Origin of the sequence: Polaribacter cellanae, assembly GCF_017569185.1 — a bacterium.
GTDB lineage: Bacteria > Bacteroidota > Bacteroidia > Flavobacteriales > Flavobacteriaceae > Polaribacter > Polaribacter cellanae.
This window is the reverse complement of record NZ_CP071869.1, coordinates 519,043-634,385: the sequence shown is the minus strand read 5'-3', so window position 1 is coordinate 634,385 and position 115,343 is coordinate 519,043. Positions and strand designations below refer to the sequence as shown.

Below are 115,343 nucleotides of genomic sequence, written 5' to 3'. Positions count from 1 at the left end.
ACCTTCTTTTATCGCTTCTTCAGTTAAAGATGAAATCCATAAACGTTGTACTTTTCCTTTATAGTTACATTGGTTAATTACCCAACGTTGAATGAGTTCTCCTTCTGTTCCTGCATCCCCACAATTAATAACAACATTTGCTTTTTCAAAGAGACTTTTTACAATATCGAATTGCTTTTTAATTCCAGAATCGCCAGTAACTTTGGTGTCAAAACGTTCTGGAAGCATGGGTAAGTTGTTTAAATCCCAACTTTTCCAATGAGGTTTGTAATCTTTAGGCTCTAAAAGTGTGCATAAATGTCCGAAAGTGTAGGTAACAGCATAGCCATTTCCTTCGTAGAAACCATCACGTTTTGTGTTGGCTCCTAGAATATTAGCAATTTCTCTTGCTACACTTGGTTTCTCGGCAATACAGACTTTCAATGTTGCTTATTCTTTGGAGGTCGAAAGTAAGAAAATATTTAGTAAGTTTTATAAATCCTTGTATAACTTATTAGGGTTTTGTTTGGTGTCGAAGATTGTAATTATTTCTATTTCTTGAAGTTTTTCAGAAACTCGATAAAATAAAGTTGTTTGTTTAGTGATTACGCATTTATAAAGTCCTTTGTATTCAAAAGATTCTATACAATTATAAGGATGCGTTTTTATTTGCGAAATTTTAAGATCAAATTTTTTAAGAAAATCGTTTTTAACTTGTAAGTTCCAGTTTTCTAATAAATAATCTGTTAACTTTTTAAACCTAAATTTTGCGATTTCAGAAAAATAAATATTCATTAAGAAATTTCTTTCAAAACAGCTTCGTAAGAATATCTTTTTCCTTCATTTAATTGTTTGATTCCCAGATTTATTTCGTCTTTTTGAGTAGGGCTTAATTTATGCCAGAAATCATTTTTTTGCCAAAGAATATTTTCAAGTTTATTAATAGTTTCTTTATCTTTTAAATTGATAAATTCTTTAATAAACTCTAATTTACTATTTCTATGAGAAGAAATAAAAGTTTCATAATCAGTAGTTTCTTCATTAAGAATTTCTAAATCTGCTTTTTCAATTTCTTCTTTTTGAGCCAAACTTAATTCATTCCAAAATTCTTTTTTTTCTTCTTTTATAAGATTTGCAACTTTCTCAATCAATTCAGTTTTTTCAATATTTAGAATTTGTTTTATTAATTCTAATTTTATGCCTTGAATATCCAGATTGTTTTTATCTTTTGATAAAGATAAGGAATTTAATAATAGAAAATTTTATGTGTTTTTTAATTGAGTCACGAATGCACAAATTTTAAAAATCAAAGATTTTTCATGTTAAATTTATAATTCTTGAATTCGTGGCAATTTTATTATTTCACCAAAGCCAGTTGAATCCGCTTCCTAACAACATCAACTTCCAATACTTTTATTAAAATTTGCTGATTTAAAGACACAATAGCATTCACATCTTTTACAAAAGTATCCGATAAATTAGAAACGTGAATTAAGCCACTTTCTTTAATTCCGATATCTACAAAACAGCCAAAATTGGTGATGTTATTTACAATTCCTGGTAAAATTTGTCCAGTTCTTACATCGGAAATTGATTTGATATTTTGGTCAAAAGAAAATGCTTTTGCTTTTTCTCTTGGGTCTACTCCTGGTTTTTCTAATTCTTTAATAATATCTTTTAAAGTTGGCAAACCAATGGTTTCAGAAATATAGTTTTTTAAATTTATTTGTTGAAGAATTTCTTTATGTCCAATCAAATCTGCCACTTTTACCTTTACATCTTTTGCCATTCTATCAACCAAAGCATAGTTTTCTGGATGCACTCCAGAATCGTCCAAAGGATTTTTACCATTTTTAATTCGTAAAAAACCTGCAGATTGCTCAAAGGCTTTTCCTCCTAAATGTGGCACTTTTTTAATAGCAGTTCTTGACGTAAAAGAACCATTTTCGTTTCTGTAATTCACAATATTTTGAGCAATTTTTGATCCAATTCCAGAAACATAGCTTAACAAAGATTCACTTGCAGTATTAATATTTACACCCACTGTATTTACACAACTTTCTACAGTGGTGTCTAAAGATTTCTTTAATTTCGATTGATCTACATCATGCTGATATTGTCCAATTCCAATCGATTTTGCATCAATCTTTACCAATTCTGCCAAAGGATCTTGCAATCGTCTTCCAATTGAAACCGAACCGCGAACTGTAACATCGTAATTTGGGAATTCGTCTCTTGCAATTTTAGAAGCAGAATAGATGGAGGCTCCAGCTTCACTTACTACAAAAACTTCAACCTTATTTTTAAACTGAATTTTTTGTACTAATTGTTCAGTTTCTCTGGAAGCTGTTCCATTTCCAATCGCAATCGCTTCAATATTATAAGATTCAGCTAAAGAACTAATTTTTTTAATCGCTTCAATTTTTTTATTTTGAGGTTCATGAGGATATATATTCTCATTATGCAACAAATCTCCTTGTTCATTCAAACAAACTACCTTACAGCCAGAACGAAAACCAGGATCGATTGCCAACACTCTTTTCTCGCCCAAAGGCGCACCTAATAATAATTGTTTTAGGTTTTTAGCAAAAACGAAAATGGCATTTTTATCTGCTTTTTCTTTGGCAATTGATAATGCTTCGTTAGATAAAGATGGAAATAATAAACGCTTATATGCATCTTCAATTGCCAACAGAATTTGTGCTGAACATTCATTTTGAGAACGAATAATTCTGTCTTCCATTTTTTGAAGCATTCGTTCCTTATCAATTTCAATTTTAACACGAATAAAACCTTCGTTTTCTGCTCTTAAAATGGCTAATAACCTGTGTGATGGAATTCTGTTTAAAGGTTCGCTCCAATCGAAATAGTCTTTAAATTTTTGTGCTTTCTCACTATCAATTTCTTTCTTTACAACTTTCGATGAAATCGTAGAACAACGTTCTAATTCTCTTCGAATATGAGTTCTAATATCTGTACGTTCGTTAATCCACTCTGCAATGATAAAACGTGCGCCTTCTAAAGCATTTCCAATCGTTTTAACTTCATTGGATGTGTATTTAGAAGCTGTATATTCTAAATCATTAACTCGCTGACTCATAATCATCTTCGCCAAAGGTTCTAAACCTTGTAAACGTGCAGTTTCTGCTTTTGTTTTTCGCTTTTTCTTAAAAGGTAAATACACATCTTCTAAAGCAATTATATCTTTAGAATTGGTTACTTTTTGTGCCAATTCAGCAGTTAAAACATTTTGTTCTTCTAACGCTTTTAAAATTGCTTTTTTACGTTTTTCTAACGTTTCAAAAATTTCTTTAAAATTGACTATTTTTCCGATTTCAACTTCGTCTAAATTACCTGTTATTTCCTTTCTATATCTACTTATAAAAGGAATCGTTGCGTCTTCATTTAACAATGAAATGGTATTTTCTACAGATTTAGATGATAGTTGAGTTTGCTGAATGATGTATTGGAGTAGTTGCATTTTTAGATTGAATTATAAAAGCTTTTGGGTTGTCTGTTCGAGCGCAGTCTAGAACTATAAAATCGATAAAAAAATAACCTTTCGACTGCCCTCAAGGAGACAAAGTTATATTTCTAAAATGATTAATTTTAAGAAATCACTTTCTCAAAAGCCAATCTTTTTGCGTTGTAATTTGTGTAAATAACGCCACAATATTTATAACCTAATTTTTTAATTAAAGATTGCATTCCAATGTTTTCTTCATGCGTATCAATCTTTAAACTTTTTACGTTGTTTTCTAATAATTGTAAGTGAAATTGATAAAACATAAAAGTAGCCAATCCGAATTTTCGAAACTCTTTTTTAATTGCCATTCTATGAATTACACCATATTTTTTATCTTCATTTATAAGCCAATTTCCATCGATAACTTTGTACGTTGGTTCTTTATTGGTGGTAAACATGGAGGTAGCCATTATTGTGTTTTCGTCGTTTATAACCACATAACTTTCTCCGTTTTTAATGTCGTTTTCAACTTGCCTTGCATTTGGATATCCATTTTGCCATTGGTCGATATTTTGAGAAGCTAAATATACTTTTGCATCGTTAATAATTTCCATAATTCTGGGAACATCATCAAAAGTAGAAAGTTTAATTTTCATTGAATATAATTTATTATTGAAAAAGCCACAAAAAGCACAATTTGTATTTTGTGTTTCTGTGGCTAAAATAATTTATTTTTAAAGATTTTAAGCGGTAACTTTCTCTTTTTTAGTTTTGTTTTTTGGTGCAAAATCTACCACAACTTGGTTGTGTAAAATATCTTGCATTGTTTGTCTTTTTCTTATTAAATACTCTTTTCCATTCACAACCATTACTTCTGCAGGAATATAACGAGAATTGTAGTTAGAAGCCATCGAAAAACAGTAAGCTCCAGCATTGTGGAAACACAACACATCTTCTTCAGAAATTTCTGAAATTCTTCTATTTGAAGCAAACGTATCTGTTTCACAAATATAACCTACAACCGAGTAATAACGGTCTTTTCCTGTTGGGTTAGAAATGTTTGTAATATGATGATAAGAATCGTACATCATGGGTCTTACCAAGTGATTAAAGCCAGAATCTACATGTGCAAAAACGGTTGAAGTTGTTTGTTTTACAACATTTACTTTTGCTAAAAAAGAACCTGCTTCCGAAACCAAAAACTTTCCTGGCTCGAACATTAAGGTAATTTCTTTTCCATATTCTGTACAAAACTCATTAAATCTTTCTGATAATTGTACACCTAATTGCTCTATATCCGTAGAAATATCTCCTTCTTTATAAGGCACTTTAAATCCACTTCCAAAGTCGATAAAATCGATGTTTTTGAATTGTTTAGCCACATCAAATAAAATTTCAGAAGCACGTAAAAAAGTATCGATATCTAAAATATCGGACCCTGTGTGCATGTGAATTCCATTGATATTCATTCCTGTATTTTCTACAACTCTTTTAATATGAGGAACTTGATGGATTGAAATTCCGAATTTAGAATCGATATGACCTACAGAAATTTTAGAATTTCCACCAGCCATAATATGTGGATTGATACGAACACAAACAGGAATTTCTGGATGTTTCTGACCAAATAACTCTAAAATAGACAAATTATCAATATTAATTTGAACTCCTAATTTTGCCACTTCTTCAATTTCTTGAAGCGAAACACCATTTGGCGTGTAAATAATATTTTTTGGGTCAATTCCAGTTGTTAAACTTAAGTGTACTTCTTGAATAGAAACTGTATCTAAACCAGCACCTAAATTGGTTAAAAATTTTAAAATATTTACGTTTGATAATGCCTTTACAGCATAATTTAGTTTTAAACTCTTAACAGAATTAAAAGCACCAGTTAGGCGTTTGTATTGCGATGCTATTTTATCTGTATCGTAAACGTATAAAGGACTTCCGTATTTATTTGCTAATTCTAAAAGTTGTGTTCTTTCCACAATAATATATTTTTATTTCGGTTCAAAAGTAACTAAATTGTTTAATAAATTAGTTTTTGTTTAAAAATATAACAAATTGTTTTTTATTGTGATTTTTATGTTGAATTAAATCCTTTTTTTTTGCCACGAATTCACGAATTTTTATGTTTATTCAAATGTCAGGTCGAGCCTTTCGATTTCGCTCAAGACTGGCTTCGTCGAGATCTCATAAAAAAACGAAAGTAATATAACCTCTCGATAAACTACGTTTACAATCTTCATTCAAAATATTTTTAAAAATTTTATTCGTGAATTCATGGCATTTTTTTATCAAAAATCAACCTTATATTTTCGTTGAAATCCTGTTGATAACTAATTAGCAAACTCGTTTTATTTTTTAATGTGAAACCCTATTTTTACGAGTACTTCAAACCTAACAGTAGTAAGAGATTTTTATGAGTCAAGAAACAAAATATACAGAAGATAATATCAGGTCTTTAGATTGGAAAGAGCATATTAGAATGCGTCCAGGAATGTACATTGGAAAATTAGGAGATGGCTCTTCTGCAGACGATGGAATTTATATTTTGGTAAAGGAAGTTTTAGACAATTCCATTGACGAATATGTAATGGGAGCTGGAAAAACTATTGAAATTTCCATCCATGGAAGTAAAGTTACAGTTCGAGATTATGGTCGTGGAATTCCATTAGGAAAAGTAGTGGATGTAGTTTCCAAGATGAATACTGGTGGGAAATACGACTCGAAAGCCTTTAAAAAATCGGTGGGTTTAAATGGAGTTGGTACAAAAGCGGTAAACGCATTATCTTCTTTTTTTAGAGTAGAATCTTCTCGAGAAGGAAAATCTGCTTCTGCAGAATTTAGTCAAGGAAATTTAGAAAATCAGGAATTTTTAGAAGAAACTTCAAGAAGAAAAGGAACGAAAGTTTCATTTGTACCAGATGAAGAAATCTTTAAAAAATACAAGTTCAGAAATGAATATGTAGCAAAAATGCTGAAGAATTATGTGTATTTAAACCCAGGTTTAACCATAATTTTTAATGGAGAAAAGTATTTCTCTGAAAACGGATTGAAAGATTTATTGGAAGATAATAACAACAAGGATGATATGTTATATCCAATAATTCATTTGAAGGGACACGATATTGAAGTTGCCATTACACACAGTAAAACCCAATATTCCGAGGAGTACCATTCGTTTGTAAATGGGCAACATACCACACAAGGAGGAACACATCAATCTGCATTTAGAGAAGCCATTGTAAAAACCATTCGTGAATTTTACGGAAAGAATTTTGAAGCTTCTGACATACGAAAATCGATAATTTCTGCAATCGCCATAAAAGTGATGGAACCTGTTTTTGAAAGTCAGACAAAGACAAAGTTAGGTTCTACAGATATGGGTGGAGATTTACCAACGGTTCGAACCTATATAAACGATTTTCTAAAAACAAAATTAGACAATTACCTGCATAAGAATACTGAAGTTGCAGACAAACTTCAGAAAAAAATTATGCAAGCAGAAAAAGAACGTAAAGAACTTTCTGGTATTCGAAAATTGGCAAGAGATAGAGCCAAAAAAGCGAGTCTGCATAACAAAAAACTACGTGATTGTAGAATTCATTTAGGTGATATTAAAAAAGAAAATTATTTAGAAACTACTTTGTTTATTACAGAGGGAGACTCTGCTTCTGGCTCGATTACAAAATCTCGAAATGTAAATACACAAGCTGTTTTTAGTTTGAAAGGAAAACCTTTAAATTCTTACGGATTAAGTAAGAAAATTGTGTATGAAAACGAGGAATTTAATCTTTTACAAGCTGCGTTAAATATCGAAGATGGTTTGGAAGATTTACGTTATAACAATATTGTAATTGCAACAGATGCCGATGTTGATGGAATGCACATTCGTCTATTATTAATTACATTTTTCTTGCAGTTTTTTCCTGAATTGATAAAAGAAGGACATTTATATATTTTAGAAACTCCGTTGTTTAGAGTTAGAAATAAAAAAGAAACTTTTTATTGTTATTCGGATGAGGAAAAACGAGAAGCAATAGAGAAATTAAGAGGAAAACCAGAAATAACACGATTTAAAGGTTTGGGTGAAATTTCGCCAAATGAATTTGTCCATTTTATTGGAAATGACATTCGTTTAGATCCAGTAATGTTAGACAAAGAAATGTCTATTGAGCAAATGTTGCAGTTTTATATGGGAAAAAACACACCAGACAGACAAAAATTTATCATAAACAACCTAAAAGTAGAGTTGGATTACGTAGAAGATGAAGTTTAGATTATGAGTGAAGAAATAAATGAAAACGAACACGAAGAAGAATTAATGAACCAAAATGAGGAGTTAGAATCGTCTCAAGAAGAAACCATTACCAAGGTTACAGGAATGTACAAAGAGTGGTTTTTAGATTATGCTTCGTATGTAATTTTAGAAAGAGCAGTGCCTTCTTTGGAAGACGGTTTAAAGCCTGTGCAACGTAGAATTATGCATTCTATGAAAGATTTAGACGATGGACGTTACAATAAAGTAGCGAATATTGTTGGGCATACCATGCAATATCATCCTCATGGAGATGCTTCTATTGCGGATGCAATGGTGCAAATTGGTCAGAAAGAATTGCTGATTGACATGCAAGGAAACTGGGGAAATATTCTCACAGGAGACAGAGCTGCAGCCTCTAGATATATTGAGGCACGTTTGTCTAAATTTGCGTTGGATGTTGTTTTTAATCCGAAAACGACAGATTGGAAAATGTCTTACGATGGAAGACGAAAAGAACCGATAGATTTGCCTGTAAAATTTCCGCTTTTGTTGGCACAAGGAGCAGAAGGAATTGCAGTTGGGTTATCAACCAAAATATTGCCTCATAATTTTATTGAATTGATTGATGCTTCTATAAAATATTTAAAAGGAAGAAGTTTTAAAATTGTTCCCGATTTTTTAACGGGTGGAATTGCAGATTTTACCAATTATAAAGACGGAAAACGTGGAGGAAAAGTAAGAGTTCGTGCAAAAATTGCGCAATTAGATAAGAAAACGCTTATAATTAGCGAGATTCCTTTTGGCACCACAACTTCATCTTTAATTGATAGTATTATTAAAGCCAATGAAAAAGGGAAAATAAAAATTAAAAAAATTGAAGACAATACTGCAGCAGAAGTAGAAATTTTAGTGCATTTACCGCCAAATGTTTCACCAGATAAAAGTATTGATGCTTTGTACGCTTTTACCAATTGTGAAACTTCCATTTCGCCTTTATGTTGTACGATTGAAAATAATAAACCTGTTTTTTTAGGAGTTTCGGAATTGTTAAAACATTCCACAGATTTAACGGTTGAATTGCTGAAAAAAGAATTAGAAATTCAGTTAAATGAGTTGGAAGAACAGTGGCATTTTTCTTCTTTGGAAAGAATTTTTATTGAAAATAGAATTTATCGAGATATTGAAGAGGAAGAAACTTGGGAAGGCGTTATTGAAGCGATTGACAAAGGTTTAAAACCTCATATAAAACATTTAAAACGTGCCATAACTGTTGATGATATTACACGTTTAACGGAAATACGAATTAAGAAAATTTCGAAGTTTGATATTGACAAAGCCAAGCAGTTTATTGAAAGTTTAGAAGATAAAATAGCTACTGTAAAAGGTCATTTGGCCAATTTGATAGAATTTGCAATCGACTATTTTAAGCGTTTAAAAGAAACCTATGGAAAAGGAAAAGAGCGCAAAACAGAGATTCGAATTTTTGATGACATTGTAGCCTCTAAAGTGGCAATGAACAATGCAAAACTCTATGTAAATAGGGCAGAAGGTTTTATTGGAACTTCATTAAAAAGAGACGAGTTTGTTTGCGATTGTTCCGATATAGATGATATTATTATCTTTAGAAAAGATGGTGGTATGATGGTGACAAAAGTAGATGCGAAAACCTTTGTGGGAAAAGACATTATTCACGTTGCCGTTTTTAAGAAAAAAGACAAACGAACAGTGTACAATTATATGTATAGAGATGGTTTAAAAGGTCCTTCTTACATGAAACGTTTTAATGTAACTTCTGTAACTCGAGATAAAGAATACGATTTAACCAATGGAAATAAAAAATCTTTGGTACATTATTTTTCTGCCAATCCAAATGGAGAAGCAGAAGTAGTAACTATTAATCTGCGTTCTGTAGGAAGCGTTAAAAAGCTGAAATGGGATATTGATTTTGCAGATTTAGCAGTAAAAGGAAGAGCCGTTCGTGGTAATAGAATTACAAAATATGCTATAAAAAGTGTCGATTTTAAATCGGAAGGCGTTTCTACTTTAAAACCACGTAAAATTTGGTTTGATGATGCTGTACAACGTTTAAATGTAGATGATAGAGGAGAGCTATTAGGAGAATTTAAAGCAGAAGACAAGTTGTTAATCATTACCCAAAGTGGAAAAGCAAAAGCCGTTAAACCAGATTTGACAATGCATTTTGAGGATGATATGATTGTCTTGGAAAAATGGAAACCTAACAAACCGATTTCTGCGATTTATTATGATGGTGAAAAAGAGCGTTATTATGTAAAACGTTTCTTAATTGAAACTCCAGAAAAGGAAGAAGAATTTATTTCCGACCATCCAAAAAGTCAGTTAGAAATTGTTGCCACAGATTATAGACCTGTTGCAGAAGTGCAGTTTTCTAAAAGAAGTTTAGATAATGAAGAAGTTAATTTTGAAGAGTTTATTGCAGTTAAGGGGATTAAAGCACAAGGCAACCAGCTAACAACAGAAAAAATTAAAAATGTAAATTTATTAGAATCTTTATCTTTTGAAGAAGAAGTGGAGGAAACTACAGAAGAAATAGAAGTGGTTGATGAAGAAGTAGTTGAAGATAAATTACCAATTGATGTACCTGTTGTAGAAAAACCTGTTTTAGAAGATGCTGATAAAGAGGATAAAAAACAAGCACTTTTAAAGAAAGCCATTCAGAAGAAAAAAGAAAATACGGATGATGATACACAACAGAAGTTGTTTTAGAAGTTGATTTTCTGTTTTCGCAGTTTGTCACGCTAGAATCGTCTCACATAAGAGTGTAGCAAAAATATTCAGAGATTTTACGGAATGACAAACTGTGTGGGTAATATGTGAAAAACATAAAATAAAGTTGAGTTTTAATTTTTTTAAAATTTTATAGGTATAATTTATGAATGAATTAATAATCTCTAAAATAGAAAAAGCAGAAAAAAGCGGATTCACAAATCTAACAAAAGAAGAAATTTTAGAAGAATCAAAGTCTTTGTTAAATCAAAATAAATGAAACTCAAACACCTTTATTTAGCATTATCTGCTTTAGGAATTTGTTATACTTGGTATTATAATATCCAATGGTTTAAAACTGCGGAAAGCCCTACTTTCTTCAATTTTATGCAAGATGCACAAGTCAATTTTGCGGGTAAATCTTTTGGTGCAGATTTAACTGTTGTTGTGCTAACTTTTTTTGTGTTTATGATTCCAGAATCTATCAAACTTAAAATTAGGTTTTGGTGGCTTTTAATTCCGCTTACTTTTTTAATTGCCATTGCATTTACGCTTCCGTTGTTTTTATATCTAAGAGCGGATGCTTTGGAAAAACTTGAAAAAGCTACTTAATATTTTATCAGTACCTTTAACTATCATTTTTTCGATATCGTTATTAATGAAAAAACAATTACTCTTTTTTATTGCATTTCTTTGGTTTGGAACTGGCTTTTCGCAAACAACTATTTCATACATTCAAGATTCGAAAGAAGCATTTACCTTAGAAAGCATTAAAAATGCCGATTTCAAAAAATATGAAAAACCAATTAATAACGGATTAAATAATGGTGTGTATTGGTTTCGAATTTCTAATCTATCATCAAAAAAAAACACAATTCAAATCCCTAATTATAGAATTTACAAAGCAAAATTATATCAAGGAAATAAAACCGTAAATCCTATAGAAAAGGAGCGATTTCTAACGTTTCAAACAGAAAGCAATGCAACAATTTATATAAAAGTAACCGCGACAAGAGAAGCGCTTATTCCTATTGAAGTTCAAAAAACATCCGTATTTTTAAAAAAGGAAAAAGGAAGTTTTCTATTTATAGGTTTTTATTACGGATTTGCATTTGTAATTATACTTATCAACCTTTTTTACTACATTAATTTTAAAGAAGTTACCTTTTTATACTATGCACTATTTTTAATGATGATTAGTTTGGGTTTTTTGATTAGTGATGGCATATTTCTATTGTATGAAGTTTCTCAAAAAATAATAAATAGTATTGAGGTTTTTAATCACTTTTTGGTAGTTGTTTTCTCTATGTTATTTGCAAGTAGCTATTTACAATTAGATAATTATTACCCAAAATCTAAACATTTCGTGTTGGTTTTATGCGGCTTTGTGCTACTTTTCGGATGCACTTTCTTAATAACAGATAACCATGTTTACTACGTTATTATGGAATTGTTTGTGTTTACAACACTAATTTATTATTGGACAGTTGCACTAATACTGTTTAAAAAAAACTTATTTACCAAAGTATTTGTAGTAGCATATTTCTTTATTTTGGTGTTAGGAATTAGTTTTTATGTAACTAAATTATTAGGAATTCCTGTTTTAATAACAATCAATCAATTAAAATTTGGTGGTTTTTTCGAGATGGTTTTATTGTCTTTTGCGGTAATTTACAGGATGAAAACTTTGCAGGTAGAAAATACCAAAATGCGAGAAGAAATTGTTTTGTATTCCAAAGAAATTAAAAGTTTATCAGAAGAATTAAAAAAGACTTCAGAAAGTCCAGTATCCATTTTAATGGAGGCTAATTTAAGTGCAAGAGAGCAAAAAATTTTACACTTAATATCCGAAGGAAAAACAAATAAAGAAATTGCAGAACAACTTAATATTTCTGTAAATACTGTAAAATACCATGTAAAAAATATTTACGACAAGCTAAACATAAAAAGTAGGCGAGAAGCACAAAATATAGCCATTTCTTTATAAAACACGTAGTTTTACCTATAAAAACTACCCATTTACTACCCATTTGTAAAATATTTTCTCGTGCTTTTGTATTATTTTTGAAGTATCTATTTTTATAAAAATTAACAAGAGTGAAAAAAATACTTCTTCTTTTTATACTTCTTTTTTTTAGTAATGTATTGTGCGCACAATACACACATACTTTTAAAGAGCATTCGTCCGTTAGTTCTCCTAGTTCTACTTCTCCTCTATTTGTTTATCTTTATTCTGACTTGTTCAACTGGGTTGGAAATAAAAAGCCTAGGAGTATTAAAAAGACACGTTTTATTGATATAGATGATAATGTTTTAATAACAGGAGTTAATTGCAGTGTAAATACCTGTGCTCCTAATGTTGTTAGAGGAGCTGATTTAAATACTGACAATATTCAAATAGATGGGCAACTTACAATTAGTCAATATGGTCAAATACGTAATTTTAATAAAACTAGGTTAAATAATGGAGGACACCTAATAAATAATGGAATAATAGATTGCAATCGATCTTTAAATGTTTTAGGTGAGCTTTTTAATAACTCAACAGGAAGATTGAGTATAAGATCTAGTAGTACATTAAATTTTTACCCTTCTGCTACAATTAAACAATTTACTGGAGAATTACTTTTAGATGGTACTTGGAATATCTATAGTGGCGTTAACATACCAAACAATCTTTCTTCTTTTACGGGAACTGGTACCATTAAAAATGCGGGTGTTTTTTTAAATGATTTTACCATAAAAAGGAATATGAAATTAGAAATGGGTGTAGATGCAATTGGTACAGCTACTTTCAATAAAAATTTGTCTTTTCAAAATAATACCAAAAGCTATTTCCATATAATTAGTGCAGATAATTTTGATAAATTAGTAGTTGGTAACACTATAAATTTAAACAATAATCAATTATATGTATCATTAAATTACAAACCTAATGTTGGTGAAAAATTTAAAATAATTACACACAATGGAAGCACAGGTAAGTTTGGTACTTTAAATTTACCCACAACAAATACGTGGAATGTTGCATATAACGCAAAAGACATCACATTAGAAGTTACAGGTTGTACAGGTACAGATAATAAAGCGCCAACTTTATCAACTATACCAAATCAAGTAGGTTATTTTAATGCTTCTAACAATTTTGTGGTTCCAGATTATACCCACCTTTTTACAGTTGCAGATAATTGTGATGTTTCGCCTGTATTAACCCAAAGCCCAGTTGCAGGAACTGTTATAAACACATTAACAGATACTGTAATTACGGTTACTGCAACAGATGCCAGTAGTAATAGCCAACAAAGTACATTTACAGTAACTACAAAAAACGGAACAGTACAAACACAAACTTTATCTGGAGCTTCAGCAATAAATTGTCCACAAGACAATACAGTAACATTGCAAAATTCGGAAACAGATTACAAATATATTTTAAGAAATAATACTACTAAAAAATTTATTGGAAACACCCAAGAAGGCACAAATAGTGCCCTTAATTTTCAAACTGGTGTTGTTTCTAAATCTATGAATTACCAAGTATTTGCAGGAATTCCGAAAAGTTATGCATTGAATTTTGATGGAACTGACGATTACGTAGAAATTCCAAATGATAATTCGTTCACTTTTTCAGACGGAATTACAATAGACACGTGGGTAAAACCCAGCAATCAAATTTTAAATCAGAATTGGTCAGATATCTATCGAAAAGAAAACGATGCAGATGGTAGTGTTCAAGGAAGAATTATGCTAATTTTTGATAATTCTGATGCAAGCAATAGTAATGTTAAGTTACGTTTTGGAATAGAAACAACAAATAATGGTTTTATAGAAGTTACCAATCAACTTGTACCAGCAAATATTATAGACAAATGGACACACATTATGGCATTTTATAATAATGCTACAAATAGTTTAAAGTTATATGTAAATGGAGCAGAAGTTGCAAGTACTATTGCAAATGGAACTATTGTAAACCCATCTGCAACAAAAGCTACTAATGCTACAATTGGAGCATATAGACATAGAACATCTGGGTTAGTAGAATATTTTAAAGGAGATATTGCAACATTACGTATTTACAATAGAGCCCCATCAACTACATCAGAAATAAGCGATTTTTTACATAAGGGAAAAAATAATTTGTTTCTTGGAGATGAAACAGGATTGGTTGCTTATTATCCATTTTTTGAAAATACAGGAACTCAATTAACAGATGTTACCACAAACGCTTATAATGGAACAATTAATGGAGCAAGTTGGACAACAGGAAATGTTGGCGGACTTTTACGAGCAGTTAGTAATGTAGTTACAATTACTAAAAATGAAGTAATTACATACGTAGACAAAACTGCCACTGGTACAAATGATGGAAGTAGTTGGAGCAATGCTTTTACAAGTATACAAACTGCAGTAAATGCTACTTGCAATACAGGTAAAATATACATTGCAAAAGGCACATATAAAGAAGGTTCAGAAATTAGTATTGGTAATTCCATTTCTTTAATTGGAGGTTTTCCAGTTGGTGGAGGTACACAAAATATAGATACTAATAAAACCATTTTAGATGGTAATGCAACGTATAGAGTTATCAACGCTACAAATAGTAATGCTATTATTTTAAATGGACTTGTTATACAAAATGGTTATGTGAATGCAGGAAATGGAGGTGGAGTACTAGGAAATAACATTACATTAAATAATTGTCTTGTAAAAGATAATATTATTTTAGACACCAGAAATTTTTTAACAGCTTATGGTGGTGGAGTTTATGCATCAGGAAACCTTAACGTTATTAATTCTATAATACAAGAAAACCAAGTTTCTACAACAGGGAATTTTAGTAAAGTTTATGGTGCTGGTATTTTTGGAGACAGTGCAATTAATATTACGAATAGTGTTGTACAGAATAATGTATTAACAGCCACAGGAAATAATGTTCTTTGTATAGGTTTTGGAATTTATACATTTAATGGTCATATTTCGCTTACCAATAGTATAGTGGCTTTTAATAAAGCCAAAAGTACATCTGCAACTCTTTTTGGTGGAGTTTATGGTAACAATACAATACAGTTAAATAATAGTGTTTTATGGGGAAATGAAGCCAGTTCAAATAGTGGTTCAAGTTATTCACCAAGTGAATTTTATTCAGAAACAGGTACTTTAGTTGCTAATAATAGCTTAATTAAAGCCCAATATCCAAACGATGTAAACAACATTAATAATATAAATGCCACAATTGCAGGTTTCAACCCATTATTTGTAGATGAAGCTAATGGAGATTTTAGATTGCAAACAGGTAGCCCATTAATAAATGCAGGAAACAATACTTATAATACTACTATAGAAGATTTAGATGGTAATACACGTATAAAAAACACAAATGTAGATATTGGATCGTATGAGTATCAAAACCCTTTTACAGGTTGGACAGGTCATATAGACTCTTCTTGGGATAATACTAACAATTGGAATGGAGGCATCCCTAATAATACTACTGAAACTTATATATACAAAACAGGAAATCAACCTATTTTAATTACGAATGGACAAACCAAAACACTTACATTGGCTACCAATGCAAACTTAAACATTAATGCTGGCAAAAGTTTAATGGTAGCCAACGACCTTACCAATAACGGAACTATTACCATAAACTCAAATGCCACTTCCAGTGGAAGTTTACTAGTAAAAGGAACATCAACAGGAAATATTACTTATAACAGATATGTTGCTAACGAATGGCATCTAGTTGCTTCTCCAGTAATTGGGCAAAATATGAATGATTTTGCAGTAACGAATGCAGCTACAAACCAAATAATTAAAAACGGAGATGGTACAAAATATGCAATTGCGCCTTATAATAATAATGTTCCCACCAATAATTGGGCATATGTTTTAGTTGCAGATATTGCATCTGCAGGAAATTTCACCAATGGAAAAGGCTATTCTATGAAACGTTCTACTGCCGGAACATTTTCTTTTACAGGCACTTTAGAAAATAATGCAAAAACAATTAATTTGGTAGATGGTTCTAAAAATAATTGGAATGCTATAGGAAACCCATACCCAAGTTTTATAAAATTGAATAATTTAGTAGATGCAACTAACAATTTGTTAACTGTAAATAAATCAGTTTTAAATGTAGATAAAGTAGCTGTTTATCTTTGGGATGCAACTACAACCAGCTACAAACCTTACAACGAGTCTAACACAGATATACAATACATTGCACCTGCACAAGGTTTCTTTGTGGATACAAAAGTGGGTGGGGGTACTTTTACAATAACTAAAAATATGTTGACTCATAATTTAGGAAATACTTTTTCTAAAAGAGCAAAAACAAACAATATTTTTGAAATTGAACTAAAAATTTCCGATGAATCTCAAACAAAATCTACCCAAATTAAATATTTAAAAAACGCAACCAAAGGTTTAGATGTTGGGTACGATGCAGGTATTTTTTCTGCTGAAGAAAGTAGTTTTAATGTATTTTCGCAATTATTAGAAAATGGAGCTAACAAATCGTTTGCTTTGCAATGTTTACCAAATTCAGCGTACGAAAACATGGTAATTCCAATTGGCATACATGCAGATGCTAATAAAACAATAATATTTTCTTTAGATGCAGTAAATATCCCAAAAGGCATCAACATTTATTTAGAAGACAAACAAGAAAACACCTTTACGAATTTAAGTGATACAAATGCTGTATATAAAGTTACACTTTTTAAAACCAAAAATGAAGTAGGACGTTTTTACTTGCATACAACAAGTCAAGTTTTAAGTACTGATGATTTTTCAACTGCGCTAGAACAGGTAAAGGTTTGGTTGTCAGATAAAAGAACGTTACAGGTTGCTAATTTACCAGAAGGAAAATCAACATTGAAAATGTATAACGTTTTAGGAAAACAAGTACTTGTGAGATTTCTCGACTCCGCTCGAAATAACAACGAAGCTCAATTGTCATTACAATCCCATTCAAGAGGTCTCTCTTTCCTATTACCAAAAAGTTTATCAGAAGGTATTTATTTAGTAAAAGTAAAAACGAACAAGGGTATAAAAACTAAAAAAATTTACTTAGAATAAAAAAAACACGTAGTTTTACCTATAAAAACTACCCATTTACTACCCGTTTTTATTTGTTGTTTACCAATTGTATTAAATACATTTGTAATGTTGTTAGTTTATGTTTTAGGTAAAAAAATATATTTTATTTCTAAATTAAATTAATTAACGATACTTGTTTAAAAATTGAGTTTAGAAAAAGAAAGAATAAAGTTTTATAATATAAACAATAAATATAAAATTTTTTCCCCAAGAAAAATTCGAGTATAAAAGCTAGAGTTTTTTATTTTTTAAAATTATCAAAAAATGAAAGAATGTCCTTTTTGTGGGTCAAAAAAAAGAATAAGAATACCAAGAAAGTTTATTTATAAAATAATTTCTGGTTCCAAATCTTATAAATGTGAACATTGTTATCATAAATATACTTGGTTTCCTGTGGTAAATAAAATTGTAAAAATTAAATAGTATTACTGTAAGTTATCAAAAAAGGTTAATTTGTAATTGGGCAACAACTCTGAGTCAGGGCAAACGCTTTTAAATATTTTGTAATTAGCATTAAAGTTAGTACATTAGCATAGCATATGGTTTACGGTTTTCCATTAAAAAAAATGACGATAAGCGGCTCAGAAACATCCTCACAATCATTATTCACAGAGCATTTTAAAACTTTGGAAGAACCTAGAAGAACTACGAAAGGTAATTTTAAATACCCTTTAGATGAAATTTTATTTCTCACTATTTCATCTATTATTTCTGGTTGGTTTGAAGAATGGGAAGACATCACTTATTTTGGTGAAAATAATTTAACTTGGTTACAAAAATTTTATCCCTATCAAAATGGAATTCCTTCGCACGATGTACTCAATAGGCTGTTTAATAGGCTCAATACCAAAGAGTTTAATACTTGTTTTATGAAATGGGTTAATTCAATAGCAATAAAATCAGATAATAATGTAGTTGCTATAGATGGTAAAACAATAAGAGGAATGGCATCTAATTTTGGAGATTCTAAACTACATATTGTCTCCGCATTTTGTTCAAAAAATGGATTGAGTTTAGGTCAAGTAAAAGTTGGAGACAAAACTAATGAGATTACAGCAATACCAGAATTATTAGATTTAATCGCTATAAAAGGTTGCATTGTTACCATTGATGCAATGGGGTGTCAGAAAGAAATTGCAAAAAAAATAAAGGAACAAGAGGCAGATTATATTTTAATGGTAAAAGAAAATCAAGCAGAGTTGAAGGAGCAGGTAGAGAAGGTTTTTCGTATTCAAAAGCCCGAAACATCAAATGTAGAAGAAGATTTAGGTCACGGTAGAATAGAAAAAAGGACTTGTGAAGTTATCAAGAAACTTGATTTTTTAGATACCAAAGAGAATTGGAAAGGACTGCAGTGTATCATAAAAATAGCACCCGAAAGAACAATAAAGAGAACGGGGCTATATAGTTGTGAAACAAGATTTTATATTAGCTCTTTAGATCAAAATGCTCAATTAATAAACAATTCCATACGCAGTCATTGGACGATAGAAAATAATTTGCATTGGTCTTTAGATGTAATTATGAAAGAAGATGGACAACACAATTATATTGGAAATGCAGCTGAAAATATGAATATGATGAAAAAAATAGCATTAGGGATGCTTACAAATGAAAAAAGCATAAAATCTAGCAAGGCTAGAAAAATGAAAAAAGCCTTAATGAATAAGGACTATAGAGAATTAGTACTTAAAGTTTAAAAGCGTTTGCCCTGACTCTGAGTGTGTAATCTTTATGATATCTTTTAATACTAAATCTGGTCTTGTGGGCGATTTTTCAAAATAAAGAAAAACGAAATTTTTTATTCATAGGGTTTTACTATGGTTTAGCCTTTATAGTGGTGTTAATAAACCTGTTTTATTTTATCAATTTTAAAGAAACTACGTTTTTACATTATGCATTATTTTTATGTACCATTAGTTTTGGATTATTAATTAGCGATGGCATTTTACATTTTTACAGCTTGTCAAATGATTTAATTCATATTTTACAAGTTGTAGATCATTCTTTAGTAACTCTGTTTTCAGTATTATTTGCGTACAGTTATCTGCAAATTCAAATCCATTATCCAAAAATTAAGTGGGTGAGTAGTTTTTTTATTTTAGGAGTATTTGTATTTGGTATTTTATATATAATTACTAAAAATTTTCTTTTGTATACCATTATGGAAACTTTGGTGTTTATTACATTTATTTACTTGTGGGCTATTGGATTAAGTCTTATTAAAAAAAAAATATTTACCAAAATATTTGTGTTAGCATATTTTTTTATTTTAATTTTAGGAATCTTTTTTTACATTACAAAACTATTTGGATTGCCTAAAATAGCTGCTTCACAATTAAAATTAGGCGGTTTTATAGAAATGATTATCTTATCATTCGCAGTAATTTACAGGATGAAAATTTTACAAGAAGAAAACAGGTTAATGAGAAATGAAATTAGAGAACTCTCTAAAGAATTGCAAAAAAAACACTCATACAGAAGATATTATAAAAAATGCCAATTTAAGTTATAGAGAAGAAGAGGTTTTACAACTTTTGGTTGATAATAAAACCAATAAAGAAATTGCTGAAGCGCTTTTTATCTCTGTAAATACAGTTAAATACCATGTAAAAAATATTTACGACAAGCTAAACATAAAAAGTAGGCGAGAAGCACAAAATATAGCCATTTCTTTATAAAACACGTAGTTTTACCTATAAAAACTACCCATCAACTACCCTTTATTTTTCTTTATTTTAGTAAACGTTCTGTAATTTTGTAATTATTATTATTTTTAGTTCACAACTAAAGGATGTTTTATGAAAAAATATATATGTTTATCAATTTTATTTTTGTTTTGCATAAGTGTAAAATCACAAAACACACCTGTTATGCAAACGTTAACAGGGGCAACCACTTTAACCTGTCCGCAAGACAATACGCTAACCTTACAAAGTTCAGAAACCAATTTCAACTATTTTTTAAGAAATAATGCAGATAACACCATTGTAGATGGACCCATAGCAGGTACAGGTGGTGCACTTCAGTTTTCTACAGGCGTTATAACTACAGCAACCACCTACCACGTTTATGCAGAAAGCAATACCGACAATGCCTTACATTTTGATGGCGTAGATGATTATGTAGAAACTACGGACCCCATAATTCCAGCCTCTGGCGATTTTAGTGTTACCTTTTGGGTAAAAAGAAACACAAGCAGTTTTACCGATAACGAACATTTTTTTGCGCAAGGTACAGGAGCTGCTGCTACATTTTTAGGGATTTCAGGTAGTGGAGAAATACGTGCTGGAAACGATTGGCAACACACAGGAGTTACATTTCCAGCCGATACCAATTGGCACCATTTGGCATTGGTAAAAACAAAGCAAGCTGGTACCTCAAATTTTGATGTGTACTTGTACCTAGATGGTGCATTTGTAGCATCACAAACAGGTATGCCTTATAGCAATCCAGCACAAGTGCCATTTCGAATTGCAAGGCAGTACGAGCCGCATCAAGAATATGTAAACGGCCAAATAGACCAGCTAACGGTTTGGGATAAAAGACTCTCCGAAACAGAAGTCATACAAACACAAACCCAAGCTTATAGCGGAACAGAACCCCATTTAATCAGTTACTTTAATTTTAATGAAGGTTCGGGTACTACGCTTACTAATAGTGTTAGTGGTAGTACAAACCATGGCACACTTAAAAATATGGATGCTGCAAACTGGGTTGCAGGCAAAAGTGTTGTGGGTACTATGGTTAGCAACACCCAAACCATTACCTTTAATGACTTGGCAATGGTGTATGTAGATGCTTCAGCTACAGGAACAAATTGCGGAAACAGTTGGGCAAATGCATTTACCAACATACAAGACGCTATAAATAGAGTAGCTGCAGATGGCCAAGTTTTTATTGCCGAAGGCACCTATAAAGAAGGCGCAGAAATAAGGATTAACAAACCCCTAACCCTAACAGGGGGCTATCCCTCTGGCGGTGGCACACAAGATATTGCCAACAACCCCACTATTTTAGATGGTGATGATGCTCATAGAGTATTACATATTAATGCAGTAACTAAATTGCAAGGATTAACTGTGCAACAAGGAAAAGTTTACACTGATGACTATAATGGATCAAAAGGAGCTGGAATTTATACAATAACAGATTTAAACCTAGATGATGTTATTGTACAACGTAATATTTGTTCGGGTAAAATAAAAGCTAAAGGCGCTGGTATTTATACGGATGATGGAAATATTACCATAAAAAATTGTATTGTTTCATACAATTTGGCATATTCTTCGTCATATTCTACGGAAGGAGGAGGAGTTTATACTAGTCTTGGAAATATCACTGTAACAAATAGTTCTGTTTCAAATAATGCTGCTATTTCTAATAGTGATGATTGGGGTGTTTGTGATGGTGGGGGTATTTATTCGATAAGGGGTGATATCACTTTAATAAATAGTTTAGTTTCATACAATTTTGTTTCTTATCAAGGTTTTGACACTAGTAATCTTCTAGGAGGAGGGATTTATGGTAATCAAATAATATTACAAAACAGCATTCTATGGGATAATTCAAAAATTAATTCTGATGATATTTTTCCTAGTGAACTAGAATATACCACACTAACCGCCCACCACAGCCTTATAAAAGGGCAAAACCCCACAGGTACCCATAATATAGATGCCACAATTAGTGGTTTTTACCCCATGTTTGTGTATGATTTTAATGATTTATATTATTCTTCTAATTATAAAAAAGGAGGTAATTTTAGGCTACAAGCGGGCAGCCCGTTAATAAATGCGGGTTCAAACAGCTACACTAGCAGCACCACAGATTTAGATGGTAATACACGTATAAAAAACACAAATGTAGATATAGGCCCTTATGAGTATCAAAACCCTTTTACTGGTTGGACAGGTCATATAGACTCTTCTTGGGATAATACTAACAATTGGAATGGAGGATTGCCAACAACACTTACAGAAACCTATATTTACAATACAGCCAACCAACCTATTTTAGATATAGATGGGCAAGCCAAAGATTTAACTTTAGCCACTAACAGTAGTTTGGTAATAAACACAGGCAAAGGTTTAACTATTGGTAATAATTTAACCAATAACGGAACTGTTACAATTCATTCAAATGCTACTTCTAGTGGTTCTTTACAAGTAAAAGGAAACGCTACAGGAAACATCACCTATAACAGATATGTTACAGACAATTGGCATACTGTAGGTGCGCCTGTCATTGGGCAAAACATACAAGATGTGGTAGAAAACCACCAAGTCATCCAAAACGGAGACAATACCAAATATGCCATTGCACCCTATAACAATAATATACCTACTAAAAACTGGGAGTATGCCTTGGTAGCCAACATTGCTGCTACTGGAAATTTTGTAAATGGCAAAGGGTATAGCATGAAACGTGCTACTGCAGGTACCTACAGCTTTACAGGAACTATAGAAAACAACAACAAAACTGTTACACTTACAGATGGCTCTAAAAACAATTGGAATTTAATAGCCAACCCATACCCAAGTTTTTTAAAGTTTAACAATTTAGCAGATGCAAGTGCCAATGTATTGTTGCAAAATGCAGCACAATTAAATACCAATAATTTAGCCATTTACATTTGGGATACCACAACAAGTTCATACAAACCATATAATCACGCCAGTACCAACTTGCAATATATAGCACCAGGACAAGCCTTTTTTGTCAATGCTAAAGATGGTGGAGGAACGTTTACTTTCAATAAAAACCTACAAACTCACAATACAGGAAATGTATTTGCAAAAAGTTCAAGAAATTCAAATTTAATTTTTGAAATGAGTCTTAAGGCGTCATTTCAATCGCAGTCGAGAAACCTTACAAAATCAACAGAAATTAAATATTTAGAAAACACTACCAAAGGTTTAGATGTTGGTTATGATGCAGAAGTTTTTACTGGAGAAAATAATAGTTTTAGTGTTTATACCCATTTATTAGAAGATAACAACAACAAAGCCTTTGCTTTACAGTGTTTACCACCCAATAATTTTAAAGACCAAATAATTCCTATTGGAGTAAATGCAGCTGCCAATACAACAATTTCTTTTACAGTAGATGCTCAAAACACTCCTAAAGGAATTAATATATATTTAGAAGACAAGCAAGAAAATACGTTTACCAAACTAAGTAACAATGGAAATTATGAAATTACATTGTCTGCAGCACAAAGTGGAGTAGGGCGTTTTTATTTGCATACAACAAGTAAAGTTTTAAATTCTGATGAGTTCTCGACTGCAATTGAACAGACAAAAATATGGTTATCAGAAAATAGAATTCTAAAAATTGCCAATCTTTCATCAGAAAAAGCAACTATACAACTCTTTGATGTGTTAGGAAAAGAAGTGTTTACCAAGTTTCTTACTTCCGTTGGAAATGACAACGTAGAAGTACAGTTACCAAATAAATTAAAGCAAGCAGTGTATTTGGTAAGATTGCAAACAGACAGAAGGGTAAAAATAAAAAAAATAATAGTAAAGTAAGAAGATGAAGCAAGAAGTAAAAAACATTACCAGAAAAGAAGCTCTTAAAAAGATAGGTAAGTATGGTAAATATGCAGCCTTAACCTCTTTAGCTACTTATTTAATTTTAAACCCAAAAGCAGCGCAAGCTATGAGTGGTGCTGGACCAGGAGATGATTTAGGAGATGATTTTTAAAGAATAAAATTAATTAAGAATTGAAGCTTTGTTACTATTATTCTCCAAAAACTCCAGTGAAACCTAGCGTTTTTTTCAAATTTTAAAGATGCATAAAATAATTGTTTGTCCTTCTTGTAAATCTGAATCAAGAAAAAGAATACGAAGAAAGTTATTATATAAACTTTACTGGAGTTCTAAATCTTACAAATGTGAACATTGTTATCATAAATATACTTGGTTTCCTGTGGTAAATAAAATTGTAAAAATTAAATAGTATTACTGTAAGTTATCAAAAAAGGTTAATTTGTAATTGGGCAACAACTCTGGGTGTGTAATCTTTATGATATCTTTTAATACTAAATCTGGTCTTGTGGGCGATTTTTCAAAATAAATTAAGCCACCTGTTTTACCTTTCTGTATGGCATAAGTAAATACATTATCTTTCTTAAAAGCATTAAAAGCAACATAATTTGGGAACTTTTCTTGCACTTCTTTTTTAGTTTCTAGTAAACCACAACCAATCCAATAATCTGCTTCTAATCCCTTATCAATTACACTTTCGATGCTTAAAGACAAACTTCCAGAACCTTTAGAATCTTGCCATAAATAATTGGTATTTGCATCTTTAAAGTAAGTAGCAATAAAACTACCTCCAGCAGGCATATACCATACGTCTTTAAAAAGAGAACCAGAAATAATTGTGGGTTTTTTATTTGTTTGTAAAGCTAGTTTTTTTACAGCATTATAGTTTTTTTCAATCACATTAAAAATACTATCTGCTTGTTTTTCTTTATTAAACAATACACCAAAAAATTTAATCCATTCTGCTCTACCTAAAGGAGTTTCTTCTAGCCAGTCTCCGTTATACAACACAGGAATCTGGTTTTTAGCAATGGTTTTATAGGTTTTATTATTTCCATTTAAAGCAAAACCAACCACGAGTTCAGGAGCGAGTTCTAATAATTTTTCCGTGTTAATTTGTTGTTCGGTTCCTAACTCTACAATATTTCCTTTATCAATAAGTTCTCTTGTTTTTTCTGATGAAATAAATTTTGTTTGTGGAAAACCAGAAATGTATTTTTCTGCGCCAATTAATTCTAACATTGGAATGTGTGTAGTGCTTGTTACCACAACATTTGTAATGGGAACTTTTAACTGTAGATTTTTTAAATCTGTTTTATCGCTTAATGTATAAGTAAAATGTTTTTTAGCTTTTTTATAAGGTTTTTTAATAATCAATTTTTTCACATTTCCTTCTGTAATTATATCGAAACCAGTTGCATATTTTATAGTGCTTTTTGTAGTTTTTTCAATAACTTTTGTCGCCGATTTTTCTTTACAAGAAATAAATAAAATAACTGTAGCTAAAAGGATTAGGTTTTTTTTCATGGATAATTAATTTTTAAAACGTCTCCGTAATTTAATTTTAAATTAAAAGACTTTTCGAGAGGAATATTATTTATAAAAGAATGCAAACTTCTAATAACGCCTGCATGTGTAATAATTACTATTTTTTGATGTTTTTTCTTTATAATTTCTGATAGAAATTCTACAGTTCTTGCATGTAAATCGATAAAAGATTCTCCATTTGGAACCTTTACATTTACAAAATCTTGCATCCATGTATTTAAATCTTCTTTATTAATGTCGTTCCAATTTTGTACTTCCCAATCACCAAAATTTAATTCTTTCAAACGCTCATCAAAAATTACATTTTTAGAAATTTTATAGGCTAATTTTTTACATCTTAAAAGCGGACTACTATAAAAAACGATGTCTGAATTAGAAAAATCTTCTTTTTCGAGAATGATTTTTACTTCTTCAGAAAAAGAGGATGTAACATCTAAATCTGTTTGACCGTAACAAATTCCTTTTTGGATCTTTGGTGTGGTATGTCTTACAAAAATAACTTCCATATAACAGGTAAAGAAAGGTAAAATACTACTTCTGCCACTTGTTGTAAAGCACCAGCACAATCTCCAGTTTGTCCGCCAATCCATTTTTTAAAGAAATTCCCCAAATATAAATAGGTAATTAAAAGCGGAATAAGACTTAAAAACACCCAATAAGTATTAAAGAAAAATAAAGGAAAAACCCCGAAAAAACCAGAAATAATTAAGGATTTCGTTTCCATTTTTTGTGTGGTTGGCTTTACTTTAGAACTATCGATATCTCTTACATAAGTATGGGTGTAGAGTAGGATAGTGGCAATAAATCGGCTAATACTATGCCCAGAAATTAAGATTAAAACCATCATTAATTTTGAAGTCGCTAAATAATTAAGAGCCATAAATTTTAAAGAAAGTATAGAAATTAGCCCAATCACTCCAAAAGTTCCCAAACGAGAATCTTTCATAATTATTAAAATTTTTTCTTTGGTCCAACCGCCACCAAAACCATCGCAACTATCTGCAAAACCATCCTCGTGGAAAGCACCAGTTGTCCAAATGGAAGCAATCATTGCCAAAACCAAAGATATTTCTGTTGTAAAAACAAACGAAGCTAAAAAGTAAATTCCTGCGGAAATTGCACCCACCAAAATACCCACTAAAGAAAAATAGCGGCTACTTTTATTCAATATTTCTGGTGAATGATTTACCCATTTGGGGCAAGGAATTCTCGTAAAGAATAATACAGCTGTTAAAAAATAAAGGAGTTGTTTTTTCATCTTTTAAGCTTCAGAAACATTGGCACTTTTAAAAGTTGCCATTTCATTTAAAAAATTAACTGCAGAAGAAATAATAGGAAATGCAACTGCGACTCCAGTTCCTTCCCCTAAACGCAACCCTAAATTTAAAAGAGGTTTTACGTTTAAAAAATCTAACATTTTTTCATGCCCTTGTTCGCCAGAAGTATGGCAAAAAACACAGTAATCTAACACATTTTTATCAATTGCATGTGCTGCTAATAGCGCCGCTGTTACTATAAAGCCATCAATTAAGATCGTCATTTTTAAAGCTGCAGCTTCTAAAATAGCACCAGTAATCATTGCAATTTCGAATCCACCAAAAGTTGCAAGTGCTTCTATTGGAGAATTAATTGTTGGTTTGTGTTTATCAAATACATTTTTTAAAATGTTTGTTTTTTGTTGAAGGCCTTCGTCATGTAAACCAGTTCCTTTTCCAACACAGTTTTCAATTTGTATGTTTGTAAAATAACTCATTAAAAGTGATGCAGAAGAGGTGTTTCCAATTCCCATTTCTCCAAAACCAATGGTATTACAACCTTTTTTAAATGAAGAATTTACAATTTCTTTTCCTTTTTCAAGAGCTAAATCGCATTGTTCGATGGTCATTGCTTTTTCTGTGGAAAAATCTTTGGTTCCTTTCGCAATTTTAGCATCAATTAAGTTTTCTTCTTTTTCAAAATCTCCATTTACACCAGCATCAACAATATTCAAATGAATATTATTTTGCTTACAAAAAACGTTAATTGCAGCGCCTCCATTTAAAAAATTAAACACCATTTGCTGCGTAACTTCTTGAGGATATGAGCTTACAGGTTTTGATTTTACAATTCCATGGTCGCCAGCAAAAACAACAATACTGGGTTTTGTAATTTTAGGCGAAGTTGTATTTTGAATTTTACCAATTTGTAACGCAATAGTTTCTAACAAACCCAATGCACCCAATGGTTTTGTTTTAAAATCTATTTTATTTTGAAGTGCTTCTGTAAGTTTTTTGGATACAGATTCTATTTTAGAAATCATATTATTTTAATTTTAGAGGTAAGCCAGAAACCATAAAAGTGGCTTTTGTGGCTTTGTTTGCAATATATTGATTTACCCAACCTTGCAGTTCGGTAAATTTTCTTCCAATTTCTGTAGATGCATGAACTCCCATGCCAATTTCATTAGAAATAATGATAATGTTAGCTTTAATTTTATGGAGTTTATCTACTTCTTCTTTGGCTAATTTTAGAGATTCTTCCACATTATATTTTGTGTCTGTATAAAAATTTGTAAGCCATAAAGTAACACAATCTACAACTACAGTTGCACTTTCTGGAATTACAGTACTTATGTTTTTTTCTTCTTCGATGGTTTGCCAACGTTCGTCTCTATCAGAAACATGCCTGTCTACACGTTTTTGAAAATCATTATCCCAAATTCTGGAAGTTGCTAAATAAATAGGGGTTTCTGACAAATCTTCCGCAATTTTTTGTGCAAAATTACTTTTACCAGATCTTTCGCCACCAGAAATATAATATATCATAAATAATAAAAATTATTTCACAAAGATTGGAAACATTTATTAAAAAAGGAAAGAATATCTTAAAAGTATGTAAATTTGTATTCTAAAAAACAAAAAAATGACAGTTTCTTCTTTTATGCCAGCAGTAACCCAAATGATTTACGATATGGGGTTACAACAATATTTAAACGGAATTACTTTTGAATGCCCTGCAGTTGCTTTGGCAGAAAAAAAAGTTGCTGTTCGTTATAAATTAGAAGGTCAAGTTTTAACAAGTGAAGAAATAAATACTATTTTTTCTAAAACCAAAGCCGAAGGTGGCACTCTATATTATGTAGATGAACCTGTATTAGAAGAAATTGCGCCAGATATTATTTTTACACAAGATGTGTGTGATGTTTGCCAAATAGATACCGAATGCGTAGCAACTTCCGCATACAAATTACCCAAAATACCAAAACTGATTTCGATTACACCTAATTCTTTAGAAGACGTTTTTGAGAATGCAATTACTATTGCAGAAGCCATGGGAAAGAAAGAAGTTGGTTTGGCATATGTTGCAAAGCTAAAAGAGCGCGTTTATAAAATAGTAGATACACAAAGGGCGAAAAGAATTCAAGCTAAAAGTGTCATGTTGTTAGAGTGGATTAACCCTTTATTTAACTGTGGTCATTGGATTCCTCATCAAATTGGGTATGCAGGTGGTATCGATTTACTCTCGCATCCTTCTGGCGATAGTATTGTTATTCCTTGGGATAAAATTGTGAAATACGACCCAGAAATTTTAATTATCGCACCTTGTGGTTACGGAATTTCTAGAACTTTAGAGGATATGCAATTTTTGGAAGAAAAACCAGAATGGAAATCTTTAAGAGCGGTTAAAAACGAACAGGTTTTTATCGCAGATTTTGAAATGTTCACTCAATCTTCTGCAGGAACTTTAGTAAATGGAATAGAATGTTTGGCTAAAATAATTCATCCAGAGCATTTTAATATTTCTGAAGAATTACAACAAAAATTCACAAATTATAATCAATTATTAGTTTTAGAATAACTTAAAATAGAATACATTTGCAAAGAATTTAGGTTTTACTCTTTTTATGAGTAAATTAAAAGGGAATTTGGTGAAATACCAAAGCTGTTCCCGCAACTGTAAGTTTGTTTCAAAAAAAAATTTTGAAACCTCTTTTTAAAAGAGCTGTTATTAACTCTTTTACCACTGACATTTATGTTGGGAAGGTCTAAATAACAGAAAACAAGCCAGGAGACCTGCCTTTATTTTTAACAATTAAAAAACTTTCGGGATAAAAGTTAACTGTGTATGAAGAAAATTATATTTTTTATTCTCTTATTTGGTACTGCTTCTCATTTAACCGCTCAAAACGATTCATTAAGAACGATTTTAAAAGAGGTAATTGTTGTAGCAGATAAAACATTAAAGAAAAATTCTAAAGGTTATAAAATTATAACTTTAAAAGATTCTGTTTTGGTGAAAAATACAGAATCTTTTACTACACTTTTACGTTTTAACGCACCTATTTATTTACGAGAATATGGTGCAGGTGGTACAAGTTCTGCAAGTTTTAGAGGTACAAGTGCTTCTAATACTGCCGTTGTTTGGAACGGAATTAATATCAATTCTATCAATAACGGACAAACAGGTTTCAATTCATTAACAGTAAGTTTATTTGATGCTATAAACATTAGAAGTGGTGGTGGGAGTATAGAATATGGTTCTGGTGCTATTGGCGGTACCGTTCATTTAAATGATGAACTGTCCTTTAAAAATAAACAGACTATAGACAACCAATTTGTTTCTTCTTTTGGAAGTTATAATACTTCTAATAATTTATACAAATTTAATTTGTCAAGTCAAAAATTGGCTGTTAAATTAGGTATTTCTTATAATAAGTCAAATAATGATTATCCGCTATTAAAAACCGATTTTAGAAATTCCAATGGAGCTTATAAAAATATAAGTTTTAATGCGGGTTTGTCTTACAAACTATCTAATTTTTCTGAATTAAATTTTTATAGTACTTCTTATTTGGGAGACCGTTTATTTTCAGGAGAATTACCTAATCCAACTTCTGCCAACGAGAAATACAAAGATTTTAACAATAGAAACTTGTTGGTGTACAACCATCAAAAAGGAAGGTTTACGAACGAAGTTAAAATTGCTTTTCTAACACAAGAATATCATTATTACGGCGATAAAAATACAGATAAATTTAACTTCGGAAAATCGAACCGTTATTTGATAAATTATCAATTTGGGTATAAAATTCCAAAAATAAATGCAACAATTAACTCTTTTTCTGAATATGAATCTGTTTTTGGAAAAACGGATCAAATCAATACAAAAAATAGAAGACAATTCTCACAATCTGTCATTTACAATCAAAACATAAACAATTTTTTCTTTTTCGATACCAAAATAAGGAAAGACTTTAATTCAGATTTTGATGTACCTTTTAGTTATGCTATGGGAATTAAAGTAAATACGTTTAAAAACATTTCTTTTCGAGCAAATGGTTCTAAAAATTATAGAGTACCAACTTACAACGATTTATATTGGCCAGGCCAGGGTAATCCTAATTTAAAACCAGAAACTGCTTTGCAAAGTGAGTTTGGTGTTGTTTTTAATACCAAAAATTTGTCGATAGATATATCTGGGTTTTATATTTCCGCAAAAGATAAAATTGTTTGGACACCAAATGGCGACCCAAATAGACCAGGTATTTGGACACCAATTAACCTTTCTAAAACAATGAATAAAGGAATTGAGTTTACACTTTCATACCAAAAGAACTTTAATAAACATTTTGTAAATACAACAGTAAATTATAGTTATACAGATGCTAAAAATACTGAAACGAATAATTTTTTAACTTTTGTGCCAAAACATTTATTAAATGGAAGTTTAGGATATTCTTACAAAGGATTTAGTGCGTTTTATCAACAGTTATTTACAAGTAAAACGTTTACTACAGAAAGTAATTCTAATGATTTTATAATACCTAGTTTTTTTGTGAGTAATCTAGGAGCAGATTATATGGTTCTAAAAACTGAAAAACAACAAATATCTATTGGTTTAAAAGTGAATAACATATTTAATGAATTATACTTTACACAACCAAGAAGACCAATGCCAAACAGAAATTTTAACTTTAATATCAACTGTAAATTTTAATAAAAATGAAAATTAATAAATTACTATCAATACTAGCGCTAAGCGCAATTATTTTTACTTCTTGTAGTAAAGAAGATTCCCCTCTTTTACCAAAAGGAGATTATGAAAACGGTATTTTAATTAGCGGAGAAGGTTCTCCGTCAGCAGGAACAGGTTCTGTTTCTTATGTTTCTAACGATTTAACAACCACAGAAAATTTAATTTATAAAAAAGTAAATTCAGAAGAACTGAGTACTTTTTTACAGTCGATGGCTTTTGATGATAATAGAGCATTTATAATTGTAGATAATCAAAATACAATATCGGTTGTAAACAGGTATACTTTTAAAAAAGAAAGTGCAATTACTACTGGTTTAGAAGTTCCGAGATTTATGACAGTTGTAGGAAATAAAGGATATGTAACAAATTGGGGGTCGGGTTCTTTTAGTGATAATGTTTCTGATGATTTTATAAGTATTGTAAATTTAGAAACTTATGAAGTAGAGAGTAAAATTGATGTTGCTGTAGGACCAGAAAGAATTCTTGCACACGATGGAAAGTTATATGTTTCTCATAAGGGAGGTTTTGGAACGAATAATAAAATTTCTATTATTGATATTGCAACCTCTAAAGTCGTGAAGGAAATTACTGTTAATGACATACCTGATGAAATTTTTATTGATAATAATAATTTTTTAGTTGTATTATGTGAAGGAAAAGCTGCTTGGACAGGTAATGAGACTTTGGCTTCTATTACTAGAATAAACACAACTAATAATACTATTGAATCTAAAATTGAATTTGCTAATGGAATACATCCGTCGTTAATGGTGTTAGATAATACAACTGCCTACTATAGTGTTGGTAATTCAGTATATAAAATAAATATTTCAGATATTAAATTACCAACAACAGAATTTTTAACAATAAGTTTATTTACAACAGGTGGTTTTGCATCTTTTTATGGAATGGCGGTTAAGGATGATAAATTTTATGCTTTAAATACTAGGTTTTCTGACATTAGTGAATTGCAAGTATTTAATTTATCAGATAAAAAACAAATTAAAACAGTTGAAGCTCCAATTGGTGCTTCAAAAATATACTTTAATTAAAAAATAGAAAATTTAAAATTGAATTTAAAATTCAATTTTATTGTTGGGGAAATAGAGTGAAAAAGAAAAGTAAGTGTTTAGTTTTAAATGGGTCAACGACAATTTGTGGGGAGAAAATAAAAATGAAAAAAAATAATGTTGATTTTAGGCTTGTTGAACTGGAAATAACTCGATTTTATGAGAGTTATTCTATTTCAACAATGCCACGTTTATAGAGGAGTACGAGAATATTTTTTAAAAATTTAATCAAAAATATTACCATAGAAATAATTTTCTATAAAACTTAACTCCCCAAGTTTTTAATGTGACCCTTTTAAATTCCCCCAATTTATGAGAATACTCATAAGTAGAAAAGCCTTCTTTTAATTAAGAAGGCTTTTTAATTTTTTATAATAATTTCCTAACTTCATTTTTAATAAAGTCAATAGCTGTTTCTGTTGGTGGCACAGATTTCGAATAATCTATTAATACATTTTCTCTTAAATCGTTCGCAGAAGTAGCCTTTTCTGCAACCTGTTTTAATTTATTCATAACAGCATTTTTAGCGGCCACAATGGCTGTCCAAGTAGCTTCCGAAATATAAATTTGTTGTACTAAATTGTGTTCAAATTCTTGTTCTATATTTGCGATTAAAAGCTGCAAATAATCGTTTGTATTTGTTGAAATTGGCGGAATTCGCATCAACATTTTTACAGGGTTCATTCTGTCGCAAAAGAGCATTAAACGTTCGTATGCTTGCAATTTAATAGGCAAAGCCTCCTTTTTTTGTTGTGCTAAAAGTTCTAATTTTTTTTCGGTATTTTTATTGTTGATGAAACCGTTAAACATATAATAAGCCACAAAACCAGTTACTGTAGCTGGTAAAATATATGCGATGCTTTCTAAAATTTTATCTTCCATAAATTAAATAAGAGTTACAAAATACGAATATAAGATTCCGATGATAATTGCCAACCCGAAACTTAATAAAGTACCAATTAAAATATATTCTGTTAATTTTCTGTCTTTAGAAGATGTTAAATCTCCAAACCTAAAAACCGACTTTGCTGCCAGTAAAAAACCAATGGCTTCCCAATGATTTGTAATTACAAAAACGAATACAAATAAACGTTCTAAAATACCAATATAACGTCCTGCTTTTGCAAGAGAATCGTCGTTTTCTTTTTTGTTTTCAGGATTCCATTGTGTAATAAAAACTTTAATAATTATAGAGGAAACGTTTGTTATCAATAGAATTCCAATCAATAATAACAATATTTTACTCGTAAAAAGTTCATCAAAATTAAAATTGAATTCAGAATATAAAGTAGCTACACAAAATAAAACTAAAAGATGTAAAAGTTGATCTATAAAAAACCAAAGGCGTTTACTTTTTTTAGTTTGAAAAGTGAGTTTTAAGACATCAAAAATATAATGAGAAATAAGAATAATTGTAAAACCAAGCCAATATTCCTTTAAATTAAATTGCAAAAAAAGCAATAATAAAATTGCATGAACTGCCATGTGAACATACAGTTTTACAGATTTCATTTTCTTTTCTTCTTTGTCTTTTACCCATTTTTCGGGTTGAAAAACAAAATCTCCTAAAATATGTGCCAACAAAATTTTTAAAAATAAAAGCATTATTCAGATATTTTTTGTTTGATAATTTTTCTAAAACGAGTTTCAAGATTCATAATAGGTTCAAAGCCGGCACGTTTTTGTCGTTCGCTAACTCTACCTTGTGTAATTCCTAAAATTTTTGCGATTTCTTTTTGGGTCGCTTCTCTATTTTCCAAAGATAAATTAAAAACTTCGGCAGAATTTTGTGTCCAAGAATCTATGGTTAATAGTGCCAAATCTAACGCAATATTCATTTCTTCATCAAAATCTTGCCAAGGTGTTTTTATGGCTAAATTTTGTTTTTTTAAATAATTATCAAATGCAAAACCAGAGTTTATAAAGGCTTCTCCATTAGATTCTGTAATATTTACATCTTTATATGCTGTTTTTCCGACTCCAATGCCAATTCGAACATCAATTTCTGCAGTTTTCTTTAAATGAGATTTTATTTTTAAAGCGGCATACAATGCTTCTTCTGGTTTTTTTATCTCTAACTGGAAACTATCGCCTCTATAAACCTGCCAGTTATTGGGCGATTTTCCAAAAGTTTTTAAAGTTTCTTTTAAAGCTTGTAACCAAAAAGCATCACTTTTTTTTCTTGAATTTATAATGTCTCCAGTTAAAATACTTGTCATTAATTGTATAATTTATTTTCAAATGTATGTTTTATTTATTAAAACACCAAAATTATCTGTCTATAACCAGATATTTCAGTTTATCTGCTTATAGCCAGATATTTTAATTTATCTGGTTGTAGGCAGATAATTAATAAGTTGAATTTAAGATTGGTAAATTTGTATCGAAAAAAAGTATAAGGTTAACTTGCCTAATAACTTGTGAATAAAAAACAACATTCATTCTTTAATAAAATGAATAGTTTGGTTAATTTCACGTTTTAAATTCTTCAAAATAAAATCTATTGAATAGTTATTTAAATTCTTTAAACGAAGCTCAAAAACAAGCTGTTTTACAAAAAGATGGCCCAATGATTATTATTGCAGGTGCAGGTTCTGGTAAAACACGTGTGTTAACCTACAGAATTGCGCATTTAATGCAACAAGGAGTAGATGCGTTTAACATTTTGTCGCTTACATTTACCAATAAAGCTGCAAGAGAAATGAAAGAGAGAATTGCTTCTGTGGTTGGGGTTAGCGAAGCAAAAAACCTTTGGATGGGTACATTTCACTCGGTTTTTGCAAGAATTTTACGTTCGGAAGCAGACAAGTTAGGTTTTCCATCAAATTTTACAATTTACGATACACAAGATTCTGTTCGCTTAATTTCTTCAATAATTAAAGAAATGAGTTTGGACAAAGAACGTTACAAACCCAAGCAAATTTTAGGTCGAATATCTTCTTTTAAAAATAGTTTAATTACAGTAAGAGCGTATTTTAATGATTCGGATTTACAAGAGGCAGATTTGCATGCAAGCAGACCAAAAGTGGGGGAGATTTACAAACAATATGTAGAAAGATGTTTTAAGGCAGGCGCCATGGATTTTGATGATTTACTGTTAAGAACGAATGAATTATTAGCACGTTTTCCTGAATCTTTAGCAAAATATCAAGACCGTTTTCGATATATTATGGTCGATGAGTATCAAGATACGAATCACTCGCAATATTTAATTGTAAAAGCGTTGGCAGATCGTTTTCAAAATATTTGTGTGGTGGGAGACGATTCGCAAAGTATTTATAGTTTTAGAGGTGCCAATATTCAGAATATTTTAAATTTTCAGAAAGATTATCCTGATGTTAAAACCTTTAAATTAGAGCAAAATTATCGTTCTACCAGTAATATTGTAAACGCAGCAAATTCTGTAATTGCCAAAAATAAAACGAAGTTAGACAAGGAAGTTTGGACGTCTAATGATGCTGGAGATTCCATAAATGTAATGCGTACCATTTCCGATGGTGAAGAAGGACGTTTTGTGGCACAATCTATTTGGGAAAACCACATGAATAATCAAATGCAATTGAGCGATTTTTGTGTCTTATACAGAACAAATTCTCAATCGAGAGCCATTGAAGATGCATTGAGAAAGAAAAATTTAGACTATAAAATTTACGGTGGAATTTCCTTTTATCAGCGAAAAGAAATCAAAGATATTTTGTCTTACCTGCGTATTTTAATCAATTCGAATGATGAGGAAGCATTAAAAAGAATTATTAATTACCCAGCAAGAGGAATTGGTGCAACAACGATAGACAAACTAACAATCGCAGCGAATCATTATAAAAAATCGATTTTCGATATTGTAAAATATGTCGATAAAATAGATCTAAAAATAAATTCTGGCACAAAAAATAAGTTACAGAATTTTATGAATATGATTTTGCGTTTACAAATTGAGGCGCAAACCAAAAACGCCTTCGAAATTGCAGAAATCGTTGTAAAACAAACCCAATTAATTAAAGATTTAGAAAAAGATGGCACACCTGAAGCGGTTAGTAAAGTAGAAAATGTGCAAGAATTATTAAACGGAATTAAAGATTTTATTACCGATAAAATTGAACAGGGAGAAGATGCCTCATTAACAGCATTTTTAGAAGATGTTGCTTTGGCGACAGATTTCGATTCAGAAAAAAATAACGACAAGCCAAGCGTTTCTTTAATGACCATTCATCAATCGAAAGGATTGGAATATTCGCATGTGTATATTGTTGGTTTAGAGGAAAATTTATTTCCATCTGCCATGAGTATGAACACCAGAAGCGAGTTGGAAGAGGAGCGCAGATTATTTTATGTAGCCTTAACCAGAGCCGAAAAAGTTGCCTATTTAACCTACGCACAAACACGTTACAGATGGGGGAAATTGGTAGATGCAGAACCAAGTAGGTTTTTAGAAGAAATAGACGACCAGTTTTTACACTATATTACGCCAAAAGTACCAGAACCTTCTGTAAATAGGTTTGTAGATAAAAGTATTTTCGATGATGCACCCAAAGGAATTCGTTTCCAAAAACCCATTCAGCGTAAAAAAATGGAACGAAATTTGGCTAAAAAGAAGGAAATTACCATTCCTAAAAACTTAAAAAAAGTTTCGCAAGTTTCACCAAAAAATAATCTTTTCGATGGAGATATTATCGCAGGAAATATTGTAGAACACAATAGATTTGGCAAAGGAACCGTTTTAGGAATCGAAGGAAAAGGCCCAGATAAAAAAGCAGAAATTGAATTTGCAACAGCAGGAAAAAAGAAATTATTATTACAATTTGCGAAATTAAAAGTTATTGGGTAAATAATTACGAATTCATAATTACTAATTCGTAATTATTAATTATTTTGCGACATTAAATAACTTCAATTATAATAAGTGATATTCTTGAAACTAAATCAAGACACTTCAAAAATAAATAAATGACATTCGATTTAGAATACAATTCAGAAAGACCATTAATGATCATACCAGAATATGGTAGACATATCCAAAAATTAGTAGACCACTGTGTAGCTTTAGAAGCTAAAGAAGAACGCGATACAATGGCAAAAGCAATTGTAGATGTTATGGGGAATTTACAACCACATTTACGTGATGTTCCAGATTTTAAACACAAATTATGGGACCAATTGTATATTATGTCCGATTTTAAATTGGATGCAGAATCTCCATATCCAGTTCCTTCAAGAGAAGAATTACAAGAGAAACCAGAACGTTTGCCTTACCCAAAATACGCATCGAAATATAGATATTATGGAAATAATATTCAAACCATGATAGATGTTGCTTTAAGCTGGGAAGATGGAGAAAAAAAAGAGGCATTAATTTATACCATTGCAAATCACATGAAAAAATGTTATTTGAATTGGAATAAAGATACTGTAGACGATGCTGTAATTTTTAATCATTTATACGATTTATCTGACGGGAAATTCGATTTAAGAAATTCTGAAGAAGAATTATCTGAAAGTAAAAACTTGTTAAGAAAAAGAAATTCTCAAGGGCAAAATAACTCGAAAAACAACCATAAGAAATCGCACCATAACAATAAAAATAGAAAAAGATAATAGTTAATGGCATCATTTAAAATTGAAGGAGGACACAAATTAAGCGGAATAATAACACCACAAGGAGCAAAAAACGAAGTTTTACAAATATTATGTGCAGTTTTATTAACGCCAGAAAGAGTAGTTGTAAATAATGTGCCAGATATTATAGACGTAAATAAATTAATTTTTATTCTTGGAGAATTAGGTGTAAAAGTTGAAAAATTAAGCAGAAATTCTTACGCTTTTCAAGCAGACAATATCAATTTAAATTATTTAGAATCCTTAGATTTTAAAAGAGATGGAAGTTCTTTGCGTGGCTCAATTATGATTGTGGGGCCACTTTTAGCACGTTTTGGAAAAGGATACATTCCACGTCCAGGAGGCGATAAAATCGGTAGAAGACGTTTAGATACGCATTTCGAAGGTTTTATTAGATTAGGCGCAAAATTCCGTTATAACAAAGAAGAATCTTTCTATGGAGTTGAAGCAGAAGAGCTAACAGGTGTAGAAATGTTATTGGATGAAGCTTCTGTAACAGGAACTGCAAACATTTTAATGGCAGCAGTTTTAGCAACTGGAACCACAAAAATTTACAATGCCGCTTGCGAACCTTACATTCAGCAATTATCTAAAATGCTGAATTCTATGGGTGCAAAAATCTCTGGAGTTGGCTCAAACTTATTAATTATCGAAGGCGTAGATACTTTAGGTGGTTGTGAGCATACAGTTTTACCAGATATGATTGAAATTGGTTCTTGGATTGGTGTTGCAGTAATGACACGTTCTGAATTAACCATTAAAAACGTAAGTTGGAACAACCTTGGGCAAATACCAAATGTGTTTAGAAAATTAGGAATTACTCTAGAAAGAAGAGGAGACGATATTTATATTCCGGCTCAAGAGTCTTATAAAATCCAGAATTATATAGATGGTTCTGTATTAACAGTTGCAGATGCACCTTGGCCTGGATTTACACCAGATTTATTAAGCATTGTTTTAGTAATTGCAACACAAGCAAAAGGTACGGTTTTAATTCATCAAAAAATGTTCGAAAGCCGTTTGTTTTTTGTTGATAAACTAATTGATATGGGCGCAAAAGTTATCTTGTGCGATCCACACAGAGCAACCGTAATTGGGCAAAACCATAAGTCGCAGTTGAAAGCAACAAAAATGACTTCGCCAGATATTAGAGCAGGAATTTCCTTGTTAATTGCAGCACTTTCCGCAAATGGAACTTCCATAATTAATAATATTGAACAAATAGATAGAGGTTACGAAAACATAGAAGCTCGTTTAAAATCTATTGGCGCAAAAATTGAAAGGATTGAGGATTAGGTTCGTATAAAAAAGATTTTTTTTTGGAGCAATTTCCCGCTTTCAATTATATCTTTTTATGCTAAATTTATTTCAGTATCTCTCTCTTTTAAAGAAGTAATTTTGTTATTGTAATAAATACTGAATCGAGTTCAGTATAAAAATAGTGTTATTTTTGGCACTATTTTTTATTTAATCAACATCGTTTTATTTGAATAATTTTCAATTTAAAACTTGAATCAATTTAGAATTTGAAAAGCTTTTTGTACATTTAAAAAATAATAGAAGTTATACTTTAGAACCAAGCAAAAGGTTCTTTAATTGTAAAAAAGAAAAAGATGAATATGAATATGAATTTGAATCTTAAGATGTGAAAAAACGAACACTACTAATAATTTCTATTATCTTTTTTAGTTGTAAATCTGAAAATCAATCACCAATTGATTACACCATTTTATTAGATAATTGTTTAACCCAAAATGAGATAAAATTATTAAATACAGGAAGCGAAATATTTGAAAGAAAAATAGTAGAAACTTCTAATAGAAAAAATATTGGAAGTTTTTATAAGAAATACGTAGAGTTATTTTTAAAAGAATATCCATCAGAAATTATTGAAAATAAAGAGGAAAATGATTATTTAATCAAATTAAAAAAATCTGAATTATTTAATAAAATTTGGTCTCAATTTCAATTGAATAAAATTGATAATCACCAAAAAAAATACTTTGAATTAAAAGGAGAAGGTGAATTTATGCTTTGTTTAATAAAAAACGCTAAAAACCCAAAAATAAAAGATTTTTTAAATTCATATAAAGAAATTACAGGGATTAGTTTACAGATTATGGCGAATGGTTTGATAAAAAAATTAACTGAAAAAGAATTTAATTCTAAAATAATTCAATTATTTATTACCATAGAATTTTATTATAACTTAAAAATTAACATTAAAAAATAACCTTTGTTTTATAACTTCCCAAATACAATCTCAATGAAAAACATTTTATTATTTATAACCTTATCAATATCTACAATTACTTTTTCACAAAAAAAGAAAGTTTTATTGGTAGGAATTGATGGCTTACAATTAGAACAATTAGCAAAAGTAAACACACCAAATTTCGATAAATTCAATATAAAAAAGGGTTTTAATGGAGGTTTACTGGGTACAGATTCGCAACAAGTAACTTCCAGTGGTCCAAGCTGGGTAACCATTTTAACAGGGGTTTGGGCAGATAATCATAAAGTTACAAGTAATTCTCCAAACCAAGTTAGTGCTTCTAAAAGTGTTTTTAATTATATAAAAACTTCGAACTCTAATTTAAAAACGGCAAGTATTTCAACTTGGAAAAACATTAATTTATTACTATATAAAGATATGTATTTGGTAGATTTTTCTACACAAGGTGGTTTGGATGATTATTCAACAAAAATAGCTGTAGATTTAATTGGAGAAAAAGGGTTAGACTTTATCTTTATTCATTTAGATGATGTAGATCATGCAGGACATGCATATGGTTTTGGAGAAAAATATTCAAGTTCAATTTTAAAAATGGATGAAAATATTGGTCAACTTTTAAAAGCAACAGCACATAGAAATAAAAATTTTAACGAAGATTGGTTAGTCATACTAGTAACAGATCATGGTAGAGATGCCAAAGGTTTTGGGCATGGAAACCAGACAATTTCAGAAAAAACAATTTTTGTGGGTTTAAATAAAAAAGGAAACTCTTTTTTTGAAAGTGTAAACAACGATAAAAAAATCAATTCTATTCAAGAATTAGAAAAGCAAACCATTCCGCAAACAGCAGTTGTGCCAACAATTTTAAAATATTTAAACATTCCCATAAAAAACGAATGGAAATTAGATGCCAAGCCTTTAATAAATTAAAACAAATTATAAATACAAAATAGTGTCAGTTTGACACTATTTTTTTGTTGGCAACATTTTTGCCAATAAATTGTAGACAATTTAATGATTACAAAGAAATGAGTAAGAAAGAAAATATAAAAGAAGAAGAAGTAATAAACGAGCAAGAAACTGCTCAAGTTGAAGAAAATCAAGAGATTGAAGCAGAGGTTGTAAAAGAAGAACCAACAGTAGAAGAGCTACTTCAAGCCGAAAAAGATAAATTTTTACGATTATTTGCAGAGTTCGAAAACTATAAAAAGAGAACAACAAGAGAAAGAATTGAACTATTTAAGACAGCAGGACAAGAAGTTATGACATCTTTACTGCCAGTTGTAGATGATTTCGAACGTGCCTTGTCACATATCGAAGAAGACAAAGAAGCAGAAGAACTAAGAAAAGGAGTTTTATTAATTTATCAGAAGTTTTACAACACCTTAGAGCAAAAAGGATTATCGAAAATAGAAACCAAAGCTGGCGATATTTTTGATGCGGAGATCCATGAAGCAATTACACAAATTCCTGCACCATCAAAAGATATGAAAGGAAAAGTAATTGATTGTGTTGAAAAAGGATACAAGCTAGGAGATAAAATAATCCGTTATCCAAAAGTGGTAATAGGACAGTAAAAAAAGTGGGCAGTCTTTTTAGTCTTCAGTAAGCAGTGTAAATAATAACTGCTTACTGAAGACTGAATTGCTGCAAATTGATAAAGTTTTTATGATACAGTTAACAATAACTCAGTAACAAGCTGATTGCTAACTGCCAACTGAAGACTGAAAACTAATTAAAATGGCAAAACAAGATTATTACGAAATATTAGGAATTTCTAAATCGGCTTCACAAGCAGAGATTAAAAAAGCCTACAGGAAAATGGCAATTAAACATCATCCAGATAAAAATCCGGACGATAAAAATGCTGAAGAAAAATTTAAGTTGGCAGCAGAAGCCTACGAAGTTTTAAGCGACGAAAACAAAAAAGCACGTTACGATCAATATGGTCATGCAGCTTTCGATGGTCCACAAGGTGGTGGCGGTTTTGGAGGAGGAGGCATGAATATGGAAGACATATTCAGTCAGTTTGGAGATATTTTCGGAGGAGCTGGAGGCGGTTTTGGCGGAGGCTTTGGAGGTTTTGGTGGTGGTGGAGGCCAACGTCAAGCTAGAGTAAAAGGAAGTAATATGCGTATTCGTGTAAAACTTACTTTAGAAGAAATCGCAAAAGGAGTAGAGAAGAAAGTAAAAGTGCGTAGAAAAGTACAAGCAGATGGAGTTACTTATAAAACGTGTACTACTTGTAACGGATCTGGGCAACAAATGCGTGTTACCAACACTATTTTAGGTAGAATGCAAACTGCCACAACTTGTGGAACTTGTTCTGGAGCTGGAGAAATAATGAGTAGCAAACCAAATGGAGCAGATGCACAAGGTTTAATTACAAAAGAAGAAACAGTTTCTATAAATATTCCTGCAGGTGTAACAGAAGGTGTTCAGTTAAAAGTTGGAGGAAAAGGGAATGATGCTCCTGGGAAAAATTCTATTTCTGGAGATTTATTAGTACTTATTGAGGAAATTCCACATGATAAATTAAAGAGAGAAGGCACAAATATTCACTACGATTTATACATAAACTTTTCTGAAGCAGTTTTAGGAGTTAGTAAAGAAGTAGAAACAGTTACAGGAAAAGTAAAGATTAAAATTGAGCCAGGAACACAATCTGGTAAAATATTAAGATTAAAAGGAAAAGGTTTACCAAGTATCGAAAGATATGGAACAGGAGATTTCTTGATTCATATTAATGTTTGGACGCCTCAACATTTAGATAAAGAACAAAAGCAGTTTTTTGAAAAAATGTCTGATAATGAGAATTTTACACCAAACCCTAATGTGTCTGACAAATCTTTCTTCGAAAAAGTAAAAGATATGTTTTCATAAAATTAAATTTATATTAATTTTTTGTAAATAATTTTCATAATTATTTTTTTATAAATTTATTTTAAATTATATTTGTGGTGTTATCGAGAAATCGGTAACACTTTTTCTTTTTCATAGCAATTTTTCCCACTCATTTTTGAGTGGGTTTTTTTATGAAAATTAATTGTAATTTTACAAGAATATTAAAAATTAGCAGGCTTATCTTATCGACTTATTTATAAGTAGGAAAGTCCGAACACCACAGAGTAATCATAGCGGATAACAACCGTCCAACGTAAGTTGAGGACCAGTGCAACAGAAAGAATGTACAGTTAGGCTGTAGTGAAACCAGGTAAACTCTATGAGGTGCAATGTCATGTATATTAGAGCTAGAGAGCTACTCGCTCGATTCTAAAGGGTAGACAGATAGATTCTAAGAGTAATTTTAGAACTAGATAAATGATAAGAACCTTTTTAAGGAAACAGAATTCGGCTTATTAGCCTGCTTTTTTAATATTATTTTTACTATATTTTCATTTTTTATTAAAATAACCACCTTTTTTTTGCTGAATTGTTAGTTATATGAAAAATAGCTTTTCTTTATTCATTAATTACAGCAATCTATTATTTATCTTTTAAAATTCCCATAAATACTGTAAATTTGTTGTACATAATCATAAAAAAATAACAACATATGGCTTTTGACATAGATATGATCAAAAAAGTGTATGCTAACGTTGTGGAACGAGTAGATGCAGCACGTGAAATTACAGGAAAACCTTTAACTTTAGCAGAGAAAATTTTATACTCTCACTTATGGGATGGAAATCCTACCAAAGCTTTTACGCGTGGTAAAGACTATGTAGATTTTGCACCAGATAGAATTGCTTTACAAGATGCAACAGCACAAATGGCATTACTACAATTTATGCAAGCTGGTAAGCCTAAAGTAGCAGTTCCAACAACTACACATTGCGATCACTTAATTCAAGCCAAAAACGGAGCAAGTTCAGATTTACAATCTGCTTTAAATACAAGTAATGAGGTTTTTAATTTCTTAGAATCGGTATCTAATAAATACGGTTTAGGTTTCTGGAAACCAGGAGCAGGAATTATACACCAAGTAGTTTTAGAAAATTATGCATTTCCTGGAGGAATGATGATTGGTACAGATTCTCATACTGTAAATGCAGGAGGATTAGGAATGGTAGCTATTGGAGTTGGTGGAGCAGACGCAGTAGATGTAATGGCTGGAATGGCTTGGGAATTAAAGTTTCCAAAGTTAATTGGTGTAAAGTTAACAGGAAAACTTTCTGGTTGGACAGCTCCAAAAGATGTTATTTTAAAAGTTGCTGGAATTGTTTCTGCAAAAGGAGGAACTGGAGCAATTGTAGAATATTTTGGAGAAGGAGCAAAAGCAATGTCTTGTACTGGAAAAGGTACAATTTGTAATATGGGAGCAGAAATTGGGGCAACAACTTCAACTTTTGGTTATGATGAATCTATGGAACGTTATTTACGTGCTACAGATAGAAGCGATGTTGCAGATGCAGCAAATAAAGTAAAAGAATATTTAACTGGAGATGATGAGGTATACGCAAATCCAGATAATTATTTCGACCAAGTTATAGAGATTAATTTATCTGAATTAAGTCCATTATTAAACGGTCCTTTTACGCCAGATTTATCTACGAAAGCAGGTGCTGATATGACTAAAAAAGCCAACGAAAATGACTGGCCTTTAGCTGTAGAATGGGGCTTAATTGGTTCTTGTACAAATTCTTCTTATGAAGATTTATCTAGAGCATCTTCAATCGCCCAACAAGCGATTGATAAAGACTTAGGTATTAAAGCAGAATTTGGTATAAATCCAGGGTCCGAAAAAGTAAGATACACAGCAGAAAGAGATGGTATTTTGGGAATCTTTGAAAAATTAGATGCTAAAATATTTACAAATGCTTGTGGACCTTGTATTGGACAATGGGCAAGATACTCAGATCCTAAAAATGCACCTAAAAACTCAATTATACACTCATTTAATAGAAATTTTGCAAAGCGTGCAGATGGTAACCCAAACACACATGCATTTGTGGCTTCTCCAGAAATGGTAGCAGCAGTTACTATTGCTGGTCGCTTAGATTTTAATCCAATAACGGATAAGTTAATCAACAAAAACGGAGAAGAAGTAATGTTAGACGAACCAACTGGTTGGGAATTACCACCAAAAGGTTTTGAAGTAAAAGACGATGGCTATTTAGCACCAGAAGAAGATGGTAGTCACGTTAAAATTGCAGTAAAAGACGATTCTGAAAGATTGCAATTATTGGAGCCTTTTGCACCAATTGGAAACGATATTACAGGAGCAAAATTATTAATAAAAGCTTTCGGGAAATGTACTACAGATCATATTTCTATGGCTGGACCATGGTTGCGTTTTAGAGGACATTTAGATAATATTTCTAACAACTGTTTTATTGGTGCTGTAAACGATTTTAATAGAAAAACCAATTTAGTAAAAAATCAATTAACTGGAGAATTTGGTGGAGTACCAGATACTGCAAGAGCTTATAAAGCTGCTGGTGTAAAATCTATTGTTGTTGGAGATCATAATTATGGTGAAGGTTCTTCAAGAGAACACGCTGCTATGGAGCCAAGACATTTAGGCGTAGTTGCTGTTTTAGTAAAATCTTTTGCTAGAATTCACGAAACAAACTTAAAAAAACAAGGAATGTTAGGTTTAACATTTGCAAATGAAGCAGATTACGATTTAATTCAAGAAGACGATACTTTTAATTTCTTAGATTTAAATGAATTTGCGCCTAACAAACCATTAACCATTGAAGTTGTTCATGCAGATGGAAGTAAAGATATTGTTATGGCAAATCATACTTATAATAAAAACCAAATCGAATGGTATAATGAAGGTTCTGCTTTAAATTTAATTAAAAAAGAGAACTCTAAATAATTATATTTTTCTTGTTATTATATAAAACTCCTGAAGAAATTCAGGAGTTTTTTGTAAGTATAACTCAGAATTTTAGACCTTTTATATATCAACAAAATTAATAACTTATGAGAAATCTATGGTTTTTTGACAACGTAAATCTATTTAATATTTTATGTCCTCATAAATTTAAAGAATACAAGAAGTGTCACACTTTCGATAATTACAAAAAAAACGATTATATTTATTTTGCAGACGATGCTGCTAGTAAAGTTTTTTTGATTCAGAATGGAAAAGTTAAAATTGGTTACTATACAGAAGAAGGAGACGAAGTTATTAATGCCATTTTAACTAAAGGACAATTATTTGGCGAAAAAGCAATTTTAGGAGAAGAAAAAAGAAATGAGTTTGCACAATCTGTAGACAATTCAACATCTATTTGCCCAATAGGAGTGGAGGCATTACACGATTTAATGAGAGATAACAAAACGTTTAGTTTAAAAATCTATAAATTTTTAGGATTGCGTTTTAAAAAGTTAGAAAGAAGATTACAATTAATTCTTTTTAAAGATACCAAAACACGTTTCCTAGAATTTATGAAAGAATTGTGTGAAGAATATGGATATGACTGCGAAAAAACTGGAGACAAAATAATCGAACATCCATACACACAAAAAGATATTGCTTCATTAATTGGTACTTCTAGATCTAACTTAAATGTATTAATGAACGAGTTGAAAGAAGAAAAAATAATCAATTTTAACAGGCGCGAAATAAGATTATTACAAAAAACTGCTTAAATGTTCGTTAGCTAACATTTCAATACCTATTAAGCATATAACTTTGTCATCAACATTAACAATAAAACATTAATAAGATGAAAAAAGTTTTAAATTTAGCAACGATTTTTGCATTAACAGCATTCTTTGCAGCATGTAGTAACAACGACAACGAACCAACAACAGGTAATTTAACTGTTAATTTAGATGGTTTAGAAAAATTAGGTACAGATTTTGTTTACGAAGGTTGGCTTATAGTAAATGGTGCTCCAGTAAGTACAGGAACATTTACAAGTGTAAAATTTCCACAAACATTTACAGTAGGTTTTAACGATTTAGAAACGGCTACAAAATTTGTATTATCTATAGAACCAAAAAACGATACAGATCCAGCACCATCAAAAACTAAAATTTTAGCAGGAGATTTTACAGGGAATTCTGCAACAGTAAATTCTAAAATTGTTGGAGATTTTAGCGATTCTTGGGGAAAATTTATTTTAGCAACTCCTACAGATGGAATGAATAATAACGAAAGAAGTGGTGTTTGGTTTTTAACACCAGGAACTCCACCAAAAGCAGGTTTAGGTTTACCTGAATTAAAAGAAGGATGGAAATATGAAGGTTGGGCAGTAATAAATGGCAAGCCTGTAACTACAGGAAAATTCACAAAATTAGCGGCAACTGACGAATTTGGAGGATTTAGTGGAGCAAACGCTTTACCAGCACCAAATGGAGCAAATGGATTTTTCCCAGGTGAAGATTTCTTAACAAACGCACCAGATGGACAAACATTTCCAGTAGATTTACGTGGAGCAACAATTGTAATAACAGTTGAACCAAGTCCAGATGATAGCCCAGCACCATTTGCTTTAAAACCTTTAGCTAAAAAAGTAGCTGCAGATGCAGTAGACCATTCTCCAATTGATTTAGGAACTGGACCAAAAGCATTAATTACTGGTTCTGTGAAAAGATAAATAATAGAAAAAGATACAATCTACTATCAACTTATTGTTAATGGTTGATTCAATCGAAGGATAATCGTATTTAAACGATTATCCTTCTCTGTTTTTACGAGATATAAAAAATGCCTAAAAAAAGTAAAAAATTACTCTTAATAGGCATCCAACTAACCAACCAGTTGTACTATTTTACATTTACCTTTAAAGGCATTTTATAAATTTCTCCTTTTATAACTCCTTTGGCAAGTACTTTTTTGTAGTTTAATTTATTCTTTAAAAAAGAATTTAATTGAGTGTTTTTAGAATCAACCGATAAAACTACGATTTCATTTCTATTGTTAATCATAAAAGAAACTTCTGCAGTTGTAGGTTTTTTAACCCTAACAGGAATAAACTTTCCAATAAAAGTGTTCATTTCTATTCTCAATGCTTTAGTATCTTTTTCAACTTTTGGATCTGTATTATTTGCAGAAGTAGAAAATACAGTTGATAAACTAATTGCGATAATTGCGATAATGGTTTTAAAATTTTTCATGATTATAATTTATTTTAATGATTGTTACTTATCTAAAAGACGCTCAGATTTTAAAAACGTTTCAATAAATTTTTACTTTAGTATATATTTAACATTTTACAAAAAATGTTAAGTTGTTTGTTTTTTAGTGAATTATGTGCATAAAAAATCCACAAAAAGATGCTTTTTTTGCGGATTTAATAAAAAGTGGTTGGTTATTATTTACTTTTTACTTTTAAAGGCATTTTATAAATTTTTCCTTTTATAACATTTTTAGTAACTATTTTTTTGTAATTTAATTTATTTTTTAAAAAACTATTTAATTCAGGATTTTTAGAGTTTACAGATAAAACTACCACTTCATCTTTATTATTAATTATAAATAAAACTTCTGCAGTTGTTGTTTTTTTGATTTCAACAGAAATATTTTTTCCAATAAAGCCAAACATTTCTGTTCTAAGAGTTTTTGTTTCTTTGTTTGTTTTTGGATCTACATTATTTGCGGTTGCAGAAAATACTGTTGATAAACTAATTGCGATAATAGCGATAATGCTTTTAAAATTTTTCATAATTATAAGTGTTTTGAGTTAATGTTATATTGAAAAGACGCTCCGATTTTAAAAACGTTTCAATATAAAATTGACTTTAATATATAATTAACAAACAGATAGAGTAAATGTAAAAATTTAACTTTTTTATGTTAAAACAAAAACAAGAAAGAGTGTAGGTTGTTGATTTTTAATATTTTAAACTTTATTATTCGATAACTGAGTTTATTGAAGCTACAATTATTCTACAACCTTCTATTAATTCGTCATCGGAAATTGTTAATGGAGGTGTAATTCTTATTGCTTTAGTTTCAAAAAGTAAGAAGAACAATATCAATCCGTTTTCTAAACATTTATGAACTGTTTTAACGGCTAATTCAGGAGATTCTAAAATGGCAGAAAGCATTAAACCTTTTCCACGAATTTCTTTTATTGTAGGATGTTTTAAATGTTTTCTAATGATTTTTTCTTTTCGAAGACTTTCAGAAATTAAATTTGCATTTAATATTTCTGTTATTGTGGCTTCACCAGCTGCTGCAATTACAGGGTTTCCAGCAAAGGTAGAAATATGTCCTAGTTTAGGGTTTTCTTTTAATAAAGACATATTTTCGAAAGAAGAAATAAAAGCTCCAATTGGCATTCCACCACCCAACCCTTTTCCTGTAATAACAATATCTGGAACTACATTATAGTTTTCGAACCCCCAAAAAGTTCCAGTTCTACCAATTCCTGTTTGAATTTCATCTAAAATTAAAAGAGCTCCAACTTCTTTACACTTTTGGTTCACTTTTAATAAAAAGTTGTTTTTTGGTTCTATAAAACCTGCACCTCCTTGAATGGTTTCTAAAATTACAGCAGCTGTATTTTTTGTAATTTTATCTAATTCGTTTTCTTTATTAAATTCAATAAATTTGGTTCCAGGTATTAAAGGTCTAAAAGCTCGGTGCTGTTTTTCGACACCAGAAACACTCATTGCACCCATGGTATTTCCATGATAAGAATTTTTAGCAGCAATTATTTCGGGTCTATTAGTAACTCTTTTAGCTAATTTTAAAGCTCCTTCTGTGGCTTCTGTTCCAGAATTGGTTAAGTAAACAGCGTTTAAATTTTTAGGAGAATTATTTACCAGTAATTTGCATAAATTTACCTGTGGTTTTTGAATAAATTCACCATAAACCATTACATGTGCATAAGAGTCTAACTGATTTTTAATTGCTTTTGTAACTTTCGGGTGGCAATGTCCTAAACTGTTTGCGGAAACTCCAGCTACAAAATCTAAATATTTTTTTCCACTAACATCAAAAATATAACTTCCATTAGCATGCGAAATTTCTATGGCTAATGGATGTGGAGAAGTTTGTGCTTGATATTTGAAAAAATCTAATTTCATACTATTGATCTTTTCTTACAGAAAGGTTTATTTTTTTAGGCTTGTTTTTAATTTTTTGTTCTAAAACAGCCTTTGGTTTTATAACTTCTTTATTCTTTTCTTTTGGCGTTTTTTTATCTCTTTTAAAAATATCTTCTTTCTTTTTGGGCTGCTCACTTTCTCGCCAAATAAAGCCATTTAATTTTTTTACGTCTTCAGGTAATTTAGAAGGAGGATAGGTTGTTCCTTCAGATTTTTTTAAATATTTAATAGTTTCTATTTGTCCTTTTTCTAAAATAAACTCAATATTACTAGAAACTTCTTTTGTAATGGTTTCTAAAACATTTGTTTGTTCGTTTCTATTGTAATAAACAGATTCTGCATTTCCTTTCACCAAAAGTAAGCGAAGTTTGTTATTTTTAAATTTCCCAAACATATTTCTTCCTTTTATCTGGTTAAAATCACTTTCGGACAAAGAATCTTTCGACACTATAAAAGAGTTGTTTAAAACCTTTAAAGAGTCTAACTTTTCGGTTTCTACATTTGTTAATAAGTGTATTGTGTCTCCAGTAATTTGGTTGGCATCCGACCAAATTACTGGGTTTCTAAACATTCTTGTTAATCCAGTTGCTTGATCTGTGTGTATAGAATCGCATTTGCCTTGTAAATCCGATTTAAAAATTTTTACATTATTAAACGTTCTAATAACTCTTTTTTCTGGTTTTCCAGTAACTAGTATAGTGTCTCCATGCACAAACATCGAATCTTTATCTATAATTGAAATCGCGACAGCTCTATCTACAATAAAAAGCGAATCTTTTAATTCGAAAATTTCTGCATAGTTTCCTTTTGTTACAAAATTTTTAACAGTATCTATTACCTGAATATTATTTGTGGCAGATGCAAAACCTTTATTTTTATCGTAATACAAACTGTCTCCTTCTACAGTTCTTTCTTTTAAATATAGTTTTGCGTTTTTTACAAAGTAAGAAATATCGGTTTTTGTATTGTAAAAACCTCTTTCGCAATAAATTTTATTTTCGTTTTGTGTATTTGTAATTGTAGATGGACCATATAAATAAGCCAAACCAGAATTCGTATAATAATCTAAATGGTTCGATTCTAAATTATGTTCAGGATTTACAACAGTAACTCTAGTAGTTGCAGTAAATTTTTTGGTTTCTAAATAGTAATTTCCGTTTTTACTTTTTAAAGTATTTGTTGGGTCTTTAATCGTTGCATAACTTCTGTAATATAATTTCTGATTCAAACGATCGAACTGCAAAGTATCAGTGGTAAGCGTCATTGTTGGGTCTTTTAAAACTACATTTCCCCAAGATAAAGCTTGTTTAGAGTTGGCATCATAATCTGTATAATCGCTTGTTTGTGTAATGGTATCACCTTGCTTTATTACAACATTATCAATTGCTTTAAAGAAATTTTTATCTTTATAATACAATGCTTGTTTACAAGTTAAAACTGCACCTTCATGCGTCATTTTTACATTTCCAATTAACACAATTGCTCCAGGATATTTTTCTTCATTTACATCTTGATATTCAGCACCATAAATTATCTTTTTGCTCTGAGAAAAAGAGCTAAAAGAAATAGTTAAAAAAAGCAAAAAAAGTATTTTTTTCAAAATATTGGGTTTTTCACAAAAATAAAGAAAAGAAACGCTGTATCTATTAAAGAAAAGTGAAATTTATTTTTAAAAAATATGATAAATATTAGGAATTGTTTTTTAGAGTTCTTGTAATTTGCGAAAAAATTAAATTTAATGAAATCACCTTTCGAATTATCTAAAGAAGAAATGCAATCTTATGGTTACAAAATTGTAGATATAATTGTAAACCATTATATAAATGAAAATGAAAAAAAGCCTGTAACAAAGGCTTCAAGAAAAGAAATGGATACACTTTTCTTACAAGAAGCACCAGAAAACGGAACTTCTTCTAATGAAGTTTTAGATTTTGTGATGGAAAATGTAATTCCAAATAGTGCCATGTCTTCGCATCCAAAATCGTTTTCTTTTGTTCCAGGACCAAGTAACTTTATAAGTACAATGGCAGATTCGTTGGCAACTGGATTCAATATTTTTTCTGGTGGATGGATTATTTCTCCAGCTGCTGCAGAATTAGAAATTGTAACTACAAATTGGTTGTTAAAAATGTTTAATTTTCCTGTAGTAGCAGGAGGAGGAATTTTTACAAGTGGTGGTTCTATGGCTAATTTAACAGCTTTGGTTACTGCCAGAAGAATAAAATGTGGCGAAGATTTTTCGAAAGCAGTTATTTACTTATCAGATCAAGCACATTCTTCGAATATAAAAGCGATTAGAGTTTTAGGTTTTAAAAAAGAACAGGTTAAAATTATTCCAACAGATATAGAGTTTAAATTTAGCATTAATAAGTTAAAAAATGAAATTGCAAAAGATCGTTTAAATGGCAAACAACCTTTTTGTATAATTGCAACTGCAGGAACTACAAATACAGGAACAGTAGATCCTTTACACACCATTGCAGATATTTGTGAGAAAGAAAATTTATGGATGCATGTAGATGGTGCTTATGGAGCTGCAGCTATTCTTTCTAAAAAAGGAAGTCGCACTTTAAAAGGAATAGAACGTGCAGATTCTTTAACAGTAGATCCTCATAAATGGTTTTTTCAACCTTATGAAATTGGTTGTTTATTAGTGAAAGATAAATCTTGGTTAAGCAATACTTTTAGCGAAAAACCAGAATATTTAAGAGATACAGAAGGCAATGAATCTGAAATTAATTTCTTTGATTATGGAATTCAATTAACTCGAAGATTTAGAGCTCTAAAATTGTATATGTCTATAAAAACCTATGGTTTAAATGCATTTAAAAAAGCAGTTTCTTATAATATCAATTTAACAGAAAAAACCGAAGATTTACTTAGAAAAAGTAAAAATTGGGAAATTGTTTCACCTGCAACTTTGGCAATTATAAATTTTAGATACAATCCTTTAAATGTACACTTAACAGAAAAAGAATTAGACGCATTAAATCAGGAAATTTCTAGTAGAGTAGTAGCTTCCAAAGAAGCATTGTTGGTAACTACAGTTTTACAAAATCAAGTAGTAATTAGAATGTGTTTAATCAATCCCAAAACAACAATACAACATATAAAAGATACCTTAAACCAGTGCAATACATTCGCTAAAGAGGTTCTTTTGGAGTGGAAAAAGTAGGTTTTAGATTCGAAACAAATATCCCTAAAATTCCAATTGGTATTAATACAGAAACCAACATTAATATGGTATAATAATTATTTATTATACTTAACTGTTGCCAATTGCAAAAACCTTTGTAGAATATTAAAAATTCTGAAAGAATAAACCCAATTAAGTAAATTTTTACCCAAATTTTAGAAAATTCTAATAGTTTAAAATAATTAAAGAAAGCAAACAAACACAAACTAACAATCCCTAAAAAAGTAAGATGTAAATAACCAATTACAAAGTCTGTTATTTGTGAAACTAATATAGCAAAATAAGGAATTGCAGTTAAGAATTGTAAGATAATCTTGAAAACAAAAAGAAGATATATAAATTGTAATAATTTATATGTTGATGGCGTAAATTTTTTAATAAAAAAAATCTTATAATTTTTAAAAATTAGATGTAATTTTACAAGTGCAACTATTTGATATACAACCCCTAAGCCAGATAAAAGATAAATAAATTTATTTGGTTTTATCCAAAGGAAAGACAAAAATAATGTTAAAATGCAACTAATTATTAAATATTTATAGAAAGGAGTAATAAATTTTTTGTGAATATAAATTTTCTTTTTTTCAAGCATAAAAAAGAAAATTCCTAAAAGAGCAAAAATAAACCATCCATTATATTGAAAGTGTAAATAGAAATAAATGGCGTTTTTATACCAATGAGAAGTACTTCCAAGAGTATTCATAATAATTCCCAAAGACCAAGGGCCAATACTCGAAATAATCATAAATAGGAGAGATGTGTTTATAAATTTATAGGAATAATTACTTTTATTACAAGTATTGTGTTTTCTAAAAAAGAAATAAAACCAGTAAGAACAAATTAAAAATAAGGTAGAAAAAATAATGGAAAATAAAGCATAGCCAGTTATTGGAAAACTAACCAACATACCTAAAATAGTAATTTGTGTACACCAGCATAAAATGGAGTATTTTTTCTGAACTTCTCTTTTAATGAATAGATGATAAATTAAAGAAGTTAAACCCACATAAACCCAACCCAATAAAGCCACATGAGAATGTGTATGCACAATATATTTGTAAGTAGCATTTACATTTGCAACTGGAAAAAGACGCAATAAAACCCCTAAACTACCTGCAATTAAAAAATAGAAAAGTGCTATTAAGACTTGTTTTTTTATAGAAATCATTATAAAATTTCAGATATATTGTTGCTTTTGTAATATTTATTTGTCATCTCTAAAATTATTTTTGTTTCAATTTATTTATCAATTTTTCTTTAAAAGGCGCATATAAATAATGTACAACATAGGGGGTTTCCTCATTACATTTAGGTTGTCTTAAATAACATTGGTTAAATTTATCTACATCATCTATACATTTCTATAATATTATACATTGTATTTTTCTCGTTTATTTCTGACAAATAAAACTCTCCATTTGATTCTTTTACAGACGATACAATTCCTTTTTTAGTAAGTTCTTGTATCACTTTTGCTAAAAAAGGAGCAGGAATATTTAATTTTTTAGCAACTTCTTTTGAACCTATTTTATTACTTACAGAAGCTTTATTTGTTAAATACAAAACTGCAGAAATGGCATATTTACTTGCTTTAGATAACGTAGAATTTGTTTCTACAAAAATAGAAAGATAAAATTATCTTTTAATATGATAATTGTCATTTTTCACAATTTAAAATAATCTTAAATTTGCTTTATAAAAGACAAAAAGGTCTTTTATTTTAAAATTAACTAAAAACAAAAAAAGATGAAACTATTTAAAATCGCTTATTTACTATTTATTACAAGCATATTAATGGTAAGTTGTAAAAGTGAAGATAAAAAAGAAATGGCAAATATAAATACAGCAGATATTTATATAAAAGGAACTATGGATGCAGAATTAACTGCACCACCTTTTGTACCAGCTCCAGTAGGAAATAGACCAGCTAAAAAGTTATTAGTAAATATGGAAATTCTTGAAAAAGAAGGAACTATGTCTGATGGTGTACAATATGTATATTGGACTTTTGGAGGTTCTGTTCCTGGAAGCTTTATAAGAACTAGAGTAGGTGATCAAGTAGAGTTTACACTTTCTAATCATCCAGATAATAAATTACCACACAATATAGATTTACATGCAGTAACTGGTCCTGGAGGTGGCGCAACTTCTTCTTTTGTAGCTCCTGGGCATAAAAAAACATTTTCCTTTAAAACTTTAAATCCAGGTTTATTTGTATATCATTGTGCAACTGCGCCTGTTGGAATGCACATTGCGAATGGTATGTATGGTTTAATTTTGGTAGAGCCAGAAGGAGGCTTGCCTAAAGTAGATAAGGAATATTATATTATGCAAGGAGATTTCTACACAAAAGGAGAAAATGGTGAAAAAGGCTTGCAACCTTTTGATATGAGAAAAGCAGTAAAAGAAGATGCAGATTATGTTGTTTTTAATGGAAAAGTTGGTGCTTTAACTGGCGACAATGCAATTACTGCAAATGTTGGCGAAACTGTTCGTTTGTATGTTGGAAATGGTGGGCCAAATTTAACTTCTTCTTTTCATGTTATTGGAGAAATTTTCGACAATGTACATGTAGAAGGTGGAGAATTAATCAATAAAAATGTACAAACAACATCTATTCCTGCTGGTGGAGCAGCAATTGTAGATTTTAAAGTAGATGTTCCTGGAACTTTTATTTTAGTAGATCATGCAATTTTTAGAGCTTTTAATAAAGGGGCTTTAGGAATGTTAAAAGTAACAGGAGAAGAAAATAAAAAACTATATTCTGGAGTAAAACAAGAAGGAATTTACCATCCAGAAGGAAGCACAATTCAAACAATGCCAGAGGATAAAAATAGAAAGAAAGAAGTTGTTTCTAAAACAGAAAAGCCTTTGGCTAAAAAAATAGCAGATGGTAAACAAGTGTATATGAAAACGTGTTTTGCTTGTCATCAAGCAGAAGGACAAGGAATACCTAATGCGTTTCCTCCATTGGCAAAATCCGATTATTTAAATGCAGATGTTAAAAGAGCTATTGGTATTATTTTACATGGAAAAACAGGAGAAATTACTGTAAATGGAAAAAAATACAATAGTGTAATGACAAAGCAAACGTTAACTGACGAAGAAGTTGCAGATGTTATGACTTACGTTTATAATTCTTGGGGAAATAACAAAACCAATGTTAGCATAAAAACGGTTAAAGAAGTTAAAAGTAAATAAGTATGAAAATTATTTTAAGACTGGCAATTTGTTTAACTCTCCTAAATTCAATTTCTACAAATTGTCAGTCTAAAATGGTGCAAATAAAAGGAGGAAAATATATTCCTCTGTATGGAAGAGATTCCATGAAAGTTTCTGTTAGTAATTTTTTAATGGATGTATATCCTGTTACCAATAAAGAGTATTTAGAATTTGTAAAAAAGCATCCAAAATGGCAAAGAAGTAAAGCCATTAAATTATTTGTTGATGCTAATTATTTAAGAGATTGGAAATCAGATACAATTCTAAATCAAAATCAAAAAAAGAATTCTCCAATTACAAATATTTCTTGGTTTGCTGCTAAAAGTTATTGCGAAAACCAAGGAAAAAGACTACCAACTGTAAACGAATGGGAATATGTTGCAATGGCTAACAAAAAAATACCAGATGCAAGAAAGTTAAAAGAATACAACGAATTTATTTTAAGTTGGTACGAAAAACCGAAAACATTCAATCAAACAATTGGTTCTACTTTTAAAAATTATTGGCGAGTTTACGATTTACATGGTTTGGTTTGGGAATGGACTTCCGATTTTAATTCTGTTTTAATATCAGGAGAATCCAGAAAAGATGTAGATGAAGATAGCAATTTATTCTGTGGAAGTGCAGCGATAAATGCAACAGATTTAATGAATTATGCAGCGTTTATGCGTTATGCAATTAGAGGAAGTTTAAAAGCAAAATACACTATGAAAAACCTAGGTTTTAGATGTGTAAAAAATAATAAATAAAAGAAAAAATGAAACAAATTATAAAAATAGCAATTTTTGTAACTATAATATTATTAGTTTCTTGCGACAAAAAAGAAACAAAAAAGGTTGCTAATGTAGGTTTCCAATGTCCTATGAAATGCGAAGGGGAAAAGCTCTATCAAGAAAAAGGAATTTGCCCAGTTTGTAAAATGGATTTAAGACCGATAAATAAATTAACAAAACAGGTAAAAAAGGTTTTAGATAAAGAAATTTCAGAACAATCAATTTTCAATCTAACATCTAAATGGAATACTGAAGAAGGAAAAACCATCGAATTAAAAGAACTGAAAGGAAAAACATTGGTAATGGTTATGATTTATACCACTTGTAAAGCTGCTTGCCCTAGATTATCTGCAGATATGAGAAATATTGAAGCAAAAATTCCTAAAAATTTAAAGGATGGTGTACAATATGTTTTGGTAAGTATCGACCCCAAAACAGATACTCCTAAAAGATTAAAAAAATATGCCATAGAAAATTATATGGATGGAAAACAGTGGACTTTTTTACAAGGAACAGAAAGTGGAGTTCGAGAGTTTGCAAATGTTTTATCCGTAAAATATAAGCAAATAGATCCTTTAGATTTTTCACATTCCAATATTATAAGTGTTTTTAATCCACAAGGAGAATTAGTACATCAACAAGAAGGTTTAGGAGTTGATAATAAAGAAACTATCGAAAAAATTATAGAAACTGTAAATAATAAATAATTATTAATGAAAGAGATAGAAACAAGAGATGATATTTCATTTTTAGTGAACACTTTTTATCATAAAATAAGAAAAGACAATTTATTAGGCCCTATTTTCAACAATCATATTGCTGAAGAAAAATGGCCAGAACATTTAGAAAAGTTGAAAGATTTCTGGGAAACAAATTTATTTGGAGTTGCAAAATTTAAAGGAAATCCTACACAGAAACATTTGAATGTAGATCGTAATTTAAACCATAAAACAAATCAAAAACATTTTGGGAGATGGTTGCAAATTTGGTTTCAAACAATAGATGCAAATTTCGAAGGTCATTTAGCAAACAAAGCAAAAGAAGCTTCCAGAAGAATGGCTCATGGACAGTTTATGGCGATTTTTAATCATCGTTAATAAATTTAAAAATTAAGAAAACATCAATATAAATTTAAATATATATTATGAATATTACAAAAGAAAACACAGTAGCAGAAGTAGTTACCAATAATATAAGAACTGCAGATGTATTTAAAAAACACGGAATAGATTTTTGTTGTGGTGGAGGAATCTCCATAAAAAAAGCGTGCGAAAAACATAATATCTCTTATACAGATTTAGAAAAGGAATTGGCAACTATTAACAATCCAGTTTCAAATGCATACAATTACGATTCTTGGAAATTAGACTTTTTGATAGATCATATAGAAAATATTCATCATTCGTATGTTCAAGAAAGCACACAAATAATCTTACAATATGCAGCAAAAGTAGCGAAAGTTCATGGACACCATTATACTGAAGTTGTAGAAATTAATAGCTTATTTAATACTGTTGCAAAAGAATTGGCTTCGCATATGAAAAAAGAGGAATTAATTTTATTTCCATTTATAAAAAAGTTGGTAAAAGCAGATAGCGAAAGAGAGAAGGTAACTATCCCCCATTTTGGAACTGTAAATAATCCAATAAAAATGATGGAAGAAGAACATGAGAATGCAGGAGATATTTTAAAAGAAATAAAACAACTTTCTAATAACTATACACCACCAAAAGGCGCTTGTAACACTTTTAAAGCTTTATATGCAAAATTAGAAGAGTTCGAAAACGATTTACACCAACATATACATTTAGAAAATAATATTTTGTTTCCAAAAGCAATTGTTTTGGAGCAAAAAAATAATATTTAAAATAATTTTTGTTAGTTTTTTTAATAGGAAAAGCGTCTTTTAAGAAATTAAAAGATGCTTTTTGTTATGATAATAATCATATTTTTCTTTAAGAAATATAAATACATTGTGCGCTATTTAAAATAGTTAAATAATAAATATAATGATAAAACCACATTCATTTCATATTCCAGTAATGGGAATTGGATTTACAATAGATTCTCCTTTAAAAGTAGCTCAATATGGTATCGATTCTGTAATTTCTTTGGTTGATGATATTTTGATAGAGAAATTAAGGAAAATTTATAGCGAAAAATTAGAGATTCCTTATAAAGAGATTTCAAATAAAGTAGAAGATTTTAGAGCAAAAAGAATTACATCGTATTTAAACTTTATTCAAGAAGAAACAGAAAAGAAATTTATAGCCTTAAAAAACGTAACAGAAGAAACTACAGATGCTTTAAAAAGTTATTTAGAAATGCTTCCCGATAGTTCGTCGCTAAAAAAGGAATTTAAAATACTTACCACAAATGGTTTTAATGTTTCTAAATTAAAAGATTGGGCAAACAAAAATCTAACAATGGGTAGTATTGATGTAAATATCATGACGAAGATTGATAAAGCTAATTACATTAAAAAAAAACAATTACCAATAGAATATAACGACGCTCACGCAGCACTAAGAGGTTATGCACAAAGTAATTTATCTTCTTCTTTGGTACTTTCTGCGGGTTTAAATTCTCGTTTGTATTCTTACATAAGTAATTTTAAAGATTTTTTTCCTGATGAAAAGGGTTTTATCAAAAAGAAAATAATTTTAAAAGTAAGCGATTATCGTTCTGCATTTATTCAAGGTAAAATTTTAGCAAAAAAAGGATTGTGGGTGTCTGAATACAGAATAGAATCTGGTTTAAACTGTGGTGGACATGCGTTTGCAACGGATGGTTTTCTATTAGGTCCCGTTTTAAAAGAATTTAAAGAAAAAAAAGAAGATTTAAAAAATCAAATTCAGCTTTTGGTTTTTAAGGCTTTAAAATTAGATGGAAAAATAGTTCCAAATATAGATTTGAATTTAAAAATAACAGCGCAAGGTGGCGTTGGAACAGAGGAGGAGCAAGCCTTTTTGTTAGACGAATATAATATTGATTCTGTGGGTTGGGGAAGTCCTTTTTTATTGGTTCCTGAAGCGACCACTGTCGATAATGATACTTTAGAAAAATTGACAAATCCCCAAGAAAAAGATTTATATTTAAGTAATACATCGCCTTTAGGTGTACCATTTAACACCTTAAAAGGAAATACAAAAGATGTTGAAAAGCAGGTTTTAATTGATAAAAATAGACCAGGAAGTTCTTGTCCGAGTAAATTTGTTGCTTTAAATACAGAATTTAAAGAATCTGGTTTATGTACTGCTTCAAGAGAATATCAACATTTAAAAATAAAAGAGTTAGAAACTTTAGATATTTCTGAGGAAGAGAAAACTAAAAAATACAGTCAGATTATAGAAAAATCGTGTATTTGTGTTGGTTTAGGAACCTCTGCATTATTGGTAAATAAAGCCGATACAGCAAAAATAGGAACTGGAGTTTCTGTTTGTCCAGGACCAAATATGGCATATTATTCAAAAATTATGACTCTAAAAAATATTACCGATCATATTTATGGGAGAGATAATGTACTTGATGAAAAAGAACGTCCAAATATGTTTATCAAAGAATTGAATCTTTATTTTTCTTATTTGGATAATAAGTTAAATGAGTTAAAAACATCGATGGATGTGAAACAAAAACGTTACTTGGTAAAGTTTAAAAATAACCTTCAAAAAGGAGTTGCTTATTATTCTGAATTATTTCAATCGCAAAAAAACCATTTTTTAGATACAAAAGAAGCGATAATTGAAGCTTTAGAAATTAAACAAAAACAGTTAAAATTAATAAGTTTAGAACTTGAAAAGTTATAATTTTCTGTTTGCATTAAAGAGAATATAAGAATATTTTAAACAAAAAAGGCATCTTTTGATTTTTCAAAAGATGCTTTTTATATAAGATATATTTTAAAATTTATCTATTGATGGTTTGTTTTCTATCTGGACCAACAGAAACTATTTTTACAGGGACTCCTGTTTCTTTTTCAATAAAAGCAACATAGTCCAATAAATTTTTAGGCAATTGATCGGCGGAAGCCATTTTTGTTAAATCTTCATCCCAACCTTTAAATTCAGAATAATTTACAGAAACATTTTCTGGTTCGATATTATATGGAAAGTGAGAAATTTCTTCTCCTTTATAATTGTAAGAAGTACATACTTTTAAGGTATCGAAACCAGAAAGTACATCACCTTTCATCATCATTAACTGTGTAACTCCATTAACATCTACTGCGTATTTTAATGCTACTAAATCTAACCAACCACATCTTCTTGCCCTTCCTGTTGTAGCACCAAACTCATGCCCAACTCTCGCCATTTCTGCACCATCGTTATCAAATAATTCTGTTGGAAAAGGACCAGAGCCAACTCTTGTTGTGTAGGCCTTAAAAATTCCAAAAACTTCGCCAATTCTATTGGGAGCAACTCCTAAACCTGTACAAGCACCTGCTGCAGTTGTGTTAGAAGATGTTACAAAAGGGTATGTTCCAAAATCTATATCTAATAAAGAACCTTGTGCACCTTCTGCTAAAATTGTTTTTTTATCTTTTATGGCTTTATTTAAAAATTCTTCACTATCAATAAATTGTAATGTTTTTAATTTATCGATTCCTTTACAAAATTCTGCTTCTAATTCTTTTAAATTATATTCTATTTGAACATCAAAGAATTTTAACATTTTTAAATGCTTTTCTGTTAAAGCATCGTATTTTTCTTTCCAATTTTCTAATTCTAAATCTCCAACACGCATTCCGTTTCTACCAGTCTTGTCCATATAAGTTGGTCCAATTCCTTTTAAAGTAGAACCAATTTTCGCTTTTCCTTTAGAAGTTTCTGAAGCTGCGTCTAACAACCTGTGTGTTGGTAAAATTAAATGTGCTTTTCTAGAAATTAATAACGTTTCTGTATAATTAATTTTATGCTTGTCTAAATTTTCTAATTCCTTTTTAAAAATTACAGGATCTATAACTACACCATTTCCCACAACATTTAATGCTGTTTTATGAAAAATTCCTGAAGGAATTGTATGTAAGACATGTTTGTGTCCGTCGAAAATTAAAGTATGTCCTGCATTTGGACCGCCCTGAAAACGAGCAATAATATCATAATTTGTTGTTAGAACGTCTACAATTTTTCCTTTTCCCTCATCTCCCCATTGTAATCCGAGTAATAAATCTACAGCCATCGGTTGTTTTAATTAGTTTTTTGTTGTTTTTATTGTTGTTTCTTGTGTTATTTTTTTTTCTTCTTTGTTCCATAAAAATAAAGAGAGTGATTTTTAATATCGATGTCAAAAATATCTTCAATTGTTTTTTTGATAATTTGAATCCTTGGATCACAAAACTCTTTTACTTCACCAGAATCTGTAAAAATTACATGATCGTGGTTTTTATCGAAATAACTTTTTTCATAACGTGCCATAGACTGCCCATCAAACTGATGTTTTCTAACCAAACCACAATCTAAAAGCAAATCAATCGTATTGTACAAAGTTGCTCTACTAACTCTGTAATTTTTGTTTTTCATTTTAATATAGAGCGACTCTATATCGAAATGTTCTTCTGCCGCATAAATTTCCTGAAGAATGGCATAACGTTCAGGAGTTTTCCTGTGTTTTTTTTCTTCTAAATATGTGGTAAAAACGTTTTTAACTACTTCTTGATTCTCAAGAGAATTGCTCATTATCTTAAAATTTTACGAAATAACAAATTTACAGTTATTTCTGAATAAATTAATCTTTTTTAAAAATGATATTTACAAAGTATTAACACGTTCTACTTTTTTAACACCATCTACTTTTTGAATGCTCTTTATTAATTTGTTTAATTGTGGGCTATTCTGCACGCTAAGGCTAATTTTACCATCGAAAACTCCTTCGTCTCCAGCAATATTTATACTGTGAATAAAAACATTGTTACTGCTAGAAATTATGGAAGTAACTTTGGTAACAATTCCTTTATTATCTACTCCACTAATATGTAAAATGGCTTTAAAGTCTTGCTTTGTGGAGTCAATCCACTTGGCTTTCATAATTCTGTAGGCATAGTTAGATTGTAGAGAAATTGCATTCGGACAATTCTTTTTATGCACTTTTATTCCTTCATTAATGGTTAAAAAACCAAAAACTTGATCGCCAGGGATTGGGTTACAACATTTAGATAATTTATAATCTAGTTTTTCTTCCTCTTTACCAAAAACTAAAGCATCGTATTTGTTCGTAACTTCTTCGGAATCTATATTTTCTTTGGTAGAAGAGTTTCTTCTTAACTTTGTTTTAAAGAAATTTAAGAAGGTACTATTTCTTTGTGATACAAATGCTTTTAATTGGGTATTGTCAATAGCTCCATTTCCAAATCTATAGAATAAATCGAAACTAGTTCTTAATTTAAAATAAACGACGAGTTCATTTACAATTTTATCATTAAAAGTTATTTTTAAATGACGTAATTTTCGTGTTAAAATGGCTTTTCCTTCTTCTGCAATTTTCTTTTCTTCTTCTTTTAAAGCCGCTCTAATTTTTGTTTTAGCTCTTGCAGTAATTACAAAATCTAACCATCTTGCATTTGGTTTATTTGTAGAACTTGTAATCACTTCTATTTGATCGCCACTTTTTAAAGTGTGGCTTAGTGGCACTAATTTTCCATTTACTTTTGCGCCTCTACATTTTAAACCAACATCTGTATGAATTGAAAATGCAAAATCTAATGCAGATGCATTTTTAGGTAACGATTTTAAATCTCCTTTTGGCGTAAATACATATATTTCTTTGGAATATAAATTCAGTTTAAATTCCTCCACAAAATCAACTGCATTTAAGCTTTGGTTTTCTAAAGATTCTTTTAATCGATTTAACCAAGCTTCTAAGCCACTTTCGTTGGTGTTTCCCTGTTTGTATTTAAAATGTGCTGCATAGCCTTTTTCTGCAATCTCATTCATTCTATCCGAACGAATTTGCACTTCTACCCACTGAGCATCTGGCCCAACAACCGTAATATGTAATGCTTCGTAACCAGTGGATTTTGGTTGCGAAATCCAATCTCTTAAACGAGAAGGGTTGGGTTTAAAATAATCGGTTACAATAGAGTAAATTTTCCAAGCTTCAAATTTTTCATCTGCAGAAAGAGGTGTAAAAATTATTCGAATGGCGTATTTGTCATATACTTCCTCGAAAGTTACATTTTGATTCCTCATTTTCTTACGAATGGAATAAATAGACTTAAATCGCCCTTTTATTTCATAGGCGAAATTCTCTTTGTCTAAACCGCTTTTTAACGTTTCTGCAAACGTCTCTAAATATTTTTGTTGCTCTTCTTTACTTTCTTTAATCTTGGTTACAATATCATTAAAAACCTCTGGTTCTGTGTATTTTAAACCTAAATCTTCTAGTTCTGTTTTAATATTATACAAGCCTAATCTGTGTGCTAAAGGCGCGTAAATATATAAAGTTTCTGAAGCTATTTTTACTTGTTTATGAGCTGGCATTGCATCCATTGTTTGCATATTGTGCAACCTGTCTGCAATTTTTATGAGAATTACTCTTACATCATCATTTAACGTTAAAAGCATTTTTCTAAAATTTTCTGCTTGAATAGAAGCATCTTGTGCCTTGTTCAAACGAGAAATCTTAGTCAAACCATTTACAATTCTAGCAATTGTTTCTCCAAACAATTGTTCCATATCGTCAATCGTAAAATCGGTATCTTCTACAACATCGTGTAACAATGCTGCTGCAATAGAGGTTGCACCCAAACCAATTTCCATAGCTACAATTTTAGCAACTGCAATTGGATGATAAATATAGGGTTCGCCAGTTTTTCTGCGTTGTTGCGAATGTGCATCCAAAGCAATGTCGAAAGCTTTTCTTATAAGCTCTTTGTCTTCTTTAGACAAGACTTCATAAGTTCCTTTTAGCAAATCTTTGTAACGATTTGCAATCTCTTTATTTTCTTCTTCTATGGTAACATTATACTCCATAAACTGCTTGTAGATAATGGTTTTTAATCTAGAGTGAATTTAAGAATAACTAACGTAAGAAACAAATGTTAAGATTCTAAATTTTTAATTCTTTTTAATAAAGTAGGATGTGAGTAATGCACAAATTCATATGCTTTATGTGGTGTTAAATTACTTAAACTATTCTTCGAAAGTTTTTTTAAGGAGGTAATTAATGGTTTTGCTGCAAATGTATTTTTGGCAAAATCGTCTGCTTGATATTCAAATTTTCTAGAAATATAGTTCATAATTATTCCAGTAATTTCTGAAATTGGCGAATACAAAATTCCAAAAGCAATTAAACCAATATGAAAACTCGGAATATCTACTCCCAAAGCTTTCGATAATATTGGAGAATTTATAAATAATGATAAAATAAATAACGTAAATCCAGTTAGTAAAATAGAAGTAATTAAATTAAAAATGATGTGTTTTTTCTGATAATGCCCAACCTCGTGTGCTAAAACTGCCACAATTTCCTCGGTTTCTAAGTCGTTTATTAACGTATCGAACAACGTAATTCTTTTTTGAGAACCAAAACCAGAAAAATACGCATTTGCTTTTGTGGAACGTTTGGAGCCATCAATTACAAAAATATTATTTAGCTTAAAACCTACTTTTGCGGCATATTTTTCAATAGCAGTTTTTAATTCGCCATCTTCTAAAGGTGTTTGTTTATTGAATAATGGCACAATTAATTTTGCGTAAAACATATTCATAAATAATGAAAAAACTGCGACTAAAATCCATGCATATATCCAAAAATTTTTTCCAATAAGTTGATAAAACCAAATAATAAGGGCTAAAACGCCTCCACCAACTATAATCGTCATTAACCAACCTTTTAGTTTGTCTAACCAAAAAGTAGTTTTTGTAGATTTATTAAACCCGAATTTTTCTTCGATTACAAAAGTTTTGTAGTAGGAGAAAGGTGTTGTTAAAATATCTGACCCCAACATTATAATTCCAAAGAAAATAAGTGCCACCAAGATAGGATTGTCTGTAAAACTTCTTGCAAAATTATCTACAAATTTAAAACCATCTGCAAAAAAGAAAACTAGCATTATTACAAATGAGAAAGTAGAAGTTATATTCAAGAATTTCGCATTTGTCTTTTTATAGGCTTGAGATTTTTTGTATTCTTCTTGGTCGTAAACATCTGCCAATTTCTCAGGAATTTTATCGTCGAAATGTTTTTCGTTTAAAGAGTCTAAAATTTTATCGATAATAAAATCGACGACTAATATTGCTATTAATATGTAGAATAGGGTGGTTGGAGTCATTTTGTGTTTTTTCTAACGAGTTTGTTTACTTTTTTTCTAGCAAGAGCGCATTTTTTTTATAGTTGTTTTAAAATTACTTACTCATTTTCTTAGCATACATTGCAGCTCCAATAATACCTGCATTGTTTTTAAATTCAGCAACTTTTACAGGAACATCTGTTGTTAAGTGTTTTTTAAAATCGTCGTATTTTTTACTTATTCCTCCTCCTAAAACAATTAAACTTGGTGTAAAAACGATTCTAATATATTCTAGCAAGACGTCAAATCTTTTTGCCCATTCTGCCAATTTTAAATTTTCTTTTTTTCTTACAGAATCTGCTGTATAGAATTCAATAATTTCTCCATTTGTATGTAGCATTCTACCTATTTCTAAATTCGGAATTAATTTTCCTTTGTAGAACATTCCAGAACCAATTCCTGTTCCAATGGTTACCACAATTACCAATCCTTTTTCTTTTTTTGCGGCTCCTAAACTTACTTCTGCTAAACCTGCTAAATCTGCATCGTTACTAATATAAAAAGGGAGTTTACATTCTTTTTTAAAAAGTTTATTTACCTTAACATTTAGCCATTTTGGACTCAAATTTCCAAAATGAATGCATTTTCCATCTACAATTGTGGTAGGAAAACTACAACCCACTTCTTTTTTCCATTTAAAATGCTGTATCATTTCTTTTACAACTTTCGCAACAGCTTCTGGAGTTGCTGGTTTTGGAGTTGTAATTCTGTGTCTTTCAGAAAGTAATTCACCTGTTTTTGTATTTACAATTGCTCCTTTAATTCCAGAACCTCCAATATCAATTCCTAATACACTCATCTCACTATTTTTTATAATTAATTTTCTAAATTACTAATTTATTTTAGATTAAAATATTTAAAAACTTCGTTGTCTTTTCGCTTCAAACAAAATAATGGCTGCAGAAACAGAAACATTCATCGAGTCTATTTGTCCTTGCATTGGAATATTTATATTTTGTGTAGCCACATTTCGCCATTGTTCTGTTAAACCTGTAGCTTCAGTTCCTACTACAATTGCTGAGGATTTTATATAATTTTCTTTGTGATATTCATTCGAGTTTTGCAAAGTTGCTGCATAAATATTGATGTTGTTCTTTTGAAGAAAGTCTATAATTTCTGTTGAAGTTCCTACTGCAATTTTATTTGTAAAAATACAACCCACACTAGATCTTATAATATTAGAATTGTACAAATCGCTTTTAGGGTCTGCAATAAAAACAGCATCTAAATTTGCTGCATCTGCAGTTCTTAAAAGAGCTCCTATATTTCCTGGTTTCTCAATGCCTTCAGCAATTAAAATTAAAGGATTTTTATTTTTGAATTTGATATGCTCCAAAGAGAAATCTTTCGCTTTTGTAACAGCAATAATTCCTTCTGTAGAATCTCTGTAGGCCAATTTCTGATATACTTCCTTAGAAATAATAATTCTGTTTACATTCTCATTAAAAAGGGCTAAAATTTCTTTTTCTGAAATGATTTCTTCCACAAAAAGAATGGTATCAAACTCATAATAACTTTTAATGGCCAAAGAAACTTCTCTTTTGCCCTCAATAATAAAACGCCCAGTTTTTTTTCGTTCACGCGATTTATCTTGTAATTTCTGAAGGCCTTTAATATATGTATTATGAATGCTCGTAATTTCTTTCATAAACACAAATATACCTAATTGTAGGTATAGGAGGTAAGGAAATTATTCCAATATTTGTAATGTAATAATTAGTTAGTCTTTTGTAAATTATTTGAAAAAGAAAAGGTTGCTATGAAGAAGAACTTGTTAACTATTATTACATGTTAACTGTTTTTGATTGAAAAGGCTCGCGAACAGCGAGCCTTTTTTAATTGTATTATTTAGATTTGTATTTGTTGGAATAGCGTTTCCAAAGTATGGTTTGGTGTGTTTCTAAACTAATATCTCTACCTTGTATAAAGGCTTTCGATATAATATTGGTTCTCATATCTAAAGCATCTCCTTCCGAAATAAATAGGGTCGCATCTTTACCAACCTCTAAAGTACCTACAAAACTATCAATTCCTAAAATTTTGGCATTGTTGTGTGTTATTAACTTTACAGCTTCTTCTTTCTCCAAACCATGTGCTGCAAACGTTCCTGCATAAAAAGGTAAGTTTCTAGAATTCATTCTTTCCATTTGCCCTTGCATACCTAAACCAACTAAAATTCCTTTATCTGTTAAGATTTTAGCGATTGTATACGTATAATCATACGCATCGTCTTCGCTATTTGGATTTCTGTGAGGTCTGTCTAAAATCACAGGAACATTATTGCTAACCAATATTTCTGAAATATTTTCTGCGCCAACTCCATGTACAACTACTAAATTATTAATGCCTAATTTCTTCATTTCTGTAATGGCATCTGTAATTTCTTTTTCTCCATTTACATGAAGGTATAACTTCGTGTTTCCATTAAACAACCCTTTTGTAGCTTCGAAAGGAATGTTTTTTGGCGATTTTTTTCCTGCCAAATAATTTTTAGCATCAGAAAAATAAGAAATTATTCTATGGGTGTTTTTAGCGTAATTTTTATCTGGCTTTAAAGCAGGGTCTTCTCCCAACCACCATCTTCCAGAAGTAAAACTCGTAGGCCAATTCATATGAATAGCATCGTCTGTCTTAATACTTGCATCTTCCCAGTTCCAAGCATCTAATTGTACAATGGAAGATGTTCCAGAAAGTGTGCCTCCTCTTGGTGTAATTTGCGCCATTAAAACCCCATTTGGTCTCATAGATTCCACAACTTTACTTTCTGCATTGTATGCGATTAAACTTCTAATATGAGGATTCATAATCCCGATTTCTCTTTGGTCGTCACTTGCTTTTACAGCATCGATTTCTACCAAACCTAAAGTTGTATTTGCAGCAATAAAACCTGGATAAATGTGTTTTCCTTTGGCGTTAATAATATTTCCTTCTCTGGCAATTCTCATCATTGCACTTCCAACAAATGTAATTTTACCTTCGTTAAACATAATTAAGGAGTTTTCAATTACTTTTCCATTTCCTAAATGTGCAGTTGCACCCTCAATAGAAAACGCAGTTGTTTGCCTATCTGCTGGAGTTTGTTGTGCGTTTATGTTTCCTACTAAACAGAAAAACAATAAACTATAAATTATTTTTTTTATCATTTTTTCTAGTTTTTAAGTTCTTCTAAAGTATCACAGTGAAAGTTTCTATCTTTTCTTTTCATTGGAACTTGTGTTTTAGCACCACCTAATTTTTCTTTCAACATCATATTAATTAACTTACTTTTTTCAGCTTTAATAGCCACTCTTTTTTGTTGGTCGATTTCTCTATCGAAAAACACTTTTCCATCTACAATGGTTTTTTCTGCTTTTGCATAAATAGACATTGGATGATCGCTCCAAAGTACAACATCTGCATCTTTACCCACTTTTATACTACCCACTCTATCGTCGATATGTAAAAGTTTTGCAGGATTAATCGTTACCATTTTCCAAGCTTCTAATTCTGTTATTCCACCATATTTTACTGTTTTTGCAGCTTCTTGATTCAAACGTCTCGACATTTCTCTATCATCTGAATTAATTGCTACTAAAACTCCTGCATTGTGCATAATTGCAGCATTGTATGGAATCGCGTCATTAACTTCGTATTTATATGCCCACCAATCGGAAAAAGTAGAACCTCCAACACCATGTGCTACCATTTTATCTGCCACTTTATAACCTTCTAAAATATGTGTAAATGTATTAATGTTAAAATTGAATTTCTCTGCAACCTTCATTAGCATATTAATTTCTGATTGTACGTAAGAATGACAAGAAATAAAACGTTCTTTATTTAAAATTTCTGAAATTGTTTCCATTTCTTCGTCCTTTCTATATGGTTTTCCACTTTTCTTTAAAGCATCGTATTCTTGTGCTCTTGTAAAATAATCTATAAACATTTGTTCAACTCCCATTCTAGATTGTGGGAAACGTGTTCCATTAGAACTACGTGATTGTTTTACATTTTCACCCAAAGCGAATTTTATAAATTTAGGAGAATTGTCGTAAATCATTTCTTCTGCATTTTCTCCCCATTTTAATTTTATAATCGCAGAACGACCTCCTATTGGATTTGCAGAACCGTGTAAAATCTGTGCAGAAGTGGTTCCTCCAGAAAGATTTCTGTAAATATTTATATCTGTTGGGTCTATAACATCTTCAATCGTTACTTCTGCTGATGAGTTTTGTGCACCTTCATTAATAGAAGAAGCAGCAATGTGCGAATGTTCATCTACAATACCTGCAGTTAAATGTTTTCCTGTTCCATCGATTTCTCTGGCACTTCTTGCTCTTAAATTCTGCCCTATTTTAGAAATCTTACCATCTTTTAATAAGACATCTGTATTCTGTAAAATTCCTTCATCTTCACTGGTCCAAACAGTTACATTTTTAATTAAAATTGTTTCTGTTTTTGGTTGAACGTAATTACCAAAACCAATGTTAGGATAGGTAACTGGAACTACAGTATATTCTTCGTCTTTCGATTTTTTACCTTTCTTTTCCTTTTTATCACTTGATTTCTTCATTAATTTTGAAGCCGAAAAATAAGATTCATTTCCATTATTATCGTAAGCAGTTCCTTGAATTACATTGGAAGCATTTATAATTTTCCCAACCAATCTTGTATAGTTTCCACCTTCGTTTAAGTTGATAGAAACCCAATCATCACTAAAAGAAAATTTCGATTTTACTTTTTTACCATCTAAAGTAACTTCTCCTTTTTGCTTAGATTCTTTACCAGTAATTTTTAAAGTATAGTTTTTATTGTTTGCAGACAATTTATATTCACCAGTAATATCGCGAATATTCATATCGCTCACGACGTTTTTTTCTCCTTGAACCCAATTTTCGTAAATGGTGGTTTTGGCATCAAAAACATCCCCAGAAGTAATAATAAAATTAGCATAACTACCTTCTTTTAAATTACCAATTTTGTTATTTCCAATAATATTTGCAGGAATTGTAGTTAAAGACGCCAGCGCATTTTCTTTATTAAAACCATACTTAATGGCTTTTTGTAGGTTTTTATGAAATGAAGCAACTGACTTTAAACTGTAAGTTGTCAAAGCAAAATTTACACCATTTTCCGATAAAACTTTTAAGTTAGAAGGTTCTTGGTTCCATCTTCTCATATCTCCTAAAGAAACTTGATTTGCCAATAGCGGATTGGAAACATCATAAGCATTTCTAAATTTAATAGGAATAATAAAATTGGCATTTGTTGCTTTAATATCGTTAATTCTCTCGAATTCGTCTCCACTACCAACAATGGTGTATTGTACACCAAATTCGTCTCCCACTTTATCTGCTCTTAAAGCATCTAAATGGTTTTTTGTTGCAAAAATTTGAACTAGATTTTTATTCTCGTTAAACGCTTCTAAAGCCAAATCTGTATTTTTCATATTGCCTTTTGCATACCAAGAAGCATCGTTATAAACCTGACGTAATAAAGCCATGGCACCCATTCTAGAACTTGGATATGCTTGCCTTGAAGCACCACTTTTAGAAAAAGATAAATATTGTGCAGACTTGGTATCTAAAATTCTGTAAGCATTTGAAGAATTAGGGTTTAGTGCAATTAATAATCCATTTCCTTGAATAATTCCGTCGTTAGAATGTGTGTTAACCACACCAAAGCCAGCTTTTAACATTTCTGTAGCTTTTTTAGAATCAAAAGAAAAATCCTTTAAAGGATTTACATCAGGGCGAATATGGTCGTTCCAATAATATCCTTCACGTGAAGCTTTGTATTGTGTAGTTCTAAAATTTCCTGAAGGTCTTTTAGGTTTTTTTATTCCAAAATCGGAATAAATATCAATAAAAGAAGGATAAATCGTTTTACCAGAAAGATCTATCGTTTTTGTTCCTTTAGGAATTTTTACAGAATTACCAGTTGCTACAACTTTACCGTCTTTAACCAGTAAAGTTCCTTTTTTAATCACTTTTTTTGGTGTGATGTATATAGTTGCATTTTTAAAGGCAAACATTGTGTTTGCTGTCGTTTTTACTCCTGCATCTGTTGGAAAATAATCTTGCGAATGCATGGAAAATGCCAATAATAACCAGAAGAATAAGAGTAGTTTTCTCATATAGTTTTAATTAGTTAAGAATTAATTAGTTTCTAAATTTAATTAGAAGGAATTTGGAAACTGTTAAATGAAGTTATTTTAACATAAATTTAAGAAAATTATAGTTGTGCTGAAGCTTCAAAATAAGAAATTAATAAATCAACCACATAATTATAAGATTCTACACCTTTAGTTTGTTTATTGGCTTTTAAATAAGCACTATAACCTTTTTTAATGATTGGTTCAAAAGGATTTTTATACGCTTGCCAAAAATTATAACTCGCATTAAAATCTTTGGCAATTCCTTTGTATAGAGTTTGCCAAAGTTTTTTTGATAAATTTCGGTCTCTTTTTCTAATTTCCGAAATACAATATCCAAAAGCCATTCTATAACTTGCATATTTAAAATAAATATCATCATTATAATTAGCTGCTAAAAAACCAATAAAATTTGCCTCATTCTCGGCAGCATAACCAATTTGATGCGCCATTTCGTGGCAAACTGTTGTTGGATATCCTGTTTTAGGAATTCTACTATTTACTTGTGCTTCTCCAGTTAATGGATTTAGATAACCAGAAGTTCCATTATAGGTTTGTAACAAACTCATTAGAGAACTTTTTACAGATTTATACTTGTATTTTAATTGTGGAAAATCTGCTTCTAAATTTTTATACCCAGCAACAGCCATTTTGTACATTTCCTTTTGATGATAGTTGTTTACAACCTTTATTGTGTCGTTTTTTGTAATTGTATATTGATAAAAGTTCAGTTTTTCGATAATGGTTTCTGTTACTTTTTGAAGCTGATCTGTAGTATATTTTGTTTGTTGATAACCTAAGTTTTTAGCCAAAGGCTCTCTGTAATAATTCAACCCCCAGAAAAGGTAAAAACAGAAATAAATTATAGATAAAAATGCAATAAAATGAATAATTTTGTGAAAGAAGTTTTTAAATCGAAATTTTATCAACCGAAATAAAAAACGAAGAAGGATAAATAAGAGAAAAATCAGTAAAATATCACCAAAGGAGAAAGGAATCCAACCCAAAATAATTCTTAAAAATGAAGAAATTATTGGATAAATTGCATTTGAATAATACGTTTCTATAAACGCAGGATTTTTAGCGGCCAATTGCACCAATAAAACCTGAATTGGAAGAAAAATCGTTAGAAAAAGATGTTTTTTATTGTATTTCATTGGGGTAAAAATAAGAATTCAAAATAGAAGTTCGCTGGTTATTAACAAGATAATAACAATTTAGTTTACAATATTTGTGTACAAATAAAAGTTATCAATTTGTAAGCGCTACCAAAGTAAAAAAGTACATTTGTAACCATGGAAAAAACGAATGCTGTCGCAGGAAAAAAGATAGATAAGGCAAGAATTATTAGTCTCGAAAAAGGGAAGATTCCTCCACAGGCAGTGGAATTGGAAGAAGCTGTTTTGGGAGCAATGATGATTGACAAAAAAGGAATTGACGATGTAATTGACATTTTAAGTGCAGAGGCTTTTTACGATGCAAAACATCACGAAATTTACGCAGCGATTTACGAATTATTTCAAAATTCAGAACCAATCGACTTGTTAACTGTTTCTAATTTGTTAAAAAAGAACGGAAAGTTAGATTTTGTTGGAGGCGATTTTTTCTTAATACGTTTAACGCAAAAAGTAGCTTCCTCTGCACATATCGAATTTCATGCAAGAATTATTCTACAAAAATACATTCAGCGTAAATTAATTTCAATTTCTAGTGAAATAATAGAAAATGCGTACGACGATAGTACAGATGTTTTCGATTTATTAGACGATGCAGAGGGGAAATTGTTCGAAGTTACACAAGGAAATCTAAAAAAGAGTTCAGAAGATGCAGGTTCTTTAGTAAAGCAAGCCTTAAGAAAAATTCAAGAAATTGGTAACAAAGAAGGAATGTCTGGCTTGGCAACAGGTTTTACCAAACTAGATGCACTAACTTCTGGTTGGCAACCCTCCGATTTAGTAATTATAGCAGCAAGACCTGGTATGGGAAAAACAGCATTTGTAATTTCCATGGCAAAAAATATGGCGATAGATTTTAATCATGGAGTTGCAGTATTTTCTTTGGAGATGTCTTCTGTACAATTAATTACTCGTATGATTTCTTCGGAAACAGGTTTAACTTCAGAAAAATTAAGAAAAGGAAATTTAGAGCCACATGAATGGGAACAATTAAACGTAAAAGTTAAGAAATTATCAGATGCGCCTATTTTTATAGATGATACACCATCATTATCAATTTTCGATTTACGTGCAAAAGCAAGAAGATTAGTTTCGCAACATAATGTACGAATTATAGTAATTGACTATTTACAATTAATGACAGCTGGAGGAAAAGCAGGAGGAAACCGTGAACAAGAAATTTCTATGATTTCTAGAAACCTAAAAGCCTTAGCAAAAGAATTATCTGTTCCAGTAATTGCACTTTCTCAATTATCAAGGGCTGTAGAAACACGTGGAGGATCTAAAAGACCTTTATTATCCGATTTACGTGAATCTGGTGCGATTGAGCAAGATGCAGATATTGTAAGTTTTATTTTTCGTCCAGAATATTATGGAATGACAGAATGGGATGATGATGAACACACACCATGTGAAGGACAAGGAGAATTTATTGTTGCCAAACACAGGAATGGTGGTTTGGATAATATTCGTCTAAAGTTTACAGGACATTTGGCAAAATTCTCGGATTTAGAGGAAGGTTTTAGTTCTGAATTCCAATCTTCTATGAATGCAGATTTCCCTGAAGACCCTTTTGCAGGAGCAGGAGGCGTAGATCCAAAAGATGCATTTGGTAATGATGATGATGAAATGCCATTTTAATTCATTAACTTTATAAAATGAATGAAAAAGAAGCAAGTTTAAAAAAGTGGATTTTAAAAAATGGATATCCATTTGAGATGAAAGTTGCAAATTTATTTCAGAAAAAGGGTTTCAAAATAACACAATCTATACTTTATAAAGATATTGATACCAATAAATACAGAGAATTAGATATTATTGCTTATTATGGAAAAATAATAAATGGTGTTTCTTTTAATTTTTCATTTGTTATAGAATGTAAAAAATCAACAGACAAACCTTGGATAGTTTTTAAAAATGATAATCTAATAAATTCCAAGTTAAATCGTTTTAAGCCATTTGCAACAAGAAATGCGGAAATTCTTTTTGAAAACTCTAACGTTAATGAGAATTTACAATTTAATAACATTTTTCCAGATATAAATAGTGCTGGTTACAATGTTGTAATTGCTTACAGAGACAGCAAAGATATTGCTTACAATTCTTCATTAAGTTTATTAAAAGCATGCAATTATATTAAAAATAAGTTTAATGATTCGAATTTAAGACAATGTAATTTTTATATTCCTTTGATAATTATAGAAGGAGAATTATATGATGCAAGACTAAATATAAAAGAGGAAATTGATTTTGAATTAGTTGATTTTTCCATATTTATGAATACAAAAATCTTTAATGAGAAAGATTCTACAACAATTACTATTGCATCTTCTAAAAACCTTGGTCATTTTATCGATGATTTAAAAAACAGTTTAAATTTATTTTTTAAACAGTATAGTAAAGAAGTAATAGAAGTTTCTTTATCAAATCCTACAAATACTAAAAACGATAACTTTAATTCGGTTGATTTATTTTGAAAAACTCTTTACATATACTAACATTTTTTATGATCTCATACTTAATTTAGACATTATTAATTTATGTTTATAATTGTAATAGTACCAATCAAAGTAAAAAAATAAAATATTAACACGTAAAATTACATTATATTTGTACGTATAATTGATTATTATGGATTCAAAACTCACACTTAAATTAGATAAATCTGTTATTGAACAGGCAAAATTGTATGCAAAAGAGCATCAAACAAGTTTGTCTAAACTTATTGAAAATTATTTAGCAGTATTAACTAAATTAAAGAAAAGTAAATCAGATGACATAGAAACATCTTCTTTTGTAAAAAGTTTAAGCGGTATTGCTAAATACGATGGAGATATTGATGAAAAACAAATGTATAGGGATTATATTATCGAAAAATATAAATAAATGCAAATCCTATTTATAGATACAAATATAGTTGTTGACTTACTCTTGGAAAGAAAACCATTCTATAAATACGCAGAAAAAATTTTTACATTGTCAGATGAAGGAAAACTAAAACTGGTAGTTTCGGCATTAACTATTGCCAACACACATTATATTATTTCCAATTTAAAATCAAAAGAATTAGCAAGAGAAGCTATTGCTAAATTTAAAGTTTTAGTTGAGATTATTTCTTTAAGCGATAAGATAATCGAACTTGCTTTAAGTGATGTAACTTTCCCTGATTTTGAAGACGGCTTGCAATACTATTCTGCTATAGATGCAAATTGTGCTTTTATAATTACACGAGATTTAAAAGATTTTAAAAATTCAGCACTTCCAGTAATGACAGCAGAAAGTTATATTGCTGGTCTTAAAAAATAGTTTAATGAAAAAAAATTTAACAATACTTACATTCTTATTCCTCTCAAACTCAATTTGGGCATCATTTATATATGTTCCTATGAGTAACGATAATCAAAAAAACCACTTAAAAGCGTACGGAATTGTCTATTTCTCTTTAGAAGCAGGTTTAAAATCGAAATGGTTATTAAATTACGATGGAGGTGCATTTTTAATAGAAAACAACAAAATTGTAGAAAACGAATGTAAAATTCGTGGCGTTTCTTATCAAGTAATTTCCGATGCAAAAGCACAAATTATTTTACAAAAAATTGCAGCTCCAAGCTCCAATCAAGATGCAGTAACTCTAGAAAAAGCACCAAAAATTGCAGTCTATTCTCCAAAAGATAAAATGCCTTGGGACGATGCTGTAACCATGGTTTTAACCTATGCCGAAATTCCTTTTGATATAGTTTACGATAAAGAAGTTTTAGAAGATAAATTATTAATTTACGAGTGGTTGCATTTACATCACGAAGATTTTACAGGGCAGTATGGTCGGTTTTATGGTTCCTTTAGAACTGCACCTTGGTATATTAAAGGAAAACAAAGAGCCGAAAAATTAGCCAAAGAATTAGGGTATTCTAAAGTATCACAAGAAAAATTAGCAGTTGCTAAAAAAATTAGAGATTACGTTGTTGGTGGTGGCTTTATGTTTGCTATGTGTTCTGCAACCGATAGTTTCGATATTGCCTTATCTGCAGAAGGCGTAGATATTGCAGAAGCAATGTTCGATGGAGATGCAACCACACCCAATTACCAATCGAAAATAAATTTTAATAAAACCTTTGCTTTTAAAAATTTCGAATTAATTAGAAATCCAACAACTTACGAGTTTTCTACAATAGATATGACTCGTAAACGCAAAATTCCTAAAACATCCGATTATTTCTCTTTGGTAGAATTTTCCGCAAAATGGGATCCAGTGCCAACCATGTTAACTCAAAATCATACAGTTTTAGTTAAAGGTTTTATGGGACAAACTACTTCTTTCGATAGAAGTACCGTTAAAAGTAATGTATTGGTTTTAGGAGAAAATAAAGTAAACCGAGAAGCACGTTATATCCATGGAACCAAAGGAAAAGGAATGTTCACTTTTTATGGAGGACATGATCCAGAAGACTACACACACAGAGTTGGCGACCCAAAAACAGAGTTAGATTTACACCCAACTTCTCCAGGTTATCGCCTAATTTTAAATAATGTGTTGTTTCCAGCAGCAAAAAAGAAAAAGCAAAAAACGTAATTATTTTTGGGCGTTCGAGCGGGCTTTCCAATACAATCTTTTGCCTAAAAAAAGGCAAAAGGATTTCCATTTCAATCCCTAACGCACTTACTCAATCTCAATAAAAAAAATCAATTATAAAAGAATAAATAAACTGTTAATAAAACTTCAATAAATATTTTTTAAAATCCATACAAATTCAATCACTTTTGTATTTTTGTCAGGATAAAAATAAAATCATAAAATGTCAACAACACAACAATTACAAGATTTTACACAACAAGTTCGTAGAGATATATTAAGAATGGTACACAAAGTAAATTCTGGACATCCAGGAGGTTCTTTAGGTTGTGCAGAGTTTATTACATGTCTTTATCAAGAAGTAATGGACTATTCTACAGACTTTAAAATGGATGGTAAAAACGAAGATGTATTCTTTTTATCAAACGGACATATTTCTCCAGTATTTTATAGTGTATTGGCACATAGTGGTTTTTTTCCAGTAGAAGAATTAGCAACATTTAGGTTGTTAGATTCTCGTTTACAAGGACATCCAACAACTCATGAAGGTTTGCCAGGAGTAAGAATTGCATCTGGTTCTCTAGGACAGGGAATGTCTGTTGCGTTAGGTGCTGCAGAAGCTAAAAAGTTAAATGGAGACAATAAAATTATTTATACTTTACATGGAGATGGAGAATTGCAAGAAGGGCAAAACTGGGAAGCAATTATGTATGCATCTGCAAAAAAAGTAGATAATATTATTTGTACTATCGATTTAAACGAAAAGCAAATAGATGGAGCTACAGACGATGTTTTACCAATGGGAAATTTAAAAGCAAAGTTCGAAGCTTTTGATTGGTTGGTTTTAGATGTAGAAAAAGGAAATGATATCAACACAATTTTAGAAGCTTTAAAAGAAGCAAAATCATTAACAGGAAAAGGAAAACCAGTTTGTATTTTATTACATACAGAAATGGGGAATGGAGTAGATTTTATGATGCACACACATGCTTGGCATGGAAAAGCACCAAATGACGAGCAGTTAGAAAATGCTTTGGCTCAAAACCCTGCAACTTTAGGAGATTATTAGTGAACTAATCCTGAATTTATTTCAGAATCTAAAAAAATATATAAAAGAGCTTTTTAAAATATAGAAAAGCTCTTTTTTTATGCATTTATTTTGATTTCAACTGTAAGATTAGCTTTATATTTACAATTAATAAATTTTTCAAAATAATATATGAAAATAGGGATTGTTTGTTATCCAACATTTGGTGGAAGTGGAGTAGTAGCTACAGAATTAGGAATGGCACTAGCAAATAAAGGGCATGAAGTTCATTTTATTACGTATAACCAACCAGTTCGCTTAGATTTTCTTTCTCATCAATTGCATTTTCATCAAGTTGTAATCGAAGAATATCCATTATTCGAATATCAACCTTACGAATTAGCTTTATCGAGTAAAATGGTAGAAATTGTAAGGAAATACGACTTAGAAGTTTTACACGTACATTATGCAATTCCACATGCGTATGCTGCTTTTATGGCAAAGCAAATGTTAAGAGAAAAAGGGTTAGATGTTAGAGTGGTAACCACACTTCATGGAACAGACATTACATTGGTTGGAAGTCATCCAACCTATAAAACAGCTGTAGAATTTAGCATTAATAACTCGGATGTGGTTACTGCAGTTTCTAATAACCTAAAAGAAACTACCAATAAATTGTTTAATATAACTAAGAATATTCAAGTTGTTTATAATTTTATTGATACAGAAAAATACGACAATGCTCACAAAGAAGAATGTAAAAGAAGTGCATTAGCAAAACCGAATGAACGAATTTTAACACATATTAGTAATTTTAGACCTGTAAAAAGGGTAGAAGATGTCATTAAAATTTTTGCTGAAGTAAAAAAAGAAATTCCGGCTAAATTATTAATGATTGGCGAAGGTCCAGAAAAAATAAAAGCCAAAAAATTAGCCAAAGAATTAAAAATTGCAGACGATGTTTTCTTTTTAGGGAACAGTACAGAAGTAGCTAAGATTTTATGTTATACAGATGTTTTTCTATTACCATCACAAACAGAGAGTTTTGGTTTGGCAGCTTTAGAAGCAATGGCTGCAGGAACATCTGTTATTTCTACAAATACAGGTGGTTTGCCAGAAGTTAATATTCAAGGAAAAACGGGTTATTTAAGTAATTTAGGAGATGTAGAAGATATGGCTAAAAATGCCATTTCAATTTTAAAAGACGATGCTATTTTAGAGAAATTTAAGCAAAATGCGAAAGAGCATACCAAACAATTCTCATTAGAAAATATTTTACCTGTGTACGAAGAAATTTACAAATCTTGTTATAAGGTAAAATAACAACGCTCACTAATAGAAAAGCACCACTCACTAACTTTTTTTACTTTTTTTTCTAAATAATTGTATTTTTGATACAAACCAACTTTGTGAAAAAAAATACAGCATTTAACTGAGAAAGATGGTTTACCAGATATCGAATTTTACGATTTATTGACAGATAAAGACGGCTTCATTTGGTTGGCGGCAGATAAAGGTTTATTTAAATACAATGGAAGAGAATACCAACTTTTAGACAATCCTTTAAAACGTGGACGATCTTTATTTGGACTAAAAACAGATTTAAAAGGAAGAGTTTGGTGTAATAATTTAGCAGGCCAATTTTTTTACGTAGAAAACAATAAACTTCATTTATTTAAAGATTTCGAAGATATAAATACCCTTGTAGATTACTATTTTCTTGAGAATTATTTGGTAACTATTAATAATAAATACATTTCTTTTACAAATCTTACAACTAAAAAAAACGAAAGAGTTTTAAAAAATACAGATGGTATTCCTACAGAGGAATTAAATGATAATTTTAAAGATTTTCATTTTTCTTCCAATTATAATTTATTTAAAATTACAGATATTAATAAAGAAAAAGTATTTGTAAGTAGCTTAGGTTCAAAAGACGAATATGTTAGAGGTCGTAAAATTGGTTTTAAATTGCATGAAAAAAAATACATCTTAGCACAAAGTGAAAAAGAACTTAGTTTAAAAATAAGTGAGTTAAATACAAGTAAAAACACACAAATTAACGTTCCTGAATATTTGAATGGAATTTTAATTCATAAAGTTACTATCATTAAAAACACACTATTTTTATTATCTAATAAGGGGGTTTTTTCAACATCAATAAAAGATAATCGGTTAATAATTAACGATCGCTATTTTAAAGACAATTATGTTACAGAAGTAGTCTTAGATAAAAATGAAAATTACTGGTTTTCGACTTTAAGAAATGGTATTTATATTATTTCTAATAAAGAAATTAAAGTGTACAATCAATTATTTGATAAGATAACTACGCTTAGAAAAAAAAATGATAAAACACTTTTTTTAGCCAGTAGTAATGGCACAGTAGAAGAATATCATATTTCAACAAAAGCCATAAAAAAACTAAACTTTATCTCAAATACTGCTGTAAAAACGTTTTATTACATTCCTAAAAACAATTCTCTTTTAATAGGAACTTCCAATTATGCTGTAAACTATAATCTTAATAATAATTCTTTCAAATCAATTAATGAAAGTGCGGCTTGGAAGTCTGTAGATTTTATAAATAATGATAATTATTTAGTAAGTACACCCAATAGTTTGTCTCAAATAAATATTACATCGAAACAATACAAACATTTAATTCATAAAAGAACCTATGCCGCTTTATATGCAAAAAAAGAGAATAGCTATTATGCTACAATGATAGATGGTTTTTTAAAATACGACATCGATAAAGAAAAGGGAACGTATCTAAAATATAAAAACAAGCGAGTTTATGGTTCTAAATTAGCAGAATTAGAAGATGGAACCATTTGGGTAGCAACACATAATAAAGGGGTGTTTGCTTTTAAAAACAATACTTTTGTAGATAGTTTAGTTGTTAAAAATGGATTGACTTCTAATGTAATAAATCAAATTGAGGCATATAAAAATGAATTGTGGATTTCTACAGAAAATGGTTTACAGAAATACGATAAAACCAACAAAACACTAAACACACTTGCAAAAATCGATGGTTTAAATTCTTATGCAATTGATAATATTGCAGTTTTAGATTCTTTAGTATTTATAACAACAAATAAGGGTTTATTAAGTTTTAACAAACATAAGGTGTTTAAAAAAAGAAAAATTCCTGAATTGTATTTTACGCAATTGATTGTTAATGATTCTGTAAAAGAATTTCCGAAAGAATTAAAATTAAAAGAGTTAGAAAGTAATTTTAAAGTAGAATTTAATAGTAACGGTTTTCAATCTAAAGAAAATGTAGGTTATGAATACTTATTAGAGAGGTTTTCTAATAATTGGAATGCAATCGAAAACGGAATTAACTTCATTACATTTAACACACTTCCATCAGGAAAATTTCTTTTAAAAGTTAGAGCAAAAAATAAATTTCAAACAGCATATTCTAACGTTTTATTATTGCCAATTACTGTAACAAAACCTTTCTACAAAACATTCTGGTTTTTATTGTTAATGCTTTTTTTAGTGGTGTTTTTAATTTTTATATATTTCAAAAAACAGAATAAACGTTTAAGAAAAGAGCAGAAAATTGCATTAGAAAAAGAAAAAATAACGAAAGAATTGGTGTATTCTCAATTAGAGAATTTACGTTCGCAAATGAACCCTCATTTTATCTTTAATGCGTTAAATTCTATACAGGATTTTATCATTTTAAATGAAAAAAAATTAGCACGACAATATTTAGTGAAATTCTCTAAATTAATTCGAATTTATTTAGAACAAAGCCAGAATGATACTGTAACATTAGCAGAAGAAATTAAAGCATTAAGATTGTATTTAGAACTCGAAAAAGATCGATTTAACGACGATTTTGTTTTCAATATTGTCATTGATGATGGTTTAAATTTAGAGCAAATATATATACCTTCTTTATTATTGCAACCTTATGTAGAGAATGCTTTAAAACATGGTTTATTACATAAAATTGATAATAAGAAATTAGATATTTTATTTGAAAAAGATAACTATTCTTCCACATTAATTTGTACCATTTTAGACAATGGAATTGGAAGAGAGGCAGCTGCAGAAATCAATAAAAAAAGAGTTGGAAAGCACAAATCTTTTGCCACTTCTGCCAATCAAAAAAGAATAAACTTATTAAACCTTGCAAATAATTCTAATTTAGAAATCTTGATAGAAGATTTATCTGAAAATGAAATTGCAACCGGTACAAAAATTATCATTAAAATTCCCATAAATCAATAACCATGAAAATATTAATTATTGATGATGAAAGCAGAGCCAGAAACGTTTTAGCAAATCTATTACAAGAAGAATGTACTGGAATTAACACTATTTTAGAGGCTTCTAATTTGGTAGAAGGTGTAGAGCTAATAAAAAATACAGCACCTCAAATTGTATTTTTAGACATAGAAATGCCTCAAAATTCGGGTTTAGAAATATTAGATTTCTTTAAAAATGAAAAAATAAATTTTCAAATTATTTTCACAACAGCTTATAGCCAATATGCTATTGAAGCTTTTCGTTTATCTGCCATCGATTATTTAATGAAACCAATTGATATAGAGGAGTTAAAATTGGCTTTACAAAATGCTAAAAAGGTAATTGAAGAGGAGAATATCAACCATAAATTACAAAATTTAGAGAAAGCTTTTCAGCAATTATCTTTAAATAAAATTGCGTTGGAAATCCCAAAAGGGATTATTTTTGCTTCACATGAAGATATTTTATATTTCGAAGCAGATGGTGTGTACACCAAAGTACATCTAATGAATGGAAAATCGGAATTAATCTGCAAAACTCTTAAACATTTTGCAGACCAATTAAAAGACAAACCCTTATTTTACAAGCCACATCGTTCTTATTTGATCAATTTAAAGTTTATGAATGAGGTTGTAAAAAAAGATGGTTTACATGTGGTAATGCAAAATAATAAAACCATTCCAATCGCTAGAGATCGTAAAGATGCTTTTCTAAAAATGATAAATACCATCTTTAATTAATTTACGGTTCACAAAAAAAAACAAACCGTTCACTAAATAAACAGGTGTTTAGTTGCTGTAAATCAACATTTTTGTTTCATAACTTAAATTATTTCCATTATGAAACAAAAATTACTATTCTTAACCTCTTTTTTGCTATTTAATTTATTAGCAACTAAAACACTTTATTCTCAAACATGGCAATTAGAAGGAACAGCAGAATTTACTACAGCAGCTGCAAAAGTATCTATTGCAATTGATGCTAATAATAGTCCTTTTGTTGCCTATTCAGACAAAGCTTCTGATGGTAAATTACATGTTAAAAAATTCGATGGAACTAAATGGGTAGAACTTGGAGATGTTAGTTCAACAGCGGGTATGATTCCAGAAATGGTTCATATAGAAATTCATCCCATAACCAACCAACCTTGGGTTGTGTATAAAAATATGACTTCTAATAAAATAGATTTAATTAGTTTTAATGGAACAAACTGGGTTTCAGAAGCAACAAGTATTGGTAATATTACGCCACACAATAAAATCGTTTTTAAATTAGATGAGAATGGGAAACCTGTAGTTGGTTCTCAAACAAATAATACGCCTTGGTATAATATAAAATTTCAATTATATGCAAAAAGAGGTGCAAGTTGGACTAAAGAAATAGATACCAACATTTTTAGTAATTCTTTTGATTTAGGAAATGCGAACACATTTACCAAAGGAGAATATTCCTCTTTTGTAAATAGATCTCGAATTAGATTAAAAGTTTTAGAATATGATGGTTCTGCATGGAATCAAACCTTTTTTAAAGAAGTTTTAAATGTGGGTGGAGATAATGGTTTTTCTGAAGGGATAGCAGCAGCTTCTGGAGGAGATACAAGTAAATTTTTATATGATTATAGAAGAGGAAGTAATGCACAAAGACAATTACGTTTTCAAAATGAGGCATCTATTACTGGTGATAATCAAATACCAAGTCATAGAATTTATGGTTTAGAATATAAAACTTTAGGAGCTTCTTATTTTGTAATGCATTACAACCCTTCAAGCGATTTAAAAATATATTCTTACAATGCAGGTACTAATGTAAAAACAGATTTAAACATCAACTTAAATTTTACAGGAATTACACCAAGTTCTCAAATAAAATTGAATGCTACACAAGATAAATTATATGTAGCTTATTTAGATTTAGCATCACAAAAAGTGAGCGTGCAATATTTTAATATTATTCCACCAAGAGCTACTATTTATGTAAATAAAACTGCAACTGGCGCAAATAATGGAAATTCTTGGGCAGATGCCTATACAGATTTAAACGAAGGATTAAGTAAGGCTGATACAAATTTTAGTGAAGTTTGGGTTGCAAAAGGAACTTATATTCCTCATGCTTCAGACAGGAGTAAAGCTTTTGGAATAAATGGTTTAAAAGTGTATGGTGGGTTTGTTGGTAATGAAACGATGCTATCTCAAAGAGATGCCAAAACCAATGTTACTATTTTATCTGGAGATTTAAACGCAGATGATACAGGAGTCGCCTTTTCAGGAAATAATAGAGGAGAAAATTCTTATAATGTTATAAAAATACAAGGAGATAATTCTATAATCGATGGTTTTACAATTCAAGATGGACAAGCAACTGGTACTTCTACAGATTTTAAAGAAGGAAGTGGAATTTTCGTAAATACAGGAATAAAAAATTTAACTATAAAAAATTGTTCAATTAAAGACGGAGTAACAAATAGAGGTGGAGCTATAAGAATGATAGATTCTGAAGGAACTTTACATATTGAAAATACCATTATAAAAAATAATTTAGGTCTTTTTGGGGTAATGCTTTATTCTAGAGCAAAAGCAGGAAAAACTTTAGATATAAATATTTTAAACTGTTTAATTTATGATAATAAATTAGACAATGTAGGCGATGCTACTTCACCAGGAAGTGCAATTTGGTTTCGACAAGATTTAAATTCTACACAAAATGTAAAAATTGTAAATTCAACTTTTGCGCATAACAATTACATATCTAATGGAAATTCTAATTCTTCTGTTGTAAATGCATCTAAAAATGCTGGGGGAAATGTAAATTTAGAAGCATCTAATTCTATATTTTATTCTAATTTTTCGAATTCTAATTCATTTTTAAAATCAATAGGAAATAGTACTTCGCAAGCAAATGGAAATTTAAGTGCTTATAATTGTATTGCACAAGACTTTATGTCTCAAGTTGCTGGTGCAAATAAAGCAAACATTATTGCTACAAACCCTAATTTTACAAACGAAACTTCTAGAGATTTTACACTAACAAATTTATCTCCAGCAGTAGATTCTGGTGATAATTCTAAAATTCCGTCAACATTAAATACAGATATTCTAGGAAATTCAAGAATATTTAATAGCAATGTAGATTTAGGGCCTTATGAGTTTGGTTCTTCAGTTTCAATGGATAGAACTTTAACAATAACAGCAAATAATGGAACTGTTGCTACAAACCCAAACCCTACAAACGGAGTTTATAATGATGGTGCAAGTGTAATTTTAACAGCAACTGCTGTTACAGGTTTTGAGTTTTCTGGTTGGTCTGGTGATGCTTCTGGCAACACAAATCCTCTTACAATTACCATGGATGCAGATAAAAACATAACTGCAAAATTTAGTCAAATTAAACGAACATTAACCACAACTGCTGTAAATGGAACTATTGCAACAAACCCAAATCCTACAAACGGAACTTATGCAGATGGAGCAACAGTTAGTTTAACAGCAACTGCAAATACAGGTTTTAAATTTATAGAGTGGACTGGAGATGCAACAGGAACTACAAATCCATTAACTGTTACAATGGATGCAGACAAGAGCATTACTGCAACTTTTGCTAAAATAACCAACATACCAGATGCTAATTTTGAGCAAAAATTAATTGATCTTAATTTAGATGATGTTTTAGATGGACAAGTTTTAACTTCTAATATTAATTCTATTAGCCAACTGGATGTTAGAAATTCAAATATTTCTAATCTAACAGGAATAGAGGATTTTACTCAATTAAAAACGCTTATTTGTTTTGGTAATCAGTTAACAACTTTAGATTTAAGTTATAGTAATAATTTTACTGCTTTGTATTTAGGAAACAATCAATTAACAAATTTAATTTTAGGTAATAATGCAAGTTTAGACTATTTAGATGTTCGTAATAATAAGTTGACATCTTTAATAATACCAACAGTTTCTATTGCGTTAAGAAGATTAAATATATCTAATAACAAAATAACAAGTTTAAGTATTTCTAATTTTACAGCAATACAAGAATTTGATATGAGTGAAACATTAATAGAAAAGATAGATTTAACTAAAAATACAGTACTAAGATATTTCACAGCTTTTTCTTCTAAATTAACGGAATTAAACTTTTCTGATAATAAAAATATAATTTCTGTCTATGTTGGTGGGCTAGATATTACAAGTTTAGATTTAAGAAACGGAAATTTATCTACAATTGGCAATGTAGAAACAGATACAGCACCTAATCTAAAATGTATTTTTGTGGATGATGATTCAAATTCAGTAATAAACAATTGGGTTTTAAATACTAAAAATAATATTGTAGAAACAGTTGCACAATGTTCAGGGATTTTATCCAATGAAGAAATTAGTTTAATTAATTTTGATGTTTACCCAAACCCTACAAATCAATTTTTAAATATTTCGACAACATTAGATATTAAAAAGATTACAATTTTTAATATTATAGGAAGCAAAATTAGAGAAACTAGAAGTAATAGAGTAGATGTCTCTAATCTAAAAAATGGCGTTTATTTATTAAGTATAGAAACAAGTGAAGGAAAAAAAGTAACCAAAAAGTTTATGAAAAAGTAAAAGGTTAAATTTACCTCAATCTAAAAAGGTCTTTCAAATTAATAAAAGACCTTTTTTTTATTTTATAATCAGAAAATATTATTTCCCAAAAAGACCACCTAACAAACCACCAAGTCCACCAGATTTTTTATTACTTCCTCCTAAAAACATTCCAGCAACATCATCTACAACGCTTCCATCTCCATCTGCGTCTAAGATTTTTTCCAAGAAACTTTGTTCATTTTTCGTGTCATTTCCACCTAACATTCCACCTAATAAACTACCTAAACCAGAAGAATCACTAACATTTTGTTCTTTCTTTTGTTTTCCTAAAACACCCATTAAAATTGGAGCAGCAACTTTTAAAATATTTGCAACAGAACCTGCATCTAAACCAGATTTCTGACTAATAACTTTTTCTACACCTTGTTGTTTTTGACCTAAAATATGCCCTAAAATATTTTCTCCATCTTTTTTCACGCTTTCATCAACTCCACCACCAAATAAACTTCCAAGATTGTCTAAAATACTTCCATCGTGTTTTGTTTCTAATGCTTTTTGTAAGCCTTGTGCACCTTCTGGAGTAGCTGCATTTCTTTCCATAGCTTTCATTAAAACTGGCAAAGCCATTGTTAAAACACTATTTGTTTTGTTGGAATCATTTCCAGTAGAACCTGCTACACCAGAAACGATCTGTTTTCCTAAATCACTATTTAATAAGTCTAAAATACCTGCCATTTTTATGTTTTTTAAAATTAATATGGATGTTTTCTATAAATCTGACACAATATAAGAATAAAGTCACACCTATTTTTAATTATTTTTTTTACCTTTCAAGTTCTTAATAATTTAAACTAATTAATGAAAAATTTAGCATTACACTGGAAAATTTTAATAGGAATGGTACTTGGTATCATTTTTGGATTTATTATGAATACTTTAGATGGAGGAAAAGGATTTGTTACAGATTGGATAAAACCTTTTGGAACCATATTTATTAATTTATTAAAACTAATAGCTGTTCCACTAATTTTAGCCTCTTTAATTAAAGGGATATCCGATTTAAAAGATATTTCTAAAATTAAGGAAATGGGGCTAAGAACAATTTCTATTTATGTAGGAACCACTTTAATAGCCATTATTATTGGTTTAGGAATTGTAAATTTAATTGAACCTGGTGTTGGAATGTCGCCAGATACCATAGAAAAAATCAAATTAAAATACGAATCAGATTCTGGAGTTACAGATAAGTTGGTAAAAGCATCTGCCCAAAAAGATGCAGGTCCTTTGCAAGCTTTGGTAGATATTTTTCCAAGTAATATTTTTCAGTCTTTTGCAGATGCAAGTATGTTACAAATTATATTCTTTGCCATGTTTGTAGGGATTTCATTACTATTAATTCCAGAGAAAAAAGCCAAACCTTTAATGGATTTCTTTGATTCTTTAAATGAAATGGTTATGAAAATGGTCGATTTAATTATGCTTTTTGCTCCTTATGCCGTTTTTGCATTGTTGGCAAACGTAATTATCGCTTTTGATGATACCGAAATTCTCTTAAAACTATTAGTTTATGCTTTGTGTGTAGTTGGAGGTTTAATTTTAATGATTGGTTTCTACTTAATTTTAGTAAGTGTGTACACAAAAAAATCGCCAATGTGGTTTTTAAAGCAAATAAGTCCAGCACAATTGTTAGCATTTTCTACAAGTTCGAGTGCAGCAACTTTACCAGTAACTATGGAGAGAGTAGAAGAACATTTGGGCGTAGATAAAGAAGTTTCAGGGTTTGTTTTACCAGTTGGAGCAACGATTAATATGGATGGAACAAGTTTATATCAAGGTATTGCAGCCGTTTTTATTATGCAAGTTATTTGGCCAGAAGGTTTAACTTTTTCGAATCAATTAGTAATTGTTTTAACAGCTTTATTAGCCTCTATAGGTTCTGCAGCTGTACCAAGTGCAGGTATGGTTATGTTAGTAATTGTTTTAGAATCTATTGGTTTTCCTGCGGAATTATTGCCCATTGGTTTGGCACTTATTTTTGCAGTAGACAGACCTTTAGATATGTGTAGAACTACTGTAAATGTTACTGGAGATGCAACTGTATCTATGTTGGTTGCGAAATCTTTGGGTAAATTACACGAACCAAAACCTAAAAATTGGGACGATAATTATGATAAAGTGAAGTAGTCTTCAGTTGGCAGTAGCAGTCTTAGTATTTAGTAGGCAGTTGCAGTTTTTAGTCGCAGATTTAAGATCTAAGCTTTCTATTTAATAAGAAATTAAAAATTTTAAAAAAATAAATATGAACGTATGTTTTTTAATGTATCCATGGGAGAACATAAAATCTCCAGAAAACGATACATCATTAACCTTAATTCACGAATGTGTAAAAAGAGGGCATGGAGTTGCCATTTGTACACCTTCTAATTTAACCATTAGAAACAGTGTTACCAACGCTTTTTGTACCATTTTAAACAGAACAGAAAAAGTTCCATCCAATATAAAGTCGTTTTATAACAAAACAACTACAAGAGAAGAAATGCTTCCTTTGGCAGGTTTCGATGTTATTTTTATGCGTGCAGAACCACCTTTAGATCCTTTAATGCTAAATTTCTTAGACTCTGTTAAAGACGATGTTTTCATTATAAATTCTGTACAAGGAATGCGTGAAGCTAATAACAAACTATATACAGCTGTTTTCGAAGATCCAAACAACGAGATTATTCCTGTAACACACGTTTCTAAAAACAAAGATTATTTAATTAAAATGATAGAGGAATCTCCTTCCGATAAAATGATTTTAAAACCTTTGAACGGTTTTGGTGGCTCTGGAGTTATTTTAATTGAAAAATCGGCAATGGGAAATATTAATTCGTTGTTAGATTTTTACATAAGCAAAAGCGATGGTGGTTCAGATTATGTAATTCTGCAAGAATATATAGAAGGAGCAAATCAAGGAGACGTTCGTGTATTAATTTTAAATGGAGTTCCAATTGGTGCAATGCGTAGAATTCCAGGGGAAAAAGATCATAGATCTAATGTTTCTGCTGGTGGAAGTATTGCCAAACATAAACTAACTGCAGAAGAAAAAAAATTGTGTAATAGAATTGGACCAAAATTAGTAAAAGACGGACTCTATTTTGTGGGTATTGACGTAATTGGAGGCAAATTAGTAGAAGTAAATGTAATGTCTCCTGGAGGAATTACGTATATGAACAAAGTTTATAAAACAAGAGTTCAAGAAAAGGTAGTTAATTTTATGGAAAGTAAAGTGTTGGAAAAAGATGCTGCTTTTAGACGAAAATCAAGCTTAAAGAAGTTGGTTGATGAAGCTTAGTTTTTAGTTGGAAGTTGGAAGTTGGAAGCTAGAAGTTTTTATTGAGAGTTTCTCAAAAAATACTAAAATTTTAAAACACATTTGCTATGTCCTTACATATAAGCTCTCCTTTGGTTTCTGTAGATTGGTTGTACAACAATTTAGAGAACGAAAATTTAATTATTTTAGATTGTACAATTCCGAAAGTGACTGACAAATCACAAAATTCTACAGATAAAAAACAGATTAAAGGAGCCCTTTTTTTTGATTTAAAAAATGTGTTTTCAGATAAGAAAGTACCTTTTCCAAATACAGTTTTAGCTCCCAAAGAATTTCAAGAAAAAGCCCAAGAATTAGGCATAAATAAAGATTCTGTATTAGTTTGTTATGACGATTTAGGTACTTATTCTTCACCAAGAGTTTGGTGGATGTTTCAATTAATGGGTTTTAAAAATATTGCTATTCTAGATGGAGGCTTTCCAGAATGGAAATCAAAAAATTATCCTATTGAAACACCTAAAACACATCAACCTAAAAAAGGAAATTTTAAAGTCTATTACAAACCAGAAAAATTAAAGTTTACAAACGATGTGCTAAATTCCATAGAAAATAAAGCCATTTTAATAGCAGATGCTCGTTCAAAAGGTCGTTTTTACGGAACAGAACCAGAACCAAGAAACGATTTAAAAAGCGGACACATTCCTAATTCTGTGAGTTTACCTTTTATTGAAATGCAGCAAAGTGGTAAAATGAAATCCGCAGAAGAATTAAAAAACATTTTTAAGGACTATAAAAATAAAGAACAAATAATTTTTACTTGTGGTTCTGGCATTACAGCATCAATTTTAGCGTTAGGCGCAGCAATTGCAGGAGTAAAAAATGTTGCAGTTTACGATGGTTCTTGGACAGAGTGGGGCAGTACAAACAATTTACCAATAGCATTATAATTATGAATTTAGATTGGACCAGAAAAGAATTTGAAGCTTATGTGCTTTTATACGCAGCACATTGCAATCATATAGAAGATAAAAACGAACAAGAATTTATACTTTCTAAAGTCGATGAAAAGACGTTTCATAAAATTCATACAGAAGTTGTAGTGGATTCAGAGGAGGAAAATTTAGATAAAATTCAGCAATATTTTTCCGAAAACGATTTTACACAATCAGAAAAAGATGAATTATTAAGAAACATTAAAAATGTATTTTTTGCTGATGGTTCTGTCGATTTTTACGAGAAAAAAGTATTTGGAATTTTAAAGAAAATTATTGGTTAATATGTTAAAATTAACTGTTGAAGAAATTGTAACGAAGATTAAAAACGAAGAAACTTTTGAAGCAGTTTCAAGTGACTATTCTTTTACTATAAAAATTGATAAATATGTGCATTATGCTTGTGGAGCTGTGCATGATGGGCATCAATTTAGAAAAGAATTATGGGATAATTGTTTGCATACAGCTTACGAACGCTGGTTTGAAGAAGACCCAGAAACGAAAGAAATGGTAAAATCGCATCCTATAGTTATTGCTGGAATGGATTCTCGTTTCGAGTATGATCTAAACAGAGCACCAGATAATGCCATTTATACAGATGCTTGGGGAAAACAGTTGTGGAAAAATCCGTTAACAGAAAATCAAATAGAAAAAAGTTTACAGAAACACACCAACTTCTATAAAGTTGTACACGCATTAATCGAAAAATTAGAAGAAAAATTTGGTATATGTGTAGTGTATGATATGCATTCTTACAACTGGAAACGATGGGATAGAGAAGTACCAGCTTGGAATTTAGGAACAAGCAATGTAGATAACAATCGTTTTGGAAAAGTAATAGAATCTTGGAGAGAAACGTTAGAAAAAACACCTTTCCCAAATGGCATAAATGCGACTTCAAAAATTAACGATACTTTTCAAGGAAATGGATATTTCTTAAAATATATTACTCAGAATTTTAAGAATACATTGGTTTTAGCAACCGAAATTGCTAAAATTTATTGTGATGAATTAGCACAAATAATGTATCCAGAAGTGGTAAAGTCTGTAGAGCAATATTTAAAAACGGAGTTAAAAAAACACGCAGAAGAATTTTATAAAGAATACAATTTACATGAGTAAAAACAAGCATATAGATTCAAATATAATACAAGAAATTTGTGAGAAAATACATAGCGATTCACCTTTAAATTACGAATTACCAAATAACGGAATTTTACATATCGATAAATTTTTACCTTTTATTTGTGTTTATAGATTTAAAGAACCAGATGTTTATTTCTCAAGATTATTAAAAACACAAGCTTCTTACTTAATCGTTGATGAAAGTATAGATATCACAAAGCTTTTAGAAGCCATAAGATTAATTGTATCAGAAAAATTTGAAACTTTTTTAGCTCTAGAAGTTTGGCCAGATAGCGAAAATACGAGCACGAAATTTCATATTAATTGTCCTGTTAAAATTGCTTCAGAAACCGCAAAGGCATTGGAAGAAGGTTTTAATAAATTAAATCTTACATACCCAAATGTTTCTGCGTATGTAAGCGATCATAACCCTAAACATCCAAAACACTTAGAACCACTTGTAGATTTAGATACTTCCAAAAAAACAGGAATGCTAATTATTGGAATTCAAGTACCAGTTTTATATAAAAATACACTTACAAACGAGCTTTATTCCTTGTTTTTTAGAGTATTTTATGGCGTTTTTTCAGAAACCATAAAAAGAGCAGTTTACGAATTTATTAGAGTACAAACCACAGATAGTTTCGAGAATTATTTAATGCTTGGAAAAACGCATATAGACAGAGTAACCCGAGAATCGGACACGCAATTAGCAGCAATTAGCGAGAGAATGTCTTTCCTTTTAAGAACAACTCCTGTAAATAGTAACGAGGAATGGAAGAAATTTAAAGAGAATAAATTCAAGAAACTTCCATCGTTTAAATATCGATTAATTTCGATAGATCCAGAGTTGGAAAAGCGAAAACTATACAACATTCCTATAGATGAAATTGAAGACCCAACCATTGCTTTTATTTTAAGAGGAAAGCGTTTAGAAATAGAAAAGCAACTAACCATGTTAGAAGAACGTGGAACAGATAATTTTAGATTTGTAGGCGAAAGTTTGTATGGCGTTATCAACAAAAACGTATTAAAAGAAGCTAAAAAGATTCTAAAAGCTTTTCCAAAGAGAGAAACCAGGAAAAGTGAAAGTCGTTTTAATTGTACAGAATTTGCAGAACACGCGCAAAAGGAAATAGATTATTATAATAGTAAGTTTCCGAATTTAGATTTAACTGTAGAAATAAGAAATGATGTTGCAGGAATTATGGTTAGCAAAACAAAATTGTTAATTAATGATGAAATTTCTTTAGATGCCAATAGGTGTGATGCTTTAATTCAGCATGAAGTTGCCACACACATTTTAACGTATTGCAATGGAAAACGCCAGCCTTTAAAGCAAATGTACGAAGGTTTTGAAGGATATGACCAACTACAAGAAGGTCTTGCAGTAATTGCAGAATATTTGGTTGGAGGTTTAACTGTAAACCGTTTAAGATTATTGGCAGGAAGAGTAATTGGGGTACAATCTATGGTAAATGGGTTAACATTTATTGAAACTTTTAAGAAACTTTGTAAGAAATATGCATTTTCAGAAAGAATCGCCTATTATATAACCATGAGAGTTTATAGAGGTGGTGGTTTAACAAAAGATGCAGTGTACTTAGCAGGATTAATAGATTTGCTAAAGTATTTAAAAGAAGGAGGAAGTTTAGAGAATTTATATACAGGGAAATTCAATATTACACACACAGCATTAATTGAAGAACTTTTATATAGAAACGTTTTAGTAAAACCAGAATTGCCTCGTTTTTTAGAAAGAAAAAATGTACAAAAAAGATTAAAAAAACTATATAAAGGTTTAGATATTATAGAGTTAGCAGATTAAAATTAAATCTATAGACGAATCTTTTTTAAATAGTATAGTAAATAAAAAAAGAGATGAAAATAGCATTTATAATAAACGACCATAAAACAGAAAAACCGAATTATACAACTCCTGCATTGGGTTATGCAGCATATAAACGTGGGCACGAAGTCTATTTTATTGGAGTAGGAGAATTGGCTTATGCTTCCAGAGGACATTTGTCTGTTAGATGTAAATCTGTAAAAGACAAAAAATTTAATTCACAAGAAACTTATTTTAAAGCAGTACAGAATCAAGAATTTTCTACAATAACTTCAGAAGATTTAGAGGTACTGTTTTTAAGAAACAATCCAGCAGACGAGATTAACGAAAGAGATTGGGCACAAAACGCCGCTTTTATTTTTGGAGAAATTGCCATGAGAAATGGTGTTATTGTTTTAAATCACCCAAAAAGTTTGGCAGGTGCAGTCAATAAAATGTATTTTCAGCATTTCCCAGAAATTTTACGTCCTAAAACAATTGTAACCAGAGATCATTTAGAAATTAAAGAGTTTTTTAAAGAGCAAAAACAAAAAATGATTTTAAAGCCTTTACAAGGTTCTGGAGGAACCAATGTTTTTATGATGGATAAAAAAAACGAGCACAATCTAACACAAACAATCGATGCTATTTGTAGAGATGGCTTTGTAATCGCACAAGAGTATTTAACGGAAGCTACAAAAGGAGACACCCGTTTATTTTTAATGAATGGAGAACCTTTACAAGTAAATGGAAAATATGCAATGATGCAACGTGTAAACGCTTCTGGCGATATTCGAAGCAATATCCATGCAGGAGGAAAGCCACAACCCGTAAAAATAACGGATCAAATTATGAAACTAGCAGACATTGTAAGACCAAAATTGGTGCAAGATGGTATGTTTTTAGTAGGAATTGATATTGTGGGCGATAAATTAATGGAAATTAATGTGTTTAGTCCTGGAGGGTTAAATGTAATTGGCGAAATGTATGAGGAAGATTTTGCAACTCCTGTAATAGAGTCTATTGAAAAGAAAGTGTATTATAAAAGCATGTACACTGACTATTTATTGAATAGTAAGCTAGCGACTTTGTAGGTAGTTTATTAGAAAGAAAATAATATTAAAATTACTGATAGTTAATTTTATAAAAAATTAGTTTAAGGTTCAAGTTAGAACCTTAAACTAATTCTATTTTGCAAAAAAAAATCTAAATATATTTCTATAAATAAATTTTGCTAAACCTCGAAGTAAAAAAATAAAAACCTCACAACTAAAAAAAGGAGTGAGGTTTACTAAACTTGATATCAAGTGTAATTTATTTTGCAGGTAAAACTTTACCAATACATTCTCCAAAACCAATGCGAATCTCATCATTTTTACAATGTGCACGCATTATTACAGTATCATTATCATTAATAAATTTACGTGTTGTACCATCTTTTAAAGTAATTGGGTTTTGTCCTTTCCAAGTTAGTTCTAACATAGACCCATAGCTATCTTTTGTTGGACCAGAAATGGTTCCAGAACCCATCATATCTCCAGCTTCCACAGGACAACCATTTACTGTATGATGTGTTAATTGCTGTGCTATTGTCCAATACATATATTTAAAATTAGAATTTGCAACAATAGTTTCCTCACCATTTTCTGGCATAATTCCTACTTGTAAATGTATATCGTAACTTCCTTTTCCTTCTTGTTTTAAATAAGGTAATGGCTCGTAAACTTGTTTAGGATTTTCCGTTCTAAAAGGCTCTAAAGCATCTAAAGTTACAATCCAAGGAGAAATCGTAGAAGCAAAGCTTTTTCCTAAAAAAGGCCCTAAAGGTACATATTCCCAACCTTGAATGTCTCTTGCAGACCAATCGTTAAATTGCACCAAACCAAAAATATATTCTTCTGCATCTTCAATAGAAATTCTATCTCCTAAAACATTTGCATCTGTAGTTATAAAAGCCATTTCTAACTCAAAATCTAATAATTTCGAAGGTCCAAAATTAGGTATATTACTGCCTTCATCTGGTTTTGTTTGTCCATAAGGTCTTCTAATTGGCACTCCAGATGGAATTATAGAAGAACTTCTTCCATGATAACCAATAGGAATATGCAACCAATTTGGGAATAGTGCATTTTCTGGATCTCTAAATAAAGAACCTACATTTGTAGCATGCTCTTTACTTGCATAAAAATCGGTATAATCTCCAACAGAAACTGGTAATAACATTTCTACTTCGTCCATTCTAAAGATAATTTTATCTTTATGCTCTGCATTATCACGTAAGCTTCCATTGGTAACATCGAAAACTTCTGCAATTCTATTTCTTACCAAACGCCATGTTTTACGTCCGTCTGCAATAAAATCGTTTAGGTTATCTTGTAGAAAAATATCGTCTGTTAAAGGTATTCCTTCAAAATATCCTAATTGATGAAATGCGCCTAAATCAATGGCAAAATCGCCAATTCTACTTCCAATGGTTATAATATCGTCTCTTGTGATAAAAACTCCAAATGGAATATTCTGAATTGGAAAGTCAGATTCTTCCTTTACTTTCAACCAGGATTTTCTATTCGGATTATTTGCTGTTATGATCATTCTGTAAATTCTTTAATTTGTTCAAATCTATGCAAATTTTTTTCATTTTTAAAAAGAATTATCACGAATAACTAATTTTTAACATCCCTTTTTTTTGAATTGCATAAATCTTAATAAGTTGTTGAAAATATACAAAAAACTTATTCAATTCAATGTTGTTTTTTGTTATTTTTGATGCTTATATAAAACAAAGATAATGCAATTAGACAATCAAATTTTCGACCTTATTCAGGAAGAAAAAGAAAGACAATTAAGTGGGTTAGAATTAATCGCTTCAGAAAACTTCGTGAGTGACCAAGTTATGCAAGCGCAAGGTTCTATTTTAACCAATAAATATGCTGAAGGATATCCTGGGAAAAGATATTATGGAGGTTGTGAAATTGTAGATATTGTCGAGCAAATTGCGATTGACAGAGCAAAACAATTATTTGGTGCGGAATATGTAAACGTACAACCACATTCTGGCTCTCAAGCAAATACAGCTGTTTTTGCTGCCTGTTTAAAACCTGGAGATACAATTTTAGGTTTCGATTTATCTCATGGAGGGCATTTAACGCATGGTTCTCCTGTAAATTTCTCTGGTAAATTATACAACCCTGTATTTTATGGTGTAGATAAAAAAACAGGAACCATCGATTACAATCACTTAGAGCAACAAGCAAAAGAACACAAACCAAAATTAATTATCGCTGGTGCATCTGCATATTCTAGAGATATCGATTTTAAGAAGTTTAGAGAAATTGCAGATAATGTTGGTGCAGTTTTAATGGCAGATATTTCGCACCCTGCTGGTTTAATTGCCAAAGGAATTTTAAACGACCCATTGCCTCATTGTCATATTGTTACCACTACAACCCACAAAACATTACGTGGCCCAAGAGGAGGAATGATTATGATTGGTAAAGATTTCGAAAACCCATTTGGAGAAACTTTAAAAAGTGGAAAACCAAAAATGATGTCGATGTTGTTAAATTCTGCTGTTTTCCCTGGAAACCAAGGTGGACCTTTAGAGCACGTGATTGCTGCAAAAGCAATTGCTTTTGGTGAAGCTTTAACAGATGAGTTTTTAGAATATCAAATTCAAGTAAAACAAAATGCAGCTACAATGGCTAAAGAATTTGTTGCTAGAGGTTATCATATTATTTCTGGAGGAACAGACAACCACTGTATGTTAATCGATTTAAGAAATAAAGATATTTCTGGAAAAGATGCAGAAATCGCTCTTGGAAAAGCAGACATTACCGTAAATAAAAACATGGTTCCTTTTGATGATAAATCGCCATTTGTTACTTCTGGAATTCGTATTGGAACTCCTGCAATTACAACTCGTGGCTTAAAAGAGGAAGATATGGTTGCTGTTGTTAATTTTATTGATGAAGCAATTAAAAATGCTAATAATGAAGATGCTTTACACGCCATTGGAGAACGTGTAAACGAAATGATGAGTGCAAGAAGATTATTCGTAATGTAAAAGGCAATGCCTTCTGATAAGGTATAAAAACATAATTTTAAAAACCTGATTTCCTTTAATGGTTATCAGTTTTTTGAATGATTTTTTTCAAACTAACGCAATTATATTTAGCTTTAGGTATTTCACTTTTGTGTGATATAAACATAAAAAAAGCATCAAATTTTTAAACTTGATGCTTTTTTGTCTTTTTCTAATCAATTTTTAAAGTTGAATTACCAACTTTTTATTTCTTTTTCTATTTTTTCGCGAGTTTCGCCATATTTTTCTTGAATTTTTCCAACTAATTTATCAAAAGACCCTTCTGCTTCAGTAGATTCGTTATTGGTAATTTTACCAAGTTCTTCTTTAAATTCTCCTTTGATCTGTTTCCACTTACCTTCATTTGTATCTGAATTCATAATTGTCTTTTTTATGTACTAAAATGTTAGTACTGGTTTATAACACTACAAATTTAAAGGAAACTTATATCGAAAATTGACGTTATTAATTGAAATTGTAACTCAAAAGAAAAGTCTTTATTTTTTATCGGCTTTCTTATTGTCTGAATTCTGAATTTTATCTGCAATTCTATCGTTAGAATTATCAGTTGCACTGTGTACTTGATCTTTTAGTTTGTCTTTGTCTTCGCCTTTTAAACGATCTTTACGACTGTCTTTATCTTTATATTCGTCTTTTTTTACAGTTCCCTTTAAAGGATGTAAACCTCTTTCGTGAACATCTCCTGAATTTCCTTTGGTAACATTTTCTGCACTTGCTCTTTCTTTATTTGACATAATTTTAGGTATTTATTTTTAGTAAAATTAAGATAAATTCGCCTTTCGTTTTAACGATATCAATATAAAAAAGAACTCAAAAGAAGTTTAAATATCTTTAATCTTCGGAGTTCGCACGTTCTATAATATTTTCTGGAAGTGCTTTTTTAGCTTTTGCACCCATTTTTTTCAATTTTTCTACGCTAGAAATTAAGTTTCCTCTTCCTTCAAACAGCTTGTTCATAGCAGCATTATAATCTGTCTTAGAAGCATCTATCTTTTTACCAACCCCAATTAAATCGCTTAATAAACCATTAAATTTGTCGTACAAAGCACCTGCTTGTTTTGCAATTTCTAAAGCATTTCGTTGTTGTTTTTCGTTATTCCACATAGTATCAATCGTGCGTAAAGTCGCCAATAGAGTAGAAGGTGTAACAATTACAATATTTCTTTCGAATGCTTTATTGTACAAATTGGTATCTGTATTTAAAGCAACTGCAAAAGCAGGTTCTATAGGAATAAAAAGCAATACAAAATCTGGAGATTCTATTCCATAAATATCTTCGTATTTTTTATCACTCAATTGCTCTACATGTCTTTTTAATGAAGCTACATGTTGTTTTAAAAAACTCTCTTTTAGAAGTTCATCTTCTTCATTTATATATTGTTCGTAGGCAACTAAAGAAACTTTAGAATCTACAATCATTTTCTTGTTATCTGGCAAATGAATTACAACATCTGGCAAAACCCTCTTACCATCTTCGTTAGTAAAGCTTTGCTGTACATAATACTCTCTATCTTTCTCTAAACCAGATTTCTCCAACACACGCTCTAACACCAATTCACCCCAATTTCCTTGCATTTTATTGTCTCCTTTTAATGCTTTGGTAAGGTTTAAGGTTTCTTTACTCATTTGTTGGTTTAATTCTTTTAAGCCTAAAATTTGCTGACGTAAAGCAGCATGATAATCGATACTTTCTTTGTGTGTTTTGTCTACTTTATCTTCGAAAACTTTAATTTTTTCTTGAAGTGGGTTCAAGATAATTTTTAAATTTTCTTTATTCTGAAGCGTGAATTTTGTCGATTTTTCATCTAAAATTTTATTGGCCAAGTTTTCAAACTCTTTTGTGAATTTTTCATTTAGTTTCTCTACTTCACCTTTATTCTCTTGTAATTTTACACGTAAATTATCTACTTCCGATTCTTGTCTCGTGTTTGCAGTTATTAATTTTTCTTTTTCTTGCTGAATTGTTTTAATCTCTTTTTGCAACTCGATAAAATTATTTTCTACCATATCTTTAGATTGTTGCAACAATGCAACTCGTTCTTCTAAGGCAGATTTTTCTTTTTCTAAAGAAGTTTTGTCTTTTTCGAAATTTAATTTTGAAAGTAATTTCCCTATAAATAAGCCAATTACAGCAAATAAAATTGCAATTAGTAAGTAAATAAATATTTCGTTCATTATATAGATTTAAGTCCTTAAATTTATCACTTTAAAACATAACATAAAACCATTATAAAATGTTTTTGTAAACAATTGTTTTACTATTTATAATGAAAAGATTCGCTAAGTTTATTTTATATACAATTTTGGGTTGGAAAATTGAAGGTGAGTTTCCAAAACATCCTAAAAAATATATAGTTATTGCTGCCCCTCATACAAGTTGGGTAGATTTTCCTATTGCAATATTAACCAGAATGACCTTAGGAACTATGGTGCATTTTGTGGGAAAGAATTCTCTTTTTAAATGGCCTTTTGGCTATTTCTTTAAAGCATTAGGAGGAACACCTGTAGATAGATCTAAAAATAATAATTTGGTAGATGCCATTATTGATATTTTTAATAATAAAGAAGAATTTAGATTAGGTTTATCTCCTGAAGGCACAAGAAAAAAGGTAAAAAATTGGAAAACTGGTTTCTATTACATCGCAAAAGGGGCAAGTGTACCTATTGTAATGGCTACCTTAGATTTTGAAAATAAAAAGGTAAAAATCTCTGAACCTTACTATACAACAGACGATAAAGATGCCGATTTTAGACACTTTAAGGCTTTTTATAAGAATATAAAGGGAAAAAACCCTGAATTATCTTAATTTTTTGTATGTAATAAATAAAAAATGATTACGTTTGTAAAATGTAAATAGCTTTTTTAATAAAGATTAGGGGCTTTATTATTAAAAATTTACATCTAATAGCATACGCTATGATATAAGTCTCCAGTTTTCTGGAGACTTTTTTATGCATATTTTTCAGGTACTTTTTTTGCTATTCCTACAATTACTTCTGTTGCTTTTACCATAGATTCTACAGGAACATATTCAAAACGTCCATGAAAGTTATGGCCTCCAGCAAATATGTTAGGGCAAGGTAAGCCTTTATATGAAAGTTGAGAGCCATCTGTTCCTCCACGAATTGCTTTTATTAAAGGTTTAATTCCTATTTCTTTCATTACTTCTTCTACAATATCTACAATATGCATTACAGGAACAATTTTTTCCTTCATATTAAAATATTGGTTCTTAATTTCTACTTCCACCAAATCTTTATTGAATCGTTCGTTAAAATCAAATGCAATTCTTTGCATTAGATATTTTCTTTTTTCAAACAAATCTAAATCGTGATCGCGAATAATATATTCTAATACTGTTTTTTCTACATTTCCATTCAAATCATGTAAATGAAAGAACCCCTCATAATCGCTTGTTTTTTCAGGGACTTCTTCTGGTGGAAGTGACGCAATAAATTCGTTTGCAATAAGCATAGAATTTATCATTTTTCCTTTTGCATAACCTGGATGTACAATTTTTCCTGTAATTGTTACCTTGGCACTTGCTGCGTTAAAGTTTTCGTATTCTAATTCTCCAATTTGGCTACCATCTATTGTATATGCCCATTCTGCATCGAATTTATTAACATCGAATTTATGTGCCCCTTTACCAACTTCTTCATCTGGAGTAAAACAAATTCTAATTTTTCCGTGTTTAATTTCTGGATGTTTTATTAAATATTCCATCGCAGTTACAATTTCTGTAACTCCAGCTTTATCATCTGCACCCAAAAGTGTGGTTCCATCTGTGGTAATAATCGTCTGACCTTTATATTGTAATAAATCTTCGAAATAATCTGGAGAAAGTACAATGTTCTCTTCCTCATTTAAAATAATATCATTTCCTTGATAGTTTTCTACAATTTGTGGCTTTACGTTTTTCCCTGTAAAATCTGGACTTGTATCTATATGAGCCACAAAACCAATGGTTGGCACTCTATATTCTATATTACTTGGCAAAGTAGCCATAATGTAACAGTTTTCGTCTAAAGTAATATCTTCCAGCCCAATATCTGTTAAATCTTTTACAAGTACTTTTGCCAAATTCCACTGATTTTCTGAACTGGGAAAAGCAGTATTATTTGGGTCTGATTCTGTATCTATTGTAACATATTTTATAAACCTGTCTGTAATGTGTTTTTTCTCAATCATTTTTTATGTATTTTTATTTTTTCTAACAAACTAATTGCTTTACAAATTCTTTTATTTACTAAGGAATCTCCATATATTTGGGCAGTTACCATTAATAAATTTTTCGCATCTAATTTCGTAAATATTTGCAAAACCTGGTACTTAAAAGTACTTTTTTTACCAATAGAAATTGTATAATAACTAGGTTTATTTAAAAAGTTAATTTCTTTCGCTTTTCTTTGAATTAGTTTTTTTGATAAATTTTCTTGTTCAATTTTTAATTTAAAAATATCGTTAAAATTAACAAATCCACTCATATAATTTACATCTAAAAGTAACGATTCTGTAAGTTCTTTAATGGTATCTGCAGAATAAATAGACGATTGGCGAGCATCTGTATATAAGTTTGTTTTCCAATCTTTTGGAATTTGTAAAGAAAATAGATTTTTAGCATCTTTTACTTCTTCTAAATTCTCTACAAATACAACTTTACAATTGCATTCTTTTTGAAGTTCTGTTTTTTGGTTGCAAGAGAAAAGTAGGAGTATAGTTACAATTCCTAGTATAAAATGTTTCATAAAATTAGTACAAGTTTAATTTACCAATTTTATGATGCCCACTTAACCAAGCATTATTTTCGTCTACAAATTGGATGCTGTAGTAACTTTCTTTAGAAATATCTTTCCAAGTTTTTCCACCATCGTTAGAAAAAGAAACACCAGTTTTACCTACTGCAAAAACTTCTTTTCCATTTGTATTTGGCACATATTGTACACAACTTTTATAATTGGGGCTTTTTCCGTCTGCAACGATTGTCCAAGTTTTTCCTCCATCTGTTGTAATTGCTTTGTTTGCTATGTTTTCTTGTGGTTTAGAGTAATCTCCACCCACTGCAATTCCGTTATTTTCGTCATAAAGATCGATGGAATAAATTCCTTGTGGACCATTTCCTTGCACAAAAGGAGTCTCGAAAATTTGCCAAGATTTGCCATAATTGGTAGATTTTAAAACTCTCGCTTTTCCACCTCCAGAAGCAATCCAAACTGTGCTTCCAATGGTAGCGATATTGGTGTTACTTGCTGCAAAAAAAGCTTCATCTTTTTCGATTTTTGGTAAATTATCGCACGGAATTTTATGCCAAGTTTCTCCACCATCTTCTGTTATAATTATAGAGGCACAGTTTTTTGTGGGGTCTCCAATTGCAATTCCGTGTAAATTATCATCAAAAAAACTAAGTGCATCGTAAAATACTTTTTCGTCTTGTTCTTTGTAAACTAAAGTAGAATTTCCTTCAGAAATTTTGTATAATAATGCAGGATTTCCAATGGATAACGCAAAATAACTATCTCCATTAAAGGCTAAACTTCTAAAATGTGGAACGACAGAATCTTGGTATTTAATATGCAAAGCATTCCATAAAGTGCCACTATTTGTCGTAAAACCAACATCTCCATTTGAACCTGCATAGAAAACACTTACGCTATCTACAGCCTGAATTGCACGAATGCTAGAACCTTCTATTTTAAATTCTTTAATAGAAATTGTATCTATATTTCTTGGTAGATATTCTTGCCTACAAGACATTAAAAAAAGGAAAACAAAAATAAACTCGATAATTCTTTTCATTTTTAATATTTTTATGCGACTAAAATAAAGTTTTTTTTAAGACCAATTAAATTTTACACCATTTCTGTTTTGAAATTACTGTAAAAAAAAATAATGATTTTTTTTATCTATAAGAAAGAAAACAGAAATATTAGTTATGGTGTTTTTTTATTTTAAAGTAAAAAGGAAAAAAGCGTGTTTTAACGCTAATTTTAATGCAGAAATGATATTAGATACATTCATAATAATACTTTTAAATAAAAGTGGTCATAAAAAAACTTTATTTTTAGATTCCCTTTTTTAAGGGAATAACAATTTTATAGCAAGTCTTTAAACAAAAAGGGTAGAGATTTTTTTTAACAAATAAATAAAAAATGAAAAAAGCATTGGTAATTTCTGGAGGTGGAAGCAAAGGCGCATTTGCTGGCGGAGTTGCGCAATACTTAATGAAAAAAGAAGGGAAAGAATACGATTTGTTTTTAGGAACATCTACAGGAAGTTTAATGGTTTCTCATCTTGCATTAGGAATGCTAGATGAGTTAAAAGAATTATACACAAACGTTAATCAAGAAACAATTTTTAGTAACAATCCGTTTAAAATTAGAAAAGTAGCTGGTGAAAAAGTCATTTCAATAAATCATTTAAATACTTTGTGGAATATTATAAATGGTAGAAAAACGTTTGGAGAAAGCAAGAATTTACGTTCTCTTATCAAAAGAAAAATAACCAAAGAAATGTATGTTAAAATTAGAGCTGCAAACAAAGAGGTAGTGGTTACGGTTTCTAATTTAACAGCAAACCAAATTGAGTATAAATCTATAAACGACTGTACTTATGATGATTTTTGCGACTGGATTTGGGGATCTTGCAATTACGTTCCTTTTATGAGTTTGTTAGAAAAAGATTACTGCCAATATGCAGATGGTGGTTTTGGTTCTTTAGTGCCAATAAGAGAGGCTATTTTGCGTGGAGCTACAGAAATTGATGCGATTATCTTAGAAACAGAAGTTACTCAATTTAACAGATTGCCTTCTAAGAACCCATTTTCGTTATTGTTTGAGGTGTTCGATTTTATGTTAACACACGTAGAAAGGCACAATATTACTATTGGTAAATTAGCTGCAACCAATAAAAACGTAAAGTTAAATTTATATTATACACCAACCATTTTAACTACAAATTCGTTAGTTTTCGACGAAAATTTAATGCGTAAATGGTGGAAATCTGGTTTTAAATATGCAAAAACAAAACGAGAAGAATTAATGAGCGAATTTAGACCAGACGTTCTTACAGATCAGGAAATCGAAGAGGGAATTGAAGATGTAGAGAAGTTGAACATTTAATTTTTTTTTTGGAAGCTATTTCCTTATTTTAACACTCGCTTTTTTTCAAAAAAAAATGAAAAAAGAGCTCAAACAAATGTTTCTCCTGAAATTTCGGGAAGTGCATACTTGTTTATTAATTTTATTAAATAAGTAAATTTTTTGTAATGTTAAAAGCTTCTAAAAAACCTTCAGATTTAAAAAACCTGAGGGGGCTGAAAATAATTTTAAAACAAAAAAATGAAATTCGGAAAAGTAGAAAATCCAGAACTCATAGATTTTACATTACCAGAAACACATAAAAATACTTTTCGTGTTTTAAAAAGGTATAATAAACTTGAAAAAACTTCTATTTATGTAGGTTGTGCAAAATGGAACAGAGCAGATTTAAAAGGTTTTTATCCAAGAGGCACCAAAGACGAACTCGAATATTATTCTACACAATTTAATTCTATTGAATTAAATGCTACTTTTTACAGAAATTTTCCAGCACAACAATTTGAAAAATGGAAATTGAAAACTCCAGATAATTTTAAGTTCTTCCCAAAATTAGGTCAAGAAATTAGCCATTGGAAGCGTTTAAATGGAGTGGAAGAGATTACCAATTCTTACATCGATAATTTTAGTAATCTTCAAGAAAAATTAGGAACTATTTTTTTACAATTGCACGCAAATTTTGGTCCAAAGAATTTTAGTATTCTCCAAAATTTTGTGGAGAGTTGGCCAAAAAATCTTCCATTAGCAGTAGAAGTAAGGCACAAAGATTGGTTTGAAGACAAAGGAATTGCGAACGATTTTTATCTACTTTTAGAAGAAAATAATATTGCCAATGTTTTGGTAGATACTGCTGGTAGAAGAGATATGATGCACATGTGTTTAACAAATAACGAAGCATTTATAAGATATGTTGGCACAAATCACGCTACAGATTACGATCGTTTAAACGATTGGGTAGATAAATTAAAGCAATGGAAAGAAGCTGGCTTGCAGAATATCCATTTTTTTATTCATCAGAATATAGAATTGGCTTCCCCTTTATTGGCAGCTCATTTTATCAAAAAAATAAACCTAGCATTTAATTTAGGTTTAAAAATTCCGAATGAGAAAAAAACAGACAAAAACGGACAAACAAGTTTGCTGTAAACCAAAAAAAACCAGCAAAATAGCTGGATTCTTTCAAAATAAAATATATTTTTTTATTTAAAATCGGTATACATATTATTGCTTGCTGGTGTTGCCAATTTCGAATTGAAGATTTCTTCAGTAGGAGTAAAGGAAGCCTTATTTTTTCCAAATGGTTTCATACCTGTAGAAATATAAGTTAAAGTCCTATTTAAAAGAGGATCCGAACGTTCTCCTAAAATACCTAAGTTTTCGACATCTTCCGCTAAAATAATTCCATTAAAATCGGTTTTTGGATTAATTCCTTTAGGATAATTCTTTCCATCTTTATTCGTAATTTCCAAAACAATTGGCTGCATTGCATAGGTGTGCTTTACATTTAAATTTTTACCATTTCTAGTTAAATTTTCGGAATCGTATAATGTTATAGAGCCTACTTGCTTTCCAACAGTTGTGGTTCCAACTATTTTTACATCTATATAAGAACTTAGAGAATTAATTACCAGTTCAGATGCAGATGCTGTACTTCCAGACACAATAAAATAAACTCTAGATAAACCTAAACTATTTATAGTTTCGTCTAAAACAACATTTCCATTAGAATCTATATTTTTAATTTTAGTAGGAAAGTTATTAATAAATCGACTTGCAGGGCTAACTTTAGTTATGCCTTTATTCCAAATTTCTTTCGAATAAACTTGTCCACCAAATTGTCCTGTAACCATACTTCCTAAATAAGAGGCTGTTGAAACAGAACCACCTCCATTATATCTTAAATCGATAATTAAATCGTTTACTTTTTCGCTCTTAAACTTGTTAAAAGCAGCGTTTAACTGTCCATCGTAGTTTCGTGCAAATTGGTTGTACAGTAAATAACCTATTTTTTTGCTTCCTTCTGGAATTACTTTTGCAACTGCCACAGGATTTTCTTGAATTTCTGTTTTTGTTAAAGAAATTGTTGTTCCATTTGCAGTTGGGTTTCCATTATTAAAATTAGCCAAGCTAATTGACAAAGCAGTGTTATCGCCAAATAATAGTGTTCTAAAATTGCTTTTTGTAAGCTGTGTTCCATTAACGGAATTAAAAAGCATTCCTCTTTTTACATTTTCTGTTGCTGCGCTAGATTTCGGAACTACGTATCTAACATATCCATAAACTTTGGTGCTACTATTTTTATATTTACGTAAACCAAACTCCATTCCTGTTGTAGTATTTATACCTTTAAAAGAATTTTCTAAAGCTACGTAATCGTCTACAATCCAAGAAAAACGATCGATAGTTCCTGGTTGAGATAGTAAATTTTTAAACGTATTTTTAGGAGAATCGTACTTTCTAAAATAAGTGTAAATTTCTTCTAAATTACTAAATCTATTATCCGCTAAATCTGGAACATCTTTTTTCCATAAATAGTACTTATTTAATCCTTTTCGTATAAAAAAATTAATCTCATCATTTACTGTTACTACGAATTCTGGATCTAAAACGTCGTTTTCTTCTTTTTTACTACAGCCAGTAGATATAAATAGAATCGATAAAAAACTTGCAAAAAATATTTTCTTCATTTTTAATTTGTATTAGGTAAATCTTGTTTTATAAAAACTCCTTTATCTATAGCTCTTTGTGCATTAATCGAGTTGTAAATATATTCGAAATTATTAGGGTTACAAACAACATTTGTACCAGTGTTTCCTGAAGTTATGTAGGTTAAAACACGATCTAAAATAGGATCTGATCTTTCTCCAAGAACTCCAAGGTTTAAAATATTTTCATTTGGGCACAAATTTATGTTGGGAGTAAATCCGTTTTTATAAGTTTGGTCGTCTTTATTATAAAAACTTAACACAATTGGTTGTAAAGCTACTGTGTGAGACTTATTTCTGTTTCCAAAATCGTAATCATCGGAGTTATATAAAGTAATAGAGCCTGTATTGTTTCCAGCTGTTTGTGTACCAATTAAATGTACATTAATATAAGGTTTTAAGCTGTTTATTAATAATTCTACTGTAGAAGAACCAGAAAAATTATCTCCATTTAATATAATGTAAACATCTTTTAAGTTTAGACTATTAAAATTTGTAGTTTCATTTAGTTTGGATGGAAATTTTGTTACCAAAGAATCTGGCTGATTTTGCTCAAACCAAGATTGTGCTTTCGAATTCCATTTTTCTTTTATAAAAATTTCATCTGCAAATTGCCCTGTAATTAAACTTGCCAATTTAGCCATATTTCTAACAAAACTTCCTGTACCTATGTTATAACGCAAATCTAAAACAAGTTCGTTAACAGCATTGTTTTTAAAATTTAAGAAAGTGGTATTTAATTCGTTGATATAATTTTTAGAGAAATCGTTATTATACATCAAATACCCAACATTATCTGCTCCAATTGGAATTGTTTTTTCTATAAAAGTTGCAGGATATGTATAGTTTTCTCGAGTTAAAGAAACTGTTTTTGCATTCGGTGTAATCGTAGTTCCATTGAAATTTACCATATTTAAAATAAAAGTATCTGCTCCACCCAATAATAAATCTCGGAAATTGGCTCTTGTTAGTTGTACACCATTAACAGCATTAAAAAACTCTCCACGTTCAATATTTTTTGATGCTGCATTAGAATTTGGTAAAACATGTGTTACATAGCCAATTACATTGTCTGGATTTCCTTGTTCTGCAATAATTCCAAATTCCATTCCGTTTGTAATTGCTGTTCTTAAAGGAGTCTCCTTTAAAAGAACGTTATAATCTTCTATTAAAGTAGATTTTTTGTCATTTGCAATTAACAAAGACGAAAACAATTCATTATAATCTAAAAAAGTGCTTAAATAATTGTTCAATTGAATATCCGAATTAAAACGTCTATCAGATAAATCTTTAATTTGATCTTGGTACAAGTAATAAGCATTTAAACCTTTCCAAACAAAATCTTGAACAACTAAATCGTCTGGAACTTTATATTCTTTAGAACATTGTGTAAAAGAAAAGGCTAAAAATAGAATGTAAAAAGCTTTTAAATAGTTTTTCATTAATAAATAGATATAGTTTCCGTACTAAATTTAACGCAATTTAAACATAATTAGTATTATTTTTAAAATATCGTGTAACAAAATAAATTGCAACTCGTCGTAATAATGTAAATCCAAAAATAAGAAAGGAGAAAAGCGATAGATTTACAAAATAAATGAACCAATAAAAATGAACCAGTCAGACTTTTTAAAAGTTGTTTTACCATTTAAAGACAAGGTATTTCGTTTAGCAAAACGATTGTTAGTTTCTACAGAAGAAGCCGAAGATGCTACACAAGAACTGTTTTATAAATTATGGAAAAGTAAAGAAAAAATCGCAGACTATAATAATGTAGAAGCATTTGCAATGACAATGACCAAGAATTATTGTTACGATCGTTTAAAATCGAAACAAGCAAGTAATTTAACATTGGTACACAGTAATTATAAAGAGAAAAATACGTCTTTAGATAAAAAATTGGAATATCAAGACAGTGTAAACCAAGTACACAAATTGATAGAAAATTTACCAGAGCAACAAAAAATTATTATTCAACTTAGAGATATAGAAGAATACGATTTTGAGGAAATCTGTAAAATGGTAAATATGAAACCTACAGCAGTAAGAGTTGCATTATCGAGAGCGAGAAAAACAATAAGAGAAGAATTAATTAAAAAACACAACTATGGAGTTAGCTAACATAGAAAAATTAATAGAAAAATATTTAAACGCAGAAACTACTTTGCAGGAAGAAGCAGCCTTAAAAAACTATTTTAAAGAAGGAATTGTGGCACCCCATTTGCAAGAGTATGCATATATATTTAATTATTTTGGATCTGCTAAAGAAGAGAAATACACGAAAACCATAAAGTTAGAACCTAAGAAATCGAATAAGAAAAACTTTAAATGGTTTTCTGTTGCAGCATCAATACTATTACTGTTTAGTGTATTTGTTGGAAAACAACAATACAACAAACATCAACAAAGAAAAGAAGCCGAAAAAATTTATGCACAAGTAAGTAAAGGACTCGAATTGCTTTCTACAAATTTAAAAAAAGGAGAAAATGCAGTCGCTACTTTATATACATATGAAGAAAGTGTAAATAAGATATTAAAATAAACCAAGTAACAATTAGTAAAACCAAGTAAACAAGAAAAATCATGAAAAAATTAATAATATTATTAGCGTTTATAGTTGTACCAATGGCAACAAGCGCACAGTCGTTTTTCGACTCATTAGAAGATATCGATGGAGTAGATATGGTTGTTGTAAACAAAGACATGTTCGAACTTTTATCTAAATTTAAACCAGAAAAATTAAAAGATAATAAAGCTATGCAAGTTTTTGAAATGATTAAAGACTTAAATAGTTTAAAAGTTTTTTCTACAGACAATAAATCTATTGCAGAAAAAATGGATTTTATAGTAGGAAAAGCAATTAAATCGCAAAACTTAACAGAGTTAATGCGAATTAAGGAAGACGATTCTCGTATTAAAATTTATGTAAAATCTACAAAAAACAAAGATTTTGTTAGTGAAGTTCTAATGTTTATTAAAGATGTAGATAAAAAAACGAAAGGTACTTTAGATGCTAAAATCGTTTCTTTAACAGGAAATATAGATATTAATAAAATGTCGGATTTAGCAGATACATTTACAAACGGAAAAAGTAAAAAGTAAATTTTACCCCCTCAATTACAAACCTAAAACTTGTAGTGTTTATTAGATAAGATAAGTGCTACAAGTTTATTAAAAAAAATACAATGAGAAAATTAACCACAATATGTACTTTGTTGTTTTTGGTTGTTTTTGCAAGTTCTTGTAAAGACGAAAAATCACTTCAACAATATTTTATAGACGTTCAAGAAAAAGAAGGTTTTGTAAATGGAGACTTACCTGTAAGTTCTCTATTAACTCTAAAAACAGATGTTTCTAACGATGTAAAAGAAACCATAAAAAGCATTAAAAAAATTAATGTTGCTTATTTTGTTAAAACAGCAGATAACGAAGCTACATATCAAAAAGAAAAAGCAACTTTAAAAAATGTTTTTTCTAGCAAAGCTTATAAAAATTTGATGACTATGAAAATGAATGGAATGAATATGAAGGTGTATTATACTGGAAATACAGACTCTTTAGACGAAGTAATTCTTTTCGGTTATGAAGACAAAAGCGGAGTTGGAGTCGCAAGATTATTAGGCGATAATATGAATCCTACTAAAATAATTGAAATGCTAAACAGCGTTAAATTCGATGAAGATGGAGCTTCTTTAGAACAATTTGCAAACATTTTTAAAGAAAAATAAAATTTCAGAAAATATTTTTTAAAACACCTCAGTTTCATTAGAAATTGGGGTGTTTTTTGTTTTAAAATTCTATTAAATGTTTTACATTCTTGTGAAAAAAATACCATAAATACACGAATTTAAGAAAGTAAAAAAATATTATCTAAAAAAAATTAGTAATAAATCCGCACAATATTTCTGAAGTTCATGACATTTTAGGTTTTTTTTGTATTTCACAAGACAAATCCGCAGAAATCTGTGAAATTTGTATCTTAAAATTATCTCAATATAACTCCGTAAATCTCTGTGTTTTCTCTGTAAAACTCTGTGTAATAAAGTACAATTATAAATATTAACTACGCATTAACAACAAAGCTACCTTTATTTACTATTTTTGACTCCTTATAGAAGTAAATTATTTTTATGAAGATTCAGAAATCCTTTTTTTACATTTTTCTATTTATTGTTAGTTTTAGTTTTGCACAAAATTCTACAAATTATAAAGCAGAAAGAGAGAAAGTTTACGATTTAGTTCATACAAAATTAAAGGTAGATTTTAATTTTGATAAAAAAGAATTAAATGGAGAAGCTTGGCTTACATTAAAACCGCACTTTTACAGCACAAACAAACTTGTTTTAGATGCAAAAGCGATGGTAATTAAACAAGTAACTTTAAATGATAAAAAATTAAATTTTACAAACGACGATTTTCAATTAAGGGTAGATTTACCAAAAAACTATACAAAAGACGAAGAATTTACAATTTATATCGAATATACAGCTCGTCCAGAAAAAGTAAAAGACAAAGCAACTAATACTATTTCTACTTCTAAAGGTCTATATTTTATCAATGCCAATGGAGCAGATAGAAACAAACCCACCCAAGTTTGGACCCAAGGAGAAACCGAAGGCAGTAGCTGTTGGTTTCCAACGATTGATGCTCCAAACCAAAAAACATCACAAGAAATTTACATTACAGTTCCTAACAAATACAAAACACTTTCGAATGGTTTGCTGGTAAATCAAACAAAAAACGGAAACAACAGAACCGATTATTGGAAATTCGATAAAAAACATGCTCCTTATTTGTTTTTCTTGGGAGTTGGCGAGTTTGAAGTAATAAAAGATATTTATAAAAATATTCCCGTAAATTATTATGTAGAAAAAGAATATGCGCCTTTTGCAAAAGAAATTTTTGGAAATACCCCAGAAATGATGCAGTTTTTCTCAGACAAATTAGGTGTAGAATTTCCTTGGAGCAAATACAGCCAAATTGTCGTAAGAGATTACGTTTCTGGAGCTATGGAAAATACAACAGCAGTGGTTCATGGAGATCAAGCCTACCAAACTGCAGGACAATTAATAGACGAAAATAAACAAGAAAATACGATTGCTCACGAATTGTTTCATCATTGGTTTGGCGACTTAGTAACTACAGAAAGTTGGAGCAACTTGGCTTTAAATGAATCTTTTGCGAATTACGGCGAATATCTTTGGAGAGCACATAAATACGGAAAAGAAGACGTAGAAATGTATCAATTCGAAAATACAAAGTTGTATTTTGAAGGGCAAAATAAAGATAAAAGTCTAATTCGTTATAATTATAACGATAAAGAAGACATGTTCGATTTAG

95 protein-coding genes, 1 other RNA gene and 1 riboswitch (2 of these 97 only partly in view) are annotated in these 115,343 nt (G+C 30.1%); of the genes, 57 read left to right on the top strand and 39 right to left on the bottom strand.

What is annotated here, in order from left to right; all coding sequences use genetic code 11:
- The 6 genes from J3359_RS02835 to lysA all read right to left on the bottom strand — a co-directional run.
- Positions 1-423 carry the start of a type IA DNA topoisomerase gene (locus J3359_RS02835; RefSeq protein WP_208079242.1) on the bottom strand. The gene continues 2,010 nt to the left of window position 1, outside the view, so the window shows 423 of its 2,433 coding nt (coding positions 1-423); it begins with the start codon at positions 421-423; its stop codon lies beyond the left edge, outside the window.
- 48 nt (positions 424-471) lie between these two features.
- Positions 472-774, bottom strand: a complete 303-nt coding sequence (locus tag J3359_RS02830; RefSeq protein ID WP_208079241.1) for a type II toxin-antitoxin system RelE/ParE family toxin — start codon at positions 772-774, stop codon at positions 472-474.
- Entirely contained in the window at positions 774-1,130 is a 357-nt protein-coding gene (locus J3359_RS02825) for a hypothetical protein (RefSeq protein WP_208079240.1), read from the bottom strand. The genes J3359_RS02830 and J3359_RS02825 overlap by 1 nt, the downstream gene beginning before the upstream one ends.
- A gap of 206 nt (positions 1,131-1,336) precedes the next feature.
- Positions 1,337-3,460 (bottom strand): Tex family protein, encoded by a 2,124-nt coding sequence (locus J3359_RS02820; RefSeq protein WP_208079239.1) that lies wholly within the window; start codon positions 3,458-3,460, stop codon positions 1,337-1,339.
- A gap of 128 nt (positions 3,461-3,588) precedes the next feature.
- Positions 3,589-4,101 carry a GNAT family N-acetyltransferase gene (locus tag J3359_RS02815; RefSeq protein WP_208079238.1) on the bottom strand — a complete coding sequence of 171 codons (513 nt, stop codon included), beginning with the start codon at positions 4,099-4,101 and terminating at the stop codon, positions 3,589-3,591.
- 87 nt (positions 4,102-4,188) lie between these two features.
- Entirely contained in the window at positions 4,189-5,433 is a 1,245-nt protein-coding gene (lysA, locus tag J3359_RS02810) for a diaminopimelate decarboxylase (RefSeq protein ID WP_208079237.1), read from the bottom strand.
- A 434-nt stretch (positions 5,434-5,867) separates the two neighbouring features.
- Between lysA and J3359_RS02805 the strand changes: the two genes are divergently transcribed.
- From J3359_RS02805 to J3359_RS02760, 10 genes are all read left to right on the top strand, one after another.
- Positions 5,868-7,727, top strand: coding sequence for a DNA topoisomerase IV subunit B (locus J3359_RS02805; protein WP_208079236.1), 1,860 nt, complete (start codon positions 5,868-5,870; stop codon positions 7,725-7,727).
- Positions 7,728-7,730: 3 nt separating this feature from the next.
- Complete coding sequence (locus J3359_RS02800) at positions 7,731-10,454, top strand: DNA gyrase/topoisomerase IV subunit A (RefSeq protein ID WP_208079235.1); 2,724 nt, start codon at positions 7,731-7,733, stop codon at positions 10,452-10,454.
- Positions 10,455-10,730: 276 nt separating this feature from the next.
- Positions 10,731-11,066: a DUF2834 domain-containing protein gene (locus tag J3359_RS02795; RefSeq protein WP_208079234.1), complete on the top strand. Its 336-nt coding sequence runs from the start codon at positions 10,731-10,733 to the stop codon at positions 11,064-11,066.
- 46 nt (positions 11,067-11,112) lie between these two features.
- The gene (locus J3359_RS02790) at positions 11,113-12,441 is read left to right on the top strand and encodes a LuxR C-terminal-related transcriptional regulator (protein ID WP_208079233.1); all 1,329 of its coding nucleotides are present in this window, start codon (positions 11,113-11,115) and stop codon (positions 12,439-12,441) included.
- 110 nt (positions 12,442-12,551) lie between these two features.
- Positions 12,552-17,540 carry a DUF8693 domain-containing protein gene (locus tag J3359_RS02785; RefSeq protein WP_208079232.1) on the top strand — a complete coding sequence of 1,663 codons (4,989 nt, stop codon included), beginning with the start codon at positions 12,552-12,554 and terminating at the stop codon, positions 17,538-17,540.
- A 587-nt stretch (positions 17,541-18,127) separates the two neighbouring features.
- Positions 18,128-19,261 (top strand): ISAs1 family transposase, encoded by a 1,134-nt coding sequence (locus J3359_RS02780; RefSeq protein WP_208079231.1) that lies wholly within the window; start codon positions 18,128-18,130, stop codon positions 19,259-19,261.
- Between the two features lie 62 nt (positions 19,262-19,323).
- Complete coding sequence (locus tag J3359_RS18490) at positions 19,324-20,076, top strand: 7TM-DISM domain-containing protein (RefSeq protein ID WP_367890384.1); 753 nt, start codon at positions 19,324-19,326, stop codon at positions 20,074-20,076.
- Positions 19,994-20,242, top strand: coding sequence for a response regulator transcription factor (locus tag J3359_RS18260; protein ID WP_243765975.1), 249 nt, complete (start codon positions 19,994-19,996; stop codon positions 20,240-20,242). Before J3359_RS18490 ends, J3359_RS18260 begins: the two co-directional genes overlap by 83 nt.
- A gap of 192 nt (positions 20,243-20,434) precedes the next feature.
- On the top strand, positions 20,435-24,094 hold the full coding sequence (locus J3359_RS02765; protein ID WP_208079228.1) for a DUF8693 domain-containing protein: 3,660 nt from the start codon (positions 20,435-20,437) through the stop codon (positions 24,092-24,094).
- Between the two features lie 4 nt (positions 24,095-24,098).
- Entirely contained in the window at positions 24,099-24,269 is a 171-nt protein-coding gene (locus J3359_RS02760) for a hypothetical protein (RefSeq protein ID WP_208079227.1), read from the top strand.
- Between the two features lie 258 nt (positions 24,270-24,527).
- On the opposite strand, the gene J3359_RS02755 is transcribed toward J3359_RS02760, so the two are convergent.
- The 5 genes from J3359_RS02755 to J3359_RS02735 are packed head-to-tail and all read right to left on the bottom strand — an operon-like array spanning position 24,528 to position 28,465.
- Positions 24,528-25,640: an ABC transporter substrate-binding protein gene (locus tag J3359_RS02755; RefSeq protein ID WP_208079226.1), complete on the bottom strand. Its 1,113-nt coding sequence runs from the start codon at positions 25,638-25,640 to the stop codon at positions 24,528-24,530.
- A complete protein-coding gene (cobC, locus tag J3359_RS02750; RefSeq protein WP_208079225.1) occupies positions 25,637-26,167 on the bottom strand; it encodes an alpha-ribazole phosphatase in 531 nt (176 codons plus the stop codon). The genes J3359_RS02755 and cobC overlap by 4 nt, the downstream gene beginning before the upstream one ends.
- Complete coding sequence (locus J3359_RS02745; protein ID WP_208079224.1) at positions 26,149-26,919, bottom strand: adenosylcobinamide-GDP ribazoletransferase; 771 nt, start codon at positions 26,917-26,919, stop codon at positions 26,149-26,151. Before J3359_RS02745 ends, cobC begins: the two co-directional genes overlap by 19 nt.
- A gap of 3 nt (positions 26,920-26,922) precedes the next feature.
- Complete coding sequence (gene cobT / locus J3359_RS02740; protein ID WP_208079223.1) at positions 26,923-27,960, bottom strand: nicotinate-nucleotide--dimethylbenzimidazole phosphoribosyltransferase; 1,038 nt, start codon at positions 27,958-27,960, stop codon at positions 26,923-26,925.
- Between the two features lies 1 nt (position 27,961).
- On the bottom strand, positions 27,962-28,465 hold the full coding sequence (locus tag J3359_RS02735) for a bifunctional adenosylcobinamide kinase/adenosylcobinamide-phosphate guanylyltransferase (RefSeq protein WP_208079222.1): 504 nt from the start codon (positions 28,463-28,465) through the stop codon (positions 27,962-27,964).
- Positions 28,466-28,562: 97 nt separating this feature from the next.
- On the opposite strand from J3359_RS02735, the gene J3359_RS02730 reads away from it, so the two are divergent.
- The 3 genes from J3359_RS02730 (at position 28,563) to J3359_RS02720 (ending at position 32,728) form a co-directional block, all read left to right on the top strand.
- Positions 28,563-29,498 (top strand): ABC transporter substrate-binding protein, encoded by a 936-nt coding sequence (locus J3359_RS02730; protein ID WP_208079221.1) that lies wholly within the window; start codon positions 28,563-28,565, stop codon positions 29,496-29,498.
- A 13-nt stretch (positions 29,499-29,511) separates the two neighbouring features.
- A riboswitch (cobalamin riboswitch) is annotated at positions 29,512-29,735 on the top strand.
- Between the two features lie 30 nt (positions 29,736-29,765).
- Positions 29,766-31,637, top strand: coding sequence for a TonB-dependent receptor domain-containing protein (locus J3359_RS02725; protein ID WP_208079220.1), 1,872 nt, complete (start codon positions 29,766-29,768; stop codon positions 31,635-31,637).
- Between the two features lie 5 nt (positions 31,638-31,642).
- Entirely contained in the window at positions 31,643-32,728 is a 1,086-nt protein-coding gene (locus tag J3359_RS02720; protein WP_208079219.1) for a YncE family protein, read from the top strand.
- A gap of 387 nt (positions 32,729-33,115) precedes the next feature.
- Here the strand turns inward: J3359_RS02720 and J3359_RS02715 are convergent, their stop codons facing one another.
- From J3359_RS02715 to J3359_RS02705, 3 genes are read right to left on the bottom strand one after another with little or no spacing between them, the layout of a single operon-like run.
- A complete protein-coding gene (locus J3359_RS02715) occupies positions 33,116-33,628 on the bottom strand; it encodes a DUF7935 family protein (protein ID WP_208079218.1) in 513 nt (170 codons plus the stop codon).
- A 3-nt stretch (positions 33,629-33,631) separates the two neighbouring features.
- Positions 33,632-34,351, bottom strand: a complete 720-nt coding sequence (locus J3359_RS02710; RefSeq protein WP_208079217.1) for a DUF3307 domain-containing protein — start codon at positions 34,349-34,351, stop codon at positions 33,632-33,634.
- Entirely contained in the window at positions 34,351-34,965 is a 615-nt protein-coding gene (locus J3359_RS02705) for a sigma factor-like helix-turn-helix DNA-binding protein (RefSeq protein ID WP_208079216.1), read from the bottom strand. Before J3359_RS02705 ends, J3359_RS02710 begins: the two co-directional genes overlap by 1 nt.
- 284 nt (positions 34,966-35,249) lie before the next feature.
- Here J3359_RS02705 and J3359_RS02700 point away from each other — a divergent pair, with 284 nt between their 5' ends.
- The 11 genes from J3359_RS02700 to J3359_RS02650 all read left to right on the top strand — a co-directional run bounded on the left by J3359_RS02700 (position 35,250) and on the right by J3359_RS02650 (position 48,154).
- On the top strand, positions 35,250-37,571 hold the full coding sequence (locus J3359_RS02700; RefSeq protein ID WP_208079215.1) for an ATP-dependent helicase: 2,322 nt from the start codon (positions 35,250-35,252) through the stop codon (positions 37,569-37,571).
- Between the two features lie 119 nt (positions 37,572-37,690).
- Positions 37,691-38,338 carry a DUF4290 domain-containing protein gene (locus J3359_RS02695; RefSeq protein WP_208079214.1) on the top strand — a complete coding sequence of 216 codons (648 nt, stop codon included), beginning with the start codon at positions 37,691-37,693 and terminating at the stop codon, positions 38,336-38,338.
- 6 nt (positions 38,339-38,344) lie between these two features.
- Positions 38,345-39,655 carry a UDP-N-acetylglucosamine 1-carboxyvinyltransferase gene (gene murA / locus J3359_RS02690; protein WP_208079213.1) on the top strand — a complete coding sequence of 437 codons (1,311 nt, stop codon included), beginning with the start codon at positions 38,345-38,347 and terminating at the stop codon, positions 39,653-39,655.
- A 349-nt stretch (positions 39,656-40,004) separates the two neighbouring features.
- Entirely contained in the window at positions 40,005-40,592 is a 588-nt protein-coding gene (locus tag J3359_RS02685) for a hypothetical protein (protein WP_208079212.1), read from the top strand.
- 33 nt (positions 40,593-40,625) lie between these two features.
- Positions 40,626-41,525, top strand: coding sequence for an alkaline phosphatase family protein (locus J3359_RS02680; RefSeq protein ID WP_208079211.1), 900 nt, complete (start codon positions 40,626-40,628; stop codon positions 41,523-41,525).
- Positions 41,526-41,623: 98 nt separating this feature from the next.
- The gene (locus J3359_RS02675; protein ID WP_208079210.1) at positions 41,624-42,172 is read left to right on the top strand and encodes a nucleotide exchange factor GrpE; all 549 of its coding nucleotides are present in this window, start codon (positions 41,624-41,626) and stop codon (positions 42,170-42,172) included.
- A 163-nt stretch (positions 42,173-42,335) separates the two neighbouring features.
- Positions 42,336-43,478, top strand: coding sequence for a molecular chaperone DnaJ (gene dnaJ, locus J3359_RS02670; RefSeq protein ID WP_208079209.1), 1,143 nt, complete (start codon positions 42,336-42,338; stop codon positions 43,476-43,478).
- A gap of 189 nt (positions 43,479-43,667) precedes the next feature.
- An RNA gene (rnpB, locus tag J3359_RS02665) (RNase P RNA component class A) lies at positions 43,668-43,970 on the top strand.
- A gap of 181 nt (positions 43,971-44,151) precedes the next feature.
- Positions 44,152-46,422 carry an aconitate hydratase gene (locus J3359_RS02660; protein WP_208079208.1) on the top strand — a complete coding sequence of 757 codons (2,271 nt, stop codon included), beginning with the start codon at positions 44,152-44,154 and terminating at the stop codon, positions 46,420-46,422.
- Positions 46,423-46,529: 107 nt separating this feature from the next.
- The gene (locus J3359_RS02655; protein ID WP_208079207.1) at positions 46,530-47,201 is read left to right on the top strand and encodes a Crp/Fnr family transcriptional regulator; all 672 of its coding nucleotides are present in this window, start codon (positions 46,530-46,532) and stop codon (positions 47,199-47,201) included.
- A gap of 77 nt (positions 47,202-47,278) precedes the next feature.
- Positions 47,279-48,154 (top strand): anti-sigma factor, encoded by an 876-nt coding sequence (locus J3359_RS02650; protein WP_208079206.1) that lies wholly within the window; start codon positions 47,279-47,281, stop codon positions 48,152-48,154.
- Between the two features lie 169 nt (positions 48,155-48,323).
- On the opposite strand, the gene J3359_RS02645 is transcribed toward J3359_RS02650, so the two are convergent.
- From J3359_RS02645 to J3359_RS02630, 4 genes are all read right to left on the bottom strand, one after another.
- Entirely contained in the window at positions 48,324-48,674 is a 351-nt protein-coding gene (locus J3359_RS02645) for a hypothetical protein (protein ID WP_208079205.1), read from the bottom strand.
- Between the two features lie 197 nt (positions 48,675-48,871).
- Positions 48,872-49,222 (bottom strand): hypothetical protein, encoded by a 351-nt coding sequence (locus tag J3359_RS02640; protein WP_208079204.1) that lies wholly within the window; start codon positions 49,220-49,222, stop codon positions 48,872-48,874.
- Positions 49,223-49,409: 187 nt separating this feature from the next.
- Positions 49,410-50,591, bottom strand: coding sequence for an aspartate aminotransferase family protein (locus tag J3359_RS02635; RefSeq protein ID WP_208079203.1), 1,182 nt, complete (start codon positions 50,589-50,591; stop codon positions 49,410-49,412).
- A gap of 1 nt (position 50,592) precedes the next feature.
- Complete coding sequence (locus tag J3359_RS02630) at positions 50,593-52,212, bottom strand: OstA-like protein (RefSeq protein WP_243765974.1); 1,620 nt, start codon at positions 52,210-52,212, stop codon at positions 50,593-50,595.
- Between the two features lie 138 nt (positions 52,213-52,350).
- On the opposite strand from J3359_RS02630, the gene J3359_RS02625 reads away from it, so the two are divergent.
- Complete coding sequence (locus J3359_RS02625) at positions 52,351-53,787, top strand: pyridoxal phosphate-dependent decarboxylase family protein (RefSeq protein WP_208079202.1); 1,437 nt, start codon at positions 52,351-52,353, stop codon at positions 53,785-53,787.
- Here the strand turns inward: J3359_RS02625 and J3359_RS02620 are convergent.
- Both J3359_RS02620 and J3359_RS02615 read right to left on the bottom strand, forming a co-directional pair.
- The gene (locus J3359_RS02620; RefSeq protein WP_208079201.1) at positions 53,756-54,976 is read right to left on the bottom strand and encodes a hypothetical protein; all 1,221 of its coding nucleotides are present in this window, start codon (positions 54,974-54,976) and stop codon (positions 53,756-53,758) included. The two genes, J3359_RS02625 and J3359_RS02620, sit on opposite strands and share 32 nt — an antisense overlap.
- 179 nt (positions 54,977-55,155) lie before the next feature.
- Positions 55,156-55,431: an RrF2 family transcriptional regulator gene (locus J3359_RS02615; RefSeq protein WP_302850214.1), complete on the bottom strand. Its 276-nt coding sequence runs from the start codon at positions 55,429-55,431 to the stop codon at positions 55,156-55,158.
- A gap of 123 nt (positions 55,432-55,554) precedes the next feature.
- On the opposite strand from J3359_RS02615, the gene nirK reads away from it, so the two are divergent.
- The 6 genes from nirK to J3359_RS02585 all read left to right on the top strand — a co-directional run bounded on the left by nirK (position 55,555) and on the right by J3359_RS02585 (position 61,609).
- On the top strand, positions 55,555-57,009 hold the full coding sequence (gene nirK / locus J3359_RS02610) for a copper-containing nitrite reductase (protein ID WP_208079199.1): 1,455 nt from the start codon (positions 55,555-55,557) through the stop codon (positions 57,007-57,009).
- Positions 57,010-57,011: 2 nt separating this feature from the next.
- Positions 57,012-57,779 (top strand): formylglycine-generating enzyme family protein, encoded by a 768-nt coding sequence (locus tag J3359_RS02605; protein ID WP_208079198.1) that lies wholly within the window; start codon positions 57,012-57,014, stop codon positions 57,777-57,779.
- An 8-nt stretch (positions 57,780-57,787) separates the two neighbouring features.
- Positions 57,788-58,510: an SCO family protein gene (locus J3359_RS02600; RefSeq protein ID WP_208079197.1), complete on the top strand. Its 723-nt coding sequence runs from the start codon at positions 57,788-57,790 to the stop codon at positions 58,508-58,510.
- A gap of 6 nt (positions 58,511-58,516) precedes the next feature.
- Complete coding sequence (locus tag J3359_RS02595) at positions 58,517-58,900, top strand: group III truncated hemoglobin (protein ID WP_208079196.1); 384 nt, start codon at positions 58,517-58,519, stop codon at positions 58,898-58,900.
- A gap of 47 nt (positions 58,901-58,947) precedes the next feature.
- The gene (gene ric, locus J3359_RS02590; protein ID WP_208079195.1) at positions 58,948-59,670 is read left to right on the top strand and encodes an iron-sulfur cluster repair di-iron protein; all 723 of its coding nucleotides are present in this window, start codon (positions 58,948-58,950) and stop codon (positions 59,668-59,670) included.
- Positions 59,671-59,812: 142 nt separating this feature from the next.
- Positions 59,813-61,609: a hypothetical protein gene (locus J3359_RS02585; protein ID WP_243765973.1), complete on the top strand. Its 1,797-nt coding sequence runs from the start codon at positions 59,813-59,815 to the stop codon at positions 61,607-61,609.
- 100 nt (positions 61,610-61,709) lie between these two features.
- On the opposite strand, the gene J3359_RS02580 is transcribed toward J3359_RS02585, so the two are convergent.
- The 9 genes from J3359_RS02580 to J3359_RS02540 form a co-directional block, all read right to left on the bottom strand.
- Positions 61,710-62,981: an adenylosuccinate synthase gene (locus tag J3359_RS02580; RefSeq protein WP_208079194.1), complete on the bottom strand. Its 1,272-nt coding sequence runs from the start codon at positions 62,979-62,981 to the stop codon at positions 61,710-61,712.
- A gap of 47 nt (positions 62,982-63,028) precedes the next feature.
- Positions 63,029-63,478, bottom strand: a complete 450-nt coding sequence (locus J3359_RS02575) for a Fur family transcriptional regulator (RefSeq protein ID WP_208079193.1) — start codon at positions 63,476-63,478, stop codon at positions 63,029-63,031.
- Positions 63,479-63,550: 72 nt separating this feature from the next.
- Positions 63,551-65,770: a RelA/SpoT family protein gene (locus J3359_RS02570; RefSeq protein WP_208079192.1), complete on the bottom strand. Its 2,220-nt coding sequence runs from the start codon at positions 65,768-65,770 to the stop codon at positions 63,551-63,553.
- Positions 65,771-65,838: 68 nt separating this feature from the next.
- A complete protein-coding gene (locus J3359_RS02565) occupies positions 65,839-67,071 on the bottom strand; it encodes a M48 family metallopeptidase (protein ID WP_208079191.1) in 1,233 nt (410 codons plus the stop codon).
- A gap of 73 nt (positions 67,072-67,144) precedes the next feature.
- The gene (gene ppgK / locus J3359_RS02560; protein ID WP_208079190.1) at positions 67,145-67,888 is read right to left on the bottom strand and encodes a polyphosphate--glucose phosphotransferase; all 744 of its coding nucleotides are present in this window, start codon (positions 67,886-67,888) and stop codon (positions 67,145-67,147) included.
- Between the two features lie 57 nt (positions 67,889-67,945).
- Positions 67,946-68,737: a TrmH family RNA methyltransferase gene (locus J3359_RS02555; protein ID WP_208079189.1), complete on the bottom strand. Its 792-nt coding sequence runs from the start codon at positions 68,735-68,737 to the stop codon at positions 67,946-67,948.
- A gap of 196 nt (positions 68,738-68,933) precedes the next feature.
- A complete protein-coding gene (locus tag J3359_RS02550; protein WP_208080395.1) occupies positions 68,934-70,229 on the bottom strand; it encodes an amidohydrolase family protein in 1,296 nt (431 codons plus the stop codon).
- An 8-nt stretch (positions 70,230-70,237) separates the two neighbouring features.
- Positions 70,238-73,204: an amidohydrolase family protein gene (locus J3359_RS02545; protein ID WP_208079188.1), complete on the bottom strand. Its 2,967-nt coding sequence runs from the start codon at positions 73,202-73,204 to the stop codon at positions 70,238-70,240.
- Positions 73,205-73,302: 98 nt separating this feature from the next.
- Positions 73,303-74,379 carry a DUF3810 domain-containing protein gene (locus tag J3359_RS02540; protein WP_208079187.1) on the bottom strand — a complete coding sequence of 359 codons (1,077 nt, stop codon included), beginning with the start codon at positions 74,377-74,379 and terminating at the stop codon, positions 73,303-73,305.
- 138 nt (positions 74,380-74,517) lie between these two features.
- On the opposite strand from J3359_RS02540, the gene dnaB reads away from it, so the two are divergent.
- The 10 genes from dnaB to J3359_RS02490 all read left to right on the top strand — a co-directional run bounded on the left by dnaB (position 74,518) and on the right by J3359_RS02490 (position 88,861).
- Positions 74,518-76,038, top strand: a complete 1,521-nt coding sequence (gene dnaB, locus J3359_RS02535) for a replicative DNA helicase (RefSeq protein ID WP_208079186.1) — start codon at positions 74,518-74,520, stop codon at positions 76,036-76,038.
- A gap of 17 nt (positions 76,039-76,055) precedes the next feature.
- Positions 76,056-76,874, top strand: coding sequence for a hypothetical protein (locus J3359_RS02530; protein ID WP_208079185.1), 819 nt, complete (start codon positions 76,056-76,058; stop codon positions 76,872-76,874).
- Positions 76,875-77,028: 154 nt separating this feature from the next.
- Positions 77,029-77,283: a DUF6364 family protein gene (locus J3359_RS02525; RefSeq protein WP_208079184.1), complete on the top strand. Its 255-nt coding sequence runs from the start codon at positions 77,029-77,031 to the stop codon at positions 77,281-77,283.
- Entirely contained in the window at positions 77,284-77,703 is a 420-nt protein-coding gene (locus J3359_RS02520; RefSeq protein ID WP_208079183.1) for a type II toxin-antitoxin system VapC family toxin, read from the top strand.
- Between the two features lie 79 nt (positions 77,704-77,782).
- Positions 77,783-78,967, top strand: a complete 1,185-nt coding sequence (locus tag J3359_RS02515; RefSeq protein WP_437440109.1) for an asparagine synthetase B — start codon at positions 77,783-77,785, stop codon at positions 78,965-78,967.
- Positions 78,968-79,190: 223 nt separating this feature from the next.
- The gene (locus J3359_RS02510; RefSeq protein ID WP_208079181.1) at positions 79,191-80,036 is read left to right on the top strand and encodes a transketolase; all 846 of its coding nucleotides are present in this window, start codon (positions 79,191-79,193) and stop codon (positions 80,034-80,036) included.
- A gap of 150 nt (positions 80,037-80,186) precedes the next feature.
- A complete protein-coding gene (gene bshA, locus J3359_RS02505) occupies positions 80,187-81,317 on the top strand; it encodes an N-acetyl-alpha-D-glucosaminyl L-malate synthase BshA (RefSeq protein ID WP_208079180.1) in 1,131 nt (376 codons plus the stop codon).
- Between the two features lie 150 nt (positions 81,318-81,467).
- Complete coding sequence (locus J3359_RS02500) at positions 81,468-84,248, top strand: sensor histidine kinase (RefSeq protein ID WP_208079179.1); 2,781 nt, start codon at positions 81,468-81,470, stop codon at positions 84,246-84,248.
- 2 nt (positions 84,249-84,250) lie between these two features.
- Positions 84,251-85,006 carry a LytR/AlgR family response regulator transcription factor gene (locus tag J3359_RS02495; protein ID WP_208079178.1) on the top strand — a complete coding sequence of 252 codons (756 nt, stop codon included), beginning with the start codon at positions 84,251-84,253 and terminating at the stop codon, positions 85,004-85,006.
- 99 nt (positions 85,007-85,105) lie between these two features.
- Positions 85,106-88,861 (top strand): InlB B-repeat-containing protein, encoded by a 3,756-nt coding sequence (locus J3359_RS02490; RefSeq protein WP_208079177.1) that lies wholly within the window; start codon positions 85,106-85,108, stop codon positions 88,859-88,861.
- A 78-nt stretch (positions 88,862-88,939) separates the two neighbouring features.
- Here J3359_RS02490 and J3359_RS02485 read toward each other — a convergent pair whose 3' ends face one another.
- Positions 88,940-89,578, bottom strand: a complete 639-nt coding sequence (locus tag J3359_RS02485) for a DUF937 domain-containing protein (RefSeq protein ID WP_208079176.1) — start codon at positions 89,576-89,578, stop codon at positions 88,940-88,942.
- Positions 89,579-89,701: 123 nt separating this feature from the next.
- On the opposite strand from J3359_RS02485, the gene J3359_RS02480 reads away from it, so the two are divergent.
- The 7 genes from J3359_RS02480 to J3359_RS02450 all read left to right on the top strand — a co-directional run bounded on the left by J3359_RS02480 (position 89,702) and on the right by J3359_RS02450 (position 97,195).
- Positions 89,702-91,027: a dicarboxylate/amino acid:cation symporter gene (locus J3359_RS02480; protein WP_208079175.1), complete on the top strand. Its 1,326-nt coding sequence runs from the start codon at positions 89,702-89,704 to the stop codon at positions 91,025-91,027.
- 115 nt (positions 91,028-91,142) lie between these two features.
- Positions 91,143-92,177 carry a glutathione synthase gene (gshB, locus tag J3359_RS02475; RefSeq protein ID WP_208079174.1) on the top strand — a complete coding sequence of 345 codons (1,035 nt, stop codon included), beginning with the start codon at positions 91,143-91,145 and terminating at the stop codon, positions 92,175-92,177.
- 86 nt (positions 92,178-92,263) lie between these two features.
- Complete coding sequence (locus tag J3359_RS02470; protein ID WP_208079173.1) at positions 92,264-93,103, top strand: sulfurtransferase; 840 nt, start codon at positions 92,264-92,266, stop codon at positions 93,101-93,103.
- Between the two features lie 2 nt (positions 93,104-93,105).
- Positions 93,106-93,432 carry a hypothetical protein gene (locus J3359_RS02465; RefSeq protein WP_208079172.1) on the top strand — a complete coding sequence of 109 codons (327 nt, stop codon included), beginning with the start codon at positions 93,106-93,108 and terminating at the stop codon, positions 93,430-93,432.
- Between the two features lies 1 nt (position 93,433).
- Positions 93,434-94,270 carry an N-formylglutamate amidohydrolase gene (locus J3359_RS02460; RefSeq protein WP_208079171.1) on the top strand — a complete coding sequence of 279 codons (837 nt, stop codon included), beginning with the start codon at positions 93,434-93,436 and terminating at the stop codon, positions 94,268-94,270.
- Positions 94,263-96,101 (top strand): peptidase MATCAP family protein, encoded by a 1,839-nt coding sequence (locus tag J3359_RS02455; RefSeq protein WP_208079170.1) that lies wholly within the window; start codon positions 94,263-94,265, stop codon positions 96,099-96,101. The genes J3359_RS02460 and J3359_RS02455 overlap by 8 nt, the downstream gene beginning before the upstream one ends.
- 53 nt (positions 96,102-96,154) lie before the next feature.
- Positions 96,155-97,195 carry a glutathione synthetase gene (locus tag J3359_RS02450; RefSeq protein WP_208079169.1) on the top strand — a complete coding sequence of 347 codons (1,041 nt, stop codon included), beginning with the start codon at positions 96,155-96,157 and terminating at the stop codon, positions 97,193-97,195.
- Positions 97,196-97,415: 220 nt separating this feature from the next.
- Here the strand turns inward: J3359_RS02450 and fahA are convergent, their stop codons facing one another.
- Positions 97,416-98,693, bottom strand: coding sequence for a fumarylacetoacetase (gene fahA / locus J3359_RS02445; RefSeq protein ID WP_208079168.1), 1,278 nt, complete (start codon positions 98,691-98,693; stop codon positions 97,416-97,418).
- A 196-nt stretch (positions 98,694-98,889) separates the two neighbouring features.
- Between fahA and glyA the strand changes: the two genes are divergently transcribed.
- A complete protein-coding gene (gene glyA / locus J3359_RS02440) occupies positions 98,890-100,164 on the top strand; it encodes a serine hydroxymethyltransferase (RefSeq protein ID WP_208079167.1) in 1,275 nt (424 codons plus the stop codon).
- Between the two features lie 212 nt (positions 100,165-100,376).
- Here glyA and J3359_RS02435 read toward each other — a convergent pair whose 3' ends face one another.
- The 3 genes from J3359_RS02435 to J3359_RS02425 form a co-directional block, all read right to left on the bottom strand.
- Positions 100,377-100,562, bottom strand: coding sequence for a CsbD family protein (locus tag J3359_RS02435; RefSeq protein WP_208079166.1), 186 nt, complete (start codon positions 100,560-100,562; stop codon positions 100,377-100,379).
- A 117-nt stretch (positions 100,563-100,679) separates the two neighbouring features.
- Positions 100,680-100,937: a hypothetical protein gene (locus J3359_RS02430; RefSeq protein WP_208079165.1), complete on the bottom strand. Its 258-nt coding sequence runs from the start codon at positions 100,935-100,937 to the stop codon at positions 100,680-100,682.
- A 97-nt stretch (positions 100,938-101,034) separates the two neighbouring features.
- Complete coding sequence (locus J3359_RS02425) at positions 101,035-102,378, bottom strand: DNA recombination protein RmuC (RefSeq protein ID WP_208079164.1); 1,344 nt, start codon at positions 102,376-102,378, stop codon at positions 101,035-101,037.
- A gap of 92 nt (positions 102,379-102,470) precedes the next feature.
- On the opposite strand from J3359_RS02425, the gene J3359_RS02420 reads away from it, so the two are divergent.
- Positions 102,471-103,010 carry a 1-acyl-sn-glycerol-3-phosphate acyltransferase gene (locus tag J3359_RS02420; RefSeq protein ID WP_208079163.1) on the top strand — a complete coding sequence of 180 codons (540 nt, stop codon included), beginning with the start codon at positions 102,471-102,473 and terminating at the stop codon, positions 103,008-103,010.
- Positions 103,011-103,153: 143 nt separating this feature from the next.
- On the opposite strand, the gene pepT is transcribed toward J3359_RS02420, so the two are convergent.
- From pepT to J3359_RS02405, 3 genes are read right to left on the bottom strand one after another with little or no spacing between them, the layout of a single operon-like run.
- Positions 103,154-104,395, bottom strand: coding sequence for a peptidase T (pepT, locus tag J3359_RS02415; RefSeq protein ID WP_208079162.1), 1,242 nt, complete (start codon positions 104,393-104,395; stop codon positions 103,154-103,156).
- Complete coding sequence (locus J3359_RS02410; protein WP_208079161.1) at positions 104,392-104,952, bottom strand: hypothetical protein; 561 nt, start codon at positions 104,950-104,952, stop codon at positions 104,392-104,394. Before J3359_RS02410 ends, pepT begins: the two co-directional genes overlap by 4 nt.
- Before the next feature lie 4 nt (positions 104,953-104,956).
- The gene (locus tag J3359_RS02405; RefSeq protein ID WP_208079160.1) at positions 104,957-106,000 is read right to left on the bottom strand and encodes a WD40/YVTN/BNR-like repeat-containing protein; all 1,044 of its coding nucleotides are present in this window, start codon (positions 105,998-106,000) and stop codon (positions 104,957-104,959) included.
- Positions 106,001-106,353: 353 nt separating this feature from the next.
- Here J3359_RS02405 and J3359_RS02400 point away from each other — a divergent pair, with 353 nt between their 5' ends.
- Positions 106,354-107,322 (top strand): patatin-like phospholipase family protein, encoded by a 969-nt coding sequence (locus J3359_RS02400; protein WP_208079159.1) that lies wholly within the window; start codon positions 106,354-106,356, stop codon positions 107,320-107,322.
- A gap of 219 nt (positions 107,323-107,541) precedes the next feature.
- Positions 107,542-108,444 carry a DUF72 domain-containing protein gene (locus tag J3359_RS02395; protein ID WP_208079158.1) on the top strand — a complete coding sequence of 301 codons (903 nt, stop codon included), beginning with the start codon at positions 107,542-107,544 and terminating at the stop codon, positions 108,442-108,444.
- A gap of 53 nt (positions 108,445-108,497) precedes the next feature.
- Here the strand turns inward: J3359_RS02395 and J3359_RS02390 are convergent, their stop codons facing one another.
- Together J3359_RS02390 and J3359_RS02385 are read right to left on the bottom strand one after the other, a co-directional pair.
- Positions 108,498-109,985 (bottom strand): GFO_1087 family putative carboxy terminal peptidase, encoded by a 1,488-nt coding sequence (locus J3359_RS02390; RefSeq protein ID WP_208079157.1) that lies wholly within the window; start codon positions 109,983-109,985, stop codon positions 108,498-108,500.
- Between the two features lie 2 nt (positions 109,986-109,987).
- Positions 109,988-111,445, bottom strand: a complete 1,458-nt coding sequence (locus J3359_RS02385) for a S41 family peptidase (protein ID WP_208079156.1) — start codon at positions 111,443-111,445, stop codon at positions 109,988-109,990.
- 169 nt (positions 111,446-111,614) lie between these two features.
- Here J3359_RS02385 and J3359_RS02380 point away from each other — a divergent pair, with 169 nt between their 5' ends.
- The 5 genes from J3359_RS02380 to J3359_RS02360 form a co-directional block, all read left to right on the top strand.
- A complete protein-coding gene (locus tag J3359_RS02380) occupies positions 111,615-112,124 on the top strand; it encodes a GFO_1088 family ECF-type sigma factor (RefSeq protein WP_208079155.1) in 510 nt (169 codons plus the stop codon).
- Entirely contained in the window at positions 112,111-112,545 is a 435-nt protein-coding gene (locus tag J3359_RS02375) for a PG0215 family putative anti-sigma factor (protein WP_208079154.1), read from the top strand. The genes J3359_RS02380 and J3359_RS02375 overlap by 14 nt, the downstream gene beginning before the upstream one ends.
- A 41-nt stretch (positions 112,546-112,586) precedes the next feature.
- Positions 112,587-113,105: a GFO_1090 family protein gene (locus J3359_RS02370; protein ID WP_208079153.1), complete on the top strand. Its 519-nt coding sequence runs from the start codon at positions 112,587-112,589 to the stop codon at positions 113,103-113,105.
- An 83-nt stretch (positions 113,106-113,188) separates the two neighbouring features.
- A complete protein-coding gene (locus J3359_RS02365) occupies positions 113,189-113,731 on the top strand; it encodes a GFO_1091 family lipoprotein (protein WP_208079152.1) in 543 nt (180 codons plus the stop codon).
- A gap of 402 nt (positions 113,732-114,133) precedes the next feature.
- Positions 114,134-115,343: the 5' portion of a M1 family metallopeptidase gene (locus J3359_RS02360; RefSeq protein WP_208079151.1), read on the top strand. Its footprint extends 1,235 nt past the window's final position; the window shows 1,210 of its 2,445 coding nt (coding positions 1-1,210); its start codon is at positions 114,134-114,136; the stop codon falls past the right edge of the window.

What these genes read in the sequence shown, in the direction of transcription:
- J3359_RS02675 (WP_208079210.1), top strand. Translation starts at nt 41,624, where the DNA reads ATGAGTAAGAAAGAAAATATAAAAGAAGAAGAAGTAATAAACGAGCAA.
- J3359_RS18260 (WP_243765975.1), top strand. Translation starts at nt 19,994, where the DNA reads ATGAAATTAGAGAACTCTCTAAAGAATTGCAAAAAAAACACTCATACA.
- J3359_RS02395 (WP_208079158.1), top strand. Translation starts at nt 107,542, where the DNA reads ATGAAATTCGGAAAAGTAGAAAATCCAGAACTCATAGATTTTACATTA.
- ppgK (WP_208079190.1), bottom strand. Translation starts at nt 67,888, where the DNA reads ATGAGTGTATTAGGAATTGATATTGGAGGTTCTGGAATTAAAGGAGCA.
- J3359_RS02405 (WP_208079160.1), bottom strand. Translation starts at nt 106,000, where the DNA reads ATGAAAAGAATTATCGAGTTTATTTTTGTTTTCCTTTTTTTAATGTCT.
- J3359_RS02425 (WP_208079164.1), bottom strand. Translation starts at nt 102,378, where the DNA reads ATGAACGAAATATTTATTTACTTACTAATTGCAATTTTATTTGCTGTA.
- J3359_RS02545 (WP_208079188.1), bottom strand. Translation starts at nt 73,204, where the DNA reads ATGAGAAAACTACTCTTATTCTTCTGGTTATTATTGGCATTTTCCATG.
- bshA (WP_208079180.1), top strand. Translation starts at nt 80,187, where the DNA reads ATGAAAATAGGGATTGTTTGTTATCCAACATTTGGTGGAAGTGGAGTA.
- J3359_RS02495 (WP_208079178.1), top strand. Translation starts at nt 84,251, where the DNA reads ATGAAAATATTAATTATTGATGATGAAAGCAGAGCCAGAAACGTTTTA.
- J3359_RS02450 (WP_208079169.1), top strand. Translation starts at nt 96,155, where the DNA reads ATGAAAATAGCATTTATAATAAACGACCATAAAACAGAAAAACCGAAT.
- J3359_RS02585 (WP_243765973.1), top strand. Translation starts at nt 59,813, where the DNA reads ATGATAAAACCACATTCATTTCATATTCCAGTAATGGGAATTGGATTT.
- J3359_RS02480 (WP_208079175.1), top strand. Translation starts at nt 89,702, where the DNA reads ATGAAAAATTTAGCATTACACTGGAAAATTTTAATAGGAATGGTACTT.
- cobC (WP_208079225.1), bottom strand. Translation starts at nt 26,167, where the DNA reads ATGGAAGTTATTTTTGTAAGACATACCACACCAAAGATCCAAAAAGGA.
- J3359_RS02680 (WP_208079211.1), top strand. Translation starts at nt 40,626, where the DNA reads ATGAAAAACATTTTATTATTTATAACCTTATCAATATCTACAATTACT.
- J3359_RS02660 (WP_208079208.1), top strand. Translation starts at nt 44,152, where the DNA reads ATGGCTTTTGACATAGATATGATCAAAAAAGTGTATGCTAACGTTGTG.
- J3359_RS02540 (WP_208079187.1), bottom strand. Translation starts at nt 74,379, where the DNA reads ATGAAATACAATAAAAAACATCTTTTTCTAACGATTTTTCTTCCAATT.
- J3359_RS02725 (WP_208079220.1), top strand. Translation starts at nt 29,766, where the DNA reads ATGAAGAAAATTATATTTTTTATTCTCTTATTTGGTACTGCTTCTCAT.
- J3359_RS02575 (WP_208079193.1), bottom strand. Translation starts at nt 63,478, where the DNA reads ATGAGCAATTCTCTTGAGAATCAAGAAGTAGTTAAAAACGTTTTTACC.
- J3359_RS02645 (WP_208079205.1), bottom strand. Translation starts at nt 48,674, where the DNA reads ATGAAAAATTTTAAAACCATTATCGCAATTATCGCAATTAGTTTATCA.
- dnaJ (WP_208079209.1), top strand. Translation starts at nt 42,336, where the DNA reads ATGGCAAAACAAGATTATTACGAAATATTAGGAATTTCTAAATCGGCT.
- J3359_RS02515 (WP_437440109.1), top strand. Translation starts at nt 77,783, where the DNA reads ATGAGTAACGATAATCAAAAAAACCACTTAAAAGCGTACGGAATTGTC.
- J3359_RS02605 (WP_208079198.1), top strand. Translation starts at nt 57,012, where the DNA reads ATGAAAATTATTTTAAGACTGGCAATTTGTTTAACTCTCCTAAATTCA.
- J3359_RS02385 (WP_208079156.1), bottom strand. Translation starts at nt 111,445, where the DNA reads ATGAAAAACTATTTAAAAGCTTTTTACATTCTATTTTTAGCCTTTTCT.
- J3359_RS02760 (WP_208079227.1), top strand. Translation starts at nt 24,099, where the DNA reads ATGAAGCAAGAAGTAAAAAACATTACCAGAAAAGAAGCTCTTAAAAAG.
- J3359_RS02380 (WP_208079155.1), top strand. Translation starts at nt 111,615, where the DNA reads ATGAACCAGTCAGACTTTTTAAAAGTTGTTTTACCATTTAAAGACAAG.
- J3359_RS02570 (WP_208079192.1), bottom strand. Translation starts at nt 65,770, where the DNA reads ATGGAGTATAATGTTACCATAGAAGAAGAAAATAAAGAGATTGCAAAT.
- J3359_RS02420 (WP_208079163.1), top strand. Translation starts at nt 102,471, where the DNA reads ATGAAAAGATTCGCTAAGTTTATTTTATATACAATTTTGGGTTGGAAA.
- J3359_RS02530 (WP_208079185.1), top strand. Translation starts at nt 76,056, where the DNA reads ATGAATGAAAAAGAAGCAAGTTTAAAAAAGTGGATTTTAAAAAATGGA.
- J3359_RS02510 (WP_208079181.1), top strand. Translation starts at nt 79,191, where the DNA reads ATGTCAACAACACAACAATTACAAGATTTTACACAACAAGTTCGTAGA.
- J3359_RS02830 (WP_208079241.1), bottom strand. Translation starts at nt 774, where the DNA reads ATGAATATTTATTTTTCTGAAATCGCAAAATTTAGGTTTAAAAAGTTA.
- J3359_RS02715 (WP_208079218.1), bottom strand. Translation starts at nt 33,628, where the DNA reads ATGGAAGATAAAATTTTAGAAAGCATCGCATATATTTTACCAGCTACA.
- J3359_RS02695 (WP_208079214.1), top strand. Translation starts at nt 37,691, where the DNA reads ATGACATTCGATTTAGAATACAATTCAGAAAGACCATTAATGATCATA.
- J3359_RS02795 (WP_208079234.1), top strand. Translation starts at nt 10,731, where the DNA reads ATGAAACTCAAACACCTTTATTTAGCATTATCTGCTTTAGGAATTTGT.
- J3359_RS02555 (WP_208079189.1), bottom strand. Translation starts at nt 68,737, where the DNA reads ATGAAAGAAATTACGAGCATTCATAATACATATATTAAAGGCCTTCAG.
- J3359_RS02410 (WP_208079161.1), bottom strand. Translation starts at nt 104,952, where the DNA reads ATGAAACATTTTATACTAGGAATTGTAACTATACTCCTACTTTTCTCT.
- J3359_RS02820 (WP_208079239.1), bottom strand. Translation starts at nt 3,460, where the DNA reads ATGCAACTACTCCAATACATCATTCAGCAAACTCAACTATCATCTAAA.
- J3359_RS02720 (WP_208079219.1), top strand. Translation starts at nt 31,643, where the DNA reads ATGAAAATTAATAAATTACTATCAATACTAGCGCTAAGCGCAATTATT.
- J3359_RS02730 (WP_208079221.1), top strand. Translation starts at nt 28,563, where the DNA reads ATGACAGTTTCTTCTTTTATGCCAGCAGTAACCCAAATGATTTACGAT.
- J3359_RS02490 (WP_208079177.1), top strand. Translation starts at nt 85,106, where the DNA reads ATGAAACAAAAATTACTATTCTTAACCTCTTTTTTGCTATTTAATTTA.
- J3359_RS02710 (WP_208079217.1), bottom strand. Translation starts at nt 34,351, where the DNA reads ATGCTTTTATTTTTAAAAATTTTGTTGGCACATATTTTAGGAGATTTT.
- J3359_RS02580 (WP_208079194.1), bottom strand. Translation starts at nt 62,981, where the DNA reads ATGGCTGTAGATTTATTACTCGGATTACAATGGGGAGATGAGGGAAAA.
- J3359_RS02780 (WP_208079231.1), top strand. Translation starts at nt 18,128, where the DNA reads ATGACGATAAGCGGCTCAGAAACATCCTCACAATCATTATTCACAGAG.
- J3359_RS02600 (WP_208079197.1), top strand. Translation starts at nt 57,788, where the DNA reads ATGAAACAAATTATAAAAATAGCAATTTTTGTAACTATAATATTATTA.
- J3359_RS02365 (WP_208079152.1), top strand. Translation starts at nt 113,189, where the DNA reads ATGAGAAAATTAACCACAATATGTACTTTGTTGTTTTTGGTTGTTTTT.
- J3359_RS02805 (WP_208079236.1), top strand. Translation starts at nt 5,868, where the DNA reads ATGAGTCAAGAAACAAAATATACAGAAGATAATATCAGGTCTTTAGAT.
- J3359_RS02755 (WP_208079226.1), bottom strand. Translation starts at nt 25,640, where the DNA reads ATGAAAAAAAACCTAATCCTTTTAGCTACAGTTATTTTATTTATTTCT.
- J3359_RS02765 (WP_208079228.1), top strand. Translation starts at nt 20,435, where the DNA reads ATGCAAACGTTAACAGGGGCAACCACTTTAACCTGTCCGCAAGACAAT.
- gshB (WP_208079174.1), top strand. Translation starts at nt 91,143, where the DNA reads ATGAACGTATGTTTTTTAATGTATCCATGGGAGAACATAAAATCTCCA.
- fahA (WP_208079168.1), bottom strand. Translation starts at nt 98,693, where the DNA reads ATGATCATAACAGCAAATAATCCGAATAGAAAATCCTGGTTGAAAGTA.
- J3359_RS02435 (WP_208079166.1), bottom strand. Translation starts at nt 100,562, where the DNA reads ATGAATTCAGATACAAATGAAGGTAAGTGGAAACAGATCAAAGGAGAA.
- J3359_RS02465 (WP_208079172.1), top strand. Translation starts at nt 93,106, where the DNA reads ATGAATTTAGATTGGACCAGAAAAGAATTTGAAGCTTATGTGCTTTTA.
- J3359_RS02470 (WP_208079173.1), top strand. Translation starts at nt 92,264, where the DNA reads ATGTCCTTACATATAAGCTCTCCTTTGGTTTCTGTAGATTGGTTGTAC.
- J3359_RS02485 (WP_208079176.1), bottom strand. Translation starts at nt 89,578, where the DNA reads ATGGCAGGTATTTTAGACTTATTAAATAGTGATTTAGGAAAACAGATC.
- pepT (WP_208079162.1), bottom strand. Translation starts at nt 104,395, where the DNA reads ATGATTGAGAAAAAACACATTACAGACAGGTTTATAAAATATGTTACA.
- J3359_RS02800 (WP_208079235.1), top strand. Translation starts at nt 7,731, where the DNA reads ATGAGTGAAGAAATAAATGAAAACGAACACGAAGAAGAATTAATGAAC.
- J3359_RS02745 (WP_208079224.1), bottom strand. Translation starts at nt 26,919, where the DNA reads ATGAAAAAACAACTCCTTTATTTTTTAACAGCTGTATTATTCTTTACG.
- J3359_RS02705 (WP_208079216.1), bottom strand. Translation starts at nt 34,965, where the DNA reads ATGACAAGTATTTTAACTGGAGACATTATAAATTCAAGAAAAAAAAGT.
- J3359_RS02565 (WP_208079191.1), bottom strand. Translation starts at nt 67,071, where the DNA reads ATGACTCCAACCACCCTATTCTACATATTAATAGCAATATTAGTCGTC.
- J3359_RS02595 (WP_208079196.1), top strand. Translation starts at nt 58,517, where the DNA reads ATGAAAGAGATAGAAACAAGAGATGATATTTCATTTTTAGTGAACACT.
- nirK (WP_208079199.1), top strand. Translation starts at nt 55,555, where the DNA reads ATGAAACTATTTAAAATCGCTTATTTACTATTTATTACAAGCATATTA.
- J3359_RS02635 (WP_208079203.1), bottom strand. Translation starts at nt 50,591, where the DNA reads ATGAAATTAGATTTTTTCAAATATCAAGCACAAACTTCTCCACATCCA.
- J3359_RS02460 (WP_208079171.1), top strand. Translation starts at nt 93,434, where the DNA reads ATGTTAAAATTAACTGTTGAAGAAATTGTAACGAAGATTAAAAACGAA.
- J3359_RS02400 (WP_208079159.1), top strand. Translation starts at nt 106,354, where the DNA reads ATGAAAAAAGCATTGGTAATTTCTGGAGGTGGAAGCAAAGGCGCATTT.
- J3359_RS02375 (WP_208079154.1), top strand. Translation starts at nt 112,111, where the DNA reads ATGGAGTTAGCTAACATAGAAAAATTAATAGAAAAATATTTAAACGCA.
- murA (WP_208079213.1), top strand. Translation starts at nt 38,345, where the DNA reads ATGGCATCATTTAAAATTGAAGGAGGACACAAATTAAGCGGAATAATA.
- J3359_RS02390 (WP_208079157.1), bottom strand. Translation starts at nt 109,985, where the DNA reads ATGAAGAAAATATTTTTTGCAAGTTTTTTATCGATTCTATTTATATCT.
- J3359_RS02640 (WP_208079204.1), bottom strand. Translation starts at nt 49,222, where the DNA reads ATGAAAAATTTTAAAAGCATTATCGCTATTATCGCAATTAGTTTATCA.
- J3359_RS02455 (WP_208079170.1), top strand. Translation starts at nt 94,263, where the DNA reads ATGAGTAAAAACAAGCATATAGATTCAAATATAATACAAGAAATTTGT.
- ric (WP_208079195.1), top strand. Translation starts at nt 58,948, where the DNA reads ATGAATATTACAAAAGAAAACACAGTAGCAGAAGTAGTTACCAATAAT.
- J3359_RS02620 (WP_208079201.1), bottom strand. Translation starts at nt 54,976, where the DNA reads ATGATTTCTATAAAAAAACAAGTCTTAATAGCACTTTTCTATTTTTTA.
- J3359_RS02650 (WP_208079206.1), top strand. Translation starts at nt 47,279, where the DNA reads ATGAAAAAAGTTTTAAATTTAGCAACGATTTTTGCATTAACAGCATTC.
- J3359_RS02735 (WP_208079222.1), bottom strand. Translation starts at nt 28,465, where the DNA reads ATGATATATTATATTTCTGGTGGCGAAAGATCTGGTAAAAGTAATTTT.
- cobT (WP_208079223.1), bottom strand. Translation starts at nt 27,960, where the DNA reads ATGATTTCTAAAATAGAATCTGTATCCAAAAAACTTACAGAAGCACTT.
- J3359_RS02430 (WP_208079165.1), bottom strand. Translation starts at nt 100,937, where the DNA reads ATGTCAAATAAAGAAAGAGCAAGTGCAGAAAATGTTACCAAAGGAAAT.
- dnaB (WP_208079186.1), top strand. Translation starts at nt 74,518, where the DNA reads ATGGAAAAAACGAATGCTGTCGCAGGAAAAAAGATAGATAAGGCAAGA.
- J3359_RS02655 (WP_208079207.1), top strand. Translation starts at nt 46,530, where the DNA reads ATGAGAAATCTATGGTTTTTTGACAACGTAAATCTATTTAATATTTTA.
- J3359_RS02625 (WP_208079202.1), top strand. Translation starts at nt 52,351, where the DNA reads ATGAAATCACCTTTCGAATTATCTAAAGAAGAAATGCAATCTTATGGT.
- glyA (WP_208079167.1), top strand. Translation starts at nt 98,890, where the DNA reads ATGCAATTAGACAATCAAATTTTCGACCTTATTCAGGAAGAAAAAGAA.
- J3359_RS02525 (WP_208079184.1), top strand. Translation starts at nt 77,029, where the DNA reads ATGGATTCAAAACTCACACTTAAATTAGATAAATCTGTTATTGAACAG.
- J3359_RS02370 (WP_208079153.1), top strand. Translation starts at nt 112,587, where the DNA reads ATGAAAAAATTAATAATATTATTAGCGTTTATAGTTGTACCAATGGCA.
- J3359_RS02520 (WP_208079183.1), top strand. Translation starts at nt 77,284, where the DNA reads ATGCAAATCCTATTTATAGATACAAATATAGTTGTTGACTTACTCTTG.
- J3359_RS02815 (WP_208079238.1), bottom strand. Translation starts at nt 4,101, where the DNA reads ATGAAAATTAAACTTTCTACTTTTGATGATGTTCCCAGAATTATGGAA.
- J3359_RS02790 (WP_208079233.1), top strand. Translation starts at nt 11,113, where the DNA reads ATGAAAAAACAATTACTCTTTTTTATTGCATTTCTTTGGTTTGGAACT.